This is a genomic window from Planococcus glaciei (genome assembly GCF_900099655.1).
Classification (GTDB): domain Bacteria; phylum Bacillota; class Bacilli; order Bacillales_A; family Planococcaceae; genus Planococcus; species Planococcus glaciei.
The window spans coordinates 55,294-158,947 of the sequence record NZ_FNDC01000010.1 but is presented as its reverse complement, the minus strand read 5'-3'; the positions used below and the strand labels follow the sequence as shown (position 1 = coordinate 158,947).

102 protein-coding genes, 1 pseudogene, 1 riboswitch and 1 other annotated feature (1 of these 105 cut by a window edge) are annotated in these 103,654 nt (G+C 46.6%); of the genes and pseudogenes, 19 read left to right on the top strand and 84 right to left on the bottom strand.

Annotated features, from left to right (window positions below):
- The coding region (locus BLQ32_RS19950) for a hypothetical protein (RefSeq protein ID WP_074510656.1) at positions 1–259 on the top strand (259 nt) is incomplete at its 5' end.
- 86 nt (positions 260–345) lie between these two features.
- Here BLQ32_RS19950 and BLQ32_RS13155 read toward each other — a convergent pair.
- The 30 genes from BLQ32_RS13155 to BLQ32_RS13005 all read right to left on the bottom strand — a co-directional run bounded on the left by BLQ32_RS13155 (position 346) and on the right by BLQ32_RS13005 (position 34,128).
- Complete coding sequence (locus BLQ32_RS13155) at positions 346–624, bottom strand: DUF1294 domain-containing protein (RefSeq protein ID WP_074510655.1); 279 nt, start codon at positions 622–624, stop codon at positions 346–348.
- A gap of 171 nt (positions 625–795) precedes the next feature.
- Positions 796–1,155, bottom strand: coding sequence for a 50S ribosomal protein L20 (gene rplT / locus BLQ32_RS13150; RefSeq protein WP_036804741.1), 360 nt, complete (start codon positions 1,153–1,155; stop codon positions 796–798).
- Positions 1,156–1,374: 219 nt separating this feature from the next.
- On the bottom strand, positions 1,375–1,575 hold the full coding sequence (gene rpmI, locus BLQ32_RS13145) for a 50S ribosomal protein L35 (RefSeq protein WP_033541514.1): 201 nt from the start codon (positions 1,573–1,575) through the stop codon (positions 1,375–1,377).
- 28 nt (positions 1,576–1,603) lie between these two features.
- A complete protein-coding gene (gene infC / locus BLQ32_RS13140) occupies positions 1,604–2,110 on the bottom strand; it encodes a translation initiation factor IF-3 (RefSeq protein WP_036804743.1) in 507 nt (168 codons plus the stop codon).
- A gap of 287 nt (positions 2,111–2,397) precedes the next feature.
- Positions 2,398–4,326 carry a threonine--tRNA ligase gene (thrS, locus tag BLQ32_RS13135; protein WP_074510653.1) on the bottom strand — a complete coding sequence of 643 codons (1,929 nt, stop codon included), beginning with the start codon at positions 4,324–4,326 and terminating at the stop codon, positions 2,398–2,400.
- A 592-nt stretch (positions 4,327–4,918) separates the two neighbouring features.
- Entirely contained in the window at positions 4,919–5,854 is a 936-nt protein-coding gene (dnaI, locus tag BLQ32_RS13125) for a primosomal protein DnaI (RefSeq protein WP_074510651.1), read from the bottom strand.
- Positions 5,855–7,228: a replication initiation and membrane attachment family protein gene (locus BLQ32_RS13120; RefSeq protein WP_074510650.1), complete on the bottom strand. Its 1,374-nt coding sequence runs from the start codon at positions 7,226–7,228 to the stop codon at positions 5,855–5,857.
- Positions 7,229–7,239: 11 nt separating this feature from the next.
- On the bottom strand, positions 7,240–7,716 hold the full coding sequence (gene nrdR / locus BLQ32_RS13115; RefSeq protein ID WP_074510649.1) for a transcriptional regulator NrdR: 477 nt from the start codon (positions 7,714–7,716) through the stop codon (positions 7,240–7,242).
- Positions 7,717–7,831: 115 nt separating this feature from the next.
- The gene (gene speD / locus BLQ32_RS13110; protein ID WP_036804755.1) at positions 7,832–8,215 is read right to left on the bottom strand and encodes an adenosylmethionine decarboxylase; all 384 of its coding nucleotides are present in this window, start codon (positions 8,213–8,215) and stop codon (positions 7,832–7,834) included.
- Between the two features lie 313 nt (positions 8,216–8,528).
- Entirely contained in the window at positions 8,529–9,542 is a 1,014-nt protein-coding gene (locus tag BLQ32_RS13105) for a glyceraldehyde-3-phosphate dehydrogenase (RefSeq protein ID WP_036804758.1), read from the bottom strand.
- A 103-nt stretch (positions 9,543–9,645) separates the two neighbouring features.
- Complete coding sequence (gene coaE / locus BLQ32_RS13100; RefSeq protein ID WP_036804760.1) at positions 9,646–10,248, bottom strand: dephospho-CoA kinase; 603 nt, start codon at positions 10,246–10,248, stop codon at positions 9,646–9,648.
- 9 nt (positions 10,249–10,257) lie between these two features.
- Positions 10,258–11,127, bottom strand: coding sequence for a bifunctional DNA-formamidopyrimidine glycosylase/DNA-(apurinic or apyrimidinic site) lyase (mutM, locus tag BLQ32_RS13095; protein WP_074510648.1), 870 nt, complete (start codon positions 11,125–11,127; stop codon positions 10,258–10,260).
- 15 nt (positions 11,128–11,142) lie between these two features.
- Complete coding sequence (gene polA / locus BLQ32_RS13090; protein WP_074510667.1) at positions 11,143–13,764, bottom strand: DNA polymerase I; 2,622 nt, start codon at positions 13,762–13,764, stop codon at positions 11,143–11,145.
- Positions 13,765–13,929: 165 nt separating this feature from the next.
- Positions 13,930–14,919 (bottom strand): protease modulator HflC, encoded by a 990-nt coding sequence (gene hflC / locus BLQ32_RS13085; RefSeq protein ID WP_074510647.1) that lies wholly within the window; start codon positions 14,917–14,919, stop codon positions 13,930–13,932.
- Positions 14,919–15,905: an FtsH protease activity modulator HflK gene (gene hflK / locus BLQ32_RS13080; protein WP_074510646.1), complete on the bottom strand. Its 987-nt coding sequence runs from the start codon at positions 15,903–15,905 to the stop codon at positions 14,919–14,921. The genes hflC and hflK overlap by 1 nt, the downstream gene beginning before the upstream one ends.
- 551 nt (positions 15,906–16,456) lie before the next feature.
- On the bottom strand, positions 16,457–17,671 hold the full coding sequence (locus tag BLQ32_RS13075) for a carboxylate--amine ligase (RefSeq protein ID WP_074510645.1): 1,215 nt from the start codon (positions 17,669–17,671) through the stop codon (positions 16,457–16,459).
- Positions 17,672–17,685: 14 nt separating this feature from the next.
- A complete protein-coding gene (gene pnpS / locus BLQ32_RS13070; protein WP_074510644.1) occupies positions 17,686–19,083 on the bottom strand; it encodes a two-component system histidine kinase PnpS in 1,398 nt (465 codons plus the stop codon).
- Positions 19,080–19,787, bottom strand: coding sequence for a response regulator transcription factor (locus tag BLQ32_RS13065; protein WP_074510643.1), 708 nt, complete (start codon positions 19,785–19,787; stop codon positions 19,080–19,082). Before BLQ32_RS13065 ends, pnpS begins: the two co-directional genes overlap by 4 nt.
- A 45-nt stretch (positions 19,788–19,832) precedes the next feature.
- Positions 19,833–20,309, bottom strand: a complete 477-nt coding sequence (locus BLQ32_RS13060; RefSeq protein WP_036804775.1) for a MaoC/PaaZ C-terminal domain-containing protein — start codon at positions 20,307–20,309, stop codon at positions 19,833–19,835.
- Positions 20,310–20,442: 133 nt separating this feature from the next.
- A complete protein-coding gene (gene mdh / locus BLQ32_RS13055) occupies positions 20,443–21,381 on the bottom strand; it encodes a malate dehydrogenase (protein ID WP_074510642.1) in 939 nt (312 codons plus the stop codon).
- Between the two features lie 64 nt (positions 21,382–21,445).
- The gene (icd, locus tag BLQ32_RS13050; RefSeq protein ID WP_280513363.1) at positions 21,446–22,753 is read right to left on the bottom strand and encodes an NADP-dependent isocitrate dehydrogenase; all 1,308 of its coding nucleotides are present in this window, start codon (positions 22,751–22,753) and stop codon (positions 21,446–21,448) included.
- 58 nt (positions 22,754–22,811) lie between these two features.
- Positions 22,812–23,927, bottom strand: a complete 1,116-nt coding sequence (gene citZ, locus BLQ32_RS13045; RefSeq protein ID WP_036804781.1) for a citrate synthase — start codon at positions 23,925–23,927, stop codon at positions 22,812–22,814.
- A 184-nt stretch (positions 23,928–24,111) separates the two neighbouring features.
- Complete coding sequence (locus tag BLQ32_RS13040) at positions 24,112–24,498, bottom strand: FxsA family protein (RefSeq protein ID WP_074510640.1); 387 nt, start codon at positions 24,496–24,498, stop codon at positions 24,112–24,114.
- Between the two features lie 24 nt (positions 24,499–24,522).
- Entirely contained in the window at positions 24,523–26,283 is a 1,761-nt protein-coding gene (gene pyk / locus BLQ32_RS13035; RefSeq protein ID WP_036804784.1) for a pyruvate kinase, read from the bottom strand.
- A gap of 22 nt (positions 26,284–26,305) precedes the next feature.
- Positions 26,306–27,265: a 6-phosphofructokinase gene (gene pfkA, locus BLQ32_RS13030; protein WP_074510639.1), complete on the bottom strand. Its 960-nt coding sequence runs from the start codon at positions 27,263–27,265 to the stop codon at positions 26,306–26,308.
- 140 nt (positions 27,266–27,405) lie between these two features.
- The gene (accA, locus tag BLQ32_RS13025) at positions 27,406–28,377 is read right to left on the bottom strand and encodes an acetyl-CoA carboxylase carboxyl transferase subunit alpha (RefSeq protein ID WP_074510638.1); all 972 of its coding nucleotides are present in this window, start codon (positions 28,375–28,377) and stop codon (positions 27,406–27,408) included.
- Positions 28,370–29,242, bottom strand: a complete 873-nt coding sequence (gene accD, locus BLQ32_RS13020; RefSeq protein ID WP_074510637.1) for an acetyl-CoA carboxylase, carboxyltransferase subunit beta — start codon at positions 29,240–29,242, stop codon at positions 28,370–28,372. Before accD ends, accA begins: the two co-directional genes overlap by 8 nt.
- Positions 29,226–29,879, bottom strand: coding sequence for a FadR/GntR family transcriptional regulator (locus BLQ32_RS13015; RefSeq protein ID WP_081720632.1), 654 nt, complete (start codon positions 29,877–29,879; stop codon positions 29,226–29,228). Before BLQ32_RS13015 ends, accD begins: the two co-directional genes overlap by 17 nt.
- A gap of 231 nt (positions 29,880–30,110) precedes the next feature.
- The gene (dnaE, locus tag BLQ32_RS13010) at positions 30,111–33,167 is read right to left on the bottom strand and encodes a DNA polymerase III subunit alpha (protein ID WP_244890360.1); all 3,057 of its coding nucleotides are present in this window, start codon (positions 33,165–33,167) and stop codon (positions 30,111–30,113) included.
- Positions 33,168–33,189: 22 nt separating this feature from the next.
- Positions 33,190–34,128, bottom strand: coding sequence for a DHH family phosphoesterase (locus BLQ32_RS13005; RefSeq protein ID WP_074510635.1), 939 nt, complete (start codon positions 34,126–34,128; stop codon positions 33,190–33,192).
- Between the two features lie 94 nt (positions 34,129–34,222).
- Between BLQ32_RS13005 and BLQ32_RS13000 the strand changes: the two genes are divergently transcribed.
- Positions 34,223–34,522, top strand: a complete 300-nt coding sequence (locus BLQ32_RS13000; protein ID WP_053165447.1) for a YtpI family protein — start codon at positions 34,223–34,225, stop codon at positions 34,520–34,522.
- 40 nt (positions 34,523–34,562) lie between these two features.
- Here the strand turns inward: BLQ32_RS13000 and BLQ32_RS12995 are convergent, their stop codons facing one another.
- Together BLQ32_RS12995 and BLQ32_RS12990 are read right to left on the bottom strand one after the other, a co-directional pair.
- A complete protein-coding gene (locus BLQ32_RS12995) occupies positions 34,563–35,870 on the bottom strand; it encodes a DRTGG domain-containing protein (RefSeq protein WP_074510634.1) in 1,308 nt (435 codons plus the stop codon).
- 147 nt (positions 35,871–36,017) lie between these two features.
- Entirely contained in the window at positions 36,018–36,698 is a 681-nt protein-coding gene (locus BLQ32_RS12990) for a metal-dependent hydrolase (RefSeq protein ID WP_074510633.1), read from the bottom strand.
- An 89-nt stretch (positions 36,699–36,787) separates the two neighbouring features.
- On the opposite strand from BLQ32_RS12990, the gene BLQ32_RS12985 reads away from it, so the two are divergent.
- A complete protein-coding gene (locus tag BLQ32_RS12985; protein WP_074510632.1) occupies positions 36,788–37,885 on the top strand; it encodes a M24 family metallopeptidase in 1,098 nt (365 codons plus the stop codon).
- Positions 37,886–37,952: 67 nt separating this feature from the next.
- On the opposite strand, the gene BLQ32_RS20130 is transcribed toward BLQ32_RS12985, so the two are convergent.
- Together BLQ32_RS20130 and ald are read right to left on the bottom strand one after the other, a co-directional pair.
- On the bottom strand, positions 37,953–38,075 hold the full coding sequence (locus BLQ32_RS20130) for a hypothetical protein (RefSeq protein ID WP_280513362.1): 123 nt from the start codon (positions 38,073–38,075) through the stop codon (positions 37,953–37,955).
- A 286-nt stretch (positions 38,076–38,361) separates the two neighbouring features.
- The gene (gene ald / locus BLQ32_RS12980; protein ID WP_074510631.1) at positions 38,362–39,477 is read right to left on the bottom strand and encodes an alanine dehydrogenase; all 1,116 of its coding nucleotides are present in this window, start codon (positions 39,475–39,477) and stop codon (positions 38,362–38,364) included.
- 309 nt (positions 39,478–39,786) lie between these two features.
- Between ald and BLQ32_RS12975 the strand changes: the two are divergent.
- Positions 39,787–40,227: pseudogene (locus BLQ32_RS12975) on the top strand (universal stress protein); the annotation flags it as partial.
- A gap of 196 nt (positions 40,228–40,423) precedes the next feature.
- Here BLQ32_RS12975 and BLQ32_RS12970 read toward each other — a convergent pair.
- The 5 genes from BLQ32_RS12970 to BLQ32_RS12950 form a co-directional block, all read right to left on the bottom strand.
- Positions 40,424–40,774 carry a hypothetical protein gene (locus BLQ32_RS12970; protein WP_074510630.1) on the bottom strand — a complete coding sequence of 117 codons (351 nt, stop codon included), beginning with the start codon at positions 40,772–40,774 and terminating at the stop codon, positions 40,424–40,426.
- 161 nt (positions 40,775–40,935) lie between these two features.
- Positions 40,936–42,474, bottom strand: coding sequence for a hypothetical protein (locus tag BLQ32_RS12965; RefSeq protein ID WP_074510629.1), 1,539 nt, complete (start codon positions 42,472–42,474; stop codon positions 40,936–40,938).
- Positions 42,475–42,675: 201 nt separating this feature from the next.
- The gene (locus tag BLQ32_RS12960; RefSeq protein WP_074510628.1) at positions 42,676–43,200 is read right to left on the bottom strand and encodes a GNAT family N-acetyltransferase; all 525 of its coding nucleotides are present in this window, start codon (positions 43,198–43,200) and stop codon (positions 42,676–42,678) included.
- A 573-nt stretch (positions 43,201–43,773) separates the two neighbouring features.
- The gene (locus BLQ32_RS12955) at positions 43,774–45,168 is read right to left on the bottom strand and encodes a M1 family metallopeptidase (protein WP_074510627.1); all 1,395 of its coding nucleotides are present in this window, start codon (positions 45,166–45,168) and stop codon (positions 43,774–43,776) included.
- The gene (locus tag BLQ32_RS12950) at positions 45,165–45,809 is read right to left on the bottom strand and encodes a kinase (protein WP_235783841.1); all 645 of its coding nucleotides are present in this window, start codon (positions 45,807–45,809) and stop codon (positions 45,165–45,167) included. The genes BLQ32_RS12955 and BLQ32_RS12950 overlap by 4 nt, the downstream gene beginning before the upstream one ends.
- A 124-nt stretch (positions 45,810–45,933) precedes the next feature.
- Positions 45,934–45,977, top strand: a riboswitch (PreQ1 riboswitch).
- Between the two features lie 7 nt (positions 45,978–45,984).
- Here BLQ32_RS12950 and queC point away from each other — a divergent pair.
- Genes queC through queE form a run of 3 tightly spaced genes read left to right on the top strand, consistent with a single transcriptional unit; the run spans position 45,985 to position 47,776 of the window.
- Positions 45,985–46,650: a 7-cyano-7-deazaguanine synthase QueC gene (gene queC, locus BLQ32_RS12945; protein ID WP_074510666.1), complete on the top strand. Its 666-nt coding sequence runs from the start codon at positions 45,985–45,987 to the stop codon at positions 46,648–46,650.
- The gene (gene queD / locus BLQ32_RS12940) at positions 46,647–47,072 is read left to right on the top strand and encodes a 6-carboxytetrahydropterin synthase QueD (RefSeq protein WP_074510626.1); all 426 of its coding nucleotides are present in this window, start codon (positions 46,647–46,649) and stop codon (positions 47,070–47,072) included. Before queC ends, queD begins: the two co-directional genes overlap by 4 nt.
- Positions 47,069–47,776 (top strand): 7-carboxy-7-deazaguanine synthase QueE, encoded by a 708-nt coding sequence (gene queE / locus BLQ32_RS12935; protein ID WP_074510625.1) that lies wholly within the window; start codon positions 47,069–47,071, stop codon positions 47,774–47,776. Before queD ends, queE begins: the two co-directional genes overlap by 4 nt.
- A 27-nt stretch (positions 47,777–47,803) precedes the next feature.
- Here the strand turns inward: queE and BLQ32_RS12930 are convergent, their stop codons facing one another.
- From BLQ32_RS12930 to BLQ32_RS12895, 8 genes are all read right to left on the bottom strand, one after another.
- Positions 47,804–48,637 (bottom strand): STAS domain-containing protein, encoded by an 834-nt coding sequence (locus tag BLQ32_RS12930; RefSeq protein WP_074510624.1) that lies wholly within the window; start codon positions 48,635–48,637, stop codon positions 47,804–47,806.
- A gap of 139 nt (positions 48,638–48,776) precedes the next feature.
- Positions 48,777–50,168 (bottom strand): Na+/H+ antiporter NhaC, encoded by a 1,392-nt coding sequence (gene nhaC / locus BLQ32_RS12925; RefSeq protein WP_074510623.1) that lies wholly within the window; start codon positions 50,166–50,168, stop codon positions 48,777–48,779.
- A gap of 308 nt (positions 50,169–50,476) precedes the next feature.
- On the bottom strand, positions 50,477–51,544 hold the full coding sequence (locus BLQ32_RS12920; protein ID WP_244890358.1) for an AbrB family transcriptional regulator: 1,068 nt from the start codon (positions 51,542–51,544) through the stop codon (positions 50,477–50,479).
- Between the two features lie 169 nt (positions 51,545–51,713).
- Positions 51,714–52,103, bottom strand: coding sequence for a hypothetical protein (locus tag BLQ32_RS12915; protein ID WP_074510622.1), 390 nt, complete (start codon positions 52,101–52,103; stop codon positions 51,714–51,716).
- Positions 52,104–52,290: 187 nt separating this feature from the next.
- Complete coding sequence (locus BLQ32_RS12910) at positions 52,291–52,764, bottom strand: DUF5063 domain-containing protein (protein ID WP_074510621.1); 474 nt, start codon at positions 52,762–52,764, stop codon at positions 52,291–52,293.
- A gap of 120 nt (positions 52,765–52,884) precedes the next feature.
- Positions 52,885–53,187: a hypothetical protein gene (locus BLQ32_RS12905; RefSeq protein WP_074510620.1), complete on the bottom strand. Its 303-nt coding sequence runs from the start codon at positions 53,185–53,187 to the stop codon at positions 52,885–52,887.
- A 150-nt stretch (positions 53,188–53,337) separates the two neighbouring features.
- Positions 53,338–54,252: a DMT family transporter gene (locus tag BLQ32_RS12900; RefSeq protein ID WP_280513361.1), complete on the bottom strand. Its 915-nt coding sequence runs from the start codon at positions 54,250–54,252 to the stop codon at positions 53,338–53,340.
- A gap of 19 nt (positions 54,253–54,271) precedes the next feature.
- Entirely contained in the window at positions 54,272–54,781 is a 510-nt protein-coding gene (locus BLQ32_RS12895; RefSeq protein WP_074510619.1) for a GNAT family N-acetyltransferase, read from the bottom strand.
- A gap of 148 nt (positions 54,782–54,929) precedes the next feature.
- Between BLQ32_RS12895 and BLQ32_RS12890 the strand changes: the two genes are divergently transcribed.
- Positions 54,930–56,120, top strand: a complete 1,191-nt coding sequence (locus BLQ32_RS12890) for an MFS transporter (RefSeq protein ID WP_074510618.1) — start codon at positions 54,930–54,932, stop codon at positions 56,118–56,120.
- A gap of 31 nt (positions 56,121–56,151) precedes the next feature.
- On the opposite strand, the gene BLQ32_RS12885 is transcribed toward BLQ32_RS12890, so the two are convergent.
- From BLQ32_RS12885 to BLQ32_RS12860, 6 genes are all read right to left on the bottom strand, one after another.
- A complete protein-coding gene (locus tag BLQ32_RS12885; RefSeq protein WP_074510617.1) occupies positions 56,152–56,688 on the bottom strand; it encodes a GNAT family N-acetyltransferase in 537 nt (178 codons plus the stop codon).
- 24 nt (positions 56,689–56,712) lie between these two features.
- Positions 56,713–57,153, bottom strand: coding sequence for an NUDIX hydrolase (locus BLQ32_RS12880; protein WP_074510616.1), 441 nt, complete (start codon positions 57,151–57,153; stop codon positions 56,713–56,715).
- A 33-nt stretch (positions 57,154–57,186) separates the two neighbouring features.
- Complete coding sequence (locus tag BLQ32_RS12875) at positions 57,187–57,744, bottom strand: AAA family ATPase (protein WP_036804842.1); 558 nt, start codon at positions 57,742–57,744, stop codon at positions 57,187–57,189.
- An 18-nt stretch (positions 57,745–57,762) separates the two neighbouring features.
- Positions 57,763–58,269: a GNAT family N-acetyltransferase gene (locus tag BLQ32_RS12870; RefSeq protein ID WP_139150546.1), complete on the bottom strand. Its 507-nt coding sequence runs from the start codon at positions 58,267–58,269 to the stop codon at positions 57,763–57,765.
- A gap of 8 nt (positions 58,270–58,277) precedes the next feature.
- Positions 58,278–58,628, bottom strand: coding sequence for a DUF6176 family protein (locus tag BLQ32_RS12865; protein WP_074510662.1), 351 nt, complete (start codon positions 58,626–58,628; stop codon positions 58,278–58,280).
- A 144-nt stretch (positions 58,629–58,772) separates the two neighbouring features.
- On the bottom strand, positions 58,773–60,026 hold the full coding sequence (locus tag BLQ32_RS12860; RefSeq protein ID WP_053165425.1) for an MDR family MFS transporter: 1,254 nt from the start codon (positions 60,024–60,026) through the stop codon (positions 58,773–58,775).
- Between the two features lie 99 nt (positions 60,027–60,125).
- Here BLQ32_RS12860 and BLQ32_RS12855 point away from each other — a divergent pair, with 99 nt between their 5' ends.
- Together BLQ32_RS12855 and BLQ32_RS12850 are read left to right on the top strand one after the other, a co-directional pair.
- Positions 60,126–61,799 carry an ABC transporter substrate-binding protein gene (locus BLQ32_RS12855; protein ID WP_074510615.1) on the top strand — a complete coding sequence of 558 codons (1,674 nt, stop codon included), beginning with the start codon at positions 60,126–60,128 and terminating at the stop codon, positions 61,797–61,799.
- A 71-nt stretch (positions 61,800–61,870) separates the two neighbouring features.
- Positions 61,871–62,335 carry a DMP19 family protein gene (locus tag BLQ32_RS12850; protein WP_074510614.1) on the top strand — a complete coding sequence of 155 codons (465 nt, stop codon included), beginning with the start codon at positions 61,871–61,873 and terminating at the stop codon, positions 62,333–62,335.
- A 71-nt stretch (positions 62,336–62,406) separates the two neighbouring features.
- On the opposite strand, the gene BLQ32_RS12845 is transcribed toward BLQ32_RS12850, so the two are convergent.
- The 15 genes from BLQ32_RS12845 to ezrA all read right to left on the bottom strand — a co-directional run bounded on the left by BLQ32_RS12845 (position 62,407) and on the right by ezrA (position 77,007).
- A complete protein-coding gene (locus BLQ32_RS12845; protein ID WP_053165422.1) occupies positions 62,407–62,916 on the bottom strand; it encodes a GNAT family N-acetyltransferase in 510 nt (169 codons plus the stop codon).
- 58 nt (positions 62,917–62,974) lie between these two features.
- Positions 62,975–63,766: a nucleotidyltransferase domain-containing protein gene (locus BLQ32_RS12840; protein WP_074510613.1), complete on the bottom strand. Its 792-nt coding sequence runs from the start codon at positions 63,764–63,766 to the stop codon at positions 62,975–62,977.
- A gap of 26 nt (positions 63,767–63,792) precedes the next feature.
- Positions 63,793–64,671: a pentapeptide repeat-containing protein gene (locus BLQ32_RS12835; protein WP_074510612.1), complete on the bottom strand. Its 879-nt coding sequence runs from the start codon at positions 64,669–64,671 to the stop codon at positions 63,793–63,795.
- A gap of 152 nt (positions 64,672–64,823) precedes the next feature.
- Complete coding sequence (locus tag BLQ32_RS12830; RefSeq protein WP_074510611.1) at positions 64,824–65,438, bottom strand: histidine phosphatase family protein; 615 nt, start codon at positions 65,436–65,438, stop codon at positions 64,824–64,826.
- 47 nt (positions 65,439–65,485) lie between these two features.
- Positions 65,486–66,346: an alpha/beta fold hydrolase gene (locus BLQ32_RS12825; protein ID WP_074510610.1), complete on the bottom strand. Its 861-nt coding sequence runs from the start codon at positions 66,344–66,346 to the stop codon at positions 65,486–65,488.
- Positions 66,347–66,654: 308 nt separating this feature from the next.
- A complete protein-coding gene (locus BLQ32_RS12820; protein WP_036804854.1) occupies positions 66,655–66,840 on the bottom strand; it encodes a hypothetical protein in 186 nt (61 codons plus the stop codon).
- Positions 66,841–66,916: 76 nt separating this feature from the next.
- A complete protein-coding gene (locus BLQ32_RS12815; protein ID WP_053165418.1) occupies positions 66,917–67,840 on the bottom strand; it encodes a class I SAM-dependent methyltransferase in 924 nt (307 codons plus the stop codon).
- 52 nt (positions 67,841–67,892) lie between these two features.
- Entirely contained in the window at positions 67,893–68,399 is a 507-nt protein-coding gene (tpx, locus tag BLQ32_RS12810; protein ID WP_074510609.1) for a thiol peroxidase, read from the bottom strand.
- 34 nt (positions 68,400–68,433) lie between these two features.
- On the bottom strand, positions 68,434–69,012 hold the full coding sequence (locus BLQ32_RS12805; RefSeq protein WP_074510608.1) for an RDD family protein: 579 nt from the start codon (positions 69,010–69,012) through the stop codon (positions 68,434–68,436).
- A 15-nt stretch (positions 69,013–69,027) separates the two neighbouring features.
- Positions 69,028–70,041, bottom strand: coding sequence for a signal peptide peptidase SppA (sppA, locus tag BLQ32_RS12800; protein WP_074510607.1), 1,014 nt, complete (start codon positions 70,039–70,041; stop codon positions 69,028–69,030).
- Between the two features lie 78 nt (positions 70,042–70,119).
- A complete protein-coding gene (gene rarD / locus BLQ32_RS12795; protein WP_036804864.1) occupies positions 70,120–71,037 on the bottom strand; it encodes an EamA family transporter RarD in 918 nt (305 codons plus the stop codon).
- 117 nt (positions 71,038–71,154) lie between these two features.
- Positions 71,155–72,729, bottom strand: coding sequence for an acyl-CoA synthetase MbcS (gene mbcS / locus BLQ32_RS12790; RefSeq protein WP_074510606.1), 1,575 nt, complete (start codon positions 72,727–72,729; stop codon positions 71,155–71,157).
- Positions 72,730–72,916: 187 nt separating this feature from the next.
- Positions 72,917–74,119, bottom strand: a complete 1,203-nt coding sequence (gene thiI / locus BLQ32_RS12785) for a tRNA uracil 4-sulfurtransferase ThiI (RefSeq protein WP_074510605.1) — start codon at positions 74,117–74,119, stop codon at positions 72,917–72,919.
- 28 nt (positions 74,120–74,147) lie between these two features.
- Positions 74,148–75,245 (bottom strand): cysteine desulfurase family protein, encoded by a 1,098-nt coding sequence (locus tag BLQ32_RS12780; RefSeq protein ID WP_074510604.1) that lies wholly within the window; start codon positions 75,243–75,245, stop codon positions 74,148–74,150.
- Between the two features lie 58 nt (positions 75,246–75,303).
- A complete protein-coding gene (ezrA, locus tag BLQ32_RS12775; protein ID WP_074510603.1) occupies positions 75,304–77,007 on the bottom strand; it encodes a septation ring formation regulator EzrA in 1,704 nt (567 codons plus the stop codon).
- Between the two features lie 153 nt (positions 77,008–77,160).
- Here ezrA and hisJ point away from each other — a divergent pair, with 153 nt between their 5' ends.
- Positions 77,161–77,955: a histidinol-phosphatase HisJ gene (gene hisJ, locus BLQ32_RS12770; protein WP_074510602.1), complete on the top strand. Its 795-nt coding sequence runs from the start codon at positions 77,161–77,163 to the stop codon at positions 77,953–77,955.
- Between the two features lie 26 nt (positions 77,956–77,981).
- Positions 77,982–78,461: a GAF domain-containing protein gene (locus BLQ32_RS12765; protein ID WP_074510601.1), complete on the top strand. Its 480-nt coding sequence runs from the start codon at positions 77,982–77,984 to the stop codon at positions 78,459–78,461.
- 45 nt (positions 78,462–78,506) lie between these two features.
- Here BLQ32_RS12765 and megL read toward each other — a convergent pair whose 3' ends face one another.
- Positions 78,507–79,715: a methionine gamma-lyase gene (gene megL, locus BLQ32_RS12760; protein ID WP_074510600.1), complete on the bottom strand. Its 1,209-nt coding sequence runs from the start codon at positions 79,713–79,715 to the stop codon at positions 78,507–78,509.
- A gap of 334 nt (positions 79,716–80,049) precedes the next feature.
- On the opposite strand from megL, the gene rpsD reads away from it, so the two are divergent.
- Positions 80,050–80,652 carry a 30S ribosomal protein S4 gene (gene rpsD / locus BLQ32_RS12755; protein ID WP_036804882.1) on the top strand — a complete coding sequence of 201 codons (603 nt, stop codon included), beginning with the start codon at positions 80,050–80,052 and terminating at the stop codon, positions 80,650–80,652.
- Positions 80,653–80,751: 99 nt separating this feature from the next.
- Here the strand turns inward: rpsD and BLQ32_RS12750 are convergent, their stop codons facing one another.
- Positions 80,752–81,597: an STAS domain-containing protein gene (locus tag BLQ32_RS12750; protein ID WP_036804883.1), complete on the bottom strand. Its 846-nt coding sequence runs from the start codon at positions 81,595–81,597 to the stop codon at positions 80,752–80,754.
- Positions 81,598–81,823: 226 nt separating this feature from the next.
- Here BLQ32_RS12750 and BLQ32_RS12745 point away from each other — a divergent pair, with 226 nt between their 5' ends.
- The gene (locus tag BLQ32_RS12745; protein WP_074510599.1) at positions 81,824–82,630 is read left to right on the top strand and encodes a cobalamin-binding protein; all 807 of its coding nucleotides are present in this window, start codon (positions 81,824–81,826) and stop codon (positions 82,628–82,630) included.
- 48 nt (positions 82,631–82,678) lie between these two features.
- On the opposite strand, the gene BLQ32_RS20220 is transcribed toward BLQ32_RS12745, so the two are convergent.
- Complete coding sequence (locus BLQ32_RS20220; protein ID WP_083335332.1) at positions 82,679–83,566, bottom strand: general stress protein; 888 nt, start codon at positions 83,564–83,566, stop codon at positions 82,679–82,681.
- 160 nt (positions 83,567–83,726) lie between these two features.
- On the opposite strand from BLQ32_RS20220, the gene BLQ32_RS12735 reads away from it, so the two are divergent.
- A complete protein-coding gene (locus BLQ32_RS12735) occupies positions 83,727–84,170 on the top strand; it encodes a hypothetical protein (protein ID WP_074510598.1) in 444 nt (147 codons plus the stop codon).
- A gap of 44 nt (positions 84,171–84,214) precedes the next feature.
- Here the strand turns inward: BLQ32_RS12735 and tyrS are convergent, their stop codons facing one another.
- Positions 84,215–85,480 (bottom strand): tyrosine--tRNA ligase, encoded by a 1,266-nt coding sequence (tyrS, locus tag BLQ32_RS12730; protein ID WP_074510597.1) that lies wholly within the window; start codon positions 85,478–85,480, stop codon positions 84,215–84,217.
- A 47-nt stretch (positions 85,481–85,527) separates the two neighbouring features.
- Positions 85,528–85,716: a binding site (T-box leader), on the bottom strand.
- A gap of 107 nt (positions 85,717–85,823) precedes the next feature.
- On the opposite strand from tyrS, the gene BLQ32_RS12725 reads away from it, so the two are divergent.
- The gene (locus BLQ32_RS12725; protein WP_074510596.1) at positions 85,824–88,805 is read left to right on the top strand and encodes a transglycosylase domain-containing protein; all 2,982 of its coding nucleotides are present in this window, start codon (positions 85,824–85,826) and stop codon (positions 88,803–88,805) included.
- A gap of 59 nt (positions 88,806–88,864) precedes the next feature.
- Here the strand turns inward: BLQ32_RS12725 and acsA are convergent, their stop codons facing one another.
- Positions 88,865–90,583 carry an acetate--CoA ligase gene (gene acsA, locus BLQ32_RS12720; protein WP_074510595.1) on the bottom strand — a complete coding sequence of 573 codons (1,719 nt, stop codon included), beginning with the start codon at positions 90,581–90,583 and terminating at the stop codon, positions 88,865–88,867.
- A gap of 169 nt (positions 90,584–90,752) precedes the next feature.
- On the opposite strand from acsA, the gene BLQ32_RS12715 reads away from it, so the two are divergent.
- The 3 genes from BLQ32_RS12715 to BLQ32_RS12705 are packed head-to-tail and all read left to right on the top strand — an operon-like array spanning position 90,753 to position 93,199.
- The gene (locus BLQ32_RS12715) at positions 90,753–91,385 is read left to right on the top strand and encodes a GNAT family N-acetyltransferase (protein ID WP_074510594.1); all 633 of its coding nucleotides are present in this window, start codon (positions 90,753–90,755) and stop codon (positions 91,383–91,385) included.
- A 21-nt stretch (positions 91,386–91,406) separates the two neighbouring features.
- Complete coding sequence (locus BLQ32_RS12710) at positions 91,407–92,051, top strand: acetoin utilization AcuB family protein (RefSeq protein WP_074510593.1); 645 nt, start codon at positions 91,407–91,409, stop codon at positions 92,049–92,051.
- Positions 92,021–93,199 (top strand): acetoin utilization protein AcuC, encoded by a 1,179-nt coding sequence (locus tag BLQ32_RS12705; RefSeq protein WP_175557114.1) that lies wholly within the window; start codon positions 92,021–92,023, stop codon positions 93,197–93,199. Before BLQ32_RS12710 ends, BLQ32_RS12705 begins: the two co-directional genes overlap by 31 nt.
- Positions 93,200–93,249: 50 nt before the next feature.
- On the opposite strand, the gene ccpA is transcribed toward BLQ32_RS12705, so the two are convergent.
- The 11 genes from ccpA to BLQ32_RS12650 all read right to left on the bottom strand — a co-directional run.
- Entirely contained in the window at positions 93,250–94,245 is a 996-nt protein-coding gene (gene ccpA, locus BLQ32_RS12700) for a catabolite control protein A (RefSeq protein ID WP_036804899.1), read from the bottom strand.
- A 189-nt stretch (positions 94,246–94,434) separates the two neighbouring features.
- Positions 94,435–95,520 (bottom strand): bifunctional 3-deoxy-7-phosphoheptulonate synthase/chorismate mutase, encoded by a 1,086-nt coding sequence (locus BLQ32_RS12695; protein WP_036804901.1) that lies wholly within the window; start codon positions 95,518–95,520, stop codon positions 94,435–94,437.
- Positions 95,521–95,689: 169 nt separating this feature from the next.
- Positions 95,690–96,019: a bacillithiol system redox-active protein YtxJ gene (ytxJ, locus tag BLQ32_RS12690; RefSeq protein ID WP_036804902.1), complete on the bottom strand. Its 330-nt coding sequence runs from the start codon at positions 96,017–96,019 to the stop codon at positions 95,690–95,692.
- A 16-nt stretch (positions 96,020–96,035) separates the two neighbouring features.
- Positions 96,036–96,959 carry a YtxH domain-containing protein gene (locus BLQ32_RS12685; protein WP_074510592.1) on the bottom strand — a complete coding sequence of 308 codons (924 nt, stop codon included), beginning with the start codon at positions 96,957–96,959 and terminating at the stop codon, positions 96,036–96,038.
- Positions 96,960–96,988: 29 nt separating this feature from the next.
- Positions 96,989–97,480 carry a DUF948 domain-containing protein gene (locus BLQ32_RS12680; protein WP_036804904.1) on the bottom strand — a complete coding sequence of 164 codons (492 nt, stop codon included), beginning with the start codon at positions 97,478–97,480 and terminating at the stop codon, positions 96,989–96,991.
- A gap of 138 nt (positions 97,481–97,618) precedes the next feature.
- Positions 97,619–98,932, bottom strand: coding sequence for a UDP-N-acetylmuramate--L-alanine ligase (murC, locus tag BLQ32_RS12675; protein ID WP_036804906.1), 1,314 nt, complete (start codon positions 98,930–98,932; stop codon positions 97,619–97,621).
- Positions 98,933–99,087: 155 nt separating this feature from the next.
- Entirely contained in the window at positions 99,088–101,820 is a 2,733-nt protein-coding gene (locus BLQ32_RS12670) for a DNA translocase FtsK (protein ID WP_074510591.1), read from the bottom strand.
- Between the two features lie 6 nt (positions 101,821–101,826).
- On the bottom strand, positions 101,827–102,435 hold the full coding sequence (gene ytpR, locus BLQ32_RS12665) for a YtpR family tRNA-binding protein (protein WP_074510590.1): 609 nt from the start codon (positions 102,433–102,435) through the stop codon (positions 101,827–101,829).
- Positions 102,432–103,247 (bottom strand): DUF1444 family protein, encoded by an 816-nt coding sequence (locus BLQ32_RS12660; protein WP_053165402.1) that lies wholly within the window; start codon positions 103,245–103,247, stop codon positions 102,432–102,434. The genes ytpR and BLQ32_RS12660 overlap by 4 nt, the downstream gene beginning before the upstream one ends.
- A gap of 60 nt (positions 103,248–103,307) precedes the next feature.
- Complete coding sequence (locus BLQ32_RS12655; RefSeq protein ID WP_053165401.1) at positions 103,308–103,625, bottom strand: thioredoxin family protein; 318 nt, start codon at positions 103,623–103,625, stop codon at positions 103,308–103,310.
- An 18-nt stretch (positions 103,626–103,643) separates the two neighbouring features.
- A protein-coding gene (locus BLQ32_RS12650; protein ID WP_074510589.1) for a hypothetical protein crosses the window boundary here: on the bottom strand, positions 103,644–103,654 show its 3' portion. 499 nt of this gene lie beyond the right edge of the window; the window shows 11 of its 510 coding nt (coding positions 500–510); its start codon lies off the right edge, out of view — the gene reads right to left on this strand; its stop codon occupies positions 103,644–103,646.

Genomic DNA, 103,654 nt, shown 5'->3' with positions numbered 1-103,654 from the left:
TCAGCTGCCCATCACTGGGCAGGTTACCAAGGGTACTTGGCGTTTCAACCAGACCTCCCCGGGTAAGAACGCAATCTTTCCCTCCACCTATCTGCTTCATTTACTGCATGCGACCTTCGGCAGAAAGGGCTTTGCCTTGTTCAGCAGACTCACCCAATCGCACATAGCCTTGTATGAAGTTCGTGTTCCTCAGACCGGAGGTTTGCCGCCCGCTTCCTTCAGATTCCACGTCGCCGTGGACACCCTTGCGCTTGGCTAACGGTTACTTCTGCCTTCACCGTTCGGGACTTGCACCCTATAGATTACGCCCATGCCGGGCACACTGAAAAACGAAGGGTGATGGACTCACCCTCCGTTGATTGATTGATAAATCCAGACGAGCAAAGCGGCATCAATGACTGCCAGCATCAAAAAGCCGACCCGGAAATTGGTGTGGCGCGTTTTGTGGCGGAACATCATCATGCCAAGATACGCGCCGATGCCACCTCCGAAAATGGCTGCGGTCCACAAATTCTTTTCCGGAATTCTTCGGCCGTGCTTCCTTGCCTGCTTCTTGTCTATGTACATCATGAGAAACGCCAGAATGGATACCGCTCCAAAATAACCGAGAATGATCGAAAACATATAAATACCTCCATAAAAAAAGACTGGCGAGTTTTCGCCAGTCTTTTTTATTTGTCCAGCTGCAATGGCCAGACCCTCGGGGTCATAAGCCAACCCGGCTGTGCGGCAAATAGCGCCGCTTCGCCGGTTCGTCTTATGCCTGTCGGGCCTGGACGGCCATTTCCGCTTTTCTTATTTGTTCATTGCGTTTTTAGCTTGGTCAGCCAATGCTGTGAAAGCAGCTGCATCAGATACAGCGATTTCAGCTAGCATTTTGCGGTTGATGTCGATGCCCGCAACTTTCAAACCGTGCATTAGACGGCTGTAAGAAATGTCGTTCAAACGCGCTGCTGCGTTGATACGAGTGATCCACAGTCTGCGGAAGTCACGTTTTTTGTTGCGACGGTCACGGTAAGCATAGTTACCAGACTTCATTACTTGTTGGTTAGCTACTTTATACTGAATGTGCTTCGCACCGTAATAACCTTTTGCTAATTTGATTACCTTTTTACGACGCTGGCGCGTCACTGTTCCACCTTTTACGCGTGGCATAATACATTACCTCCTGCTTGAATATGAAAAATTCGATTTTTGTTTTGTGTAGAATTATAGCGTACGGCTTTGACGGCCAGTTCCGCTTTTCGATCTTGTCCAGACTTCAACGGCCAACTCCTCGGGCCATAAGTCAGCCCAGCTGTGCGGCATAAACCGCCGCTTCGCTGGTCTGTCTTATGCCTGTCGGAGCTGAACGGCCGTTTCCGCTTTTCGATCTTACTTCATGTTGTAAATAAGTGATTTGATGCGTTTCAAATCGCCTGCAGAAACAAGTTTCCCTTTGCGAAGGTGACGCTTTTGCTTAGTCGATTTGTTTGCAAATAAGTGGCTTGTGTGTGAACGGTTGCGTTTTACTTTACCAGTTCCAGTTTTCTTGAAACGTTTCATCGCACCGCGGTGGCTTTTCATTTTCGGCATTTCGAGTTCCTCCTAAACAATTGTACTATTATTCTTTTTCGTGTGTCGGCGCTAGCATCAAGAACATGCTGCGGCCATCCATTTTAGGGCGCTGTTCAACCGTAGACACTTCTTTGCACGCTTCAGCGAAGCGCTCAAGAACGCGTTGTCCGATTTCTTTGTGCGTGATGGCACGGCCTTTAAAACGGATTGATGCTTTAACTTTATCGCCTTTTTCAAGGAACTTGATCGCATTGCGAAGTTTCGTATCAAAATCATGTGCGTCGATCGTCGGGCTCAAACGAACCTCTTTGACAACGATGACTTTTTGATTTTTACGGATTTCACGATCTTTCTTCTGCTGTTCAAACTTGAATTTACCATGGTCCATGATGCGTGCGACCGGCGGCTTAGCTTGAGGAGCCACAAGTACAAGATCCAAGTTGACACGAGCAGCAATTTCAAGTGCTTCGTTACGCGTCTTAATGCCGAGTTGTTCACCGTTCTGATCAATAACCCGTAATTCACGTGCACGAATACCTTCATTTACATTGATGTCTTTGCTAATATTAATCCACCTCCGGATAGTGTCGCGAATAGCTTAAATGCATGAACCGACGGACGTTGTCGGCTTACAGGTTCCGATCCAAAACAAAAGCGGGTGGACCACAGAGGTCCACCCGCAAATATGACACACGCACGCATGCGTGCGTGTAGTAGTCAATCGTGTATACCTGCCAACAATACGTCAATCAGGTGAGAAGCGGGTGCTCCTGCTTTGCACATATAAGTATTCTATAACCTTATTCATAATACCATGCACCTATATGCATGTCAACACTTTTAGCGAAGTTCGCTTTGGATCAGTTTCAGGAAGTCATCAAACGGCATGCTTTCTGATTTCTGCTCGCCGTATTTGCGGACGTTGACCGAACCGTTCTCAAGCTCCTGGTCGCCAATGACCAGCATATAAGGAACTTTCTGCATCTGGGCTTCGCGGATCTTATACCCCAGTTTCTCGTCGCGCTCGTCGATATCAACGCGCAAACGATGGTTTTGCATTTTCTCCTGGATTTCCTTCGCATAGGCACTGTGGGCATCTAGTGAAACTGGAATTACTTCCACTTGCACCGGTGCCAGCCAAGTCGGGAAGGCGCCTTTGTATTCTTCGATCAGGAAGGCCACAAAACGCTCCATTGTTGAAACGACGCCACGGTGGATAACGACCGGACGGTGCTGCTTGCCGTCTTCTCCGATATACGAAAGGTCAAAGCGCTCCGGCAATAGGAAATCAAGCTGGACAGTCGATAAAGTTTCTTCTTTGCCAAGCGCTGTTTTCACTTGGACATCCACTTTCGGTCCGTAGAATGCCGCTTCGCCTTCCACTTCTGTATACGGCAGCCCCAAATCATCCATTGCTTCTTTCAGCATGGCCTGTGCACGGTTCCACATCGCGTCATCATCGAAATATTTCTCCGTGTCTTCCGGATCGCGGTAAGACAAACGGAATGAATAATCTTTGATGTCGAAGTCTTTATATACTTCGATGACCAAGTTGACCACGCGCTTGAATTCTTCTTTGATCTGGTCCGGGCGCACGAAGATGTGTGCATCGTTCAGCGTCATGCCGCGTACACGCTGCAGGCCGGAAAGCGCTCCGGACATTTCGTAGCGGTGCATAAGCCCAAGTTCCGCAATGCGGATTGGCAAGTTGCGGTATGAATGGATGCCTTGTTTGTAAATCATCATATGGTGTGGGCAGTTCATTGGGCGAAGCACCAATTCTTCGTTGTCCATTTGCATAACCGGGAACATATCGTCCTGGTAATGATCCCAGTGTCCGCTTGTTTTATACAAATCGACGCTGCCCATTACCGGTGTATAGACGTGGTCATAGCCCAGGCGTTCTTCTTTGTCGACAATATAGCGCTCGATGATGCGGCGGATGGTTGCGCCTTTTGGCAGCCACATTGGCAAGCCTTGGCCGACTTTTTGGGAGTTCATGAATAAATTCAATTCTTTCCCGATTTTGCGGTGGTCGCGTTCTTTCGCTTCTTCAAGGAATGCCAAATGCGCTTTCAAGTCTTCTTTCTTAAAGAAAGCTGTTCCGTAGATGCGCTGCAGCATTTTGTTGTCGCTGTCGCCTCTCCAGTATGCACCCGCTACACTCAACAACTTGAATTCTTTTAGTTTCCCAGTTGACGGCACATGGATGCCGCGGCAAAGGTCGAAAAATTCGCCTTGCTCATAAATCGACACTTGCTCGTCTTCTGGAATCGCTTCAAGCAGTTCCAATTTATAAGGATCTTCAATAGAAGCAAAGCGTTCTTGTGCTTCTGCACGGGAAACATCCACTCGCACGATTTCCAGGTTTTCATTGATGATTTTTTTCATTTCTTTTTCAATGGCCGGCAAGTCTTCAGAAGTGATTGCTGACTCCGAATCAATATCGTAGTAAAAGCCGTTCTCGATGACCGGGCCTACACCCAGTTTAGCATCGGGATACATGCGCTTCACCGCTTGCGCCAAAAGATGCGCTGTGGAATGGCGAAGAATTTCAATCGCTTCATCGGATTCCGGCGTGATGATGGCAATGCTGCCGTCTTCTTGGATCGGTGATTTCAAATCGATCAATTGCTCGCCGACTTTGCCTGCCAAAGCTTTCTTGCGAAGCCCCGGTGAGATCGATTGAGCGATTTCTTCTGTAGTCGTGCCTTTATCAAATTCTTTTACTGCGCCGTCTGGGAATGTTAATTGAATCATGTCTGACATTTTACTCTCTCCTTTTTTATGTAGTGTTGGGTTTTCACGCAATCCAGCTCCAGTGCCTAGACCCTCGGGGTCTTAAGGCAGCCCACCTGTGCGGCAAAAAGCGCCGCTTCGGTGATCTGCCTTAAGCCTGTCGGGTCTGAACAGGCACCTCCGCTTTTCTTGTCTAGCTGCAGCGGCCAGGTTCTCGGGTCATAAGCCAACCCGGCTGTGTGGCAAAAAGCGCCACTTCGCCGGTTTGGCTTATGCCTGTCGAACCTGAGCGGCCGCTTCCGCTTTTCCACACAAAAAAGCCCCATCCCAAAAGGGACGAAGCTCTGTTCGTGGTTCCACCCTTCTTCTGTTCCGGACAGAAAAGACTGTCCAAAACGAAGCTCTGCATCGGCTAACGGGCCGGTTCCGTCAACTGCTACTCCAATGTTCACAGTTGCTGCTCAAAGGCGGTAAACGTTTTGCCGGTGCTAAGAAGCTTGCAGCCTGGGCTTCTCTCTCTGAAAGTCGTGCAAATCCGTTGTTGTCCTCATCCATGCATTTTAAATCTGATTGATTGTTTTTACTATACTGCGAAAAAATCAAAAACGCAACACCTGTAAGGTTAATTCCGTCGGTTTTTGCCATCCAGCTTGATAGGTTCGGTAAGGGCTTTGATGCGTTCCATGACGCGCGCCGCTTTTAAATCCTCTTTTTCTCCGCGCTGCGAATACGTCAGGTGGTGCTGAAGTTCCAAGTAGCTGAAGTTGGACGTCATGAAAGTCGGCAGCCGTTCCGCCATCCGATAGTGCAGGATGGTTCCAAGCACTTCGTCGCGCGTCCAGCTGGACATCGCTTCCGCTCCAATGTCGTCAAGCATCAGTACATCCGCGCGCTTCACATAGTCGACTTTTTCCTGCAAGGTCTGGTCGCCGATTGCCTGTTTCATTTCGCGCATAAATTCCGGAACAAATACCAGAACGGATTTGACGTTCATTTCCGCCAGCTCATTGGCTACCGCACTCAGCAAATACGATTTGCCAACGCCGAATTTCCCGTAGAAATACAAGCCTTTTTCAGGCAGGTTGTCAGGCCCGGTGGCCTTATCCAAAAACTCGGTCACTGCGCGGAACGCTTCCATGCGGCTCGCGTCCGGTTCAAAGTCGGCAAGCGTCGCCTGCATCACTTCTTTTGGCATATACATGCTGTGGATCAGCGAAGAGGCCCGGCGCTTATTGTCGTATTGGTTTTTCAAACGGCAAGGCGTGTACGCGATGCCGATATTGCCGCGCTCGAGCACCAGGTTCGGCTCAAAGCCCTTCAAGGTATTGATGCAGTCCCCAAGACCCGGGCATTTGTTGCAGTCATGCGATTGATAAATATATTCGTACAGCTTGCCAAGGCCTTTGTCGACCACGTTCTTATCCACTTCGGCTGCATTTTCTTCCAAGAACTTTTGGACACCTGGATGTTCCAGCACTTCTCTTCGCATCTCGTTATAGCGTTCCGAAAAAGCAGGGGCGTTTACCACCCGTTTCATTGTTTCGCGAATCGGTTCCATTTAATCACCCTTAACTCTCTTCATCGCAAGTTTTGCGAGAAGTTTTTGTTTTTCCACTTCTAGATTATCGTTTTTCGGGGCGCTCGTTTCTGCCGGCGCTTCATCTTTCTGATAAAACCATTCAGGCAGTTTTTCTTCGCGCACCGGCTTGCCGCGGTTCGAACGTGCCGGTGCTTTGGAAGATGAAGCGGGAGATCCTTCCGACTTCCACTTCACGTACTGCTCGTGTTCGGTCCGAGCCAGCTCCATGGCATCTTTTGCTGTGGTGATGTTTTTGCGCAGCCAATGGGACGCGATTTTCTCTACATAAGCTTTTGTCAGTTTCATATCCGTGCGCAAGAGGACATATTGCAGCAGCACATTGACAACCGCCGGCTCCATGCCGTATTGCACAACGAGCTGATTGGCCAGCTGGACATCTGCCGGCAGGGGTTCTTTGCCGTTTGCAATATCACGCAGCACTTCGACTGGAGACGCCGACTCCAAATACAAAATCAGTTCATCCTGTCTTGTTTTCGGCGCTTCGGTTTCGGTCGGCTTGGTTTCGGTTTTATGCACCGGCACCAATTGCGGTGCGGATGTAGCTACGGTCAATTTATAATAGTCCGCCGCCGCTTTTTTAATTCCATCAATGGTCAGTTTGTAATCGTCGTCAATTGCAAGCAGTACAACTTTCTGCATTTCCAGCGGTCCCCAGCTGTATAGAAACGCCAACTTGGCAATCATGGCGCGGATGGATGCCGTCAAGACGCGATTGGGAACCAATTGTTCCGACAGCCCTTGGCGCAGCAGCCCAAAATCGAACGCAGAATCGGTTTCATAGCTCCCGCTGGTGCGTTCCTGCAAATCTTTCGTTTCTGCCGGGTAGCCCGCTTTTGCATGGACCGGCTGATAAATATCGGTAAACGTGCGGGAAACTTCTTCGTAGCCTTCCCCTATTTCCGTATGGATAACAAAGCGGTCTCTGACTCTCCGGTAAGCCGATTCCCCGATTTTGCTGAACAGGAACATCGACAGCAAAGGATCCGCAAAAAAGCTTTTCGGATCCAGCGGAGGGCATAATTCATAAATGAACGAGCGGTTTTCATCATCTTTGCGGTAGGTGCGCAAAAGCCCGATCGCTTCCAGTTGAATGCGCGCTTCGAATACTTTGGCAATCGGGATGCCGAGAATGTTCATTAACGTGTAATGGGTCGCTTCTTCCCGGTCCACTTCCCCTTCCGCCCAGAGCGTCAAGTAAAAAGCAGCCGCTTCCGCGCCGATCAGCGGCTGGTACAGCAGCGTCAATAACTGGCGGTCATAATTTGAAAACGGGTAGGGCATCCGAATTTTAAAAGAATCCGCAGCTTGTAGTTCTTTATATAGTGCAGACATAATTCACCGCCTTACTCGGATTTCTTGTCTTCCGGACTCTTTTTCAAGAGATCCTTCAACTCATCTATAAATACGGTAATGTCCTTGAACTGGCGGTAAACGGAAGCGAAGCGGACATATGCCACTTCATCAATCCCTGCCAGCCGGTCCATCACCAATTCGCCGACTTCTTCAGACTTCACTTCTGCGTTGCCTGCCCGCCGGAGGTTCTTCTCAATATCGAAAACTACTTCTTCTAGCACTTCCAGTGAGACTGGCCGTTTTTCACAAGCACGGATCAAGCCTCTCAAGACTTTTTCACGGCTGAACTCTTCACGCGAACCATCTTTTTTGACAACAATCAAAGGCATTTCTTCCACTTTTTCAAATGTGGTATAGCGGTAGCCGCAGGATTCACATTCCCGGCGCCTTCTTATGGATTTATTATCATCAACTGGCCGCGAATCAACAACGCGAGTGCCATTGTGCTGGCATGCTGGACATTTCATTTCGACATCTCCCTAAACTTTCTATCTGTTCTCTCTAGTATAACAAAATTTCTTTTAGAAAATAGAAAAAGCAGAGGAATTAATCCCCTGCTTGTTGTTTTTCAGTTTAAATGAATTATGCATTTACTGAAACTTTGGTTTTTCCAACACTGACTGGACCCATTCCGCGTGGCACTTCTACAAATTCGCGTGTACCGGAATTTAGTGCTTCTGCGATATAATTCGCTGCAATGGTCGGATCTAAATCTCCACAAGTATAAACATCAATACTCGCGTAGCCGTGTTCCGGGAAGCTGTGGATCGTTAAGTGCGATTCAGAAATGATGACTACCCCGCTGACTCCTTGAGGTGCAAATTTGTGAAAAGCGACTTCTCTGACTTCTGCTCCGGACTTCAGTGCTGCATCAACAAAAGTTTGTTCGATAAAATCCATATCGTTTAATTTGTCAAAATCACACTGCCAAAGTTCTGCAATTACGTGACGTCCCATTGTTTCCATGGTTCGTTTTCCCCCTTTGATATCATTTTGTGTTTGATGCGCAAAATATTCAAAGTTGACTACCACGGGGGAAAGTTAGTCCAAAGAGGTCCTAACCCTTTAAGCAGTCATGTGAATAAAGATTGCTCCATCCGTTGCCGTAAACCTGTTGGTAACGAAGAAGTTCGCAGCCTTTTTTGGCTACGAATGTTAGTATATGATGTATTGAAATGAAATGCAATAAAAATAACTTAAATTAAAAATATTTTTCCAAGGAATTTATTGCATAAAAAACCGCCACTCTCAGATGAGAAGTGGCGGTTTTTAATAATTATCAGGCGAATACCAATGATTTTGCTACTTTTTTCGTCAAATCGACGACCCGTGCAGAGTAGCCCCATTCATTGTCGTACCAAGCCAGCACTTTGACTTTGCGGTTCCCAATCACCATTGTGGACAGGCCGTCGATAGTCGCAGACTCATAAGTGGTATTGAAATCGACCGATACTAGCGGCTCCATCGTAAATCTTAGAATGCCTTTTAAATCCGTTTCAGAAGCGCGGATAAATGCTTCGTTGACGTCTTCCACCGTAACATCCTGTTCGAGGTCGACAACCAAGTCAACCAAGGAAACGTTCGGCGTCGGCACACGAAGGGCCATGCCGTGCATCTTCCCTTCAAGTTCCGGAAGAACTAAAGACAGCGCTTTCGCGGCACCCGTGGAAGTTGGAATGATTGACTGGCTGCATGCACGCGCCCGGCGTAAATCTTTGTGCGGATTGTCCAGGTTTTTCTGGTCGTTCGTGAAGGAGTGGACCGTTGTCATTAAACCGTTTTCAATTCCAAACGCATCGTTCAGTACTTTAGCGACCGGCGCCAGGCAGTTGGTTGTGCAGCTTGCGTTGGAAATCACGTCGTGCTTTTCAACTTCCAGCTTGTCGTCATTGACGCCCATTACAACCGTGATATCAACATTTTTTCCAGGGGCCGATAAAATGACTTTTTTCGCTCCTGCTGTTAAATGAAGGCCTGCTTGTTCCCGTGAATTGAATTTCCCTGTTGCTTCAATAACAATATCGATGCCCATCTTTTCCCATGGCAGTTTTAAAGGATCCCGTTCATTGACGAGTTGAACTCGTTTGCCGTTTACAATAATTGCGTCTCCTTCAGCAGAGACCTCGGCATCGAAAGTTCCATGATTTGTGTCATACTTAATCAAATGCGCTAAAGTTTCAGCTGGGTAGCTGGCATTAATGGCAGCAATGGTGATGTCGTCCATTAAAATCGCTTGTCTAAAAACCATGCGGCCAATACGGCCAAATCCGTTAATCGCAATAGAAACTGTCATGTACGAGTCCTCCAATTAAATAAGTTATACTTATATTTTTAATTCGTTATATAGTATAACACATTTTACGGATTCTGGAACCTTAAAGTCGCACGTTTCTGTATTATTCTGATTGTAATCGTTTCCACTGGTCCAAAATGCGGTTTAATTGCCATTTGGTTTCATCGACTGAGCCATTATTGTAGATAACGGCATCTGCCCCTTCTTCTTTGACAGACATCGGCAATTGGGAGGCAATACGTGCCCGCGCCTCTTTTTCGCTTAAGCCATTGCGCTCCATCAAGCGCTTCAACTGATGTTCTTCCGTCACGCTGACGACCAGCACTTTGTCGACCAAATGCTGCAGCCGGCTTTCAAATAGAAGCGGAATGTCCATGATCACCGTTTCAAAGCCCTGGTCCAAAAATTCGCCCCGCTGCCGAAGCATCTCCATCCGGATGGCCGGATGGATGACATCGTTCAGCTTTTTCCGGCTGGCCGGGTCGTTGAAAATCAACTCCCCCACTTTTTTGCGGTCCATGGTGCCATCCGGAAGAATGACTTCTTCCCCGAATAGCACCCTGATTTTCTCCAATGTTTCACTGCCCGGCTCCACCACAAGGCGCGCCACTTTATCGGCGTCCACAATGGGATAGCCCATTTCCGCAAGCATAGCGGAAACCGTACTTTTCCCGCTGGCAATGCTTCCCGTCAACCCAATAATCATCTTAAACCCTCACTTTTGGCATGTCGGACAGTAAACCGAAGTCCTGCCGCCGATCTTCAGCGACTTGGTGGCACTGCCGCACACCATACATTGTTTTTTTCCATACATCCCAAACCGGTTTTGCATGCTTCCCGATTCCCCGTTGATGTTCCGGTAATCCGAAATGGTGCTGCCTCCGGCTTCGATGCTTTCCAGCAAAATCGCCACAATTGATTCGAACAGCTGGATTTTCCGTGCACGGCTGATTCTGCCTGCTGCCCGGTTCGGATGAATTTTCATCCGGTACAAGGCTTCTGTGGCGTAAATATTGCCGCATCCGGAAATCACTTGGCCGTCCATGATCACTTCTTTGATGGCTTTGTTTTTGTATTTCGGGCTATCGGCCATCTGCAGGAAATGGTCGAGCGCCACTGCTTCAAATGGTTCGGGTGCCATCAAAAGAAGCGGCGGGTAATCCGCCTCTTCTTTTAATACCCGCATTTCCCCGAATCGCCGAATGTCTGAATAGGCGAGCAGGTTGCCGTCGCTTAAAGTCAATACCACATGGACATGCCGGCGGAACTTGTCTTCATTGATCGACAGCAGGCTGTCGACATAAAACCAGGCGCCTGACATTCCCAAATGATTGACGAGCAGAAACTCTTCTTCTGTTTTTAAGGTGAAATAAATGTATTTGCTGCGCCGTTCCACGCTGATAATTTGTGCTCCGATCAAGTTGCCGATAAAGGAATCGGCTTCCATCTTTTTAATAATGGCTTCTTTTCCATTCGTTTTCGATAAGCGAATCGTGTCTGACACATAGACGTCGCGGATCTTTTTTCCAATGGAGACCGGGCGTATCAGGCGGACAACGCCTTCCACTTCCGGAAGTTCAGGCATCCAAGAGCCCTCCCATCATTTTGTATCGTACCAAGTATCGCCAAATGCAAAGTCCACTTTCAGCGGCACGTTCAATTGAACTGCATTTTCCATAATTTGCGGCACGAGTGTTTTCAGTTTCTCCAATTCTTCTGGAGGCGCTTCAAAAATCAATTCATCGTGAACTTGCAGCAGCATACGGGTCTGCATATTTTCCTGTTCCAGCGCATCCGCCATATCGATCATCGCTTTTTTGATGATATCCGCTGCACTTCCCTGGATTGGTGTATTCATCGCTGTTCGTTCGGCAAAGCTGCGCAGATTGAAGTTTGAGCTGTTGATGTCCGGCAAATAGCGGCGGCGTTTCATCAAGGTCGTCACAAACCCGTTCTGCTTCGCCGTCTGAATGCTGCCGTCCATGTAATTTTTGACGCCCGGGAAACTCTTCAAGTAATTATCAATAAATTCAGCTGCCGCTTTTCGGGTGATGTTCAAGCTTTGTGACAGACCGTAGTCGCTGATGCCATAGACAATGCCGAAGTTGACCGCTTTTGCGGCGCGGCGCATATCCGACGTCACTTCTTCAAGCGGCACATGGAATACATCACTCGCCGTCTTCGTGTGAATATCCAGATCGTGTTTAAAGGCATCAATCAGGCTTTCGTCTTTCGACATATCGGCCAATACACGCAATTCAATCTGCGAGTAATCGGCTGCAACCATGAGCCAGTCCGGTTCTGAAGGCACGAACGCCTTGCGGATTTTGCGCCCTTCTTCCACCCGTACCGGGATGTTCTGCAAGTTCGGATTGATGGAGCTGAGGCGCCCGGTTGTCGTCAAAGCCTGCTGAAAACGCGTATGGACTTTGCCGTCTTCATGGATTTCCTTCAACAAGCCTTCAATATAAGTGGAAAGGATTTTGCCCAGTTGGCGGTACATTAAGATCTGCGAGATGATTTCATGCTGGCCTTCCAGTTTTTCCAGTACATCCGCTGCTGTCGAATAGCCGGTCTTCGTCTTTTTCAAGACAGGCAATCCCAGGTTTTCGAACAGCACAACACCCAATTGCTTCGGTGAATTGATATTGAATTTTTCGCCGGCAAGCGAGTGGATATTCTTTTCGATTTCGGCCAATTTCTCGCCCAGTTCTTTGCCCATTGCCACCAGTTGCTCTTTGTCCACTTGTACGCCAAACGATTCCATCGTCCCGAGAACCGTTGCAAGCGGCAATTCCAGGTTGTAGTACAGCTCGAATTGCTCGTTCTCCTCCAATTTCTTGAGAACCGTCGGGCGGACTGCCCAGATGGTGCGGCCTTTTCTGGCAATGTGCTCATGCAGAATGTTGTCATCCGGAACCGATTTTTTCGCGCCTTTGCCGTAGATCTGTTCGTTTTGCGATACATCCGTATAGCCGTATTCCTGCACGATATTGGCCAGGTCGGTATACGTAAGCGATGGATTGACGATATAAGCGCCAAGCATCAAATCAAAATCAACGCCCGCCACTTCCAGTCCGCAGCGATAGAACGCCGCTGTCGCCGCTTTGGAATCCGACATGTACTTTTTCTTCGTTTCGTCCATCAGCCAGGATTTAAAGGCTTCCGAACCTTTCACGACATCCATCGGAATAACGTAAGTCTTGGAAGCAGTGGCAAGCGAAACGCCAAGCAAATCGCATGTGTGGTATTGTTCATCGTACATTTCAAGATGAATGGCCATTTCGTCTTCAAAAATCGCCGGGTCGATTTTCTGCAGCACTTCAAATACCAGCTCTTCTTTCTCCGTTTCCTCTGCCGTATAATCCATTTTTTCCAGCAGCGATTTAAACGCCAGCTCATTCCAAACCTGAATCAATTCATCCTGGTCCGGACCGGAGTAAGTCAGTTCATCAATTTTAATTTCAATCGGCGCATTGCGCTCGATCGTTGCCAGCTTTTTGCTGATCAGCGCCAACTCTTCATTTTCGACGAGTTTTTCTTTCAGTTTGCCTTTTTGCTGGTCAATCGCTTCATAAACGCCTTCAACCGAGCCATGGGCCGCCAGTAATTTAAGGGCGGTCTTTTCTCCGACGCCCGGAACTCCCGGGATGTTATCGGAAGCATCACCCATCAGCCCTTTCAAATCGATGATCTGCTCAGGCGACAGACCGTATTTTTCCTGGATATGATCGACTGTATATTTCTCAATATCGGTGATTCCTTTGCGCGTAATGTAAACGGTCGTCGAAGGAGAAGCAAGCTGCGTTAAATCTTTATCACCGGAAATGACAATGACTTCATCCCCTGCTTGTTCCGCTTCCAGACTCAAAGTACCGATAATATCGTCCGCTTCGTAATTTGGCAGTTCATAACGTTTGATGCGGTAGGCATCGATCAATTTGCGCAAATACGGGAATTGCTCCGATAGTTCCGGCGGCGTCTTCTGGCGTCCGCCTTTGTATTCGCTGAATGTTTCGTGGCGGAAGGTTGTTTTCCCGGCATCGAAAGCGACCACCATATGCGTCGGCTTTTCTTCCTCCAGAATCCGCTGCAGCATCATTGTAAAGCCGTAGACAGCGTTTGTATGGACTCCGTGTTCATTTGTTAATAGCGGCAAGGCAAAAAATGCCCGGTACGCCAAACTGTTCCCATCCAATAAAAGTATTTTCTTCGCCACAATATTACCCCTTTCAATAGGAAGCGGGCAGCCAGCCTTCTTTTCTTCAAAAAATCTCAGCTTCTGCCGTTCCTTACAAATCATTGTGCTTACCAAATAAATAAAAATAAGCCCTCATTCCTTTTATTTTACCACGTGGGCAAAAAGAAAAGAAATGAAGGGCTAGGCTTATTCCATATTCCCTGACAGAATTTGGGCATATGGCGAATCAGACGGCAAGATGATGACGGTATCTTCCCCGATTGTTTTTGTATAAGATGACAGCGAGCGGTAAAGCCCGTAAAACTCCGGATCTTTCGAAAACGATTGGTTGTAGATTTTGGCTGCTTCCGATTCCCCTTCAGCCTGGATCAATGCCGCTTCTTTCCGGGCAGTCGCAATCACTTCCTGTGCTTCACGGTCTGCTTGTGCTTCAATTTCGCGTTTTTTTGCATCGCCTTGCGACAAATAGTCCTGGGCCGTTGAATCCCGCTCCGAAATCATCCGCGTATAAACGGACTGCTCATTCTCTTCCGGCAAATCAGTGCGCTTCATCCGGACATCGACTACTTTAATGCCGTATCGGTCTTTTTCAAGCAGTTCATTGACTTTCGCTGTTACATTGTCATTCAAACTGCCGCGCGAGGAATTCTCATCATTGATGATCTCGTCGTAATTCAGCTGGCCAAGTTCCGTGCGGACCACTGAATAAATGAATTCTTCCATCCGCGATTCCGCATTGACGATTGAAACAGCGTTGGTGATCAAATCAATCGGATCTACCACTTGCCAAACAGCGTAGTTGTCGATGATGATGCGCTTTTTGTCTTTCGTATTGATTTCCGCTTCCGATACATCGTATGTCATCTGGTATTTCGGCAAAGTTGTGACGCTTTGCAGAAACGGAATTTTCATCCGGATGCCCGGCTTGTCTTGAATCGTTACCACTTCGCCAAATTGGCGGACTACCCGGTATTCATTTTCTTTGACCACGTAAATGTTGGTCAAGATGATGATTAAGGCAAACAATGCAACCGATAGCCCGACGATCAATTTCCAGTATTTCTTGAATTGGATGGGCTCTTTCGGCGGCCTTTCTTTTTTCGGTTTTGCCGGCTTGATCGGCTTTTCCCATGGATTCGGTTTTTTAGGATTTTGGAAAGGGTTGTTTGGTTCCATCAGTTTCCGCCTCCTTCTTTCGTTTCTTTCGTTTCTTCCTTCTCTTCCGCAGCCGGCGGCACAACGGTCTGCATCTCGTTAAGCGGCAAATACTTCATCGTTCCGCCGTCGTCGTTCATTATGTAGAGTTTCGCATTCGGCAAAACGGTTTCCAGCGTTTCCATGACGAGGCGCTGCTGCGTGACTTCAGGGTTTGTTTTGTATTCTGTGTAAAGTTTATCAAAGATGGCTACATCCCCGCGTGCTTGTTCAATGCGCGACACTTTCTGGCCTTCTGCCCGGGAATTGATCGCTGCTTTTTCCCCCAATGCTTCGTTCCGTTTTTGGTTTTCGTATTTTTTCGCTTCGTTGATTTTGGTATTCATCGTTTCACGGGCATCTGTCACGTTGGTGAACGCCGCCCGGACTTCTTCGTTCGGCAATTCCACATCCTGCAGTTTCACTGCCAGCACCATGATGCCGATATCGTATTTTTCGATCAATGACGCCAGCAAATCTCTTGTTTCCGCTTCGATTTCCGCTTTCCCGGAAGTAAGTGCGTCATCGATCAGCGAGCTTCCGATGATGGAACGGATGGATGAGGAAGTGGCATCATGCAGAATTTCCTGTGGTGCTTCGGAGTTGAACAAATACTTTTTAGGATCCGTGATTTTCCATTGCACGACCAAATCGGTCAGCACAATATTTTCATCACCCGTAATCATTTTTGTTTCTTTGTCGTAGGCGACAATTTCACCTTCTGCGTTTTGGTTATAGCCAAACTGCAGGCTGTATGTTTCTTTTGAAAATATCTCTGCTCTTTGGATCGGCCAAGGCATTTTAAAATGCAGGCCCGATTCGACAACCGTTTCTTTCGCCTCGCCGAATGTGATGATGACTGCTTGTTCGGATTCGTCCACGGTATACCAGCTGGTAAAGACGGCAACGAGCAAAAGAATGCCGGCAACCGACAAACCGATAATGGATAACACTTTTTTTGTGGTCATCTATTCCCCTCCTTTTTCCTTATAATTCATATACGGAACAATTGTGGAATAGTTTCACAAAAAAAGAAAAAGAGCCCCGGGGAGGGCTCTTCTTCCCTTCATGCGGTTGAAGGGGGGTTCTATTAAACCTTAACACCCGAATGTGAAGCTAGTGTTAATATTCTGTAAATGTTGAGATTCTATTATCAATTCAGTGCAAGATTCATATTTTATATACCGCTTCGGCCGCTTTGGGCATGGCTCCTGCGATAAGCCGAGAAGTACACTCGTCTCACCGCTCCGCCTAGCCCCTTAACGCGCCGGCGCTGGAGAAGCTCTCTCAAACAGCGATTAACATTTAAATAGCATTCTGATGGCAAATCACTTATATAAGTTGAACTAATAATTTTCAACTATCAATATTCTGCGAAACAGCTTCGCTTGCCATGGCCTCGCGCCGAGCTGTTCTCACAGGCGTCTTCGCTGTTTTGCTACGTATCTTTTTCAGCATTCTGGATGAAAGAGCAGTATAGGTGCTGTGAGTTTCTCAACACACTAAAAAACAACCAGTGTCACCACTGGTTGTTTTTGTATTTCTTATAATAATTCACTTGGCGGGCGAACAGGTACAATTTCCGTTTAAGGTGCGTGTCTTTTTTATAGAACAACGGATTGACGTATTTGCCTTTTTTCAGCAATTGATTGATGTCGCGCTGCACGGCTTTATTGTCTACAAACTTGCGAAGAACAATTTTCGGCACAACCGTGAACAAAAATTCTTCATTCAAATACGTGACAGGCTTTTCAATTCCGTAGATCAAGTCGTCGACTAAGTACGTGGCCATATTATGGCCCAAAGCAGTGACGTAATAGCTTGAACGGCCTTGGCGGATGTTCACTTCAAAGACCTTGAATTTGCCATCCCGCTCGTCGTATTTCAAATCGAAATTGGCAAAGCCGGTGTAGCCTACCGCTTCCAGGAAGTTCTGCAGCTTGACCATCATGTCTTTGTTGTAGCGCGTAATCAAGGCAGTATAGTTTCCGATGGCCGTAACGGTATGCTCCTGCAGAACCACTTGGGCATAGGTCACAAGCTGCGTCTTGCCTTTGGAATTGGCGTAGATGACAGAATCCCACATATATGTATCATCGCCTGGGATGTAATCCTGGATGATCAATTCATCCTGATAGCCACTGGCAATAATTGTCCGGATGACTTCCTGCAATTCCCGCGGATTTTCCACTTTGTAGACTTTCTGCTGGCCTTCGAATTTATTGAGGTTGTACTCAATGCCGTTGCTCGGCTTGATGATGACCGGATACATCATTTGCTCTTCAAACGGCTGTCTGGAACGGCAGTCGTAAAAGAACGTTGTCGGAGTATCGATGCCGTGTTCGTGGCATAATTTATAGAAATTCGATTTTACCTGCAGCTGATTCATCAAATCTTCCGAAATGTAATTAAAGACAAAATGCTCGCGCAGTACCGATGCATTTTCGATGATCAAGCGCACGTACAAATCATTTGTGCCGACTAGCAGCAATGTTTTTCCGGGCGTTCTGTACTTGCCGGCTATGTCTGTCAAGATTCCGGCAAATTGCGCTGAATCGGACAAGCCGGAGCGAAGCTCGATGGTTTCTGTAATGGTGCTCATTGCCGTAAACGACAAAGGTTCTTTCCCTACTAAAACAGGTTTAATGCCATATGCTTCGTGAAACGAAATGGCCATATTGTAAGCATTCATATCAGTGCCTACAATGATCGGCAGAAAAGGTAAATTATCCATATGTTCCTCCTAGATTATTTCGCTAAAGGCAAATAGATGGTAAAGGTTGTTCCAACGCCTACTTCGCTTGCAACTTCGACTTTGCCGTGATGTGCCTCTATCAAATGTTTAACTATTGATAATCCTAACCCGGTTCCGCCGGAATTTCGACTGCGGGCACGGTCAACCCGGTAAAACCGTTCAAATAGCCTATCAATTTCTGATGCTTCAATACCTATACCCTGATCTTCCACTTCGATAATCCCTTCATCGCCTTTTTTAGACAGGCGGACGGTAATCACCGTTTTGGCAGGGGAATAGGTGATGGCATTGATCAATAAATTCATCATGACCTGTATGAGGCGATTTGGGTCGCCTTGTACAATAACGGGTTCGAGTTCAAGTTTCAACTCGATGTTCTTGTCTTCAAGCTTTCTTTCGACCAATTCGCCTGCCCGTTCGATCAGCGTTTCCAAATCGGTTGGCATGGCATCTACTTGAAAGCCCGCTTGCTCCACTTTAGAAAGCTCCAGCAAGTCCTTAACGAGCATTTCCAGACGGAGGCTTTCTTTCTCGATGATTTCCAGAAAAGAAAGCGTCGTTTCCGGATCTTTGTAGGCACCATCCAGCAGCGTTTCCGTAAAGCCTTTAATCGATGTAACCGGTGTCCGCAGTTCATGCGATACGTTGGCGACAAAGTCTTTCCGGATTTGTTCCAGCCGCTTCAGTTCGGTAATGTCATGAGAGACGATGACAATTCCGAGCCACTGCTCATGCTCGCCCAGTACCGGCGCGCCGTAAACATCAATATGCTTCGTACTGATGCCCTGCTTGAACTCCAGCTGATTGCGCGCTGAAGTTTCCGTCATAAAGACATGTTCGATAAACCGCTCCAGAACATGCGGAATCCGGATTTCTTTGTAGAATTTCCCTTCGATATCCTCGCTCGATAACTGAAACTCGGTCATGAAAGAACGGTTGACCAAGGTGATTCCGCCTTGCCGGTCAATCATGATCAGGGCACTGCCCATGTTTTCAATGAGCGTTTTCAAACGTTCCTGCTCCATCTCGCGAACCGAAGTGATTTCCTGTAAGTTTCTTGCCAAAATATTGATGGTCGAACTCAACTCCACCGTACTGGCATTGCTGTATTCAAATGCCCGTGCCCGGTAATTCCCTTTTGCCAATTCCAAAGCGGTTTCCGTCACGTTTTCAACCGGCAGCGCCTGCACTTGGATGATGCGGTAGCCAACAATTGCAGAAAAAAGCATCGCCGCCAAAAAAATTAAAAACAGAAACAGCCAGACCTGCATTTTGTCGTGCGTTTCCGCATAGATAGGAAAAAGCTGGCCAATAACGACAAAAAGGCCAGCTAACAGCACACCGATCCAAAGCAGAATCGTCATCAGCAAGCGATGCTTAAATGACTTCATCCTGCTTTAGGCTCCTCGAATTTGTATCCTAATCCTCTTATCGTTTTGATATAGAGCGGTTTCCGGCTGTTTTCCTCTATTTTTTCCCGCAAGTGGCTGATATGTACATCAACTATCCGGGTATCTCCCGCAAAATCGTATTTCCATACGGCACTGAGCAGCTGATCGCGAGTCAGAACCCGGTTTTTATTTTCCATTAAATACACCAGCAGCTCAAACTCTTTTGGCGTGAATTCAATTTGTTCCTCGCCGAGATAAACTTCAAATTGTTCCGGAAAAACTTTTAAGCTGCCAAATGTCAGCGGCGAAGAAGAATCCGCCTGCGCAATGGTCGTCTGCTCTGTCCGCCGCAAAACCGCTTTAACCCGGGCAACTACTTCACGCGGACTGAACGGCTTCGTCATATAGTCATCCGCACCGAGTTCAAGGCCCAACACTTTATCAAATTCATCGTCTTTTGCGGTCAGCATGATAATCGGCGTTTGGACTTTTTGCTGGCGCAGCGACTTGCAAACTTCCACGCCGTCCATGGATGGCAGCATCAAATCAAGCAAAATCAAAGACGGCTTTTCTGTTAGAGCTTTTTCGAACCCTTCTTTTCCATCGTTCGCTATGATCGTTTCATAACCGGCTTGCACCAAGTTATAAGACAACAAAGTCGCAATTGAATGTTCATCTTCAATAATCAATATTTTTTTCAGCATTTGACATCCTCCACATTCAGTTTGAAACCCCCATTCCAAACCGCTTTAGATATTATCTGTAGCTTGAGTGGACAGCTGATTGATGATCTGCGGCGGATGGACCAAAACGGTTCCTTCAACTACAGGACTGCCTTCTTCATTTGTTGCTGCAATGTGGATGGTCACTTCGTTATGTTTGATATCGACTTCAACCACTTCCAGCAAGAACTCGATTGTTGCATAATGATAGACCGGCTCGCGGAATTTCAGCTTTTGTTCTGTAATATAAGATCCAGGACCAGGCAAATATTTGGAGATTGCAGAAGTGATAATGCCCGTCAGCATAATATTCGGCACAACGGGTTTTCCGTAAATTGTTTGCGAAGCGTAATCATGCTGTATATACAGCGGATTGCCGTCATTCGTCAAACCAAGATAAAGCAGAAGATCTTTATCTTCAATTTTCTCTGTCAGATTCAATTTTTCTCCGACATTCATTTCTTCGACTTTACGGCCTAATTCACGCTTCTTTCCAAGCAGCAATAACTTTCCCTCCTAAATCTTGATACCTCTATAGTATCAAGTAAGCTCATAAAAGTGCAAGCGCCCGGAGACCCACTGCCCAGCTTCAGCCACAACCAAAAAACGAGCAGGAAAAATTCCTGCTCGCCTGGTTTTAGGCTAAAACTTTCATTACGGCTTTTACAGACTCAGCTGAGTTGTTCAACAAGGTTTTTTCTTCGTCATTCAAATCGATTTCGATAATTTTTTCGATGCCGCCGGCGCCGAGAATCGTCGGTACACCTAAATAGATGCCGTCTAATCCGTATTCCCCTTCCAAATAAGCGATGGAAGGCAAAATCCGGCGCTGGTCTTTAATAATGGCTTCTGCCATTTCAACCAATGAGGCAGCCGGCGCATAATAGGCAGATCCATTTCCTAAAAGATTGACGATTTCCGCTCCGCCTTTTCGCGTCCGTTCCACGATTTCACCAAGGCGCTCTTTTGAAATCAATGTTTCCAGCGGAATACCGCCTGCGTAGGAATAACGAACCAAAGGAACCATATCATCGCCATGCCCGCCTAGCACAAATCCGGTGACGTCTTTCACCGATACATTCAGTTCTTCGGCAACAAAACTGCGGAATCGGGCGGAATCGAGAACTCCCGACTGGCCAATGACGCGCTCTTTCGGGAAGCCGGATTCTTTGAACACGGTATAAGTCATTGCATCTACCGGGTTTGTTAAAACAAGGATGGTCGTGTTGGGTGAATATTTTACAACTTCAGCCGTAACAGATTTCATGACTTTTTGGTTGGTCTGGACCAGATCATCGCGGCTCATCCCCGGCTTCCTGGCGATCCCGGCTGTAATAATGACCAGGTCCGAGTCTTTCGTGTCTTCGTAATTGGCTGTTCCGATCACCCGTGCGTCGAAGCCTTCGACAGGGCCGGTTTCGGCCATATCCAGTGCTTTTCCTTTTGCCGGGTTCTCCATTTGCGGGATGTCCACGAGCACGACATCGCCCAATTCTTTTTGGGCAAGCAGAAATGCAGCTGTTGCCCCTGTAAAGCCTGAACCGATTACAGAAATCTTTTTACGTTTGAATGTCATAAAAAACTCCCCTTTAGTATCGATTTGGATATGAAAAAAAGAGGGGTTTCCCCCTCTCCTTATCTTACAAGTTTTTAATTAATTCGTCAGCGAACTCAGAGCATTTCACTTCTGTAGCGCCGTCCATTAGACGTGCAAAGTCGTAAGTTACAACTTTAGAAGCAATTGTTTTCTCCATAGAATTCGTGATTAATTTAGCAGCTTCGCCCCATCCAAGGTGTTCAAGCATCAATACGCCTGAAAGAATAACAGATGAAGGGTTTACTTTGTCAAGGCCAGCGTATTTAGGAGCTGTACCGTGAGTAGCTTCGAAAATCGCATGTCCAGTATCGTAGTTGATGTTCGCACCCGGTGCGATACCAATTCCGCCTACTTGAGCTGCCAAAGCGTCAGAGATGTAATCTCCGTTCAAGTTCATTGTTGCAACAACGTCGAACTCGCTTGGGCGTGTAAGGATTTGCTGAAGGAAGATATCAGCGATTGAATCTTTAACAAGGATTTTTCCTGAAGCAAGAGCTTCTTCCTGTGCTTTGTTTGCAGCATCAGTTCCTTGCTCGTCTTTGATTGCATCGTATTGGTTCCAAGTGAAGACTTTATCGCCGAATTCTTGTTCAGCCACTTCGTAGCCCCAGTTTTTGAAAGCTCCTTCAGTGAATTTCATGATGTTGCCTTTGTGTACAAGAGTTACAGACTCGCGTTTTTCAGTCAATGCATAGTTGATTGCAGCACGAACCAAACGTTTTGTTCCTTCTTCAGAAATCGGCTTGATGCCTAGGCCTGAAGATTCAGGGAAGCGGATGTTTTTAACGCCCATTTCGTCTGTTAGGAAAGCAAGCAATTTTTTCACTTCGTCAGAACCGTTTGCATACTCGATCCCTGCATAGATATCTTCAGTGTTTTCACGGAAGATGACCATGTCAGTGTCTTCTGGACGTTTAACCGGTGAAGGTACGCCTTCGAAGTAGCGAACAGGACGCAGGCAAGTGTATAGATCAAGTTCTTGGCGCAAAGCTACGTTCAATGAACGGATACCGCCGCCGATTGGTGTCGTAAGAGGTCCTTTGATTGCGATCAAGTATTCGTTGATTACGTCCAAAGTTTCCTGCGGCAACCATTCGCCAGTTTGGTCGAATGCTTTTTGTCCAGCAAGGACTTCTTTCCAAACGATCGCTTTTTCGCCGTTATAAGCTTTGTTGACTGCTTCTTCAAGAACGCGTGATGCTGCATTCCAGATATCCGGGCCAGTACCGTCACCGATAATGAATGGAATTACTGCTTGGTTAGGGACGTTCAATACGCCGTTTTCAACTGAGATTTTTTCACCGTTAGTCATTTGTAATAGCCTCCTGTAGTCAAAGTCATAGGGCTGCACAATGTGCGAGCCCCATGTATTTTTTGTTTTCAACTTAATTGCTTTGCCGCTTTTCTAATTATCTTTCAGAAACTGGAACATATTTCTGCATTCCAGGTCCGATGTATTCAGCACGCGGACGGATCAAGCGGTTGTTTGAATACTGCTCAAGAATGTGAGCCAACCAGCCTGATGTACGGGATACAGCAAAGATCGGCGTGAACAGGTCATGTTCGATATTCAAAGAATGGTAAACAGAAGCCGAGTAGAAATCCACGTTCGGTGGAAGATCTTTTTGCCCAGTTACGATTTCTTCAATGCGAATTGACATTTCATACCATTTTTCTTCGTTGCGGATTTTCGTTAATTTTTGTGACATATCGCGCAAGTGTTTCGCACGCGGATCACCTTGGCGGTATACGCGGTGTCCGAAGCCCATGATTTTTTCTTTATTCGCTAATTTTTCATTGATGACTTCATCAACTTTATCAACCGAACCAATTTCAGTAAGCATCTTCATTACTTGCTCGTTTGCTCCACCGTGCAATGGCCCTTTTAATGCACCGATTGCTGCAGTGATTCCTGAATAGACATCAGACAATGTAGCAACTGCAACGCGTGCAGTAAATGTAGATGCGTTCAATTCGTGGTCAGCATGAAGAACAAGCGCTTTGTTGAAAGCTTCTACTTCGATGTCTTCAGGCATAGTTCCTGAAAGCATGTAAAGGAAGTTCGCTGCATAGCTCAAATCGCTCTTCGGCGCCACCGGCTCTTCCCCTTTGCGGATGCGGGCGAAAGCAGTAACAATTGTTGAGATTTTTGCCTGGATGCGAATTGCTTTGCGGTAATTCGCTTCAGGGTTCATTTCTTCTGCCTCTTCGTCAAATAGTCCAAGCATTGAAACGGCTGTGCGAAGAGCCGCCATCGGATGAACTTTTGTGATTGGGTATGTTTTGAAATGATCCAGCACTTCTTGAGGGATGGCCATGTCATCCGCCAATTGCTGTTTCAATTCTGCTAATTCATCTTCTTTTGGCAAACGCTGATGCCAAAGCAGATAAACGACTTCTTCAAAACTAGCGTTGTCTGCTAGATCGTCGATATTGTAGCCAACGTATGTAAGAGTGTCATCAATAATAGAACTGATGGCGGATTGTGTCGCTACTACACCTTCTAAACCTTTTGCCGATGTCATATAAATCGCTCCTTCTTATTCTAATTCATCATTCCAAAAAAAAAGCCCGAATGATGGGTTTTCAATCATTTGTAAACCTGAATCAAATTCCTTACTTTGTCATTATAATCAACTTTGAAGAATTTGTGAATGAAAACGCTTAGTTTTATTAAATTTTCCTGAAAAACGATGAATTCACTCGGGATTACCGGACGATAACCCGAGTGTTCTTCATGTTTTTTTGAATCAGTTTGAAAACAATCGGTTTGTACAGTTTCTGCGTCGGTTTAAAAAGCATCGAAAGGCCGACTGCATCTGAAATAAATCCAGGCGTCAAAAGCAGGACGCCGCCCACTAAGACAAAAGCAGCGTTCAGCAAATGATCTCCCGGGGGCTCGAAGCGGCTGAAGCTATCCTGTATATCCCGGATCGCTTTCAGTCCCCGCTTTTTCGCCAGATAAGCTCCGACGAGCCCGGTCACAAGAATGATGGCGAGCGTCGGAATAAAGCCGATATTCCCTCCAGCCCAGATAAGCAAGGCCAATTCAAGCGTTGGAACAAGGATCAGGGCTGTAAAAAACCATTTCGTCATTCAGCTGAGCCTCCTGTGTTGTATTTACAAGACACTGGCGTGGCCGTGGTAAATAATGCCTGATTCAGCATCAATCGTAATATCGTAATCATTCTCAATCATGGCCGTCGCATTCGAAACACCGACAACTACCGGAATGCCAAGGCTTAAGCCGACAACCGCCGCATGGCTCGTCAATCCGCCTTCTTCTGTCACAATGCCTGCACATTTTTCAATCGCCGGCATCATTTCACGGTCTGTACCGATCGTTACGATGATTTTCCCTTCTGTATCTGCAGCTAAAGCCTGCTCGGCATTTCTGACGACCACAGTTTTGCCCATGGCAACCGTTTTGCCGATGCCTTGCCCTTTGGCAATGCTGTCGCCGATCAAATGAACTTTCATCAAGTTTGTTGTGCCTGCCTGGCCAACCGGAACCCCTGCCGTAATGACAACTAAATCACCATGTTTTACAAAATGGTGCTTTAAGCTTTCATCCACTGCATTTTCAAGCAATTCGTCCGTTGAATGGACTTTCGAACCGACAATCGGCTGAACACCCCATACAAGCGTCAGCTTGCGGGAAGCGATATCTGCTGATGTAACGGCGATAATCATGACGCCCGGACGGTATTTCGAAATCATTCTGGCTGTATGCCCGCTCTCCGTCGGTGCGATGATGGCTTTTACTTTTAAGTTTAAAGCTGTATAAGCAACGGCCTGGCCAATCGCTTCCGTCATGTTTGATTCTTTTTCTTTTCTGCGCGTGGAAACGATCTGTTTATAATTCAGCGCTTCTTCAGTCGTCATCGCAATGCGGTGCATTGTTTCAACCGATTCAACTGGATAAAGTCCGGCTGCCGTTTCTCCGGACAGCATGATCGCATCCGTACCGTCAAAAATGGCGTTCGCTACGTCACTTGCTTCTGCACGTGTCGGGCGTGGATTGCGCTGCATGGAATCGAGCATTTGAGTCGCAGTGATCACTGGTTTGCCGGCGCTGTTGCATTTCTCAATCAACGATTTTTGGACCAAAGGAACAACTTCCGCCGGAATTTCAACGCCAAGGTCGCCGCGGGCTACCATTAATCCGTCCGAAATCATTAGAATGTCGTCGATATTGTCGACGCCTTCCTGGTTTTCGATTTTCGGAATGATCTGGATGTGCGCACCGTTATTGTTTTCCAGCAGTTCGCGGATTTCCATCACATCAGATGATCTTCTGACAAAAGAAGCAGCGATGAAATCGACGCCTTGTTCGATGCCGAACAGAATATCCTGGGCGTCTTTTTCCGTAATGCCTGGCAATTGGACCGAAACACCTGGTACGTTAACGCCTTTTTTGCTCTTTAATGTCCCAGCATTTTCCACGTAAGTATGGATCAAGCCGTTTTCTTTGTCGATGCCGGTTACACGTAGTTCAATCAAGCCGTCATCAAGCAAAATGATCGACCCTTCGTTTACATCTTCAATCAATTGGCCATAAGTGATAGAGAACAATTCATTTGTTCCCAGCACTTCAGTCATGGAAATCGCAATGGATTGACCTGTAACCAGTTCAACTCCGTTGTTTTCCATGTTATGTGTGCGGATTTCAGGTCCCTTGGTATCAAGCAGAATCCCGATAATTTTCCCTGTTTTTTTCGAAGCTTCACGGATGCGTTGAATGCGCAATGCATGTTCTTCATGGCTGCCGTGCGAAAAATTCAAGCGGGCTACGTTCATCCCAGCTTCAATTAATGATTCCAGCAATTCCGGGGTTTCACTTGCCGGACCAATTGTACAAACGATTTTTGTTTTTCTCAATATACTCACTCCATTTGGCGTATTAAATTGATAACTCTTTTGATAAGGTATATAAACTCATGTCAGCATCGTGCTTTTCAGTAAACGCCTTAGTCATATCATAGTCTACCACTTGATGATTTTTCATGCCAATCGCGCGGCCGCCTGTACCTTCAAGCAGCACTTCTACAGCACGTGCACCAAAAAGGCTCCCAAGAACCCGGTCCCGTGCGGTTGGGGATCCGCCGCGTTGGATATGGCCCAAAACCGAAACCCGCGTTTCAATATTTGCGCGCTCTTCTATTAAAGTAGCCAATTCATTGCCGTTCATTACGCCTTCAGCGACAATAATGATGCTGTGCTTTTTGCCGCGTTTTCTGCCTTTTTCCAAGCGGTCGATCATATCGTCCAAATCGAAAGTTTCTTCCGGGATCAGAATGGTTTCCGCTCCGCCTGCAAGCCCGGCCCATAAAGCCAAGTCTCCAGCATCCCGCCCCATTACTTCTATAATAAACGTGCGCTCATGGCTAGTCGCCGTGTCACGGATTTTATCAATCGCTTCAATTACCGTGTTCAATGCTGTATCAAAGCCGATGGTGTAATCTGTTCCAGGGATGTCGTTGTCGATCGTTCCCGGTACTCCCACGCAAGGAAACCCTCTTTTGGTCAAAGCCATCGCTCCGCGGTATGAACCGTCTCCCCCGATGACGACCAGGCCATCCAGGCCATTCTTTTTCAATTGCTCAATTGCTTTTTCCTGTCCTGCATCGGTTCTGAATTCTTCACACCGCGCAGAAAAAAGTTTGGTGCCGCCGCGTTGGATAATATCCCCTACATCGCCGGCTTCCATGTTTTTAATGCGGCCGTCAATCAATCCTTGATAGCCGGAAAAGACGCCAGCCACTTCCACTCCGTGGAAAATCCCTTTCCGGACGACCGCCCGGATTGCTGCGTTCATTCCCGGTGAATCTCCGCCGCTAGTCAATACGCCAATTCGTTTCAAACTAATCGCCTCCCACAATTCCATTTACTCTTTTCACCTTACCATGTGGCTTCCCGCCTGTCAGTCTTGAAAACGCAATTCTTCTATTAAGATTTCATTTTAGCAAAAACACACAAAAAGAAACCGCCGGGGCGGTTTCTTTATTCACTGAAAATGCCGATTGATTTGAATTTTTCGTAACGCTGATTGATTAATTCCTTACCAGACAATCCAGTTAATTCACCCAATGACTCTTTGATCGCTTCATCGATAAAACCGGCCTGTTTTGCATAGTCGTGGTGTGCACCGCCGCGGACTTCTGAAATCATCCGTTCAATGATTTTCATCTCCAGCAAATCAGGTGCTGTAATTTTCATCGCTTCTGCAGCTGTTTGGGCGAGTGCCGAATCTTTCCAAAGAATCGAAGCAGCGCCTTCCGGCGAAATAACCGAGAACGTCGAGTTTTCAAGCATCAAAATGTGATTGCCGACGCCAAGCGCTAATGCGCCGCCGCTTCCGCCTTCACCAATGACGATTGAAATGACCGGCACTTCAAGGCCTGCCATCTCCACCAGATTGCGCGCAATCGCTTCGCTTTGGCCGCGCTCTTCTGCAGCTTTCCCTGGATATGCGCCTTTTGTGTCAATCAGGCAGATAATCGGACGCTTGAACTTCTCAGCCTGCTTCATCAAACGGAGGGCCTTCCGGTAGCCTTCCGGATGCGGCATCCCAAAATTGCGGCGGATGTTTTCTTTTGTCGCCTTGCCGCGCTGATGGCCAATCACCGTTACCGGTTGGCCATGAAACGAAGCGATGCCGCCGACGATGGCTTCGTCGTCCCCGTAAAGCCGGTCGCCATGCAATTCGATGAAATCTTCGAATAGGAACGGAATATAGTCGAGCGTCGTTGGGCGTTCAGGATGGCGAGCCACTTGCACCCGGTCCCAAGGCTTCATATTTTCATAGATGTCGTTCTCGAGCTTGGATAGACGTTCTTCCAGGCTTTGAATTTCTGAGCTTAAATCCACATCGGCGGTTTTGGTATAGTCTTTCAGCTCTTCGATTTTTTGGCGCAGCTGAATCAGCGGCTCTTCAAACCCCATCGATTTTGGAGCAGTTTTTGTTTTAGGCATTCTGGTTTGCCCCCTTAGTGTGCAAGCGCACAAGTGTTGATAATGTAGTCTGCATGTCGTTCCGATGCACCACAGCGTCCAATTGGCCGTGCTCCAGCAAAAACTCTGCTGTCTGGAAGTCTTCAGGCAATTTCTCACGGACCGTCTGTTCAATGACGCGGCGTCCGGCAAAACCGATCAATGCTTTCGGCTCTGCAATATTGATGTCTCCAACAGAAGCGAAACTAGCAGATACGCCTCCTGTTGTTGGATGCGTCAAGACCGAGATGAACAAAAGCCCTTCGTTGCTGTGGCGTTTCAGTGCTACACTTGTTTTCGCCATTTGCATCAATGACAGCACGCCTTCTTGCATGCGTGCACCGCCGCTGGCTGTAAAGATGATGAACGGCAAGCGCTGTTCCGTGGCAGCCTCAATGGCCCGCGTAATTTTTTCGCCGACAACCGACCCCATGGAACCCATGCGGAAATGCGAATCCATAATTGCCACAATCACTTCTTGGCCTTTCAATTTTCCGCCGCCCGTCAATACCGCTTCATTCAAACCGGTCTTTTCACTGTCGGATTTGATTTTTTCTGTATATCCCGGGAATCCTAAAGGGTTTTCCGTTTTCAGGTGGTCATCCATTGAGGTGAAAGACCCTTCATCCAGCAAGCTTTCCACGCGCTCGTAAGCCGTCATCTTGAAATGATGGTCGCATTTCGGGCAGACTTTATGAAGTTTAGCCAATTCTTTTGTTAACGTAATATGCTTGCATGAAGGGCATTTTGTCATTAAGCCTTCCGGAACGTCTTTTGCTTTTTTAGTAGGAATCGTCGTTTCTTTTTTGTCTTTGTTTCGTTTGAAAATTTCACGAATCATCGCCATTTTGCATTCTCCTCTTTTGTATCCATCCGCTCCATGATTTAAAGGACTGGATGGCTAACTCTGTATCTCGCTGCTCAAGCGCCGATAAAATCGGCTTCAGGAGTTCTCTTTCCGGGCCGGAAACAGCTTCTGCATAAGGATTACCGCTGTATTGCTGCAATAAAAACCATATTTTCAAAGATAGACGATTGCCGGACAGCACCATGACTTCCCGCACAAAGTCTTCTCGAAGTATATTTTCTTCACTTTCCAGCTTTTTTCGGAAGCTGTCCCACACACGGATGCCGTCAAGCGCCTCGTTTTGGCAAACCAACCGGATGGCGGCCACTTCGTGCACCAGCCTCGTTTGCCAAACATCTTCCTGGGATTGATTATCTTGCAGGATGAATGTGGATAAAACCTCTACCAATTTGTGATTGCGGTGGTCCGACAAAAACGTACCTTCTCCTCGGCGCGTCTCAATCAATCCAAGCAGCTCCAAACTGCGAAGCGCTTCGCGGAGAGTGGATCTCCCTACCTGCAAGGTTTCAGCCAATTCTCTTTCTGATGGAATGCGGTCACCCGGACGGATTTTTTCCCGCCGGATCATATCACGAATATCGCTGACTATATCTAAATATCGCTTTGGTTGATTCATGATCGTTCCTCAGTTTCCATTAATTTGAAAGTGGTCTGGCCACTCGTAAGTTAAAGGATACAAAACTTTTCGGCTCTCGTAAAGAAAAAAATGCGATTCTCCGAAGAAAAACAAAGAATGGGATAAATAGAGGGAATTCGCGCTATAAAGACAAACTATTCCCACAATAAAAAGACTGCAAACAAGCTCATTTAAGTTCGAGTTTGCTGCAGCCTTTTCTTCTATATCCAGTTATTGTTCAATCGATTTGCAGATGATTGATATCTTGTGGTTGCGGTTTTCAACCGTTCCCTGTACTTCCAGAACAGCATGCGGTTCAAGAAGCGCATTGTATTTGGCGTACTCTTTTGGAAACAAGGTGACTGAAGCAAGGCCCGTTTCATCCTGCAAGTTGACGAACGCCATGGCATCCCCTTTTTTCGTCCGGATCCGTTTGACTTCTTCCACCATGCCCAGCACAGCTACTGGCTGCCGGTCCTGAACATTTTTCAAGCTGCGCATCTCGGCATACTTTTTGCCGCGTTGTTCTTTTTCGCGCGCAATGGGATGAGTGGACAAATAAAAGCCGAGAACTTCTTTTTCAAAATCCAGCTTTAAATTCTCCGGAATCGGCGAAGCTTTGGCATATTTCGGCTTCATGAAACTGGAGCCCATTTCATCGAACAACCCGGGCTCCTCATTCGGTTTGACCAGTTCTGCGTGCTTGATGGCGCTGTCTAGTGATGCCAGCAGCACTGCACGGTCCAGCCCGAAGTCGTCAAGCGAGCCTGCTTTGATGAGCGGCTCAAACGCTTTGCGGGTGAAATGGATTGCGGAAATGCGTTCGGCTATATCGAACATGCTGGAAAAAGGCCCTTCTTTCCGGGCTTCCAGCAGCACTTTGACAGCGCTGCCCGGAACGCCTTTCACTGAATTCAGCCCTACCCGGATGCGCCCCTCTTCTACAGAATAGGAATGGAAACTGCGCTGCACGGAAGGCGGCAGCAAGCCGATGTTCTTGTCTTTTATTTCCTGCAGCAATTGCTGGGTCTTTTCCGCATTGCCCGCACTGTTTGCAAGAATGGCTGCATAAAAGTAGACGGCGTAATGCGTTTTCATATAGGCCAGCTGATAAGAGATCATGCTATAGGCCACCGCGTGGCTTTTTGGAAAGCCGTAATCGGCGAACCGGACAATTAAGTTATACACTTCCGTTGCCGCTTCTTCGGTAAAGCCTTTGGCCATGGCACCGCTCGTGAAGTGCAGCCGCTCCTCGTCCAGGATTTCTCGTTTTTTCTTGCTGACTGCCCGGCGCAGCAAATCGGCTTCTCCAAGCGAAAATCCTGCCATGCGGGCAGCAATCTGCATAATCTGCTCCTGATACACAATGACGCCATAAGTTTCACTTAAAATCGGCTCCAGGATTGGATGGACGTAATCGACACGCTCCTGTTTGTGCTTCCGTCTCGCATAAAGCGGTATAAATTCCATCGGGCCTGGGCGGAACAAGGCATTGACTGCCACGATATCCCCAAACGCCGTCGGCCGGATTTGCTGGAGCGCCCGGCGCATGCCCTCCGATTCCAGTTGGAAGATCCCTGTCGTGTCCATTGCAGCTAGCAAGGCATAGGTTTTCTCATCATCCAAGGGCAAACTGCGGTAATCGATCCTTTTTTTCGTATCCAAATAGACAAGTTTCCGGATTTGTTCGAGTATCGTTAAATTCCGGAGACCCAGAAAATCCATTTTCAACAGCCCGACAGCTTCGAGTTCCCCCATCGGCCATTGGGTAATGAAAATCCCTTCGCTGCCTTTTTCAATCGGTACATGCTCGACCAGCGGCGTTGGGCTTAAAATGACGCCTGCTGCGTGGGTCGAGGCATGGCGGGGCAAGCCTTCCAGTTTCAAGGCGGTCTTGAACCACGATTTGCGTTCTTCTTTTTGGACAACCCAATCATTCAGAGCCGGAGACTCTTTTAACGCAGACCTTAACGTGGTGCCGATCCGGCTCGGAATCATTTTGGAAATGGCCTCAAGCTCTTCCGCTTCAAAACCGAACACACGCGCCGTATCGCGGGCAACCGCTTTTGCCGATAAAGTCCCGAATGTGATGATCTGGGCAGTTCGGGCGTTGCCGTATTTCCCTGCTACGTATTCCACCACTTCGTGGCGGCGATGATCGGCGAAATCGATGTCGATATCCGGCAGCGTCACCCGTTCCGGATTCAAGAAACGTTCGAACAATAAGCCATGTTCGAGCGGATCAACGTCCGTAATCTGAAGCGAATAAGCGACAAGCGAACTTGCCGATGATCCCCGTCCCGGACCTGTTAAGATGCCATTGTCCCGGGCAAACTTCATGAAATCTGCTACGATCAAGAAATAATCGATATAGCCCATATTGCTGATAACGGATAATTCGTATTGAAGGCGTTCGGTATAGGCTTCCGTAACTTCTGGAACCCGCTCTTTCAGCCCTTTTTGGCAAAGTTCCCAGATGTACGCCTTGCGGTCTGTATTTTCAGGCAGCGGATAAACCGGCAGCAATTGCTGGTTCATCGGAATGCTCACCTGGCAGCTTGCGAGCATTTTTTTCGTTTCTTCCAGCCATTCCGGATTGGAAGAAAACCAGGAAATGAATTCTTCCCCAGACGGCACATAAGCTTTTGTATGTTCCGGACGTTTCCGCTGTTCATCGTTCATTTTCAAACCTTGGCCAATGGCTGATGCCACTTCAAACGCAAAAGCATCCGCTTCCTGCATGTACCGGCTTTCCTGCGTAGCCATGATCCGCATATTGTGCTGCACACATTGAGCGGCAAATCCATCTTCTTCAGCCATCCGCTCCCCGCCTGGCCGTTCAATGCCGCCAAAGCACTGCTCCCCAAAAACAGCTTTTATGAATTTGAAAACTTCTCCGCGGTCCGTCAACGTCCATTCTGTTTTGTTCGGAACCACACATAAGAGCCCTCCGCGATACGCTTTCAGCCAGGATTCAGGCAAGGCTGTTTTGTCCCGGGTTGATAAGGCACTGCTGATTTTCAATAAATTCTTGTAGCCCTGATTGGTTTGGGCATAGAGCACCACCGGATACTCCTGCTCTTCAAATTCGATAAACGTGGAAAGGCCGACCACCCCATGGATGCCGGCCTTATGGCAAGCTTCCCAAAAAGGAAGGATGCCGTATAATTTCGTGTTGACGATGGCAGCTGATGCCGTCCCTTGTTCCATTAGAAAAGGGAAAAGTTCGTCAAGGCGCACCGTGCTTTTCAGCAGATCAGCCGATGTGCTTATATGCGGATAAACCATTGACAACTGGATCCCTCCTTTTTTAAGATGCGCAAATTTCAATCAGCCGCTCAATAACGCGGTCTGCTTCTTCCCAAGAATATGCTGTAGCTCCTGAAGCCATCGGATGGCCCCCGCCTCCAAATTCTTTTGCCAATCCATTGATAATAGGGCCTTTGGAGCGAAGGCGAACCCGGATTTCGGTTTCTTCTTCTATAAAGATCACCCATGCTTTCAAGCCTTTCACATTGCCGAGCGACCCGACAAGCAACGAAGTTTCGGTGGCCGTCACTTCGAATTCCTTTAAGACATCGAGCGTAATTTTCACATAGGCAGCGCCGCTTTCATCCATCACAAAGTTCTGATAAATATAGCCTTGTAGATGAAGCAAATTGCGGTCCATTTCATACATGCCATTGTGAAGTTCGTTGCGGTCAAAATTGAATTTGATCAATTCGCCTGCCACTGCAAAGGTTTTTTGCGTAGTGCTTGGAAACAGGAACCGCCCGGTGTCTCCAATAATCCCGGCATATAGCAGCCGAGCAGCCGAGTCAGGCATTGTCCAATTCTCATGGTCCCGTCCATATGTAAACAATTCATATACCAATTCCGATGCGGAACTGGCATTGGTATCCACCAGCAAAATATCCCCGTACGCATCATCATTCGGATGATGGTCGATTTTAATGATTTTAGCGCCGCTTGTATAGCGCTGGTCATCGACGCGTTCCGTGTTCGCGGTATCTGTGACGATGACAAGAGCGCCTTCAAAATCACTGTCTACGACCACATCCGGAAAATCCATAAAATCAAGCGTATAATCATGTTCTCCTGCCGCCAGAATCCGCTTCTCCGGAAAATTGTGCTGCAGCAGATATTTCAGGCCGAGCTGGGAGCCGTAAGCATCCGGGTCCGGACGCACGTGGCGGTGGATCACAATGGTTTCATACTGTTTAATTGTGTCGATGATTTGACTGTTCATATCCAAGTTCCTCCGTTATCTAAGGAAATCCATTCGCATTTTCAGCCGATTCTCAGTACAATAGAGTTGAGTTCTGGAATACAGGAGGTCCCTAATGTTAGTATTTGTTGGTTTAATCATTGTATCATTTGTTTTTTATTTTTATTATAAAACAAAACAATTCCGTGCGGTTTTGCCGATCCGCAAAAAATGGTATGCCGCTGTTGCAGCATTCTCACTCGGAAGTTTCATCTTCTTTTTCGGCATCAACTTTCTTTTCGTTTACCAGTCGCTCGTGACTTATATCGTCTCCGGTATTTTCATTATCCTGGGCGCCATGATGATGTTCTCCAATTACAAAGCCGCTAAGCACTACCACAAATTTGTGGCAGAAGAAGCTCGGCTGAACCAGTAAAAATCTCTCCTTGCGGGGAGATTTTTTTATTTGCCTTTCATTACCTGTCCAATAACTGGAACGTCAGCAAAGCTTTTCCCACAATCTTATGGTCGGACAGCACTTCGACATCCACTTTGGCGGACTTTCGGCTGATGTGCAGAATCAGCGGTTTGATATGGAGCGTGGAATCCAGCTGCACCGGATTCAAGTAATAGATCGTCATGTTTTCCAATGCGCTTTCTCTTCGGTTCTTGGTTTTTAATGCCGCTGTTGCCGCTTCCACCAAAATGGTGGTGTACGCTCCGTAGGAGACCGACCCATAGGCATTGGTCATTTGCGGCGTCACTTTAAATTCCAATGTCAGCTTGTCCGCTTGCGGAATGCGCAGCTGGCTTTTGATGATGTCATCGATGGTCTCTCCTTGCTGGGGCTGTCGCTGCGCCGTTTGAATGGCTTTCAGCACATCTTGCCGGCTGATGACCCCTTTCAGTTTCCCGTGGTCATCCGATACCGGCAGCAAATCGATGCCTTCCCAAATCATCCGGTGGCCAGCAGCGGCGACACTGGTTTGAAGCGATACGGTAATGGGGTCTTTCGTCATCACCTTTTCTATCGTTTCTTCATCCGAATGGCCGATCACATCACGGGATGTAATAATGCCGACCAGTTTGCCGCTGTCATCGATCACCGGAAACCCGCCGTGCGTCGTTTCTTTGTTCAGTTCACGATACCGGCTGATCGGGTCTTTTTCGTACAGCAAATGCGTGTTTTCGAAAGGAATCAAAATATCTTCGATCAACAGGATTTCTTTTTTAATCAATTGGTCGTAGATGGCCCGGTTGATCATCGTCGCTACTGTAAACGTATCGTAGCTTGTTGAAATGACCGGCAGTTCGTACTCATCCGCCAGCCGTTTGACTGTGTCCGACGCATCAAATCCGCCCGTTACGAGAACAGCTGCGCCTGCCTGCAGTGCGTATTCATGCGCCTTGAAGCGGTTGCCGACAATCAGGAGATTTCCAGCTTCGGTATAGCGCATCATGTCTTCCAGCTGCATAGCACCGATGACGAATTTGGTCAGCGACTTATGCAAACCGGCTTTTCCGCCCAGCACCTGTCCATCCACGATGTTGACAATTTCCGCGTATGTCAGCCGCTCGATGTTTTCTTTCTTTTTCCGTTCGATGCGGATCGTGCCGACGCGCTCGATTGTCGAGACGAGGCGCTGAGTTTCCGCCTCCTTAATCGCCCGGTAAGCCGTTCCTTCGCTGACCTGCAGATCTTTTGCGATCCGTCTCACCGAAATTTTCTCTCCAACCGGCAGCGTTTCAATATACTCTAAAATCTGTTCGTGTTTTGTTGCCATAAACTCACCTTTTCTTTCTGCTTGCTCTTGCCCATAGTGTACCATATTTCCTATTGAAACAAGGGCAGCGATGCGGCTAAAGAGGCGGTGAACAAAAGTTTTTTCAGCCGAAAAAATCCGGAGAATAGGATTCTCCGGATTCTGGTTTTACAAGTCGATGGTTCCGCCGGCCTGCAAGATATTCACTTCTGTATTTTTCACCAATGCCTTGAACTTTTCCGGATCCTGTTTGATCGGCGGGAAGGTATTGTAATGGATCGGCACAACGGTTTTCGGTTTTAACAGTTCGACTGCATATGCAGCGTCTTCCGGCCCCATGGTAAAAAAATCGCCGATTGGCACAAAAGCCACATCAATTTCATTGCGCTCGCCGATGATCGCCATATCGCCAAACACTTCCGTGTCTCCGGCATGGTAGATCGTCTTGCCTTCCGCTTTGAACAAAAGGCCTGCCGGCATGCCGCCGTAAATGACGTCTCCTTCTTCCGTTGTATAAGAAGAACTATGGAAAGCTTTGGTGTATTTGACTGTTCCAAAATCGAATTCATGAGAGCCGCCGAGGTTCATGCCGATTGCATTCAATCCCTGGCTTCCCAAATAATTTGCGAGTTCCACCGGTGCCACAATTTGGGCATCATTGGTTTTCGCCAAGTCGATGGTATCGCCCACATGATCGTTGTGTGCATGCGTCAGCAAGATGACGTCCGGCTTTTCTTCGCTGGCTGTCAAGTCTGTCAAGCTGTTGCCGCTGATGAATGGATCGATCAAAATGGTTTTGCTTCCTGTTTTGATTTTTACAACCGAATGGCCGTGATATGATACTTGCATGAAATCCCTCCCGAGTGTATTGGCAATCATTTCAAGCAGTATTATACCCTGAAATTTGATATGCTACACATATAAAAGGAGGAATACATATGAATAAAATACAGCAATTGAAAGCCTACTTAACCGAATCCGATGTTGATGCTGCATTTGTCACCAACCCTGACAACGTTTTTTACGCCAGCGGATTCAAAAGCGATCCACACGAACGCCTTCTTGGTGTCATGGTCTTTAAAGATGCAGAACCGTTTCTGATTTGCCCGCAGATGGAAATTCCGGACGCGAAAAGCGCCGGCTGGAATGGCGACATTGTCGGCCACGTCGATACAGAAGACGCGATGCAGGTTTTGCACCGCACTACTGCCGAACGGAACGGCAGTGTCCGCCGGATCGCCATCGAAAAATCGCATATGACGGTAGACCGCTTTGAAGCCATGAACCGGCTGTTCGGCAATCCCGAGTTTGTGGCATTGGATGAAAAAATCAATGCCATGCGCGTCATCAAAGATGAGGCAGAACTTCAAATTTTGAGAGAAGCAGCCGAACTCGCGGATTACGCGATTGAAATCGGAGCCAAAACTTTGCGTGAAGGCATTACTGAAATCGAAGTGATGACGGAAATTGAGTTGGCACTGAAAAAACGCGGCGTTACGCATATGTCGTTCGATACCACTGTCCTCAGCGGGCCGAAAGCGGCTTCTCCGCACGGCAAAACAGGCGACCGCAAAATCCAGAAAGGCGATTTGGTGCTGTTTGACCTCGGCGTTGTCCATAAAGGCTATTGCTCGGACATTACCCGCACACTGGCATTCGGCGAACCGAACGAAGAACAAAAAGCCGTATATGACATCGTCCTTCGCGCTGAACTTGCTGCCGTGAATGCCGTAAAACCGGGCATCACCGCCGCTGAACTCGACCAAGCTTCACGCCAGGTGATCGAAGATGCCGGCTACGGCGAATATTTCACTCACCGCCTCGGCCACGGGCTCGGCATTTCGGTGCATGAATTCCCATCTTTGCACGGATCTAACCAAATGGCCATGGAAGCTGGGATGGTGTTTACCATTGAACCGGGCGTTTACGTGCCAGGCAAAGTCGGCGTCCGCATCGAAGACGATGTCGCTGTCACAGAAAACGGCGTGGAAGTATTGACGAAATTCCCGAAAGAACTTCAAATCATTTCAAATTAAATGCAAAAAGCAGTCACCGGAATTTCTCCGGTGACTGCTTCAGGCTATTGAGAAACAAGTGAAGCCTTTATTCATTTCGCTCCAAGTGGACGCTTTCCGCGGGCACGGCTTCAGCCGCTTCCTTCGCTGCGCTCCGTCCAGGGTCTTCAGCTCGTGCTGCTCCCGCAGGAGTCGCCACTTTCCGCTTCATTCGGATTGCTCTTTTAATAGAGAACTCTTTTTATCAGAAAGAGTAGATGAGTATAAACGCTTTTTATTCACAGTTCGCTATCGATATGGAGCAAACCAGCGGAGACGCCTGCGGGAAAGCGAGACAGCCGAGACCCCGCAAGGTGCGCAAGCACATGAGGAGGCTTGGCGCTCGCCCGCGGCAAGCGCAGCTGGTTTGCGGAATATCGGTTAATAAGTTAAAGCAGTCACCGGATTTTCTCCGGTGACTGCTTTTTTGATAATGTCCAATTGTTCAATAATTTTGCTTACGCCAACAATTCGTCGACTGATTTGTACTCGATGCCTTGGTCGTCCGCAACGGCTTTATATGTTACATAGCCTTTAAGCGTGTTGACGCCTTTTTTCAGTGCTTCATTTTCAAGGATGGCTTTTTCATAACCTTTGTTGGCGATTTGTACTGCATAAGGAACAGTAACGTTCGTCAAGCCGATTGTTGAAGTCCGTGGAACAGCCCCTGGCATATTCGCCACAGCATAGTGAACCACGTCGTGTTTTACGTAAGTCGGATTGTCATGAGTCGTGATGCGGTCGCTTGTTTCAAAAATGCCGCCTTGGTCGATTGCGATATCCACAACTACAGAACCTGGTTTCATCGATTTGATCATTTCTTCTGTTACCAGTTTCGGCGCTTTCGCACCTGGAATCAATACAGCTCCAACTACCAAATCCGCTTCTTTTACCGATTCTGCAATATGGAATGGATTTGAGATCAATGTCTGCACATCGCCGCCGAACAAGTCATCCAACTGGCGCAGGCGATCCGGGTTTAAGTCCAGGATTGTTACGCTTGCTCCCATACCGACTGCCACTTTCGCTGCATTGGTTCCCGCAACGCCGCCGCCTACGATGGTTACTTTGCCGCGTGAAACGCCAGGAATTCCGCCAAGCAGAATGCCGCCGCCGCCGTGGATTTTCTCAAGGAATTGTGCACCGATCTGAGTTGACATTTTGCCCGCCACTTCACTCATTGGTGTAAGCAATGGCAAAGTATTGTTCGGAAGCTGAACGGTTTCGTAAGCAATCCCGACCACTTTGGAATCAAGCATCGCTTTTGTCAATTCCGGTTCTGGAGCCAAGTGAAGATATGTAAAGAGAATCATGCCTTCACGGAAATAACCGTACTCCGAAGAAACCGGTTCTTTCACTTTCATAATCATTTCCTGTGCCCATGCTTCTTCAGCAGTGTTTACAATCTGCGCTCCAGCTGTTTTGTAATCTTCGTCTGTAAAGCCGGATCCAAGACCTGCTTCTGTCTCGATAAACACTTCGTGTCCATAAAGCGCCAAGTTCACTACGCCTGCCGGTGTCATTGCTACACGGTTTTCATTGTTCTTAACTTCTTTAGGTACCCCAATACGCATTACAAAACCCTCCATTTGTGTGCTATAGAATAATAATTTATAAAACATCTAAATGTTCAAAGCAAGTCTATTCTATCAGATAATTCCTGTTTCCGCTCCCCTTTTTTATGTTTTTCGGATTTTCTCCTTAAAAAGTGCGTTCCGACAATTTAATTATTATGAAAAAATAAAAATAAACAACGCTGCAGTTTCCAAAAAAACGTAAATTCATTCATATAACCGCCAAATATCCGGTAAATATTTGTGCAAAAAGAAGGAACTCGCCTTTATTTATCGAAAGATATAACTATAGACAAGGAGGAATGCACAATGACATTGAAGTATTCGCAGATCTTGGTAGCAGTTGACGGTTCGAAAGAAGCAGAATGGGCTTTTAAAAAATCGGTGGGCATAGCGAAACGGAACAATGCCACATTGAATTTGGTGAATATCATCGATACTCGTTCATTTGCGGCCATTGAAGCGTATGACCGTTCGATTGCAGACCGTGCCCAAAAGTTTGCTGAGGATTTGCTTGGCGGCTATAAAAAAGAGGCCGAAGCAGCTGGCGTCGGAAGTGTTAATATCCTCGTGGATTATGGTTCTCCAAAATCGATGATTTCGCGTGAACTGGCTAAAAAGGTAAATGCTGATTTAATCATTTGTGGTGCAACTGGTTTGAACACCGTTGAACGCTTCCTCATCGGCAGTGTGTCTGAACATATCGTGCGTTCTGCCAAATGCGACGTGTTAGTCGTCCGCACAGAAGATGCTGAAGATGACGACATCAGCGCAAGCACATACAGAACAAGCGACGAAATCGGTTCAGACGCAAATTCAGAACAAATTGTCGGCGACAAAACGCCGCTTCAGCAAGGCTCAGAAGTGGGCAAAGACATCGGCAGACGATAACAAACAAAATCCCCGGATGGCAGTTCTCTGCAGTCCGGGGATTTTTCTTTTGCGTTCAATTGGAAATGTTTTTCTTTTTCATGAGAATCAGGCGATTTGTCGAAGAAATCACATCCACTTGCTCATCGCCTTTGTGATACATGACGGAGGCACCTTCTCTCGCCCCTTTTTTCCAGCCGCTGGCCAGAATAACGACTTCATAGCCAAAAGGGATGCCATCTTCTTCTGATGCACCGTTCCAGTAATACAATTTTGCGGTTTCTTTGTCTTCTGTAATTTCCGCGAAAACCGGTTCCGGGAACCCTCCCAGTGTTTCAGCCGGTTCATACGCATAAAACGTAGCTACATACAAAAATCCGGTAAGTAAAATAAAAAAAGCACCCAGCCATGCAAGCTTGCTCTTCATCTGTCCCCCTCCTACTTTTACCGAAACATCTTATGTATATGTACGCTTTTCTTTGAATAAAGTTACAGAGAATAAAGTGCATGCCAAATTTCTTTTTTCATAAAAAACAAGCGGCTGGTTGCAGCCGCTTGTTTCACTTCTCGTGCTTTTCGTTTTACCTTTTAAAATTTCCCCGGGTATTCCTTTGCCAGCTTTTCACCCAGATCTTCGAGAACATAAGGATTCCATACCAGTTCCTGGTCAAAAATCATTTTATAGCCGCTTAGTGCACTTGGCGAATTGATTTTTTGATAAGCTTGCTCCAACAGGTCCAGCTCCAGCGGATCGTAATAGTCGCCGCTTTCCTCATTCAAAGCTTTAGCCTTTTTGGCGAGCTCTAATGATTTTGCCGGATCCATGATTAACTGCACTTCAGCGAGCAGCAGCAGATCGTCTATTAGAAACTCCTCTTCCCCTTTGCTGATTTTTTCCTCCAGGGCAGCGATTGTTTTTTCATACAACCCCTGCTCTAAATAAACATCGGTTAAAATCCAATAGGCTTCATCTACGTCAAATTTATTGCCGCTCTTTTGAAGGTTTTTCAGGATTTCTTCAGCTTTGTCAAATTGTTTTGTGTCAATGGCATTGTACGCTTGATCCAATTTTGCATTGCGTGTTTTTTGTTCTTCGAGCATATCTTTCAAAAAGGTTTTCTGGAATTCTGCGAGCTCCATGCCGGTCAATTCTTCGAGCTTGCGGTAAAATTCCGAGGTGTTTCTGGAGGTCAATAAATCGGGAATAAACTCCGTTCCATGGTCCATTACCAAGGATTGCACAGCCAGAAAACTCTGGGCATACGGATCGTAACTCTCGGTAGAAGCCTCCTCGAATTCCGTATAGATATCCAGACTGCGGAAATTGATCAGCTCGACCGATTGAAGATCGTACCAGTAACTATTATCTTCCGCCAAAAAATCAGCAAGCCCTTCTTCAAACCAGGACGGAATCCGTTGAATTCCCAAATTGTTTTCTTCAGCATACAAATGGCTCTGGTAATGGGTATATTCGTGAAGCAGGATCAGCTCCCAAATTTCATCATCAGGGATCAGATGAATCGTCCGGTTGCCGGAATTGTAATAACCCGCAATCCCCTCCATGCCTGAACTCGATTCAAGCGATTCATAGCTGCCGTGGAATTCAATCGACAAGCCACTGTCATCTTTTATGCCAAAATATGAATAGAATCCTTGTTTTTCTTCTTGAAGCAGCTGGTCGATTTTTTCAATGTGGAGTTCCTGCTCTTCGGAATAATAATAAGTCACTCCATTCTTTTCGGTTTTCATCAGTTCCTTTTGGGAAGGCACCTGGAAAATGCTGCTTGCAAAAAGGCGGGACTTTTCTGCATAAGCTAAATTATTGTCTCCGACTGTGTATTCCACAAAAGAGTTGGCAACTGCAAAAGAGCCGACTACGGTTGACAGAAAAATAGAGAAAATCATTAAACCGATGTGTTCACGGACCGTACGGAACCCCATAAATTCCAAGCGGTCTGTCACCACTCCATAAACGCTCAATACAAAAAGAATCAGGCAAACCAAAAGAAATAGCGAAGCAATTGCCAGCCCTCCCACAAGCCCTTGCTGAAAAATCAATAAAAAACTCGCAACCGATGCCGCAACTAGCACTAAAATTAGGGTGAAAAACTTCATTTTGCTGTTCATGTCATCCTCCGTCTTTCTGTGTTGGCAGTTATTTTGCCCGGTTCTGTGTCGTTCTGTAAACTCACCTGATTTTCAATTTGCACTTTCCTCTATCATTCCCCTTCAGCCGGGTAACTACGCAAAATTTTAAATTCAAGAATAGATTTTTATTAAATTCAATTTTGGGTTTTTGGAATATTACATGTTCCGCCAGCCAAATAACTACCTTTCTATTCGCAGGCGTATGTCCTTCAAGGATTTCCAATGAAATACCGTTTCACCCAGGTACGTTCCGGCAATTTCGATTTCCAGCCGACCGATTGCTTTTCCGCCCAAGCTCTTGTAAAAGCCGCATGCAGGATTGTCTTCCAGCGCCAGAACAATGAGTTCATCAATGTCCTGCTGCTGCAAATTGTCGACAATGGGCTTTAGCAATTGCTTGCCTAAACCGCGTCCCTGATATTCTTTTAAAACATAGATGGCGTACACTTCACCGACAGCATCCCCATAATTTCCTGTCCGTTCTTTGCCCCCTGTCGAAAAACCGGCCACTTGTTTGCCGCTGGTCTCCGCGACAAATACCTGGCTAACCGAAAGATTTTTCCGCCATTGCTGTTCCCGGCTTTCATAGTCCAACTGATCCAAATAATCCTGGGGGACAATTCCGCTATAAGTGGTTTTCCAACTGTCTATATGAACTCGCGAAATCCCTTTCGCATGACCTATATCCGCTCGCGTAATATGCATCAAATAACCCCGATCTTTTCTATATTTTAACAGCATCTTCTTTCAGAAAATAGCTTTATTTTCAATAAAAAAAGCGCTTCTTTTCAGAAGCGCTCAGACTGTAGATAAAGTGTAACTTTAATAAATAGAGATGTATAAAACCAACCGGACAGGCCACTTCGCTTTCCGTGGGCTCAGCTTCAGCCTCCTCGCCGCTTCGCGCCTGCGGGGTCTTCAGCTTTCGCTGTCCCACAGGAGTCTCCGTGGCCGAACCGGTTGGGCGTCTCTCTTCGATCCGATAGTGAATGGTCATCCGAGTGAAGCTTGAACAGACAGCTCAAAAGGAAAAGCGACGCCTCTAGATAATCTTCATGTTAAGGATCCGGAGTGGAAGCCGGCGACTCCTGCGGGATAGCGAAGTGCCGAAATCCACTCGGGACGCTAGTTCCGAGTTAGTTCGGCGCGAGCCCGCGGAACGCGTCCGGCTGAAACGGAGGATCCGGGATATCCAAATTGTATGTTGTTTTAGCTCTCATGTATAAAGATCCTTATGTCTACAAGCTCAGCGCTTCTTTTCAGAAGCGCTTTTTTTATTCACTGAAGCCAACTATCCAAAAATTCACGTTGTTCTTCGCCGTAATAAGAAGTGAAAAAGTTTTTAAAGGTCGGCGTGTTGACGTACTTGAATTGATACTCCTTGTAATAAGCCCCTAAAAATTCCAGCGCTTCGTCATTGCCGCCGCGTTCCTCAAAAAAATTCCGAAGCACAAGCGGCGCTTCCCCGTAAACGGTCGATACGTATTCGCCTTCGTTGTATTCACTCAATGGCAGATTTGCATATTTTTCTTGGCGGTAAGCATCCGCTGCCATTTGTGCAGATCTGAATCCGTAATCTTCATCCTGGTAATAGTCCGACAGGAAAATGGAAGTGGCAAACTCGGTGACGCTTTCATCCAGCCAGGCATCTTCGTATGGATCATTTCCCACAATATAATAAAACCATTGATGCCCTATCTCATGGACCAGCACTTCATCGAGCGCATCCCATGTACTGGCCACTTCAATCACGTTCGGGTATTCCATGTAGCCGTCATTGGCAATGATATCGAGTTCCGGGAATGGGTTGTCCCCAATCCGTTCTTCAAAAAATGTGTAGGCAGCTTTTGCCTTTACGATATTTTCATCCATAAATTCCTGGTCCATCGGCATAAAGAGCCGCAGGACCGTCTCATTTACTTCCACCGACTCAGAGAGCCATTCTTCTGAGTTCAAAAAAGCCAAATAAAAATCTTTGATCCGCTCGCCTTTCACTGTACCGGATGAAGATGGCCGAATATCCCCTTCAGCGGCCGAACTGGCCACCAAGTACTCTTTCGGCAGCTTATAGCTCACTTCAAAATTTCCAAATCCGCTGTGGTAGCTCTCCCCGTTCATATCAAAATCCTGAATGTCCCATCCTTTATCATATTGGGCAAGCATCGGGTACCACTGCGCCAAAAAATAATTGTCCCCATCCTGCGACAATCGCATGCCGTTCTCCGGCAGTTTCATGGTATAAGCAACCGTTATTTCTTCCGTACTTTCCGGTTCCAATCCCGTTTCCAGCTCTACCAGCAATTTGTTGTTGTCCAGGCTATAAGACAATTCTTCATCTCCACGCTTTACTGATTCGACAGCGACTTCAGCAGACGCTTGCGCCAATTCCGGCATATCGTCGGGATTGATGGCATTAGGTATCAAATAAAAACCCAGATCTTCAAAGGTTTCATCGGACTCGTTCAGTACGTTGATGTCTGCAGTAATTTGGAACCGGTTTTGATCATCCATTTGCACATCCAATTTGTAATCCGCGCTTGCGCCCATTTCGGTCGTACCTTTTTCATTGCCGGTGTCACGCAGCAAGAAGTAAATAATGGCTGCAGCAATCAAGACCGCAACCAGTGCAACCACAATCCATATTGTTTTTTTATTTGCCTTATTGCGGTTCATCTTGCATCTCCTATCTTGCTTGTGCTGCTGTCCAGCACCCAATCTGCCTGCTCAGCCGGCTTTAGCATTTCTTCATAATACGCTTCCGCTTTCCAGTAGCGTCGCTTCAATAAGGCACGATCGGCTTGCATATTCTCTGATTCCCGTAAAAAACGTTGTTCTGCCGGACATTCCAGGTATACCAAGCAATCAAAAAAACGGCGCCATTCTTTTCTTTGAAGAAATACCCCTTCAACTAGGATTACGCCTTCTGCGGGCAGACTAATCGTCTGCAAGGATCGGCTGTCCTGGTCCGCATCATATACCCAAAGGTCGAGCTGCTCCGCCGATTTTAACTGTCCAAAGAAAAATTCAGCCAGGTGCTCTGCTTCCCATTGCAGAAAATAATATTCCTGCCACTCTTCGAGCCCGGTTCCATAGCGCCGCTTCTTTTCCACAATAAAATCATCGATGTGAAAGACGAGGACTGCTAAGCCCTGTTCCCTGAGATGGGCTTCCAGTTCTTTAGACAGCTTTGTTTTGCCCGTACGGCTAAAGCCATCGATGCCAAGGATTGTCCTGCCCGAAAAACCTTGCCAGTCCATTTGTGAAATCCATTCTTCCGGTTCTATTTTCACTTGTCGCTCAAACCTTTCCTTCATTCTTCTATAAATCCTATTCGACGATTGGCTGTTTTTTCCTTCCTGCTCCTTCATACGCTCGTTATCCCAGAAAAGTTTCACAGTTTCCCCTATTTTATTCTATGTTATTATTAACAGTGTTCGAAAAAAAGAGGTTCGCAAACTCCCTCTCTAAAAAACTAAGGAGATGTTCTATTTGAAAAACGAAAAAGCGGTTGTCGTGTTCAGCGGCGGCCAAGACAGCACCACTTGCCTTTTCTGGGCATTGAAGAATTTTAAAGAAGTAGCTACCGTGACTTTCGATTATGGACAGCGCCATTCGGCGGAAATCGAATGCGCCCGTAAAATTGCGGAAGAGCTCGGCGTCTCGTTCAAAGTGCTTGATATGACCTTGATCAACCAACTGTCAGCCAATGCACTGACGCGGGACGACATCGAAGTAACAGCAACCGAAGGCGAATTGCCCTCTACGTTTGTGCCCGGCAGAAACCACTTGTTTTTGTCTTTTGCAGCAGTTTATGCTGATGCCATCGGGGCGCGGCATTTGATAACAGGCGTCAGCGAGACCGATTTCAGCGGTTATCCCGATTGCCGGGATACGTTCATCAAATCGCTGAACGTATCGCTGAACCTGGCTATGGACAAGCAATTTGTCATCCACACGCCTTTGATGTGGCTCGATAAGTCCGAAGTATGGGAACTGTCGGACCAATTGGATGCACTCGACTTTGTCCAGGAGAAAACCCTGACCTGCTACAACGGCATTCCAAGTTCCGGCTGCGGTGAATGCCCATCGTGCATCCTGCGGAATGAAGGGCTCAGCGCATACAAAGCGAAAAAAGCTGCAGGTGCCCATCTATGATGCAGCAATTCTATCCTTCTGTCCCGCATGCGTTCCGATTCGAATTGAACAAAGACATGCATTTTTCAGCAGCCCATTTCATTCCTAGCGAAGACGCAGGAAAATGCCAGGAAATGCATGGCCACACGTATTTCATCAATCTCACGATTTGTGGAAACGAACTCGACGCCACGGGTTTTCTGATCGACTTTAAACTGCTGAAAAATTTAATCCATAAAAAATACGATCATTCGGTATTGAATCACCATCCTGAATTTGAATCCAAATTCCCAACCACCGAACTGTTGGCTCAACAAATCTGGCAAATGGTGGAGAACCTTCTTCAATCCACTGCCAACCAGCCGCATTGCCTGCAGGTAATTGTCCGGGAAACGCCGACGAGCTATGTCGTATACCGTCCCTCCAAGGAGGACTTCCAATGAGAATACCGGTTATGGAAGTATTCGGTCCGACTATCCAAGGCGAAGGCATGGTCATGGGCCAAAAAACGATGTTTGTCCGGACCGCCGGCTGTGACTACTCGTGTTCGTGGTGCGATTCCAAATTCACATGGGATGGCACCGGCAAAAGCGGCTCTAAAGAGCCTGAAGATATCATTGGGGAACTTAAAGCGATCGGCGGCCAAGCCTTTTCCCATGTGACCATATCCGGCGGCAACCCTGCTTTGCACAAAGGCATTGCCGAACTGGTGGCTTTATGCCACGAAAACGGCTGGAAAGTCGGCGTGGAAACGCAAGGATCGATTTGGCAGGACTGGATGCCGGCAATCGATGACATCACCATTTCACCGAAACCGCCAAGTTCCGGCATGAAGACAGATTTCAGCAAACTGGATTTTTTCATGGACAAGCTTGCGGGTGCCAACGCCAGCCTGAAAGTGGTCATTTTTGATGAAGATGATTTCAAGTATGCCGAAGACCTTCATCTGCGCTACCCAGCTGTCCCGTTCTTTTTGCAGACCGGCAACAGCGACACCGCTACAACGGACGACGCAGGCCTCACAGCTGCCCTCTTAGAGCGCTATGAATGGCTCATCGAGCAAGCCGTCCGTTCAACAATTATGAACAATGCCAAAGTCCTGCCGCAGCTCCATACCTTGGTGTGGGGCAATAAACGCGGCGTATAAATAAAAAAAGCGTGAAATCGAATGATTTCACGCTTTTTCATGTTCAGTTAAAACTTTCAGGGCCTGTTTGACCGTTGCATAAGACTCGGTCATCGACATGTCCATGCCGGTATTGACAATTGTCTGTGCAAGGTCAGGACGCAAGCCCGCAACCACAATATGGATTCCCATCAAGCGCAGTGTTCCGCCAATCTGATAGATGGCTTCTGCTACTTGTGCATTGATCATCACCAAGCCGGAAAAATCCGAGATGACGTGCCGGACATTCATTTCAGCCAGTCGCGGAATGACATTATCAATGATGTGGCGAATCCGTACTTCGTCAATAAAACCGATCAGCGGCAAGACCACAATATCGTCCTTGATTGGAACAATCGGAGCTGACAATTTCGTCAGCTCTTTTCTGGTTTCTTCCTGGTACTGATCCGATAAGCGTTCAAATGCAAAAAAGGTTTCATTTAAACTAACGTCCAATATCTGGCTGATGCGTTTCAAGATAAAACCTGCTTCTCTGACAGTCAACTCAAGCTCTATGCTAAGATCGGTAAACATTTCATTAACAATTTCCCGCGTTGGGCCGTAGCGCACCACGATTTCAGAAATTTTGCCGCCACCAGCAACTTGCATCGCCGCATTGTTTTTGCTCCATTTGACCAATTCTTCCGGAACCACTTCTTCATCTTTATAGATCAATACATCGCTGAAAAAGCCCAGAAGCTGATTGTACATGGCAATAGCTTGTTCTGTTTCAGCATCTGATATGATTAATCCCATTCTGCCGATTACACTTTCAACAATCTGGTTGGAGATGGATTCTACATTTTCATTTATATAAGCAGAAAACTTCGTTATTCCGTTCATTGCTCTACCCCTTTTTGTATACTCGCTCTTATTATATATGAAAAAAAACCTTATACTTTAGAAATATTGACAATGAAAGGAATTTCTACCTAATTACTTATACACTTTTTTCAAAATCATGGTAAAGGGCAGCTAGCGACTACAATTCTTCCGCTTTCCGGTAAGTTAATGTTTTGCCGGTGTAACCGAACAAAACCGTTAAAATCGGTGACAATAGGCAAAAGAAAGCAAAAGGCAAATAAGTTAACGTGGAAACCCCTAAAACGGAAGTGATGAAAATACCGCAGACGCTCCAAGGGACAAGCGGATTGACCACTGTTCCTGCATCTTCCATTACGCGGCTTAAGTTTTTCCCGGTCAGGCCGACTTTTTCGTATTGCGTATGGAATGCCTGGCCGGTCAATAAAATCGATAAGTATTGTTCACCGATCAGGACATTGATGCCAATGGCCGTCAACGCGGATGCCGCAATCACAGAAGAAACTTTCTTCAGCACGCTCTCGAGTTTCCCGAGCAGGCATTGGACGATTCCAAGCGTGAACAATAAGCCGCCCATGCTGAGTGCGAGCAGAACCAAGCCGACCGTAAACAGCATACTTTCCATCCCACCTCTTGAAAGCAGTTGATCAATGTCCTTAACCCCTGTTTCTGAAACGAAACCGCTGTACAATATCGCCAGCACTTCTGCCGCACTGTAACTGAAGTGGAAAAAAGAAATAGCGACTGCAACAATGGAACTGACGGCAAGCGTCATCAAAGCCGGCACTTTCCCAATCGTTAGAATGATCAGGACAACCAACGGAATCATTGAGTACCAATGGATGGCACCGGTATCCAGCAAGCCTTGCTGGAAAATGGCCACATCATCCACTTGGGCCATGGAAGAATCCGGCGACAGCACGGCAAATACAATCAGTGAAATGATAAATGCCGGAACGGTCGTCCAGCCCATATTGCGAATATGCTCGAACAAATCCACTCCGACCATAGAAGATGCCAGATTGGTCGTATCGGACAGCGGCGACATTTTGTCCCCGAAAAACGCACCAGAAACAATGGCGCCGGCTGTAATTGCCAGCGAAATGTCCATAACAGATGCCATGCCGATAAACGCCACTCCGACCGTTGCCACTGTCGTCAGCGAACTTCCGATGGACAGCCCGATAATGGATGTGACCACAAAAACGATGGCAAAAAAGAACAGCGGCGTCACCAAGTTGAAGCCTGCGTATATAAGCGTTGGAATCGTCCCGCTCATCATCCAGCTGCTGATCAAGATGCCGATGAAGAAAAAGAGAAACACGGCACTCATGCCGGCTCCCGCTCCGGCGACCAAGCCCTTTTCCAATTTGTAGTACGGCACGCCTTTGATCAGTCCATAGCAAATCAACAGAAGAATGGCAAAAAGAATCGGCATGTGAGGAACTGCTTGAAATTTGATTAAACTGACGCTGATGATCGCTACAATCAAAACGGTCATTGCGAGCGCTTCTTTGACGGATGGTGATAAAACTTCTTTAATCTGAAACATGGCTGATTCCTCCTGGATGTAAAAAAATATAATAAAAAAACCTATCATCCCCTAAAAAAAGGGACGAAGGTTTCTCCGCGCTACCACCCTATTTGACAGCCAATGGCCATCCACTTCATTAAAAAGTTGAAAAAACGGATGGCGTACTTCATCCATATCGCTGCCTGAATTTCCACCATACATCCAGTCTCTTCTTGCTGCCCGCGAAATGCTTACTGCACCATCTTCAACACTATTTGATTGCATCTTTGATTGTTCTAAATCTTATCATGTTCCCCGTACAAGTCAAGAGCTTATTTTGCCAAAGATTAATTTTTGGGGGAAGATCCTGCGAGATCCGTGTTTTTCACTTTCCTTTCCCTGCCCGCGACAATTTTTACAAACGGCACAATGAATACGGACAGGAAAATGATCCGGAATAATTGAAACGCCGTGACTACCGTTACATCCGCGTGCACCGATGCCGCGATGATCCCCATTTGATCCAGTCCGCCGGGCACGACGCTCAGAAAACTTGTCGAAAAACTTAAATCGTACATATCCTGCAGAATAAAACTAAGCCCGTAAGCAAAAGCAATGAGCACGGCACTGGAAAAAACAGAATAAAAGATCAGTTTTGGCGTCAGTTTGATATCTTCTTTTTTCAAAAGCAGGCCAATATAAATGCCAATGAGCAGTTGCGCAATATGAAGCAGCAAGCTGGGCATCAAAGGAACATTAACTCCGGTGATATTCAGCACCATAATCAGAAAAATGGGTCCGAGCAAAAAAGCCGTCGGCACGTTGATTTTCTTAAAAAGCATGCCTGCTGCGAAGCAGGCAGCCAAAAGCACGAAAAGATAAATCGAATATTCGCCTTCCGCTGCCGTGCCTGGCTGCGCAGCACCGCCGCTTGCCACGATAAACGGCACGGCCGCGACAATCAGCAAAACCCGGAGCACATGGTAAAATGTCACAGCGGTTAAATCGATAGTTTTCTGTTCTTCTGCAAACGTGATGATTTGGGACATGCCGCCCGGTACACAGCAGGTCATGGCCGTCGCTTTATCCACTTTTGTCCGGTTCGCCATCAACGAACTGATCATCAAGAATAACCCGAAAAACACAATATTGATGACGAGCATCGGCAAGAAATACTGTTTCATGCCATTTAGCGCATCAAGCGTAAATGCAATTCCAATGACGTATCCGGCAATTACCAGCCCGGTATTCCGGAAAGCCGCGTCCCACTTCAATGAAACCGGCGTAAACAATTGAACCAGCAGGACGGCAAATAAAGAGCCCAGCAGCCAAGGCATGGGCGCACCTAAAAATTCAAACAGCAAAGCTCCTGCCAATCCAACGATAAATGCTTTCCCCATCGGGTATAAGTTCAAGTCGGCCATCTTCTTTCTATTTTCCAATTCTATTTTTCTATTATAGCTTTTTTTGGCCCTTCATAAAATTTTTTCATTTGATTGGAGGCAAAAAAAGCCTGCCTTTAACCGACAAGCTTCCAAGGTCTAATGATTTCCGCACAAGAGAACGGATTGAAAAGATGGTTTTTTATGAAATAGCCAGGTCTGAATAGATGGGGATCGGCAAGTCAGAAGTGCCGCGCACCTTGGCAAGGAAGCGGGCTGCCTCTTTGGAGAGTTGCATTTCTTTCGTATGCATCTGTTCTCTCAAAACTTCCAGCATCCGGTAAGCTGTTTCTTCTTTTTGATAGGAAGGGTTCACGGAAAAGTGCAAAATGACAAAGTAATCCTCGTGCTGTTCTACTCCAGCAAGGCCTGTAATATTTTCGGCTTCTTTCCAAAGAAAAAGCTGCCGCTCCGGGTTTTCCTCATACATCCGAATGGTCTCCTGCAGCAATTTAAAGTTGTAGCCTTTTGCCATCAACGACAATAATCCTATGGCCACTTTATTATATGATTTTTTGTATTTGTAAAACATCCTGCAATCCCTCGATTTCGCTGTCTGTAATCTAACACAATATGTTGCGCTAGCCACCTACATTTATATACGCCATTTCAAGAATTTATAAACCTGTAATTACTATTTTTTTATAATTTTTTCTCATAATTTCCAATTAAAAAATCCAACTTTTTCAAGTTGGACCGTGAATACTTTATCAAACACTTTATAGGTAATTCACGGAATGCAAAGCTCGGATGGCGCTGGCTGCATGAGTGCCCCAGTGAATTTCAAAATTGTATTTCCATTCAGCAATCGCTTCCGCGTGGTTTCCCTGTTCATACAAAATCAATCCGCGTTTTACGTCGCTGTAGATGTCCAGCACATCGTCCGTCAAGGTTTCGTTTAACGGCTCTTCCATTATTTCTTCCAAGTCTTCATCGGAGTGATAAGGGTCGTACCCTCCCCAATAGACATTATGTGTACCGAAATCAACTTGTGGCAGCTGGAAATCAATATCAAAAGAATCGTCTTTGCCCGGTTCCGTTTCCGGCAGATACAGCGCCTTTGTGTACAGTTCTGTCACTGCTGCGTGCAGCTGCTTGAATTTCTCAATTTCGCCTAAAGAATTTAACGAATCCATCAAATGGCAATATCTTTTTGCAGCTTGTAAAAAAACTTCTACTTCAGTAGATTCCATATCCTGTCACGTCCAGTCCTGGAGTATCGGCGGAAACATGCGCTTCTCCGTAAATTTTTTCGATTAAGTTCGTCTATATGAAATGGCTCCGCAGGGCGTTTCAACTGCCCTTGCTTCCTTCTATTTTTCCATCAGTTTTATGTATTCCTGGTGAACAAGCTCATTGAATCTTTCCTGTTCTTCTTTTGATGCTAAAAGTTTTGCAAGGATCTTCGCATCTCCTATCACTTTCCGCACCTTTGAATTGTAGCGGATGATGTGGTCATATCGAAAATCTTTCCGCAGTTCTTCAAACCAGTCTTCCTGATCCAACCGTTCCAGATTTTTTTCAAAATCCGATGGCTTAAAGAGAAAACTTTGCAATTGGCTGCCGGCTTTGAAGAGAACCGCACTCCCTAATAACCTAAACATAAATTTGAACATAGTGGACCACCCCGTGAACTTATTATTGGCGATCTGCAACTGGCCGGCAAGCCGTCCACTCGTATAACTTGAAGCACCAGCTGATTTTAGAAACTGGGTTTCATTTAATCAATAAATGGTTTTCTGATTCTAGTATTCTCGTTTTGCGCATTAAATTCCTTCTTTGAGAACCGCTGCTGCCCGTTTGTCCGGCCAGTTCACCAAAAAGATGCCGGCAAAGATCATGGCACCTCCTGCAAGCAGTGTCAAGCCAATATCTTCGCCGAGCAACAGCCATCCCGAAAGGATGCCGAAAAACGGCGCAAGGAACAGAAAGGCACTGATTTTCCCCGGATTGCCGTTTTGCAGCAGGAAAAACCAGATAGCAAATTGCACAATGGACGCCGGGATGGCAAGCCAAAGCACGATGAAGATCGAAGTCGGATTGATCACGAGCCGGGCATCTTCCAAGAGAAAGCTTCCAATTAACAAAAGCAATCCGCCCGAAAGCATTTGATAGGCGGTCAACACCCAAATATCAAAGCGCTGTCCCCATTGCTTGATCAACAGCGTGGCAATTGCCCAAAAAACCGCACTGCAAAATCCGAGAAGCGTGCCGATTTCTGCCTGCAGCTGTCCGCCCATCGTGACAAATACACCGATAAATCCTAGAATCACACCGCACCATTGGACAAGCCGGTAGCGGATGCCAAGCGCCAGTGTTCCAAAGACCACCACCAAAAGCGGATTCATAAACGTCAAGATGGCGGATTCCCCGGCAGTGATGGTGCGGAGGCTCAAAAAGATGGCTCCCATGACACCGGCAGTTTGGAAAGAACCGATGCACACAATTTTCAGCCAGTCTTGCAGTTTTTTCGGATGCGGCCGCCGAAGCATCCAGACGATCGTCCCCATCAATAAGCCCGCCAACGTAAAACGCATTCCAACCAACAGCAAAGGCGAAACATGAACCATTCCCATCTTGCCTACCGCAAAAGATGATCCCATTAAACTAGTCGTCAAAATGACCAACAGCGCAAAAGCCCATTTATTGTTCAAATCCACATCTCCCTTTGGTATCCCCACTTTTTTGCGCCTGCTATTTTCATAGTTTCCGCCAATACCTTAGCGAAATGATCTTATCATCAGCGTTTGAACGGTAAACCGGCCGTTCACTGCGGCATATAAATTCGCGCGCTTCGTAAAATGGGATGCCTTTTTCATTTCCTTTCGCGACCGATACCCATTGTTCCTGTGCTCCGAATTCTTCTTTCTGCTGACGAGTAATGGCCTCCAGCAGCTTTGTTCCAATGCCTTCTCCAAGCCTATCAGGGTCCAGGTATAGGACGAAAATTTCCCCCGCTTTTTCAGAAATCATTCCGCCGCCGCCTGCTCCGACCACTTCTCCGTTGTCGAGGGCAACAAAATATCCGCCCCATTCCCTGCTGCTGCTTTCCACTTCTTCTAAGATCCGCTGCTCGTTATAAAATTCTTTAATCACTGCGTTGATATATTCGGCTGAATACATCTCGTCGTAGGTCGCCCAATACCCTTCCGTACAGACGCGAGCAATCCCTTTCACATGTTCGGGCTGTGCTTGTTGAATAAAAACCATCAAATGCCTCCTTTTGGAGAAATGCAACTGTTATTTGGTGAATTTTTTAGGTATGCAATTTTCTGATTATTGTTTATGATTTTATTATAACTGATATTGTTTAGCAAAATGAACTTCTGTACGGCGAGCAGAAAAGGAGGGGGATTGAATGATCACGCGGAGAATGGTCCTTTTTCTTGGTTTATCCCAGCTGATCTGCTGGGGAATTTCTTATTATTTGATTGCCGCTTTCGGGGAAGTAATTGCAGATGAACTGGGCTGGAGCGGCACTTTGGTATACGGGGGTTTTTCTGCCGCGCTGATCGTCATGGGCCTCACTTCTCCGTTGACAGGAAAACTGATCGACCAGTACAGCGGACGCTTTGTGATGTCTGCCGGGTCCCTTCTTTTAGCAATTGGTTGTGCCGGAATCGCCTTGTCGCAGTCCGTTTTGGCATATTACATTTCATGGATTGTCCTGGGTTTCGCCATGCGCCTCAGCTTATACGATGCGGCATTTGCGACATTGGTCCGCATTGCCGGGTCCGGTGCGAAACGGTCCATTTCCCAGATTACGCTTCTTGGCGGACTGGCTTCCACTGTTTTTTGGCCGATCGGCTTTTTCCTTTCGGCATCTTTCGGCTGGCGGGCGGCTTTGCTGGTTTATGCCGGGTTTGCACTGCTGACGCTTCCGCTGCATCTCGCCATTCCAAAAGAACGGTTCAAAGAAAGCAAAACGGCCGAAGACCTAAAATCCGCTGCTTTTGTAAAACTGAATTTAACGGGCCGCGAACGCATTTATGCCGGCAGCCTTTATGCACTCATCTTTACGCTTCTTAACTTTTTGAACTCCGCCATGTCGGCGCATATGATTGCCATATTGTCCGGGCTTGGCCTTGCAGCAGCTGTTTCGGTCTGGATTTCCACGCTGCGCGGAATCGGGCAGTCGCTGGCACGGGTAGGGGAAATCTTATTCGGCGGCCATCTGCATCCGTTCAAGCTGACCATCCTTGCTTCTTCCCTGCTGCCGCTTTGCTTTGCCATCGGGTTATTCAGCGGCGAGTTTCTGGCACTGGCGTTTATTTTTGCTTTTTTATACGGCGCAGGCAATGGTTTGATGACCATTACCCGCGGCTCTCTTCCGCTCGTCTTGTTCGACAACCGGACTTACGGTGCTTTCGTTGGAAAACTTCTGGTGCCGAGTTTCCTGTTATCCGCCATTGCACCGGTTTTCTATACCGTCATCATCGAGCAGTACGGAGAACAAGCCACACTTCTGTTTTCTGTCGCTTTGGCATTTGTTGTATTTGCCGCTTCTTTATGGTTGAAGAAAAGATATACCTATAAACTTGCTAATTAGCAGATTCTTACGTTGCCTTTTCTGGCTTTAGCTACGCTCTGTATTCCATCAGCCAGCAGTCTTTCATTTCGCCTTCGTGCAGTTCATGTGCCGGCAGGAATTTCACTTTCTGAAATCCGCATTTCTCGTAACAAGCAATAGCCCGTTCGTTCCAGACCTGTGGATCCATAACAAGAATATCCGCCTGTTTATCGGTCAACAAATATTTCTTCATCAATTCCACAAGCTCAGTTCCGAGCCCTTTATTCCAATAATCCGGTTCTCCAATGAATTGGTCTGTGCCGTAAATGATTTCATCAGGATTCCAATAGCCGTATGCCATTCGTTCTTCTTCAAGAACCGGATAAAATTGAATATACCCAATGGCTGTTTCATCGTATTCCACAAGGCACCTTGTCGTTTCATCTTCCCGCTCAAAATAATGTTGGTTCACTCTTTTCAAATCATGCGGATTGTCGCGGCCTTCGTAGTATTTCAATACTTCCGGATCATTCAGCCACTTAACCATTGCCTCTTTATCTCTGTCTTCCAGCTTCCGGATCGTCATTTTTCCGTCATGAAATAACATTTTGCCCACCTCTTTTATCAGTAGTTAACGCTTCTGGATGACTTGCCCTCTTAATATATATGGAACTGAACGGTTGGCCCTAACCTGTTCTTCGGCTTTCTCTGGAATATATAAATAGTGGACCGCTTCTTGGATCGGCATCCATTTTACTTCTTCGATTTCTTCCGGAAAAGCAATCGTGATTTCTCCGCCAAGAACCTGTCCTTCGAAAATGAAGAACACGGCATGGTGCCCTCTTTCGTCGAAGAAATCTTCACTGACCGAAAAAAGGCCGCCGATTGAGACATCGAGCCCGGTTTCTTCTTTCGCTTCACGAATGGCTGCTTCCTGCAAAGTTTCTCCCGCTTCAACTGCACCGCCTGGAAGCGTATAGTAAGATCCGTTGTCTCCGTAGTTTTTAACCATTAACAATTTTTCTCCGCTGTCATCCCGGAGCATAACATATACGACATCTATTCTTTTCATGGGAATCTCCTTACTCATTTGTCATCGTTCCGCTCAAAAACCAAATCTCTCCCGAATCAATTTCGCCACTTCATCCGGTTTCAAATCCGTGTTGTCTATCCGAATATAATTTTCCCGTTCAATTTCTCCCTCGACTGAATTCAGGCGAAGCGTCTCCATCGATGCCCTCAATTCGCGTTCCGATTCTGCAACGTTCCGCTTAGTCGGCTTTTGTTCAAGCCGGCTAGCTTCTTTATTGCGCTCGACCCGTGTTTCCAACTCCGCTTCCAATTCGACAAAATAGACTTCATTACCCGCAGACTCAAAAATTTCACAAACCCGTTGAACAAAGTCCCAGTCCTCTTTCATGTTGAACGCCCATACATATGTAAATACGATTCCCTTTGCTTCGCTGACTGCTAATGTTTTGAACATCTCCGTACGGATCAGATCCGACAACCGGAACATTTCTTTGCTGAAGCCAAAAAAGGGATGCAGCAATTCAATGGTCATATGGTTGTGGAACAACTTAAAGCCGGTTGATTTTTCGAGTTCTTGCCCTATCGTCATTTTCCCCGCTGCTTGCGGTCCGAATAGTAAGATGAATTTCATAGCTGCTCCTTCTAAACCTTATTCGCTCAATATTCTGGCCATATAATACTCATTGACATATTCACCTTTTATGTACAGGGAATCCTGTTTAATGCCTTCGATTTCAAACCCCATCTTTTGATAGAGTGCAACTGCCGACTCATTATGTTCAATCACCGTAAGCTCGATTCGGCGAAGGTTTTTTTCTCTTGCCCATAGTTCCAGCATTTTGAAAAGCTGCGTCCCGATTCCTTTTCCCCGCTGCTCCTCCCGTATGCCGATAGCTACGTACACAGTATGCCGCTTCCTCATCAGCGCATCTCCGATGGCAAAAAGATATCCTTGCAAAGATCTTCCTTCTTCCGCTGTAAGGATAACCGAGTGCTCATCCATTCCTTCGAGCCTCTTTTTCAATTGCTGGGGCTTGGTTTTTCTTTCTCCCGGTTCAAAAAGCATCAATCCCGAATCTTCTACTTCTTTTATCAATTCAACCAGCCTCTCTGCATCCGCTGGCACTGCTTTTCGTATATGAATGTCTGTCTCCATCGGCAAGGTCATCCCCGTTTCATTTCCGCTTGAATGCTTTCCTGGATCATCACAGCTTCTGTCTTTAAATCCACCGGCAGGTATTCTTCATCGATGCACGCTTCCCAAAATGCCAAGTGCTTTTTGTCGATTTCATGATGGGAGTCTGTGACTTCGCTTCCGCCTTCTCCCTGGACGGAATACCAGTAGAGAAATTCGCTGTCTTCCTGTACTTCTCTGAATATCGTTTCGACATACATTTTTTCATCGTTCAAGGTCAACAACACTTCTTCCATGTGTTCATTCAAAAAGGCCATCCATTCGTCCACTTTTTCAGACTTTCCGGCTTTTACTTTGAATCTGCTTAACTCCACTTTGATTGCCATAGTCAGTTCCCCCAATCATTCTCTCTATCCTTAATTATACCTAAAATTCCCAAATACAGATAGAACAATTAGAATGTTTTGTGAAATTAACCTACAATAAAAAACTTCACCTATGTCAGCAACATAAGTGAAGGAAGCTTACAGAACCGCCTCGGTCGTTTCTGCGTTTTTTGAAGATGCCCCTCTTACAAATAAACCAGTGTACACAAGGAACGTACCCATCATTAAAATGACCCCAATGTACACAGACATCATCGTCGGGACAAGATAAGCACCAATGATAATTGTGGAACGTGCAATCAAATCTGCTCCGCTGAATGAAATATTCGAAAAGGCGGAATAAGAACCGCGCTTATCGGCCGGAATCATATTGGCCTGTTCGGCATTCCGGACCGGCGAGTAAATCAATTCTCCGAGCGTCGCAATCATATTAAAGAGAATCAACATGTACCAGCTATCCGCCGAGGTGACGATGATATAGCCGATGCTGTAAACAATCAGCCCGGTGAGCAGCACTTTTTGTTTGGTGAAACGGTCTGTGATCCTGCTGACCAGGAACGTGAAGAAAACGACAAACAGCATGTTCTGGATATTGAGCAAACTCAGCATCCGGACGCCCGCAATGTCAAAGTTCCCTAAACTCACCGTTTCAAATGTTTCGGCAAGCCGGACTCCGATATAGCTGTTCAGGGAAAATTCAGCTGCAAAAATAAACATCGACCCGACGACCACTTTGACAAAAGGCAAATCTTGAAAAGCCACTTTGTAGTTTTGGAATACATCAATCAGTACGTTTTGATGCTGCTTTTTCAACACGCTTGTCTGCTCATCGATCAGCCAAATCTGATAAGCAATCGGCAAGCTGATAGATGTCACACTCAGCAGCACAAATAATTCAATCTGGTGGTTGACGTATAACAAACCGCCGAGCGCCGCACCGATGGCCATCGACAAATTCGTCAGCCAGTATTCGATCGTATATACCGCTTTCCGGTTTTCCGGTGTGGTGGAGTCGATGATGAGGGCGTGCATTGCCGGCCTTCCCAAACTGCTTGAGATGATGAATCCGATATACGATGCTGCAAACAGCCAAATTAAATTGTCTGCCGGCACCAAACTGATGGTCATGCTTGCAAACGCCACTGCGCTGATTGCCGAGGTTCCGACGACAACCCCTTTTCGCGGAAAGCGGTCTGAAATATAGCCGCCGATTAAATTGATGAAAAAACTGATGATGACGGTTCCTACTAAAAACAATCCTGCCCATACTTTGCCCATTTCCATTGCAAAGAACAAAGCCATAAACGGCATGACAGCGGAACCTACAGCCCGGTTAAAAAACGAGGTAATCAGCCGGACTTTGATATTTTGCGGATAGTCTTTCCAGCTCATATTGTCAACCTCCTTTGTCTTATGTATATTAAACTAGACGAATAGATTGAAAAATGGACATTTTCAAAAGATATGTCCCCTTTTATGGAGGAACCAATCATGGATAATAATTTACTGGTGCTCTGGCATGCCGTGCCATCAGGGAAAATAAAAAAAGATAAACTTGTGAAATTGCTGGATGTCAGCGCCAAACAAGCTTCCCGCTACATCCGGAATTGGGCACAGGAAGGCTGGTTCACTTATACAGCCGGACGCGGGCGAGGCAATGCTTCCGAGCTGCACTGGCTAAAAGACGTGGAGCGGCTGTTTGAGGAGCAGCTGATGGACATTATTGACCGGGAACCGGTGGAAACCAGCAGCAAGTATTTACTGTATGACTGGTCCGAAGAAGTGAAACTGCGCTTGATTGAACGGTTCCGCAATAAATTCGGCTATACCCAAAACCAGGGGGATGTGGACAAATTGATCATCCCGCGGCGGCATCAGCTCATGACGATGAACCCTTTGGAGACGGCAGATGTCCATAGCGCCAATTTTGTCGCTACGGTTTTCAACCGCCTCGTGTCGGTCGACAGCAAAGGGAAGGTTTTGCCTGAAATTGCACATAGCTGGGACCTTTCTCCGACAAAGCTTCGCCTGTATTTGAAAAAAGGCATCCGGTTCCACGACGGTTCTTTACTGACCGCCGAAGATGTTGCCGAATGCCTAAACCGCATCCGTTCTCATGAAAATTCCCGGGAATTGTGGCAGCCCGTCAAAAGAATCACGGTGCCTGCTCCGCTTGTCATCGACTTCGATTTTCCGGATGGCTGCAGTTACTGTCTGCAGATGCTCGGCATGATCAACTCGAGCATCTTCAAAGAAAGCCAAGGACAGCTATACGGAACCGGAAGCTTTTGCCTCGACAACAGCCATGAACTAAAAACCGTTCTGGTAGCATTCAAGGATTATTTCGGCGAGCGCCCGCTTCTTGACGCCATCGAATTTGTGCAGGTTCCGGAAGACTTTGATTTTGCTTACCGGACGTCCCAGCCAAAAGAAGCGGAAGAAACCTTCCTGGTGGAAAGCGATTCAGGGGTCGGGATCATCGTCATGAATGCCTTCCGTGATTCGGCGATCCGCCGCCAGGAAGTCCGTGATTACCTTCACGCCATCATCCGGAAGCACCGCTACTCCATCAGCGAAGCAGATTCCCGCATTCTGCCGAATGAGGAAGGCATGCTGATCGGGCAGAACCAGCAATACCGTTTTGCGACTGCCGAACGTCCGCTGTTTAAAGAACCTTTGATCATCAAAACCACCAGTTACCTGAAAAACGTATCGGACTGGCTCCAGGCGATATTCGAGCAGGAAGGAATACCGGCAGAGGTTCGCGTTCTGCCGTTTCACGAATACCTGGTGGATAACGGCAAAGACCAGCAAGCGGATCTCTACATCCACGGCGAGGTATTCGAGATGAACCAGGATTTTTCTTTCTTTTATTTCCTGGCCAACGGCTTATCCCCGTTTGCCACCTTGATCGATCGTGATCCGGAGCTAACGCAATTGCTCGAGCAATATCGGCATACTCCTTTTGAAGAATGGACAATGCTGAATCGGCAAATTGAAAAATCCCTGGTGGAATCTTCTATATTGATTCCGCTCTATTATGCCAAGCGCCAGATCCCGTTTTCATCGGAATTGATGAACATCAAATTGTCCCATTTCGGGTATGTCGATTTTAGCAAGCTGTGGGTGCGGCCGAACCTGGACTGCTATGCGTCTGGCCAATAAAGAGGGTTTCCGCACTAAAGCGTGGAAAGCAAAAGATTGCACTGAAATTATAGATTGAAAGGAGCAATCCCTTGAAAAAGCAAATAAAGAAAAGTGAATTAAAAGATCGGTCGGATATTTGGAACGCCGTCATATTGGAAATTACCAGCCGCGACTTCCCTGCTGAAGAGGCTTTGCTGAACGAATGCAATTTGGTTTTCCAGTACTATTCCGAAATCGAAAGCGGCGGCCATGAAATCTTGCTCAACTGGGCCCAGGATTACATTCGGGAAGTTGGAATTGCCCATTACTCGAGCGAGTTAACCGCTGCCTTGGAAAAAATCGGTGCATCGGAATACGCCCAAATCGAGAAGACATACGGTGAACAGCTGTGGCATCTGTTTACTGCTCTTGAAAATGAAGAAATTGAAGAAGAAGCGTTTTATGAAGTGGTTGAAAAAGCCGACGAAGAATACTATGCTTTGGACGGCAAGCTGGAGCAGCTTTTGGAATCGTATTTTGTAGATATCCATATGGAACTGTTTGAAGTCATTTGATCAACTTAAATTGCTGCAAAATGAAAAATCAGTTCGGCTTTTAAGCTGAACTGATTTTTTGTATGTAGATTTCATCCTTCCCAAATATAGTGCACAAACTTCACTTGCTCACCGTTGAAATCGATTTCCTCATCCATTTCTTCCACTTGGCTAAAACCGCTTTTTTCCAATACTTTCTGGGACGCTAGGTTCGTTTCGGTAGTCTTGGCTTGGATCTGCCGAATGTTTAAATCCGGCGCAGCTTCAAGCAATAGCTGTACAGCCTGGCTGGCAATCCCTTGGCCTATGTAATTCTGCCCCACCCGGTATCCAATATGGCCCGTTTCATTGGTCTTATCCATATCAATTAAATTGAGGCGCCCAACAATAGAACCCTCTTCGTTCTTCATTAAATAAAAAACTGCATCCCCAGTACCTTGTTCAGTTAGTAAATTCAGATGAAGTTGTTCAAACACTTCCTGCTTATAGTAAGCGTCCCCTCGGCCAGGAACTGTTTTCTCAAAGAAGCTTCGGTTTTTCATTTCGAATTGACGTAATGCTTCAGAATCAGCCACTTGCAATTTTTCCAATTTAATCTGCATGATGCCACTTCCCGGTTCCTCATAATAACTATATTGTAAACTCAAACATTTTCTGCTGTCAGGAGCCTTTATTGGCTTCTACTCTCGCATGAAGCTCCACCATTTTCCCGAGCAATGGTTCGATCTGCTCGGACTGGTCAACCCTTTCAAGCATCCATTCCATTTCTTCTTCCACCAAGCTGCCGATTTGTGCAGCTGCCTCTGAATGGGAAGTTGCTGTCATGCATTTAAAAATGTCTTCCACTTTTCCTAACACCGTCTCTGGCAATGAAACACTTAACGTCTTTAATCCTAAACGTGCCCGGTGCGGGGCGTATTTATAAAGCAGCACCCTTGCCAAATGGTCCATAATATACGACAGCATTTTCACCGACCAAATATCGTTTCCTCGGGCTGCGGCTTTTTTATATTGAAACAAGAACCAGGCTACATCCATGACGTCGTCGCGGTATTCAGTTTCCGTCAGTTCCAGGCTTTGGGTATCCTTAAATTTATCCATCAAACCTTCCGGATCGTACAATACCTTAAAATAATCTTTCTCCGTAAATTTCTCCGGCGTTACGGTAAACAAATCGATATGCAAAAGATCATCAAACACCGCAATGATTTGAGGCGCGATAATGAAAATATCATCTTGAAAGAGTATCGGCCGGTATGCCTGCAAATGGTGCACGCGGTTTTCCAAAAAGCTTTTTTCGTTTTCTTCATCGACAAGGCAGTACAAATCAACATCTGAATGCTCATCATGCTCGTTTCTGCCCATCGATCCTTTTAAGTAAATCGCCAGGACCAAGGGATCTTTTTTTAAACTGCTGCAAATCTTCTGGACTGCATTTTCCTGTGGCAACATAAACTCTCCTGCTTTCACTAATTAGATTAGAAAATTCTTGGCTTCTTCGCCCAATAAGCCGGACGGGCAATGCCACTCGGCAACTTTGTAAGGCAGTCGCCAATTGCAGCATTGACCTGGACTTGCGTCAAATAAAGGCTCGTCGATAAATCGGCGCCGCTGATGTCCGCATCACGGAAATCTGCACCAATCACGTCTGTTGTCCGCATATCGGTTTGGCGCAGATTCGCAGCAATGAAATAAGCGCCTCTAAAATCAACGCCTTTCAAGTCAGCCCCTTTTAAATCCGCCCCCATCAAGTCGGCGTTTCGGCGGTTCAGTGCTTTGCTTTTTCGCCCTTTATGCCGTTTTATTGCATCGCTTCTGACTGCTTCACTCACTTTCACCAACAATTCATTCACTTGTGCACGGTGAGCAGTTACATCCAATATTTCCAGTTTTTCCGGCTCCAATATGGTCAATTGTTCTGTTTTTCTTAATAAGTCAGCCAGCTCTTTTTGCAGAAGCGGCGCAGCTTCCTGTTTCATCGCATCAGCCAAATACCACATCATCTCGTGCAGCTGCGTCATTATTGGGAACACAGCAAACATCTCTTTAGCCGTATCGGCATCGTTCCGCCAGTCTTTTCCTTGAAATGTCACTTGCACCACTTTTTGCCCAGAACCGTAGCAGTCAAAGACCGTACACCCTTTAAAACCGCTTCGCCGGAGGTCTTCGTGGATGCCGCAGCGGAAATCGGATTGCAGGTTCGGACACGGCATACCTGCCGCTTTATCAAAAGCAAAATCTGCTGACGCCATAAAAGACAAGCCGACACAGCAAAGCGCCGCACAATTCCCACAATCGGCTTTCAAGCTTTTCTGGAGAACTTCGAGTTGTTCCATTGTTTCATAGCTGTTTTCCATCCCGCTTCCCTCTCCCTGAACATCGATTCAGTGGCAGTTCGGTTAATCGTATTTTCATTATAAAGTAAAAGGGTGTTAATTGAACAAACATTTCGACAAAAGATTTCTATAAAAAAGAGACGCCTTAACGGAAGGCGTCTCTTTTTCTGTATTCATTTCGTTTTTCCTACAATTTGCTCTTCCACAACTTCAGGCAAATGCTTTGTGCAATTGTACAGGGTGCACTCCCATTTGCTTTCTACGTTTTCTAAAATGGTGATAGAGGTATTGTTTAATACAATTTTCTCAAACCGGTCCGGCAGCAAGTTCTTTAGCGCCAATCCAATCAGTCCGCCGTGGCTGACCATTAAAATGCGCTTGCCCGGATACTTTTCCATCGCTTCTTGTATCGCTTCAGCGCTTCTTTTGATGCCAGCTGACAAAGGCTCTCTTTGCAGATCCTGCTCGCGCCAATCTGGTCCCCATCTCTCGATACGATCCGCTTCCGTTGTACCTTCAATCAAACCGCCGGACAGTTCACGGATGCGCGGATCGATTTCATCAATCGGCATTCCCAGTTCCACTGCGATCGTCTCAGCTGTTTCCCTTGCACGGATCAAATCACTGCTGATGATGACATCCCATGGTTCTTCTTGTGCCAGGCGTCCGGCGATGGCACGCGCTTGTTCTCTCCCAGTTTCGTTCAATGGAATATCCGAACTGCCTTGTGCGATGCGCTGGATGTTCCAATCCGTGATGCCGTGTCTTACAAATCCGATTGTGGTCATGTTCCATTTCCCCTTTTAATCTATTGATTTCCATCATACTGCATTTTTTATATAGCTGTCGAACGCATCATGCTTAAAAATTTCATCAGTTCCTTATCAAAAAGCTCAGCTTCTTCCAGGAACGGATAATGGTTGCTTTCTTCAAAAACCACTAAGTGGGCACCTGGAATGTGCTCTTTCATTTCGATGGAGTATATAAGCGGGCACTGGACATCGTGTCTTCCGCAGAGAATCAATACTGGTGCTTTAATTAGATGGAGTTTGCGGGTCACGTCATAAATCGGCAATTCCCGGTTAAAAAAATCCATCCGTGCGGCAGACATGGATTTTGTGATATTCCCGTGAAAGTATTCGTTGTATTTTTCAGGCCGGAACAGCGATAATTTGGTCCGCTCTTCCCCCAATTGCTTGCGCTTTCCAACTGGAATACCTTCCTGCTTTAACTGCTCAATCAAGTTCTGCATCCGTTCAAACTTCGGATGTTCCGGATTATAGATGCACTCTTTCGAAAACGTCGCATATTCTCTTGCTGCCGCTCCGGTTAAAATCAAATAGCTCAAGCTTTCCGAAAAATACATGCCGTAAAGAATACCGAGCATGCCTCCGGTTGAATGTCCTGCAAAACCCCATTTTACAAATCGCAGTTCTTCCCGGATTGCTTCCAAATCAAAAATTGTCTCCAGCATGCTTAATTGATAAGGCTCACCAAATTTCTCCGACTGTCCGGCTTCCCGCAAATTGACCAAGTAGACGGCATGGTTTTTTGTAAAAGCTTCCGCGTAATAATCTCCTGTCTCGTTGAATACGGAATAATGATGCGTGACACAAAGCGGCGGCCCTTCCCCTTTTTGAAATACTTCAAAGTTTCCGCGCTGGGTTGCGATTATGGTTTGTTTCCAGTTTTCCATAGACAGGCTCCTTTTTAAAGTGGTAGAGAACTTGTTCTTCAACAGCCCGTTTATTCCCTGCACATTATGCCTTAGTTCGGAATATAGCCTTATTTTTGATTAAGTGATCATAGAATCCTCATAACTGCTCATAGAACCTCGTTAAGTGATCATAGAATCCTCACAACTGCTCATAGAACCTTGTTAAGTGATCATAGAATCTTCATAACCGCTCATAGAGCCTCGTTAAGTGATCATAGAACTTGCATCACCGCTCATAAGCATCTTCCCAAAATAAAAAACCCGACATGTAGATGTCGGGTCCGAAATTAGACGCCCATTTTCCGGCGCGTGTTGCTTACTTTTTTTGTTTGCTGGCTTTTCAGCTTTTTTGTTTCTGCTGACATGCCGCTGCCGCCTTTGTTGTTCGCAGCCTGGTTTTTCTTCGCTTCCAATTGGCGTTTTACCGCTTCCTGCAAGCTTACTTTTTTCGGAGCTTCATTTGATTCAGTCATGACCATCCCTCTTTTCTGTTTGGACTATTAATTGCGGATGCTTTAATGACTTCCATTATAACACAAAATGTCCCAATTACTGCTTATTTTCTTTAAACCACTGGCTAACCTGCGAGAAGAATTTGGCCATTGACTGGGCATTTGACATATTTGGTACGCGGGCAAGCAGCACTTCTTTCGGCGCTTTGACGCCTTCTTTTTTCTTTTGCAGCACCAGGATGCCTTTGGCAAAAGCCGAATTTTTAAAGAGGCTTTCCGGCAATTCCATGACGGACTGAATATATGCCGTCTTCTTCAGGAAGGTATGCAATTGGCTGGCTTGCGGCGATTCAAACAGCGCTTTTGGAATAACAAAGAACAAATAGCCGCCGTCTACGGTATGTTTCAGCGCTTGTTCGATAAACAGATGATGCGCATAGGACATGCCTTCTTCCGCTTTCAGCTCATACGTTCCGGCGACTTCTTCATCCGGATAATATCCGACCGGCAAATCAGCAACGACCGCATCGACCGGATCGATCAATAGCGGCTGCAACGCATCCTGCCGGTAGAACGTTACCGGCTGCTCTGTCAAATCCGAAGTTGATGCCGCCAAACGGATCAACAGATCATCAATTTCCACTCCAGCTCCAGTAATCCGGCCGTCCAGGTAATTCATAACCGTCAACAGAAGATTCCCTGTCCCAAGCGCTGGATCAAGCAAGGTGAATTCCTTTTCTTTCACAAACAGTTCCACCAAATAGCCAACCAGCAGGCCCAGTGCATCCGGCGTCATCTGATGGTGGGGCTGGACATGTTCTTTCATGCCTTTTAACACTGCCAACTGAATCGCTTTGCGGACATCTTCTTTTCCGGCTTGGCCGTCAGGCTCGATATGCCCGTCCAACCAAGTCTCAGTTGTTTCCAGCAAGCTTTCCAAATACGGCAGATCCTGCTCTTTTTGCAATTTGGAGGCATGCCCATCGATAAAATTAAATACTTTTTCCATTTCTGAATTCATTCTAATCCGTCCTCAATAAGGAAACCCACTCGGAAAGAGTGGGTTTCTAGTATTAGTTTGTTAAGGCCTTTACGGCTTCAATCGCTTTGTCGTAATTCGGGTGGTCGGTGCCTTCTGGAACGTATTCCACATAAGCCACTTGGTCTTTGTCGTCGATGACAAAGATCGAGCGTGCCAGCAGCCGCAGTTCCTGCATGGTTGTACCGTAAGCTTCTCCAAACGATAAGTCGCGGTGGTCCGACAGAAGTGTAATGCCTTGTGTGCCGTTTTCTTCCGCCCAGCGCTTCTGTGCGAATGGCAGATCAGCTGAAACCGTCAGCACTTCCACATTGTCGCCAAGAGAAGCCGCTTCCTGGTCAAAGCGTTTTGACTGAAGTGAACATACTCCTGTATCCAGTGAAGGCACGACGCTGATCAAACGAATTTTCCCAGTTGTATCCTCTAAAGATACAGGGCTCAAATCATTTGCAAGGACCGTGAAATTCGGTGCCTGTTCTCCTACTTGTACTTCTTTTCCGGGCAATGTTACCGGATTTTGCTTGAATGTAACTTGTACCAAACATAACGCCTCCCTTTCCAATACCTTTATCTTACTAGAAGGTTTCAGCCTCTTGCAACTCAGACCCTTCCGAACGCTTTTTCTCGAAGACGATTTGTTTACGGTAAGTCTGTTCATGAATGACTGTCGTATCCGCGATAAAATCGTGTACCCCTTGTTTCAGCTTCGTAAAGCCGACAATCCAGTACAACGGCAGGATCGTCACGGAAATGAACCGGCCGATCCATTCACGGAACAACAATGTTCCCCAGGATAAATGGTCTTCTTTCAACGAAACGACCCGCAGCCCTAAAATCATTTTGCCGACAGTCTGCCCGAAGAACTTCGTCATCAGGACAAAATACGCATAGAACAGCACAGCTGAAATGATGGCATATGGCGCATACCATACCGTTTCTGCTGTATCCACGCCGATCAACAGGAAAATCGGTTTGACTAAAATGGAAGTTACCGAAGCAATGATCAGAAGGTCGATCAAATACGCCCAGAACCGTACCCAGAATCCTGCCGGCTGGCGTTCGTAAAACATCACTTCATTATAGTTTTGCAATTCAGGGCGATCGTTTTGAATAGGTGTTGCTGCATGCGTTTCATTATTGGAATGATTCGTCATAGGTATCGCCCCTCCTTATTGTTCACCGTACATATACATCATTCGCGGTGCGCTGTTGTCGGTCAAAAGCTTCGCAATCAGTTTCGATTCCATGTCGTTGCCGAACAACGAACTTAGTTTCATCGAGAACAACGATCCAATTCCTTGGTCTGCTCCGTACTCGATGACTTGTGCACCTTTCAAGTCATAATCCGTGCGTAAAGCTGTCAGTACATCTTCTTCAAAACCGAAATCATCTGCCAGTTTTGCTTCAACTGCCTGGCGCCCGTTCATGATGCGCCCGTCTGCGACTTTCTTGACTTGTTCTTCAGACATGCCGCGGCCCTCTTCAATCACATCTACAAACGCTTCATACGAGTCGTCCAGCATCTCTTGAAGCAGTGCTTGTTCGTCGGCCGTCATTTCACGCGTCGGGCTTCCGATATCTTTGAATGGGCCCGATTTGATCGTAACAAAGTCCACGCCGTATTTCTTAGCCAGTTCCCCGTAATTGACCGTCTGCATGATGACGCCGAGTGAACCGGTCATCGTTTCACGGTTAACGAAAATCTTATCCGCTGGAGCTGAAATGTAATAACCGCCGGAAGCAGCTACAGCACCCATCGATACATAGAAAGGTTTTTTGGTTTCTTCTTGGATTTCGGTGATTTTGTCATAGATTTGCGCTGATTCCACTACTCCGCCGCCCGGCGAATTGACTTTCAACATAACCGCTTTAATGGAATCATCATTTTTCACTTGTTCCAATTGCTCCATGAACAAATCGTGGTTATAGCCGGTCCCGCCTAAAAGCGAAGCAGCTTCCCCAGTGTCCTGGATGGTCCCTTCAACATTCAACACCGCAATGCGCTTGTCAAAATCTCCGTCTTCAACGATTTGCTCGGAAACAGTTGTTTCGGATACTGCCAAAAACTCATCCATGCTTGTGCCGAGTGTACTCTGGAAAATGGCAAAAGCCGAATTGATGACCAGGGAAATAACCAATATGGCCGCTGCCGCAATTAATGCGATCCATCTTTTCGTATTCATCTACTACATGACCTCCTTTTATTTCTCTCTTTATTATACGGGTAACTAATTCAAATGTTTCACATTAACTCATTCGAATTAATGCTGTGCATTTAATTTTTCTCTTCTGACACTTCGTGCCTCCATTACTTTCGAAGTTGTAAACAATGCAAGAGCCACCCAAATGAATGAAAACGAAATCAAATCGGTCCGGTCAAAAGCTTCGCCGTACACCAATACGCCAAGCAAGAGCATTAAAGTCGGTGCAATATATTGCAAAAACCCGATCATGTACATGGGAATAAGCGGTGCCCCTGTCGCAAACAACACGAGTGGCAAGGCGGTGGCTGCCCCACTGATGATCAGCAGAATATCCGTCGCTGCTCCTTCGTGCAAAAACGAAGCGCTCCCGTTCGAAAACAAATAGGCATAATAAATGAGCCCAAGCGGCAAGACAAACAAAGTTTCCAGTGCCAGGCCGCGCAGTGCATCCAGCTTGATCGTTTTTTTGATCAGGCCATAAAATGCAAAGCTGAACGCCATTCCAAATGCCATCCAAGGGAAGGTGCCGTAAGAAATGGTCAAAATCGATACGCCGACCGCCGCCAAGCCAAATGCAACTTTAGTGGCGTTCGACAATTTTTCTTTCAAGAAAAACACACCCAGCAGCATGGAAACTAGCGGGTTGATGTAATACCCTAAGCTGGTTTCAACAATCCGGTCATTTGTCACGGCAAAAATGTATAAAAACCAGTTCGCCGTTATTAAATAAGATGCCAACATCAAACTGAAGAACGTCTTCTTCGACTGCCACAAACTTTTCACATCGGCCAGCAGCTGTTTGCCGCCGCCGATTAATAAGATGAAAATCACTGTCAGGACAAATGCCCAAATAATGCGCGATGTCAGAATTTCATCGCTTGGTACATGATCCACTTGCTTCCAGTAAAGCGGCAAGAAGCCCCAAATCGTATAAGTTAAAATCGTAAACAGTATGCCTTTTTTCTCGTCTGCCATCGCGCTTTTTTCACCTTGCTTTCTTTATTTTGTTACTCGAAATAATATTCCTATTATATGCCCGTCTAATTTTAATGTAAACAACAGAAAAAAGCAGCCGGTTTGCACCGGCTGCTCTTATTTTTTAGCTTGTTCTTTTTGGCGCAATTCAACACGCCGGATTTTTCCGGAAGCGGTTTTTGGCAGCTCTTCCACAAACTCGACCGCTCTTGGGTATTTATAAGGAGCTGTCAGCTCTTTTACATGGTTTTGCAAATTCTTCACCAGCTCATCATTCGGTTCATTGCCAGGAACCAATACGACAAAAGCTTTCACAATGGTGCCGCGGATTTCGTCCGGTGCACCGATGACCGCGCATTCCTGGACAGCCGGATGCTTCACAAGCGCATCTTCCACTTCGAACGGCCCGATCGTGTAGCCGGAAGAAATGATGATGTCATCGCCTCTTCCCTCAAACCAGAAGTACCCGTCATCGTCTTTTGACGCTTTGTCTCCGGTGACGTAATACTCACCGCGGAACTGCATTTTTGTCCGTTCATCGTCTTTGAAATAGCCTTTGAATAAGGCGGGCGTATCGACGTGGACCGCAATGTCTCCAACTTCGCCGGCGTTGACCGGATTTCCGAACTCATCGATGATTTCCACCCGGTTACCCGGTGTCGGTTTGCCCATCGAACCGATGCGGATGTCCATTCCTTTCATAACTCCTACTAGCAAAGTATTTTCAGTCTGGCCATAACCGTCGCGGACTTCCAGGTTAAAGTGCTCTTTAAAGACATTGATCACTTTTGCATTCAATGGTTCTCCCGCAGATACGGCACTATGCAAGGCGTGCAAATCGAACGATGCCAGATTTTCCTGTTTTGCCATGATGCGGTATTCCGTCGGCGTACAGCATAATACATTGATCTTGCGGCGCTCTAAAATTTGCAGGTACACTTCGGGATCAAACTTGCCGTTGTAGACAAAGCCGGTTGCGCCGCTTCCTAACGTAGCCAGGAACGGGCTCCAGATCCATTTTTGCCATCCTGGGCTCGCAGTGGCCCAAACCAAATCGCCTTCTTTTGCCCCGAGCCAATGCTCGGCAGAAGTACGCAAGTGTGCATAGGCCCATCCGTGGCTATGCACAGCGCCTTTCGGATTCCCGGTCGTTCCGGATGTATAAGACAAAAACGCCATATCGCTGCTTTTTGTGTCGGCTGCTTCGTAGACGTCTGAAGCCGCTTCCATTTCTTCTTGCAAAGAAATCCAGGATTGATCGGAGTGGCCGATGACGAATTTTGTTACCCGCGCCATTTCTTCCACTTCCTTGAACTGATCCATAAACGGCTCATAGGCAATAACTGCTTTTGCATTGCTGTGGTTCAGCCGGTACGAAATGTCTTTTGCGCGCAGCATTTCGGAACTTGGAATCACAACAAGCCCGGCTTTCAATGCTCCGATATATGCGACGTACGCTTCAATCAAGCGCGGGACCATCACAAGGACAATATCCCCTTTTTTCAATCCGGCTTTTTCAAAGCTGTTCGCCGCTTTGTTGGCTTTTTTAATCAATTCTTCATATGTAACTTGCTGCTCTTCTCCTTTATCGCTTTCCCAAATAATCGCCAGTTTGCCATCACCCGTGGCATACTTTTCAATTTCCTCAACTAAGTTGTACTTCTCAGGTGCCAGTAATTCTTCACGGTTCATTATGTATTCCCCCTAGGCGTGTGATAAAGAATGATACGTTATCATTATACCGGACAAATTTCATTATTCAAAATAATTTTAAAACATGCATTACTAAACCATCAGTAAATAGAGTTATTATTCAAGGAAAAGCCAAAAAGCTGGAGGCAAATAAACTTTTGCCTCCAGCTTTTTTGATTTTTCATGTTTATAGCAGATTTTCAAACTTCGCTTCTTTGACGCGCGGGAACTTAATGGTTTCCCGCTGGTCTGCCGCTTCCTGAATCAATTCATCGAACGACACAAAATTTTCGTAGAACTCGACTTTTTCAAGCTTCGGTTTGGTCTTAGGATTGGCCGGTGTGAAAATGGTGCAGCAATCTTCATATGGCCGGATGGAAATGTCGTACGTCCCGATTCTTTGGGCGGTTTCAATAATGTCCAGCTTGTCAATCGCAATCAGCGGCCGGAGCACCGGGGTATTCGTCACCGCATTGATCGCGTGCAGCGATTCCAGTGTTTGGCTGGCCACTTGGCCTAAGCTCTCCCCTGTAATGATGGCTTGGCTTTTGGTCTCCGCAAGCACCAAATCCGCTACGCGCATCATCATTCTGCGCGTGGAAGTCATAGTGATATTATCCGGCACCTGCTTGTGCACTTCCTGCTGAAGTTTTGTAAACGGAATGATGTGCAGCGTGACGGAAGATCCGAACTGGCTCAACTTCTCAGCCAAATCGTAAACTTTTTCTTTTGCGCGGTCATTTGTATACGGCGGACTGAAAAAATGGATCAGTTCCAGCCTAACTCCCCGCTTCAGCATGTGGTAGCCTGCTACCGGGCTGTCAATTCCACCGGATAGCATCAACAAAGCTTTTCCTCCTGCGCCGACTGGCAAGCCGCCAGCCCCTTCAATAACTTCAGCCATCATATATGCCGCTTCTTCCCGGATTTCCACTTTCAGCTCGATATCCGGGTGCTTCATTTGAACAGAAAGTTCCGGAAAGCTGCGGAGCACATGCGATCCAATTTCCTGAGTGATTTCCGGTTTTTCGTGTGAAAATTCTTTGAACGGCCGTTTGACCGATACTTTAAAACTTTTGTTGTCGCGGTCCAATTTGCTGACCACTGCAATTGCCGCTCTTTTCATCGCTTCAAAGTTCAATTCAGCTTCAGTGACCGGGCTGAACGACTGAATGCCAAAGACGTTGGGCAAACGCTCCAGCACCTGTTCCATTTCGCGTTCATCGTCCGCCAAAATAAACATGCGGTCCCGTTCCGCTTTGACGCGGACCGTTTTCAGATCGGCAAACATCTGCCGGACGTTATCCCGAAGCCGCCCGATAAACGAACTGCGGTTTTTCCCTTTGGTGGATAATTCCCCGTAACGGACGAGGACTTGTTTTGTTTTCATACGATTAAACTCCTTCGTTGCCTATCTCTTATTTGATCAAGCGGTAAACCCGCTCAAATGCGGTTTTCAATGCAGCAATATCTCCGGCTTGTGTGAAAGCCCCAAAGCTGATGCGGATCACGCCTTCTTTGTATCCGCGCGGCACGCCGACTGCTTCGATGACATGGCTTGTTTCTTTGCTTTTTGAAGAACAGGCGCTCGAGGTCGATACGATGACTGACTCCTGCTGCAAGCCGGATACCAGCACTTCGCCTTTCATCCCTTTTACAGCTACAGCTAAAATATGGGAAGCTGCAGTTTCCGGGCTGATAATTTTAACGCCTGTAAATCCGGCAAAAAATGCCCGGAGCTCCCGGTTCCAATCGGCAAATTCCATTCTTGGCTCTGCCAGGCGAAGCGCTTTTGCAAAGGCGACTGCCTGCGGCACAGCGACGGTTCCGCTTCTTAAGCCGAACTCCTGGCCGCCGCCATAAAGAACCGGCTGAAGTTCCACCTGGTTGAATGCCAAAATGCCGCTGCCTTTCAAGCCATGGATTTTGTGCCCCGATACAGTCAATAAATCCGGCATAGCACCGAGAGGAAGTTCCAGCTTACCTACACTTTGGACCGCATCGACATGGAGCAAGGTCCGAGTTCCAGCAAGCAGTTTTTTCACATCAGCAATTGGATGTACCGTGCCGATTTCGTTATTGACATGCATCAAGCTTACCAAAATCGTATCGCTTCTGAGGGCGTTATTCAACTCATTCAAACTGATGGCACCGGTCTCGTCGACCGGCAGCCGGGTAATTTCAAATCCCTGTTCCTCTAATACGGCTAACGGATTAAGGACTGCCGGATGCTCCGTCACAGCAGTAATGATGTGTTTTCCCCGGTGCCGGTATGCTTTCGCAGCCCCAATAAGCGCCAGGTTATTGGATTCCGTGCCGCCGGATGTAAAAACAACCTGGTCCATATTCAAAATTTGCCTGATTTGCGTGCGTGCGCCTTCCAGCAAATCTTCCGCTTGGTTTCCCATCCGGTGAATCGATGCCGGATTGGCGTAGAATTGCTCATTCACTTTTACAAACGTTTCAAGCACTTCTTTACGCGGCTGGGTAGTTGCGCTGTTGTCCAAGTAAATCATTTAGCCACCTCCGAAAAGAAAACCACCAGCACGGATGCTGGTGGTTTTCAATATTGTTTTAAACTCGCCATGCTTCTTCTTTAACTAGCACTTCAATGCGTTTCATTGAACCCGGTTCGAAGCTTTCAACTGCTGTTGCGGCTTCTTCCAATGCTTTTGAGTAACGGAGCTGTCTGAATGACTCTTCCGCTTCCTTCAACTTGGCATCCATTTGCGGGTTTGTTTTGCGGAAACGGTTGCCGTACTGGATAATGCGTTCAACGAGAAGTACGTTTTCAATCATTTCAGCTGATTTTTCTTCAACTTCTTCGATCGATTGTTCAGCATTCATCACATAATTGTCAACCAGTTTCATGTTCAAAGGAACTTCCTGCAAGCTTTGCATCGCTACAAACAACTGCTCTTCCGCTTCTTCCAACCGGACATCCATTTCTTCCGGAATGCCTGGTGTATTGGCTTTGTGCAGCATTCTGTCGGTTTCCTGCAAGCGGCGTTTCAAGTCTTCCACTTTTCTGCGTGCTTCATTTTCGCCAATCCGCAAGCTCTTCAGTGATTCTGTGAAATCATGCTGGATGACGTCAATCTTCGCTAACTCTTCACGAATATAAACCAGTTCTTCTTCCAGGTTCGAATACGCGGACTGGTCTTCTTCAGTCCGCGATTTGAACAAATCAAACCGGCGATTCAGTTCTTCCAATTTTTCTAGGCAAGTCTTCGGAATAGCCGCATCGCTTTCAGAAATCTTGTAGCTCTGCTGAACAAACAGGCATTCATCGTGCATATCGCGCGCATCGCGGTTAATGAGTTCCAAATGCCGCCCTGTTTCCGCTTTGTAGTAATCCACGAAATGCTTGGCTTTTACTTCTTTTTCCAAGATTTCATAGAACGAATCAATGCGTTCTTTCATCTCTTCTGCTTTTTCTTTTGTTTCATCTACATTCAAGCGGGCAACTTCTTCTTTCATCCCGACAAGTTCGTCTTCCATTCTATCCAGCTGGCGCGTCAGTTCCAAATGATTCAAGTAGTAGGACTGGCTTTCCATTTCCCGGATGCCATTGCGCAATTCACTGATATAAGAAGGAATCTTCGAATTGATGTCTGTCAAAAGTGCCGGAATTTCATCGATTAAGGAGAAAACGTAATCTCCTTCTTCTGAAAGACCCATAACGGTTGTCCGTGCTTTCAAGTAATTGCCTTCCGCTGTCAAACGGTCGTACTCTTCAAACAACGGCGAGAAAGCCTCCAGCTTTTTCTCTAAAGGAGCAGCTGCTGCACCGTAAGAATGCTGATGAGCCAATAAATTCTTCCGCGCCAGGCGGTATTGGTCTTTCATGACATCCATTTCGCTGCGGTTTTTCTCTTCACTGCCGATCAATTCTTCAAGTTCACTTAAAATCTCATTCATTTGGCGGTCGACATCGTCGATGCGGATTTCAATGTCTTTTTCAAGCTCTGTAGCTTTTCCGAATCTGAAGCGATTAATCGCATCGTCTGCATCAAACAGCAACGCATCAATTTTCGGAATATGTAAGTCCATAATTTCCGTCCATATCTCACGCCAGCGCTCGAACATCTCTTCTGTCTGGCCGTTCATGTTCAATTGTTTTACTTTCGTCAATTCTTCAAGTATTGGTTTGTTTTGTATTTGCAGTTTTAACTGTTCCAAGCGTTCAATTTCCGCGTTGTGCTTCTTGCGAAACAACAAGCCGACGACAATTATCGCTAATAGAATGATGACCGCAATGATGATATACTTCATCATAAGTCATTTAGCCCCCTGTTCCAAAATCACATTTCCTTTTCTATATAAATGTTTTACATACTTCTGCTATTTTAACATGTATTCGATTCTTTTGTTTGTGAAATCGAAGAAAAGAGTGAAATATTTTCAAATCTGAAGAAAGTTGGTGCTTCAATGAAAAGAGATGGACACATTCATACCCCTTTTTGCCCTCATGGCACAAAAGATGAATTGCGTGCGTACATAGAAAAAGCGATTAGATCCGGTTTTGGCGATATTTCATTTACCGAACATGCGCCGCTCCCCTCTTCTTTCGCAGATCCGACTCCCGAAAAAGACAGCGGAATGAGTTTAGAAACTTTGCACCTTTATTTAGACGCCATCAAGCAGGCTAAAGATGCCTATAAGAATGATATCCAAATTCGCGTCGGATTGGAAGTGGACTATATCACCGGTTATGAATCGGAAACCCGGTCTTTTCTTGATGAATATGGACCATTGCTGGACGATTCGATTTTATCGGTTCATTTCCTGCGTATGGGCAGCGACTATTTTTGCATGGACTACAGCAAGGAAGTTTTCATGGATATAGCCCATCAAGCCGGGTCGGTGGAAGCTGTATATGAGCTGTACTACAAAACGGTCGAAGCATCTATCGCCGCTGAGCTTGGAGCTTTTAAGCCAAAACGCATCGGCCACCCGACGCTGGTCCACAAATTCCAGCTTGCGCACGGAAAAAAAATCGATGACGACCAGCATATCAAGCGCGTACTTGAAAAAATTGCGGAAACAGGCTACGAAATGGATTTGAACGGCGCCGGCTTCTCGAAACCCGATTGCCTCGAATCATATCCTCCGCAGCACTACATCCCTGTTGCCGAGTCGCTCGGCATTCCGCTCATCTTCGGCTCGGATGCACATAGCGTCAATGGCTTGCATAAGCATTACGGAAAACTTTATAATAAGTAAATCATAAAACGAAATGGGGCTTCACTATGTTTTCTCAAACAACTTACAGCGGCTCAAGCCTGGATCAATACACCATGCTTGGCAAACAACTGGATGCGCTTCTCGAAGGCGAATCCAATCTTGTCGCCAACTTAAGCAATGCTTCTGCGCTGCTTAACCAATTTTTAGAGCGCATCAATTGGGTCGGCTTTTATTTAATGGAAGATGGTGAACTGGTTCTTGGACCATTCCAGGGGCTTCCGGCTTGTGTGCGGATCCAGGTAGGAAAAGGCGTGTGCGGAACGGCAGTGGCAGAAAAGAAAACAATGCTCATTGAAGATGTCCATGCGTTTCCTGGCCACATTGCCTGCGACGCAGCTTCCCAGTCTGAAATCGTTATTCCGTTGATGAAAGACGGTAGCGTAATCGGCGTCCTGGATATCGACAGCCCGGAACTGAGCCGCTTTACAAAAGAAGACCAGGAAGGCCTCGAACTCTTTACCGAAGTATTAATGAAGCATCTATAAAATGAAAATGCCCGGATCTCCTAACTTGAGATCCGGGCATTTTTATTAGGCTTCCTGTAATTTCGGCTTTACAGCTTCAAAAGCTTTTGTGAGATCGGCAATCAAGTCATCGGTATGCTCAAGGCCGACAGACAAGCGCAGCAGCGATTCGGTAATGCCCATCGCTTCCCGGCTCGGCTCCGGCACCACCGCATGGGTCATCGAAGCCGGATGCTGAATCAGCGTTTCTGCATCTCCCAGGCTGACGGCAATTTTAACGAGCGACAACGCATTCATGAAGGCCTGCGCTTCTTTTTTCCCGCCTTCAATCTCAAATGAAATCAACCCGCCGCCGTCCCGCATTTGGCGCTTGGCAATTTCCATCTGCGGATGATTTTCATCAAACGGGTAATAAATCTTTTTGACCAGCGGTTCCTGTTTCAAGAAAGCAAGCACCATCTTGGCATTTGAGATATGCCGGTCCATGCGGACATGAAGCGTTTTTAAGCCGCGCAGCAATAGCCACGCGTCGAATGGCGACATGATTCCGCCGACATCTTTCTGGACCGTCATGCGGAGCTTTTGCATTTCGGCCCCGTCTTTGCCGACCAATATTCCCCCGACCACATCCCCATGGCCGTTCAAATATTTGGTTGCACTGTGCAGTACGAAGTCCGCTCCCAATTGAATCGGGTTCTGCAAATAAGGCGAGCTGAATGTATTGTCAACCACGACACGCAGCCCGTGTTTTTTAGCGACCGAAACCACCGCTTCCAAATTGACGATTTCCATCGTCGGATTGATCGGTGTTTCGACATAAATGCAGACCGTTTCCGGACGGAGAGCTTGTTCAATTTCCTGCTCGGTCGTCATCGAAACCAAATTATGTGTTATGCCGTATTTTTCTTCCATCATCTCAAGCAGCCCGAACGTACAGCCGTAGATTCCCCTTGAGCAAAGTACATGGTCCCCCGCTTTGGTCAGATGGATCAGCACCGCACTGACTGCTGCCATTCCGGAACCGAAAGCAAGTGCCCCTTCCCCGTACTCGATTTCCGCCATCCGTTCTTCCAGCACACGGACCGTCGGATTTCCAAGTCTCGAGTAAATATTGCCTTCCCAATTTCCTGCAAAGCGGTTTTCCCCTTCTTCAGCACTTTCAAAAGCAAAAGTTGACGTTTGATAAAGCGGAGTCGCTAAACTGTCATGGTGAAGCGAACTTTTGTATCCTTTGTGGATAACTGCTGTTTCCATATTAATTTCTGGCTTTTTCATATTCATACACCCCTTATTCAAAATAGAAAGCGCTTACATCCCATCTCTTTCCATTCTACCTTGAATGATAAAAAAAAGAAAGCCGGCCTTTTCGAACACCTTTCCGTAATTGTTGACTTATTGCCTGCGGTGCGGTTATACTATAATTTGTGTAAAATAATCGCAGCAGTTGTATGTGCGGGTTTGTCCATTTTGTTCCTATTAGTTAATAAGTAGGTGTATCGCGTAACTCTTGGCTGCTGAGCGAAGGTACAAGAATATAAAATGGCTTACAGCATGAATACAATTGGTTTTTATTTTACTTCAAAAACCAACAATAGAGGAGGAGACATATATGTCTCGTTATACAGGTCCAGCATGGAAACAGTCTCGCCGCCTAGGAGTTTCTCTTAGCGGAACAGGCAAAGAACTAGAAAAACGCCCTTACGCACCAGGTCAACACGGTGCTAACCAACGCAGAAAAGTTTCTGAGTACGGTTTGCAACTTCAAGAAAAACAAAAACTTCGTTTCATGTTTGGTGTAAACGAACGCCAATTCAAAACTTTATTCAACAAAGCTGGTAAAATGCCAGGTAAACACGGTGAAAACTTCATGATCTTGCTTGAAGCTCGCCTTGATAACGTTGTTTATCGTTTAGGTCTTGCGCGCACTCGCCGCCAAGCTCGCCAATTGGTAAACCACGGCCACATCCTTGTTGATGGCAAACGCCTTGACATCCCGTCATACAGCGTGAAACCAGGTCAAACAATCGCATTCCGCGAGCGTTCAAACAACCTTGATGTCGTTAACGAAGCAATCGAAGTAAGCAACTTCGTTCCTGAATACGTATCAATCGATGCTGAAAACAAAGTAGGTACTTTTGTACGCTACCCAGAACGCAGCGAATTGTCTGCTGAAATCAGCGAACAGTTGATCGTTGAGTACTACTCACGTTAATCTGTTGCTTATAAAAGCCCTGAAACGGTTTTCCGTTTCGGGGCTTTTTCTATGCCAAAAAAAATCCTTCGCCGATTCGGCAAAGGATTTTCAAGACTGCTATTGCACAAGCTGGACACCGTTTTCTTTCAATGCCTGGGCAAGTGAGTTATACACTTCGATATCCGTGAATTTGATGCCGAGATGCACCGCCGTTTGAGCGATGACCGGACTGATTCCCGATAAAGCGGTTTTGACGCCGATGATTTTCAAACCCGTAATCAATTGGAATACTTGCTGTGCAACCATCGTATCAATGATCGGCACACCGGATAAATCGACGACCAGCCGCTCCAGATTATGTTTCGCACATTGTTTCAACGTCTTTTCGAAAATGATTTGGGCCCGGTGTGTCGTAATCTCTCCCACTAGCGGCAAGAATCCGGAGCTTTTCGTCAGAAGAATCACTGGCGCACTCATTTCCACAATCATCTGCTGCTGGTTTTGCAGGCGTTCCTGGGCGACCCTTGTATTTTGTGCAGTAAATTCAAGAATGACTTTCCCGATGGTTTCAACAATCGCCAGATTCCATTTGCTTAATTGTTCAAAAGTGACTTTTTCTTTATGCTGGGATGCAAATTCTGCAATCGTCTTAAGGTATTGCTGCTGGGTGCGGAAAAATTCCTCGATAACCACGACGATCGGTGTTTTTAAATGTCCGTCGTCTGTAGCAATTTCCTCAATCCAATCTTGAAATTCCTGCGAAAAGTCCTGCTGGTTTTCGGAAAACATCGAACAGAACAACACATGGAAATCATGATTCTGGCGTTTGAGGTTTTCTATTTCTTCGGGGTTTTTTGTACTGTAAATCCCCCGTTGGTTCTTATCCAAAGTTCCATACCATTGTTCAGTCATTTCCCATGTACGTTCACGCAAATATTCATGCAGTTGTTGATTTTCCACCATTTTCTCTTCCTCCTGCTCAAGCCTGTACCTTCACCGGCTATATTGCCTGTTAAAGCCGGTTGCAGCCTGCCTTCAACTACTTATTAACCATCATAATACATTGGCCTTTCGCTTGCATTAATTCACTCAAAAAATTTATTCTATTTCAACTTATTTGAAGAGTTAGGCTGTGCCCATTTGGTTCTATAACGCTTTATGCTAAACTGAAAAAAACGGAGGTGCAGTTATGAGAATCGTTTCAATATGCCCAAGCAATACCGAACTGCTGGCTTTTTTAGGGGCAGAAAATTTACTGGTCGGCATCGATGATTATTCAGACTGGCCGAGCCAAATCACTGCCTTGCCGAGGCTCGGCCCTGATTTAGCGATTCGGATGGATGAATTGGAAGCATTAAAGCCGGACCTGGTGCTTGCTTCACTCAGCGTGCCGGGAATGGAGAAAAACGTAGAAGAGCTGGTCCGCAGAAAAATTCCGCATTTGGTGCTGAATCCACAAACACTTGAAGAAATCGGCCAGGATTTATTGGCTGTCGGACAAGCCTGCGGCATCGATGCGCACCCGGTACATACGGAGTTTCTGTCAGTCATTGAAGACATCAAGAACCGTTCATCACTAGCAGAGAGCCACCCGTCACTTTACTGGGAATGGTGGCCCAAGCCCATTTTCACGCCCGGCAGCGTGAACTGGCTGACGGAAATTAGCCACATTACCGGGGCGCGCAATGCATTTGAAGACGTCGCTTCCGCAAATTTCCAGACGGATTGGGAAGACGTTCGGCAGCGTGACCCTGATTATATTCTGCTTGCCTGGGTCGGCATCATGACTTCAAAAGTAAAGCCTGAACTGGTCCGAAAACGGCCCGGCTGGAATGAAATGAAAGCTTATAACCACATTCACATCATGGAGGAGGAACTGTATTGCCGCCCTTCTCCCCGTCTCATTGAAGGGGCGATTCGATTGGGCAAACTGATTCATCCTGAATTATACAGCGATTTGGAATTGCCGCGATTCATACGCGAAAAACAGACATAATAATGGCGAACCCGGGAATACGGGTTCGCCATTTTACTTGAAAATTGTTTACAATCCTGCTTGTCCTCTTTTATTCGGGCGATCCAAATCGTCATCCAACCCGGCGTCGCTGTCGCTGCCTAAAGCTGAATTGCGGTCGCCTCTAATGGTTGAACTGCGCTCATCGCCAATAAGTGGATCCTGATTATGGTTAAGCGCCGAACTGTCGCGAATCAGTCTGTCTTGCGAGTCACGCTCACTGATATAAGTTTCACGGGTAGTTCCGGATTCCGCATCACTGCTGCTGATATAAGCGTCTTTCGTTGAACCGATATCTGCATCCCTGCCGCTTGTTGAATCGAAGGAATTTCGGTTGCCGCCAATGCTTGAATCACGGTCATAGGTATCCGAATCTCTTGTAATTCCAGAGCTTGTACGATCCGTCGTGTACGTTTCCCGCACCACTCCACTACTGGATTCTTGTCCACTTATGAAACTATCGCGGTCGTTGTGATCTGGAATCGAGCTGTTGCTGTCATCCACTAACACAAGAATTCGGCCTTCTTTAAATTGGGTTTCGTATTCCTGGGCCTCATCTTCGGGAATCCCCAGGCCAATTAAAGCACCGGCGAGTCCGCCGACTCCCGCACCTGCTGCTGCTCCAGTAAGCCCGGCTACAATCGGCCCGGCAGCTACAATCGGCCCAATGCCTGGAATGGCAAGCGCTCCGATGCCCGCAAGTACACCGCCCAATCCGCCTAGGGCTCCTCCTGTAACCGCGCCGGTAGCTGCGCCTTCACCTGCATGCGTTCCTGTTTCTTCCGTTACGTTACGCGTTTCCTCTTTGTCTTTACTGAGAACCGAGATATCCTCTGAACGATATCCTTGTCTTTTAAGGTCTTCAATTGCATCGATTGCTTCATTCTCTGAATGGTAAGAACCAACTACTTTTGACATTCTTAAACGCCTCCTCAGTTTTTGAGCAATGGAAATGCTACAGTTTCAAAATACCCTTCTGCCATGCCGCTAAACATGAAATCATTTCCTCATATTGCATTGGCATTAAGAACCTGTAACTTTTCTTTTACATTTTGCGTCTATCATTATAAAGGGAGGAGTGATTTTTCTGATCAGGAATTTTGCAATTCTTTTGTGTGCAGTTTTGTTGTTGATCGGCTACAACTACATCGCTTCTCCTCCAATGCCTTCCGTTAAAGCTGAGGGCAGAATGGTCGCTCCTACGCCAGGTTCTTACTGCTGGGAAAGCGCGTTGAAAGCCGAATGCGTCGACATGGCTTATGCAAGTCCTTGGGAACAAGGGCTGAAGAAAGCGCCGGCAACCGTTAAAGCCGGCGTCGATATATTCGTTGATTTCAATAAGCAACCCCTTCCCGGAAGTTTAAGGGCTGAACTCTGGTCAAGCGAAACAGACAGCAAGCCGGCTCTCTTACAGAACGGTATCTTTACCGCTCCGAAAGTTCCAGGAATCTATATCTATCACATCTTTGCCGATTGGGAACAAGGCAGCGGCAATTACGCCTTTTCTATAGAAGTAAAATGAAAAGCAGCCAGGGGCTTCCCGGCTGCTTTAGTCATTTCTTCTATTTATTGAAACTGCACCATATGGTATTTTTTCTTGCCGCGGCGCACAATGGCAAAGGCATCTTCCAACCGGTCTTTCTCGTCAATGACGTATTCCAAATCGGTCACTTTTTCGCCGTTCACTGAAATGGCGCCGTTTGTCACATCTTCTCTTGCCTGGCGTTTTGAAGACGAAATGCCGGCTTCCACAATCAAGTCGACAATGCTTTTCGGCTCTTTCACCATTTCAACAGAAGGTACATCTTTAAATGCCGCTTTCATTTCTTCAGCAGACAAAGCTTTCAAATCTCCGCTGAACAATGCTTTGGTGATGCGCTGTGCATCTTGGAGCGCTTCTTCACCGTGGATCAACTTCGTCATTTCTTCCGCCAGAACCGTTTGTGCTTTACGCAAATGCGCTTCTGTTTCCACTGATTCTTGCAATGCTTCAATTTCTTCACGCTCCATGAACGTGAAGATTTTCAAGTACTTGATTACGTCGGCATCCGCCGTGTTAATCCAGAACTGGTAAAACTCGTACGGCGAAGTCTTCTTCGCATCAAGCCATACGGCTCCGCCAGCCGTCTTGCCGAATTTCGTGCCATCCGCTTTCGTTACCAGTGGAATCGTAATGCCGTATGCTTTCGCCTCTTCATCGTGTGTTTTGCGGATCACTTCAAGGCCAGAAGTGATATTCCCCCATTGGTCCGATCCGCCGATCTGAACCCGGCAATTGTAATGATTATATAAATGGTTGTAGTCTATCGCCTGGATGAGCGTGTACGTAAACTCGGTGAACGAGATGCCGCTTTCCAAGCGGGAAGCTACAGATTCTTTTGCCAGCATGTAATTGACGGAAATCAGTTTCCCGTAATCCCGCAGGAACTCGATGACGCTCATCTCGCCAATCCAATCGCGGTTGTTGACCATGCGTGCCCCGTTCTCTGAATTAAAATCAAAAATACGTTCCATTTGAACTTTGATCGCATCTACGTTTTTATCAATCTGTTCAGTAGATTGCAACTGGCGTTCTTCGTTGCGGCCAGACGGATCTCCAATCATCCCGGTCGCTCCGCCGACAAGCAGAATCGGCTGATGGCCGTGCATCTGGAAACGGCGCAAAGTCAATAAAGGCACGATATGCCCAATATGCATGCTGTCAGCAGTTGGATCTACCCCACAATACAGGGAAATTTTTTGTTCATCCAGCAATTTCGCCATGCCTTCTTCATCGGTCTGCTGGTACAGCAGACCCCGCCATTTTAAGTCTTCAATCAATCCGTTGCCCATTCCAATTCCTCCTCAATGAAAATAAAAAAGCCCCTGCATGAATTTCATGCAGGGACGCTTTTGCGCGGTACCACCCAGCTTGGAGACTTAAATCTCCCGACTTCATGTGCCATACGGGGCACTTCCGTAAACTCCAAGCCTGTAATTCAGCCGCTGCGCTTTGACCGGTTCACACCTTCCACCGGCTCTCTGGACAAAGTTCGCACGCCCTACTTCGGACTCTTCTTCGTTTAAATATGAAAATATATTAGTTAGTTTACTTCAATCTGGCATATTGTCAATCTTTTTCGTTGCAATTCACAGAATATGCTATAATAAAGCCAGATTTAGGAGGATGATTACAGTGCAAGATAAGGTGAAAAATGTTCTCAGGAAAACTGAAGAAACTTTAAATAGATGGACCTCCGCAAAGTGGTATAAACGGCTAAGCATCACGACAAGCGTCTTTTGGAACTTGGCCATTCTGCTGGCGATTATCCTTGTCGCAGGCGGTGTATTTGCCGCTTCTGTCGGAGCCGGTTATTTTGCTTCTTTAGTGGACGAAGAAAAACTTCGGACCCCTGATGAAATGCGCGGAGAAATTTACAGCTACGAAGAAACGTCCGAGATGTTTTTCGATAATGATGTCTATATCGGAAAAATCCAAACTGACCTGGAACGCAAAGAAACCCAATTGGACAAAGTTGCAAAAACTGCGATTGATGCGGTTCTCGCTACCGAAGACGAGTACTTTTTGGAACATGAAGGCATTGTGCCAAAAGCGATCCTTCGCGGATTGTTCCAGGATGTATCCAATTCCGATAGCCAGACAGGCGGATCTACGCTGACCCAGCAGCTGATTAAAAACCAGATTTTGACGAACGAAGTGTCCTATGAACGGAAAGCAAAAGAAATTCTGCTTGCCATGCGTCTTGAGAAATTCATGTCTAAAAATGAGATCATGGAAGCTTATCTGAACATCATCCCTTACGGCAGAAATTCTTCCGGCGCCAACATTGCCGGAATTGAAACTGCAGCGAACGGATTGTTTGATAAATCGGCGAGTGAATTGAGTTTGCCGCAGGCCGCGTTTATCGCCGGAATTCCAAAAGCCCCTTTCCGCTATACCCCTTATTCTTCAGGCGGTGAGTTAAAAAATGCGGAAGGCTTGCAGCCTGGCATTGACCGGATGAAAACAGTATTGTTCCGGATGAAAGAAACCGGCTATATCACGGAAGAAGAATACAATCAGGCCGTCGCTTATGATATTGTGAAGGACTTCCGCAAAGATGAACAGCGTTCATATGAGAAATATCCGTATATCACCGTCGAACTTGAAAAACGGGCATCACGCATCATTATGGACGTGCTTGCCGAGCAAGATGGCGTTGATCCAAAGACCCTTGAAGAAAACAACAAAATTTACGAGGAATATGCAATTTTAGCTGACCGGGCAGTCCGCTCAAACGGCTACCGCATCCACTCGACCATCAACAAAGATTTGTACGATGCCCATGAAAAAGCGAAAAATGCTTACAAAGGCTACGGTACGACTTTAACGGTTGAATCGACCAATGAAGAAGGCGAAGCCGTCATGAAAGAGCTTCCTGTCCAGGTCGGCAGTATGATGATTGAAAACAAAACCGGCCGGATTTTAAGCTTTATCGGCGGTCGTGACCACGCTGTGGAGAAATTGAACCACGCGACGCAAGCTTACCGTTCCATCGGCTCTACCGTAAAGCCTTTGCTTGTATACGGGCCAGCCCTTGAATTCGGCGCAATCGGCGCGGGCAGCCCCGTAGTCGATGTTAAATTCACTTTAAATGACAACGGCAAGGCTTGGACGCCTGCCAACTTTGTTCCGACGAGCGAGCAAGGCATCATGCCGGCGCGCGATGCACTGGCACAGTCCCAAAACTTGCCTGCCCTCCGCCTATATGGCCAAATCAGAGAACAAATGCCGATCAATTACTTGATCAATTCCGGATTCTCAACAGTCGTTGAAAACGAAAACTACAATGCTTCTGCTGCTTTAGGCGGCGGGATTGAAGGTTCTGTAGAAGAATTGACCAGCGGCTACGCCGCAGTTGCCAATGGCGGCAAAAAAGTGGAACCGTTTATGATCGAACGCATTGAAGATGCAGACGGCAACGTAGTGTTTGAACACAAAGCCGAAGAGAAAGAAATTTACACGCCGCAAACAGCGTACATCTTAACGGATATGCTCCGTGATGTGTTTGACACGGATCGCGGTACCGCAAACCGTGCAAATGGATTGCTGGACTTTAGTGCTGATTTTGCCGGCAAGACCGGTACTACTCAGGAAACAAGAGATGTTTGGCTGGTTGGCTATAACCCGAATGTCACGATGGGTGTTTGGCTGGGTTATGACAGAGAAAAATACTCTCTTGATAATTTCCGGAATACCAATCTGCAGCCTTCCGTCCGCGTGAACCAATTGTGGGCGAGCCTAATGAATACGACTTATCAAGTTGCTCCAGACGTAGTGGGAGCTAAAGAAACATTCAAAGCGCCAAAAGGCGTCGTCACCCGTTCGTTCTGCAGCATTTCGGGCCTTGCGCCGGGAGGCGGCTGTTCATCAGCCGGCCTTGTCGAGTCTGACTTGTTCAACGAAAACGTCATGATACCGAAAAAAGCGGATGACAGTTTGACGTCGGGATCTTATACAACCGTCAACGGCAGCCGTTACCTGGCTCTAGACAGCACGCCAAGAGAATTTGTTACAAGCGGCGGCGCTGGAGTGTCCCAAGCATATATTGACCGCATGCTTGCTCCGTTCGGCGGAGATGCGGGGAAACTATTCCCTGGAAACTCCAGATTTTCAAGAGTCGTGTCGGGAGCATCATTGAAACATGATGGAGTCGCTCCATCAAGTGTCAGCGCTAGCATTAGCGGAACGACAATTACTTGGAGCAACTCACCTTCCAATGATATTGTCGGCTACCGGGTATACCGCAGCGGCGGCGGCTCTTTGGCTTCCATCTCTGAATCTCGCGGCAACTCCTTTAAAGTACCGGGTGCGGGCAGCTATTATGTAGTAGCCGTCGATATCACCGGCAAGCAGTCTTCTGCTTCCAATACGGTAAGTGTCGCAGCACCAAAACCGGAACCGAAACCGAAACCTGCGCCAAAAGAGGAAGAGAAAAAGGATGAACCGGATACTCCACCGGTAGATGAACCGGAAGAAACACCGGAAGAACCAGCAGAACCTGAGGAGCCTGCTGAACCGACAGAACCGGAAGAACCAACAGAACCGGAAGAGCCTGCTGACGAACCAGCTGAACCGGAAGAACCGACAGAACCGGAAGAGCCTACTGACCCATAAGTAAAAAAGACACGAAGAAACCCCAGTTGAAAACTCAGCTGGGGTTATTTTTTGGTTTCTTAATCTTCCATTGTAGACAAATCGCCTGTTGGCAAATCTAATTCCCACGCTTTCAAGACCCGGCGCATGATTTTACCGCTTCGTGTTTTCGGAAGCTTGTCTTTGAACTCAATTTCTTTTGGAGCAGCGTGGGCTGCCAAGCCCTTTTTCACAAATTGCTGGATGTCCTGAATCAGTTCATCCGACGGCTCGTAGCCTTCATTTAAAGCGACAAACGCTTTAATGATTTCCCCGCGGACCGGATCCGGCTTCCCGATGACCCCTGCTTCTGCAACTGCCGGATGCTCTAGCAATTTGCTTTCCACTTCAAATGGTCCTACGCGCTCACCCGAAGTCATGATTACATCATCCACCCGGCCCTGGAACCAGAAATAGCCTTCTTCATCCATGTATGCCGAATCTCCTGAAACATACCATTGATCGTTCAAGAAATACGATTCGTACTTAGACGGATTGTTCCAAATCTGGCGCATCATTGAAGGCCAGCCTTTTTCAATGGCCAAGTTCCCCATCTGGTTTGGCGGCAGTTCTTTCCCTTGATCATCCACAATGGCCACTTTAATGCCCGGAACCGGTTTACCCATCGATCCTGGCTTAATTGCCATAGAAGGGTAGTTGCAGATGGTCTGGGCTCCTGTTTCCGTCATCCACCATGTATCATGGATCCGTTTGTCGAATACTTGTACGCCCCAGCGCACCACTTCGGGGTTCAACGGTTCACCGACAGACAAAACATGGCGAAGCGTCGACAAATCGAATTCTTTCACCAACGCGTCCCCTGCTCCCATCAGCATACGGAAAGCGGTCGGTGCACTGTACCAGACAGTGACGCCAAAATCTTCGATGGCTTTATACCAGCCTTCCGGAGAAAAACGTCCACCCAATATGACCGTAGTTGTGCCAGTCAGCCAAGGGGCGAATACGCCATAAGCCGTTCCAGTCACCCAGCCCGGATCGGCTGTGCACCAATAAATGTCCTGCTCCTGCAGATCGAGCACCCATTTGGCTGTCTGATACTGCTGTACCATAGCATATTGCGCGTGAAGAACGCCTTTCGGTTTGCCGGTAGAACCGGAAGTATAGTGCAGTACCAACCCATCTTCTTTATCGAGCCATTCAATATCGAATTGATCCGAAGAACCGTTCAAGTGCTTCGTAAAATCAACAAACTTGCCGTCTTCTTCAATATTTTCGCCGACTAAGAAAATGGTCTTTAGGTTTGGCAGGCGGTCGTGCGGGATGCGCGCCAACAGCTCCGGCGTCGTAATGATCGCCTTGGCATCGCTGTCATCCAAACGGTCATAGATTGCACCTTCCATGAAGGCTTCAAACAATGGACCGACAATAAGGCCCATTTTCAACGCACCAAACATGGCAAAATACAGCTCCGGCGAACGCGGCATGAAGATAAACATGCGGTCCCCTTTTTCCAGTTCCGAATGCGCTTTCAATAAATTAGCAGCCCGGTTGGTCATGCGCTTCATTTCATAAAACGTATAGGACTCGTGGCGGTTCTGATCTTTGTAGTAAAGAGCTACTTTGTTTTTGCGGTCAGAGTCAGCATGCCGGTCAATGGCTTCATGCGCCATATTCACTTTGCCGGTCTCATACCAACTGAATTCTTTTTCCACTTCAGCCCAATCAAAGGCTGCTGCAACTTCTTCGTAATTATGTAGATGATGCTCCCCTTGCGTTGCCGGTATCAATTCCACTTTCATCCAAATCACCCTTTCGCATTGATTCTCTTCCATTCTACAACATTCTGACAATTTAATGCGAATAATTTTAACTTTTTAGAAAACTGCCTGTTTTTGTTAATGTATTTTCACTACTCTACTTCCTTTTCATGTATAATGTACCTAATTGTACCCAACAGGCGGTGAAATGATGGAACATAAAAAGACGTATAATGCCATGGAGTTAGAGACAAAGCACGGCACAATCATCATTGAAGGGCCGATTCCATCCAGTGAATTGAAAGCGCTTGATTTCCACGAAGATCTGGTAGCGTTTCGGCAACCTGAACAACAGCATAAAGCCATTACAGAAATTGCCGATTTGCCTGAAGGCCGGATATTGATAGCCCGGGACCAGAACATGATTGTCGGCTATGTCACTTTTCTTTATCCCGACCCTTTAGAGCGGTGGTCGGAAGGGAAAATGGAAAACCTTATTGAGCTTGGCGCTATTGAAGTCATTCCTAAATTCCGCGGCACCGGCGTCGGAAAATCCTTGTTGAAGGTTTCAATAATGGATGACGCATTTGAAGATTTCATTGTCATAACTACCGAATATTACTGGCATTGGGATTTAAAAGGAACAGGCTTGAATGTTTGGGAATACCGAAAAATCATGGAAAAAATGATGCAGGCCGGCGGGCTTGAATATTATGCAACCGATGATCCGGAAATCAGTTCCCACCCCGCCAATTGCCTAATGGCAAGAATCGGCAAACGGATCGATCCTGAATCCGTCCAGAAATTTGATCAGCTTCGCTTTATGAACCGTTATATGTATTGATACGAAATAAGGGGTGTTTCCATGTTAATTGAAGAAATTATGAAAACCGATGTATATACGCTGCAGCCGAACCAAACCGTCCAAGACGTCGTCGATTTGTTTGAAGAAAAGCGGATTCGCCATGCACCTGTTGTAGATAATGGCAAAGTCGTCGGAGTGGTCACCGAACGGGATTTGAAAGACGCCCTTCCTTCCCGATTTTCTGTTTCGCCTAAAATTAATGCATACGAAAAATTGGTTTCTGAAATTATGGCAAAAAACCCCATTACAGCTCATCCATTAGATTTCGTGGAAGAGTCCGCTTTAATCTTTTACGAACAAAAAATCGGCTGCCTGCCTGTAGTCAGCCAGGACAAATTGGTTGGATTCCTCACCGAAACGGATTTATTGTATAAATACATTGAATTGACAGGCGCTCACCAACCCGGTTCCCATATCGAAATCCGGGTGCCTAACCGTTCCGGCATTCTTTATGAAGTATCAAAAGTATTCTATAACCAGCATGTCAACGTGTTAAGTGTACTCGTCTACCCCGATAAAAAAAACAGCTCCAACAAAATTCTGGTTTTCCGTGTACAAACCATGAATCCGCTAGCCATTATAAACGACTTAAAAAAAGAAGGTTTTGATGTCTTATGGCCAAATACACCACAAATGAACGAATAAAACATGCTGTTTTTGTCTATTCAGAAGATCAATTGGGGTATAAATTTTCTGATACGCATCCCTTCAACCAGAAAAGGCTCGTATTGACGATTGATTTGCTCCAGAAAATGAATGCGCTTCCAGAAAATTTAGTAGTTCCGGCGCGTGTCGCTACCGACGAAGAGCTTATGCTTGCCCATGATCCGCGTTACATCGAAATCGTAAAAAAAGCGAGCCGAGGAGAAATTTCTCCGGAAGCCGGAGAAAGCTATGGCATTGGAACGGAAGATACACCCATCTTTGAAAATATGCACGAAGCCAGTGCCCGGCTGGTCGGTGGCACTTTGACTGCTGTGGATTATGTTATGGAGGGAAAAGCGCAGCATGCGTTAAACCTCGGAGGCGGCCTTCATCACGGCTTCCGGGGGAAAGCCTCTGGTTTTTGCATTTACAATGACAGCTCAGTCGCCATTAACTATATGAAGAAAAAGTACGGCGCCCGCGTGCTTTATATCGATACCGATGCCCATCATGGAGATGGCGTCCAATGGTGTTTTTATGACGATCCGGACGTTTGTACCGTATCGATTCACGAAACCGGCCGCTACCTGTTTCCTGGCACCGGCAATATCAACGAACGCGGCAGCGGCCAAGGCTACGGCACTTCTTTCAATTTCCCGATCGATGCGTTTACTGAAGACGAATCTTTCCTGGAAATCTACCGCACAGCGATGAAAGAAATTATCGAGTTTTTCAAACCCGATGTAATTCTGACCCAGAATGGTGCTGACGCCCATTATTTGGACCCTCTCACCCATCTATACGGCACAATGAACATTTATCGGGAAATACCCCGTATTGCACACGAACTGGCTCATGAGTACTGCGAGGGGCGCTGGATTGCAGTAGGCGGAGGCGGTTATGATATTTGGCGCGTCGTTCCAAGAGCATGGTCTTTGATTTGGATGGAAATGAACGATATGGCCTTGCCGACAGGCGATCTGCCGGAATCCTGGCTTTCCAAATGGCAGCCGGAATCTCCGGTGCCGCTTATCGGTACCTGGGATGATCCGGCCAATATGTATCAAGCCATTCCCCGCAAAGAAGAAATTACCGATAAAAACCATCAAATGCTGAACAAGGCTTTGTATATGATCCGCAATGCTTAATAATTGAAAAAGGAGCTATCCCAGATTTTTCTGGGATAGCTCCTTTCGGTTTAAGCGTTTTTCGTCGACGCGCGTTCTTCGATTCGGTATGGAAGGATGACCTGTTTTTCTTCAATCTCTTCCCCGTTCATGTATTTTGTCAAAAGACGCATGGAAACGGCTCCGATATCATAAAGCGGCAAAGCCACTGAAGTCAGCATGGGTCTCGCCATGCGCGCTAATTTTGAATTTTCATAGCTGATGATTTCAACATCTTCAGGAATCTTTTGGCCATTCGCTTCTACGCCATGAATTACGCCAATCGACATTTCATCGTTGCTGACAAAATACGCCGTTGGTTTCTGCGGCGCCAAAGTATTCACTGCCTCAATCGCTTCATCGTATGAATTATCGCATTCAATCACAAGCTGCTCATCAACTTCGATGGAGGCATCTTCCAGCGCCTGTCTGTAGGCTTTCAACTTGTCTTTATTGACTTTGGAGCTGAATAACCCTGAAACAAAAGCAATTCTTGTGTGGCCGTTGTCAATCAGCTTTTTCATTGCTTCGTATGCTGCCCCGTAATAATCGATATTTACAGAAGCGATTGCATTGGAATCATCAATCGATCCAGCTAGCACAATTGGTGTTGGAGACCGTTTCATTTCATAAAGAAGTTCACTTGAAATAACATCGCTCATGAAAACAATTCCATCCACTTGTTTCCCTAGCATTGTTTCAAGCAATTGAAGTTCCTTGTTTTCATTCTGATCCGAGTTCGACAGAATGATATTGTAGCGGTACATTGTGGCAATGTCCTCAATTCCACGGGCAAGTTCGGCGTACATACTGTTGGAAATATCCGGAATGATGACGCCGACCGTGGTAGTTTTTTTGCTTGCTAATCCTCTGGCTACTGCATTAGGGCGATATCCAAGTTCTTCGATTACTTTCAATACTTTTTTCCGTGTAGCAGGTTTTACATTTTGGTTGCCATTGACTACACGTGAAACGGTAGCCATGGAGACATTTGCTTCTCTAGCTACGTCATAAATTGTAACAGTCACGGTGCGCCCTCCTTTCCTATATCTTTTATCATACGACAAAAACTTTCGTGATATCAACTAAAAATAGGATTCTGTATGATTATACGGTCATTATTTGTCGAACTTCAGCAGTTTCAAGGGAAATTCCTGAAATTCTCTTCACACTTTATACACAAAAGAAAAAGCCGGGGGTTGCCCGGCTTTTTGGAATTACATTTTCAATTCGTATTGCTTCATGAATTTCATCAAAGCGTCGTAGTATTCGTCGAATTGGTTTAAATCCATTTGCTGGGCTGCATCGGATAATGCAACGGCTGGGTCCGGATGTACTTCAGCCATTACTCCATCAGCACCAATTGCAATGGCAGCTTTAGCAGCTGGAAGCAGCAAGTCGCGGCGTCCGGTAGAGTGAGTAACATCTACAAATACTGGAAGATGCGTTTCTTGCTTCAAGATTGGAACTGCTGAAATGTCCAATGTGTTGCGCGTCGCTTTTTCGTAAGTACGGATGCCGCGTTCGCAAAGGATAATTTGGCTATTGCCGGAAGCGATGATGTATTCAGCAGCATTGATGAATTCATCGACAGTTGCGGACATCCCTCTCTTCAAAAGGACCGGTTTGTTGATTTGGCCAACTGCTTTTAAAAGTTCAAAGTTCTGCATGTTGCGGGCTCCCACTTGGACAACATCCAAGTAAGGCAGTGCATCTTCCAAATGATGAGGCGTAACGATTTCAGAGACAACCGCCAAATTGTATTGCTCGGCAGCCGCTTTCAGCATTTTCAGCCCGTCAAGTCCAAGCCCCTGGAAGTCATATGGAGAAGTACGTGGTTTGTACGCTCCACCCCGGATTAACCGAAGACCTTTCGCGCCGATGGCTTCCGCCACTTTAGAGACTTGCTCTTGGGATTCTACCGCACATGGACCAAAGATGAAGGAAGGCGTGCCATCTCCAATGCGTTCGCCGTTGATTGTAATGATTGTATCTTCGGCTTTCTTTTTACGCGATACCAATAGAGCCTTGCGGTGATCTTCTTCTTGCATATCCAAAGCGGATTTGAAGATTTCTTTAAATATATGGTCAACGGTTTTTTGTGCAAGAGGACCGTTATTATTTTCTTTTAACAGATTCAGCATATGGCGCTCACGCAGTGGATCGTATCGGTTTACACCTTGCTTTTCCTTGATTTTCCCGATTTCTTGGATGACTGCTGCTCTTTCGTTGATAAGAGAAAGGATTTGCAGGTTGACCGCATCAACTTTTTCTCTAAGCTGTTCTAATTCTGAATGGCTCATTCTTTTATTTCCCCTTTCGTGAATCACCTTACTTAGTGAATCATATTAACATAATAGTGTTATTATAAGCAAAGTATTCGATAAAGTCACGCAATTTATTTTAGCGATTCAACGCGCTAAAGTGTTTTCTGCAGCAAAAAGCCGAAGCACCAAGGCTTCGGCTTTCTTTTTAAGCGATAAATTCCTGCATCGATTTGCTTGTAATGTCCCCGTGTGAAGCATGCCAATCAACCGATTGATTCGAAAAATGGAACAGCTGCGGCGATTCGTGTTTGATTCGCGTCAGCGCCTCAATGTTATTCGACAATTCTCGGTCTTCTTGGACTACCAGGAACAAAAATAATTGGTTGGGATGCAGAGAACAATATTCATTGAACTCGTTCCAGGCTGCCGCGGATACTGGGCACGTGCTGCTGTGTTTAAACAGCCAATAATGTTCGGTACCGGACGTAGCCTGTTTTAAACTGTCTAAATCTTGTACACGCACTAGATTCTCCATTGGATCCGCTCCCAGATTATTTCGTTGATTTGTTGTTGCCAGAGTTATTTTTGTTGGAGCTGTTGTTTGAACTATTGCTAGAGCTGTTTTTATTTGAGTTTGAATTGTTGCTTGAACTGTTTTTGTTCGAGTTCGAATTGCTGCTGTTTGTGTTGTTTTTGTTGGAAGTTGAAGCTGCGCTGCTTCCTGTAGTGCCAGAAGCTGTTGAGCTTGTGTTTCCTGTAGAGTAGCCAGTTGAACTGGTTGACCCGGTAGTTCCTGTAGTTCCTGTAGTTCCTGTTGTGCTAGAAGTACCGCTTGTAGTAAACGTGTTGGATTTCTTCTCTTCCTTCACTTCTTCTACGGCCTCTTTCAATGCACTGGCAGTTGAAGCAAATGCTTCGTGGCCGGCTGATTCAGCTTGGTCTACAGAATTTTGGACTGTATTCAGCATTTCAATCTGTTCTTCGCCTTCTGAAGATGCAGTGCCGTCATCCATTGGTGACTGGCCGCCTTTCAGGCTTTTTGCTTTGTCGACCACTTTAGATGACTGCTCTTTCACCTGTTGAGTCAGTCCGCTTGATTTTTCTTTTACTGTATCCGTATAGCCGGACGTTTTTTCTTTCAAAGTGCTTGCATGTGTATTTAAGTCCGTGCGCAATTCCTTGCCAGATTTAGGCGCCAGGAATAATGCTGCAGCTGCACCGATAATACCACCGACCAATGCGCCGATGATGAAGTCTTTTGATCCAGCTTCTTCTTCATAATCGTATAAATCGTCGTAGCGGTTGCCCATGCCATAAGATTGCGGCACGTAGTCCGTTTGGTTAAACGCGCTTTCATTTGCATAGTAAGAATTCTGGTTTGTGTTTTGATCGGTTGGAGAATAGTAGTTTTTATTGTATTGAGACTCATTATAATTTGGGTTTTGGTTATTATTGTTGTTGTTGTTTTGTGTCATCTTACATTCCTCCATTATTGTTGGTTTTGTTAAATCTGGTCGTTATGCGGCAAACGCTTTTGCCCAGGTACAGGTGCATAAGATGAAGACGCGCGCGCCTCATAAATTTTGCGTTCTTTCCATTTGTCGCGGATGCCCATCACTACGTTGCCCCATTGCACAACTTGAGCGATTTTTTCTTCATTGTCTTCCACTTGCGAAGACACGGTAGTCGTAATGCGACGGACAGATGAGTTTAAATCTGTTACTGCATTGCCGACACCTTTTACAGCGTCAACCACCGTATTCAATTTTTCAGATTTCACCTGGATGTCTTCTGCCAAAGCATTTGTTTTGTGCAGCAGGTTCGTTGTTTCCAACGTGACACCCTGTAGTTGATTTTCCAGGCCGGATACAGTGCCTGACACTTCTTTTAAAGTGTTTTTGAGCGAGTTTAATGTCATAGCTAAAGCCACGCATAAAATTAAGAATCCGATAGCGGCAACAATGGCAGCTATGTAAAGCAAAATACTCCAATCCATACTGTTTCCTCCTTCTTTCCCAAAACTGTTATATCTCTTTTCTACCCTACCCTAAGTGTGTCTAAACACAGGGTCTTTAGTTTTATTCCACAAAATCGCCGGAAATCCTGCATAAAAAAAGACAATTTGACTTTAAAGTCAAACTGTCTCCTGAGAAGTGATTAATTTTTCAAAAGCTTCCTGGAACTTGGTAACATCTCCTGCGCCCATGAACAAGTAGACTCCTTGTTCGTGCGATAGCAAAGGGGATACATCGTCGGCCTGAAGCACGTTGCTGCCTTCGATTTTTTCTACAAGATCCTGGATAGTCAAGGTGCCGGCTTTCTCGCGTGCCGAACCAAAAATATCACATAAGTAAACGTGGTCCGCCCCGCTCAAGCTATCCGCAAATTCCTGCAGAAAAGTTTGAGTGCGCGTGAACGTATGCGGCTGGAAAATCGCGATTAATTCACGGTTCGGAAATTTTTGGCGCGCCGACTGCAAAGTGGCGCGGATTTCTGTCGGATGGTGGGCATAATCATCGATTAAAATATTGCCGCCCAGTTCCGTTTGGGTGAACCGGCGTTTTACGCCGCCGTAGTTGGACAATTGCTGCTGGATGATATCCGCAGGTATGTTTTCATAATGGCACAAAGAAATGACGCCAAGCGCGTTCAAAACGGCATGGTCTCCAAACATCGGAATATTGAATGTATGGAAAAATTCATTCCGGATGACTACATCGAATGTTGTGCCTTCTGTGTCTTTTACAACGTTCCGCGCCTGAAAATCGTTTTCCGGGCCGAACCCGTAATAGACGACAGGCACAGGCGCCTGAATTCTTTGAAGGTGCTCATCGTCTCCGCAAGCGATAATGCACTTTTTGACTTGCTGGGCCATTTCTTCAAATGCTTTGAAAACATCATCAATTCCCGTAAAATAATCCGGATGGTCAAAATCGATATTGGTCATGATGGCATAATCCGGATGGTACGCCAGGAAATGGCGCCGGTATTCACAAGCTTCCGCTACAAAATAATGGGAATTTTCTTTTCCGAAGCCTGTACCGTCCCCGATCAAATACGAGACCGGTTTATATCCGTCAAGCACATGTGCCATCAAGCCGGTAGTCGAAGTTTTGCCATGGGCGCCCGTAATAGCCACGGACACATACTGCTTCATCAAATCACCAAGGAAATCGTGGTAGCGAATGATGGTCGCACCCAGTTCTCGAGCCTTGACGAGTTCGGGATGCTCGTCATTAAATGCGTTCCCAGCGATGATGGTCATGTTTTCTTGAATATTGTTTTCATCAAAAGGCAGAATGGTGATGCCCCGTTCGCGAAGCCGGTCTTCTGTGAAGAAATGTTTTTCTATATCGGAACCTTGTACGTGCTCTCCCATATCATGCATGATTTGAGCAAGCGGGCTCATACCGGAACCTTTGATGCCGGTAAAATGTAATACTGTCATAAATGAACCTCCTGTGGAAGTTGAAGAATAGTCTATAAATAACGCTGGGCGGATCTATAGCCGTCTACAAATCGTGATCACTCGATTATACCATTTTTCGAATTTAGGATGAAATAACCGATATTTCCTGTTAATTAGTGAAGAAATGGCATTTATTACTGAAATACATCAGCCATGTCATCTTCTGTTATTAAAACAGCGCGGGCTTTGCTGCCGTTTTGCTCGGAGATAAAGCCATGTTGTTCGATCATGTCCATCAATCTCGCCGCCCGGTTGTAGCCGATGTGGAATTTCCGCTGCAATAAGGAAGTAGAGGCGCTGCCTTGCGAAATGATAAAGCGGCAGGCTTCCTCAAACAAATCATCCTGCACATCCGGAGACTCGCTCCGTTTAATCAGCTCTTCTTCTTTGAAGAAGTACTCCGGCTCCCCTTGTTTTCGGACATGGGCAATCACTTCTTCGATTTCGTCATCTGTCACGAATGTGCCTTGGAGGCGCACCGGCGCGGACATGCCGTTTCCAAGATAAAGCATGTCTCCCCTGCCGAGAAGCCGTTCCGCTCCTTGCGAATCCAGAATCGTCCGGCTGTCCACTTGAGAAGATACAGAAAACGCAATGCGCGTCGGGATATTGGATTTGATCAATCCGGTAATGACATCGACTGACGGACGCTGGGTCGCAATGACCAAATGGATTCCGCAAGCACGCGCTTTTTGGGCAATCCGGCAAATGGCATCTTCTACGTCTGAAGGCGACATCATCATCAAATCAGCCAATTCATCGATGACAATCAAGATATACGGCAAGTGTTGCGCGTGGTCCCCTTTTTCTTTAACCAGTTTATTGTAGCGGTTCAAGTCACGGACTCCCACATGCGCAAACAATTGGTAGCGGCGCTCCATCTCCTCAACAGCCCATTTCAATGATGCGGTTGCTGCCTTAACATCGGTAATGACAGGGCTGATCAAATGAGGGATATGGTTGTATGGAGCCAATTCCACCATTTTCGGATCGATCAATAACAGTTTTAAATCACGCGGCGACGATTTATACAATAAGCTCACCAACAGCGAGTTAATGCATACGCTTTTCCCGGAACCTGTAGCTCCCGCAATCAGGCCATGCGGCATTTTGCGCAAATCCAAGGTAACCGGCTTCCCGGTCAAATCGAGTCCCATCGCTGCTTCCAATGGCGATTCCGAATCCTTGAATACCGGACTCCCGATCACTTCGGAAATCCGCACGGGACGGGATTTGCGGTTTGGAATTTCAATTCCGATCGAACTTTTTCCAGGGATCGGCGCCTGGATCCGGATATCTCTCGCGGCAAGCGCCAATTTCAAATCATCCGCCAAGTTGCGGATTTTGCTGACTTTCACGCCTTGGGCGACGGTCACTTCAAATTGAGTTACAGCAGGACCCTGCACGATGCTTAGAATTGAAGCTTGGATCTGGAAGTAGGACAAAGCTTCAATCAGGCGCTCTCCCTGCTCTTCCATCCACGTTTCATCAATCAAATCATTTTCTGGAGGGCGCAGAAAATCAAGCTTTGGGTATTCGTAAGGCGCCGCCGCTTCTTGGACCGGCACTTGTACTGGTTCTTGTACTGGTTCTTGAACAGGTTCTTGAACTGCTTCTTGAACAGGTTCCTGTACTCGTTCTGAAGGTTGTGATGAAGCGATCACTTCAGACATCAACTGCGTCTTTACGTCCAATTTTTTAGCGGGAAGCGGCTCAGATTTTTCTGGTGCTGGCTTATGGTCTAGGACCGCCGACCTTGTTTGGCTGTTTTTTTTTTGGCGTTCTTTGTCGGATTTCAGCATCAATACATTGAACGGCACGGTTTTTTCCCGTTTCGTTTCCGGTTTTGCGGTTGCCTTTATTGCTTTCGGCTTCACAGAATCCGGAGTTATTGGCAATGATTGTTCAACACTTGAAAGTTCCGCTTCCTTTTCCGCTTCAACATCCGGTTGAGCGATAAGAACAGCAGTTTCAGGATTTTCAAAGTTTGTTTGTTGTTGCGGATCTGGAGTTATTTCATTTAATTGCAATTCTTCCGTTTCAAGCAGATTATCCTCAACAAGCGGCTGTTCTTCGACGATCATAAGTTCCGGCTCATGTTCTGCAGCCGGCAATGCAGCTGTTTCGTTAGCGTATGCCACGGTCTCTTTTTCCATGTTCCGGCTCATGTCCGTTTCGTTTATCCGGACATCCTGCGGCGTTTGCTCCGGCTGAATTTTCTTTTCTTCAATCTGGAGCCCTTTTTTCTCTAATGTGCCCATTGCCGGAACCGAATTTGCATCTCCATAGCCATAGACCGGAGATGGTACACGGGTTGGCTGGAAACTGCGGGTTTTCTTAATCGGCTGCGTGTCGACATGACGGTTTTTCGTAAATTTCGGCGCTTCATACGGCTGAGTTGCCGGACGGGACGGCTTTGGTGCTACCGGCCGGGCAGCAGGCGGCTGTGCTGCTCTTGGAACTCTAGGCGCCGCTGCTCTTGGAATCGGCTTTTTAGCCGGCTTTGACACCATATAGGCTTCTGCCATAGGCGTTGATTGTTTGGGTGCTTCATAATCCGGCAAGTAAGGCTGGGCAAGGTCATGGCGCCGATTCTGGTTTAACGCCGGGCTGTGCGGTCTGCGCTTCGGAGCGGTATGAAGAGCCTCCGCTTTTGGTTTTTCCCGTTTCACTGGTTCTGCCAGGCGCCCCCGAGGATTTTGCTTTAAGAAAGCTTCTTTTTCTGTATCTGTTATGACTGGAAAGCGGAACGGCGATTTCTTCGGCCGGACATCGGGTTCCGTTTCCTGCTCCGGAGCCACTTCAATTATTTCTTCATCCGTGTCTTGGAAAAACAAACGATCCCATAGATTTTTAATCCAACTCATTTTGCGTCACGCCTTTACTTCAAATGCGGAACCTGTTTCTGCATCTTCCGGCAGAACAAGAATTCCTTTTTCTTGTGGGGCATCCGGCAATGCCAATTCTTTTGCAGAGCAAATCATGCCGCTTGACGGAACTCCGCGAAGCTCGGCATCTTTGATCACCATTCCAGACGGCATAACAGCGCCGACTTTGGCAACGACCACTTTCTGGCCTTGATCGATATTCGGGGCTCCGCAGACAATCTGCAATTCCTCGCTGCCGATTGAAACCCGGCAAACGCTTAGTTTGTCTGCATTAGGATGCTTTTCTTTCGCTTCCACGTAGCCGATGACAAATTTTGGAGACAGATCGACTTCCAGCGTTAAATCTACCCCGTTCTTTTCCAGGGCATTTTGCAAGGCTGTCACCAATTCTTCAGATACGTCTACTGAAGCTGCCTCACCCAAATCCATATAGGTAGAAGCACTGAATAAGTTGAATCCGGCAATGTGGCCATTTTCGTCTTTGATCAACGTGACATCGTCCATTTGTTCTGTGTGGATTTTTTCAGGAGTTTCTGTTTCAAGTTGAACCAATAGAACATCGCCTATTCCGTGTTTGTTGTAGAATGCATTCATTTTTTATCGTTCTCCTTGTTTTGTCGATTTTTGGCCAGGATGAAAATCGGCTCCAATTCTCCATTTTCGTAGATGAATGACAATGAAGTGATCGGCACTTTGCCGTTAGTGAAGAAATGCATGGCCATCTGGGCCAATACATCGTAACCCGTTTCGTTTCGGATATCGCCGATGATCAGCACATCCTGGTGCGGCACTGATACCGTCATATCGCCTGTTATTTTTGCTTTCATGTCTTTAAGAAAAGTTTCATTTAAGATACGCGAAGCGTCGTAGCCGTCGTTTTCATTTAGAAAATAAAACACATTGCCCGCGACTTGGTCTTCTTTCACAGCTGTTTTCAGTTTTCTGACCTGAAATTTGGCAATTTCCTTCAGCTGCTCTACGGTGAGACTTAATGAATTTAACATATTTTCATCAATTAAGCGATAGGTGGTTCCGGCATCAAGGGCATAATATACCCGCGTTTCCGCTGTATGCTCGGATGTAACGAATTTATGGCCTTCATTGGATTCTGTCGGGAACGAAGTCGAGCGGATGACCGGGTAGATATGCTCGGACGATTGAAGCTCACCTTTTGCCTCTTTCTCCATCGCATCGAAGGTTTCCGTAATCGTATAGACGATTTCCTGGATAGCGGCTTCGCCTTTAGCCTCATAGCGGTTAATGACTTGCGGCACGCCAAGCGTCATTCCTTTTCCAATGCCTTTATGGCGGATATGCAGATTATTTTTTTCGCGGTCATGCCGCCATTCAAGCTGTTCGCTCGGCATCCGTTCTTTTAAGAGGTTGATCAGTTCAGTCGGTTTCATCTAAAAATCCCTTCTTTCAAAAATAAACGGCTCTGCCAGAAGTGGCGAACCGTCATTTTGTTATTTAGGCAGATTGGTCAAAAAAGCCTCAATCTCTTCTTGTGTTTTGCGGTCTTTGCTGACAAAACGCCCTGCCTCATTGCCGTTCGTATAAGCAAGAAAACTCGGAATGCCATAGATGTCTTTTTCAATGCACAAATCAATAAAGTTGTCGCGGTCTACCGACACAAACGTAAAATCGCTGAAAGACGATTCAATATCGGGCATGATCGGGTCAATTACACGGCAATCCGGGCACCAGCCTGCTGTAAACATAAAGACAACCGGTTTGTTGGCTGCCAATTCATGAAATTCTTCAGTAGTAGTTAATGTTCTCATTCGGCTATCCCCTAACGTCTAATTTTCGA

Excerpts from the sequence above, each read along its gene's own strand:
- acsA (WP_074510595.1), bottom strand. The coding sequence starts at position 90,583 with ATGAAAGTGGAATTGATACCGGCAACGCAAGGGGAGCATCATCTACAT.
- mdh (WP_074510642.1), bottom strand. The coding sequence starts at position 21,381 with ATGACATTCAAACGTAAAAAGATTTCTGTAATCGGTTCAGGCTTTACA.
- BLQ32_RS12660 (WP_053165402.1), bottom strand. The coding sequence starts at position 103,247 with ATGAAACCGACTGAACTGATCAACCTCTTAAAAGAACGGATGCCGAGC.
- BLQ32_RS12855 (WP_074510615.1), top strand. The coding sequence starts at position 60,126 with ATGGATAATAATTTACTGGTGCTCTGGCATGCCGTGCCATCAGGGAAA.
- BLQ32_RS12930 (WP_074510624.1), bottom strand. The coding sequence starts at position 48,637 with ATGAACGGAATAACGAAGTTTTCTGCTTATATAAATGAAAATGTAGAA.
- BLQ32_RS12670 (WP_074510591.1), bottom strand. The coding sequence starts at position 101,820 with ATGAGTTGGATTAAAAATCTATGGGATCGTTTGTTTTTCCAAGACACG.
- BLQ32_RS13075 (WP_074510645.1), bottom strand. The coding sequence starts at position 17,671 with ATGGATAATTTACCTTTTCTGCCGATCATTGTAGGCACTGATATGAAT.
- ezrA (WP_074510603.1), bottom strand. The coding sequence starts at position 77,007 with ATGATGAAGTATATCATCATTGCGGTCATCATTCTATTAGCGATAATT.
- BLQ32_RS12805 (WP_074510608.1), bottom strand. The coding sequence starts at position 69,012 with ATGACGAATCATTCCAATAATGAAACGCATGCAGCAACACCTATTCAA.
- BLQ32_RS12840 (WP_074510613.1), bottom strand. The coding sequence starts at position 63,766 with ATGTTGCCACAGGAAAATGCAGTCCAGAAGATTTGCAGCAGTTTAAAA.
- BLQ32_RS12695 (WP_036804901.1), bottom strand. The coding sequence starts at position 95,520 with ATGAGCCATTCAGAATTAGAACAGCTTAGAGAAAAAGTTGATGCGGTC.
- dnaI (WP_074510651.1), bottom strand. The coding sequence starts at position 5,854 with ATGGAACCGATTCGCGAAACAATGAAACGGGTGGTAAACGCCCCTGCT.
- tyrS (WP_074510597.1), bottom strand. The coding sequence starts at position 85,480 with ATGGGCAACGGATTGATTGAAGACTTAAAATGGCGGGGTCTGCTGTAC.
- BLQ32_RS13040 (WP_074510640.1), bottom strand. The coding sequence starts at position 24,498 with ATGACGAAATGGTTTTTTACAGCCCTGATCCTTGTTCCAACGCTTGAA.
- BLQ32_RS12960 (WP_074510628.1), bottom strand. The coding sequence starts at position 43,200 with ATGCATATTACGCGAGCGGATATAGGTCATGCGAAAGGGATTTCGCGA.
- ald (WP_074510631.1), bottom strand. The coding sequence starts at position 39,477 with ATGCGTATTGGGGTACCTAAAGAAGTTAAGAACAATGAAAACCGTGTA.
- BLQ32_RS12910 (WP_074510621.1), bottom strand. The coding sequence starts at position 52,764 with ATGGAATCTACTGAAGTAGAAGTTTTTTTACAAGCTGCAAAAAGATAT.
- BLQ32_RS12885 (WP_074510617.1), bottom strand. The coding sequence starts at position 56,688 with ATGTTATTTCATGACGGAAAAATGACGATCCGGAAGCTGGAAGACAGA.
- BLQ32_RS12680 (WP_036804904.1), bottom strand. The coding sequence starts at position 97,480 with ATGGATTGGAGTATTTTGCTTTACATAGCTGCCATTGTTGCCGCTATC.
- queD (WP_074510626.1), top strand. The coding sequence starts at position 46,647 with ATGATGCAGCAATTCTATCCTTCTGTCCCGCATGCGTTCCGATTCGAA.
- nhaC (WP_074510623.1), bottom strand. The coding sequence starts at position 50,168 with ATGTTTCAGATTAAAGAAGTTTTATCACCATCCGTCAAAGAAGCGCTC.
- BLQ32_RS12965 (WP_074510629.1), bottom strand. The coding sequence starts at position 42,474 with ATGAACAGCAAAATGAAGTTTTTCACCCTAATTTTAGTGCTAGTTGCG.
- BLQ32_RS13065 (WP_074510643.1), bottom strand. The coding sequence starts at position 19,787 with ATGCTGAAAAAAATATTGATTATTGAAGATGAACATTCAATTGCGACT.
- ytpR (WP_074510590.1), bottom strand. The coding sequence starts at position 102,435 with ATGAATGCATTCTACAACAAACACGGAATAGGCGATGTTCTATTGGTT.
- sppA (WP_074510607.1), bottom strand. The coding sequence starts at position 70,041 with ATGAATACGAAAAGATGGATCGCATTAATTGCGGCAGCGGCCATATTG.
- thrS (WP_074510653.1), bottom strand. The coding sequence starts at position 4,326 with ATGTCAGACATGATTCAATTAACATTCCCAGACGGCGCAGTAAAAGAA.
- BLQ32_RS12970 (WP_074510630.1), bottom strand. The coding sequence starts at position 40,774 with ATGAAGAGCAAGCTTGCATGGCTGGGTGCTTTTTTTATTTTACTTACC.
- coaE (WP_036804760.1), bottom strand. The coding sequence starts at position 10,248 with ATGATTATTGGGTTGACGGGAAGCATTGCCAGCGGGAAAAGTACGGTT.
- megL (WP_074510600.1), bottom strand. The coding sequence starts at position 79,715 with ATGAAAAAGCCAGAAATTAATATGGAAACAGCAGTTATCCACAAAGGA.
- rplT (WP_036804741.1), bottom strand. The coding sequence starts at position 1,155 with ATGCCACGCGTAAAAGGTGGAACAGTGACGCGCCAGCGTCGTAAAAAG.
- BLQ32_RS12765 (WP_074510601.1), top strand. The coding sequence starts at position 77,982 with ATGTTTTCTCAAACAACTTACAGCGGCTCAAGCCTGGATCAATACACC.
- murC (WP_036804906.1), bottom strand. The coding sequence starts at position 98,932 with ATGACAGTATTACATTTTACCGGCATCAAAGGTTCCGGTATGAGCCCG.
- BLQ32_RS12860 (WP_053165425.1), bottom strand. The coding sequence starts at position 60,026 with ATGAGCTGGAAAGACTATCCGCAAAATATCAAAGTCCGGCTGATTACC.
- BLQ32_RS13105 (WP_036804758.1), bottom strand. The coding sequence starts at position 9,542 with ATGACAGTTTCTATTGCGATTAACGGATTTGGCCGTATTGGCCGCATG.
- BLQ32_RS12890 (WP_074510618.1), top strand. The coding sequence starts at position 54,930 with ATGATCACGCGGAGAATGGTCCTTTTTCTTGGTTTATCCCAGCTGATC.
- hflK (WP_074510646.1), bottom strand. The coding sequence starts at position 15,905 with ATGACCACAAAAAAAGTGTTATCCATTATCGGTTTGTCGGTTGCCGGC.
- queE (WP_074510625.1), top strand. The coding sequence starts at position 47,069 with ATGAGAATACCGGTTATGGAAGTATTCGGTCCGACTATCCAAGGCGAA.
- BLQ32_RS12825 (WP_074510610.1), bottom strand. The coding sequence starts at position 66,346 with ATGGAAAACTGGAAACAAACCATAATCGCAACCCAGCGCGGAAACTTT.
- BLQ32_RS12995 (WP_074510634.1), bottom strand. The coding sequence starts at position 35,870 with ATGGCAACAAAACACGAACAGATTTTAGAGTATATTGAAACGCTGCCG.
- BLQ32_RS12880 (WP_074510616.1), bottom strand. The coding sequence starts at position 57,153 with ATGAAAAGAATAGATGTCGTATATGTTATGCTCCGGGATGACAGCGGA.
- hflC (WP_074510647.1), bottom strand. The coding sequence starts at position 14,919 with ATGGAACCAAACAACCCTTTCCAAAATCCTAAAAAACCGAATCCATGG.
- BLQ32_RS12745 (WP_074510599.1), top strand. The coding sequence starts at position 81,824 with ATGAGAATCGTTTCAATATGCCCAAGCAATACCGAACTGCTGGCTTTT.
- BLQ32_RS12990 (WP_074510633.1), bottom strand. The coding sequence starts at position 36,698 with ATGCAAGTATCATATCACGGCCATTCGGTTGTAAAAATCAAAACAGGA.
- hisJ (WP_074510602.1), top strand. The coding sequence starts at position 77,161 with ATGAAAAGAGATGGACACATTCATACCCCTTTTTGCCCTCATGGCACA.
- dnaE (WP_244890360.1), bottom strand. The coding sequence starts at position 33,167 with ATGGTTTATCCGCATATAAGCACATCGGCTGATCTGCTGAAAAGCACG.
- thiI (WP_074510605.1), bottom strand. The coding sequence starts at position 74,119 with ATGAAAACAAAACAAGTCCTCGTCCGTTACGGGGAATTATCCACCAAA.
- BLQ32_RS12905 (WP_074510620.1), bottom strand. The coding sequence starts at position 53,187 with ATGTTCAAATTTATGTTTAGGTTATTAGGGAGTGCGGTTCTCTTCAAA.
- speD (WP_036804755.1), bottom strand. The coding sequence starts at position 8,215 with ATGGAAACAATGGGACGTCACGTAATTGCAGAACTTTGGCAGTGTGAT.
- ytxJ (WP_036804902.1), bottom strand. The coding sequence starts at position 96,019 with ATGGAGAATCTAGTGCGTGTACAAGATTTAGACAGTTTAAAACAGGCT.
- BLQ32_RS13120 (WP_074510650.1), bottom strand. The coding sequence starts at position 7,228 with ATGTCTGCACTATATAAAGAACTACAAGCTGCGGATTCTTTTAAAATT.
- BLQ32_RS12780 (WP_074510604.1), bottom strand. The coding sequence starts at position 75,245 with ATGATTTACTTGGACAACAGCGCAACTACCCAGCCGCGTAAAGAAGTG.
- rpsD (WP_036804882.1), top strand. The coding sequence starts at position 80,050 with ATGTCTCGTTATACAGGTCCAGCATGGAAACAGTCTCGCCGCCTAGGA.
- pnpS (WP_074510644.1), bottom strand. The coding sequence starts at position 19,083 with ATGAAGTCATTTAAGCATCGCTTGCTGATGACGATTCTGCTTTGGATC.
- mbcS (WP_074510606.1), bottom strand. The coding sequence starts at position 72,729 with ATGAACCGTGAAGAATTACTGGCACCTGAGAAGTACAACTTAGTTGAG.
- BLQ32_RS12710 (WP_074510593.1), top strand. The coding sequence starts at position 91,407 with ATGTTAATTGAAGAAATTATGAAAACCGATGTATATACGCTGCAGCCG.
- rpmI (WP_033541514.1), bottom strand. The coding sequence starts at position 1,575 with ATGCCGAAAATGAAAAGCCACCGCGGTGCGATGAAACGTTTCAAGAAA.
- BLQ32_RS12830 (WP_074510611.1), bottom strand. The coding sequence starts at position 65,438 with ATGACCACAATCGGATTTGTAAGACACGGCATCACGGATTGGAACATC.
- BLQ32_RS12915 (WP_074510622.1), bottom strand. The coding sequence starts at position 52,103 with ATGTTTTACAAATACAAAAAATCATATAATAAAGTGGCCATAGGATTA.
- BLQ32_RS13155 (WP_074510655.1), bottom strand. The coding sequence starts at position 624 with ATGTTTTCGATCATTCTCGGTTATTTTGGAGCGGTATCCATTCTGGCG.
- BLQ32_RS12845 (WP_053165422.1), bottom strand. The coding sequence starts at position 62,916 with ATGCAGATTAAATTGGAAAAATTGCAAGTGGCTGATTCTGAAGCATTA.
- BLQ32_RS20130 (WP_280513362.1), bottom strand. The coding sequence starts at position 38,075 with ATGAAGCGGAAAGTGGCGACTCCTGCGGGAGCAGCACGAGCTGAAGAC.
- BLQ32_RS12985 (WP_074510632.1), top strand. The coding sequence starts at position 36,788 with ATGAATAAAATACAGCAATTGAAAGCCTACTTAACCGAATCCGATGTT.
- BLQ32_RS12750 (WP_036804883.1), bottom strand. The coding sequence starts at position 81,597 with ATGGTGGAAAATCAACAACTGCATGAATATTTGCGTGAACGTACATGG.
- BLQ32_RS12875 (WP_036804842.1), bottom strand. The coding sequence starts at position 57,744 with ATGAAATTCATCTTACTATTCGGACCGCAAGCAGCGGGGAAAATGACG.
- BLQ32_RS12870 (WP_139150546.1), bottom strand. The coding sequence starts at position 58,269 with ATGGAGACAGACATTCATATACGAAAAGCAGTGCCAGCGGATGCAGAG.
- BLQ32_RS20220 (WP_083335332.1), bottom strand. The coding sequence starts at position 83,566 with ATGTCAAAAGTAGTTGGTTCTTACCATTCAGAGAATGAAGCAATCGAT.
- BLQ32_RS12955 (WP_074510627.1), bottom strand. The coding sequence starts at position 45,168 with ATGAACCGCAATAAGGCAAATAAAAAAACAATATGGATTGTGGTTGCA.
- BLQ32_RS12895 (WP_074510619.1), bottom strand. The coding sequence starts at position 54,781 with ATGGTTTTTATTCAACAAGCACAGCCCGAACATGTGAAAGGGATTGCT.
- BLQ32_RS12685 (WP_074510592.1), bottom strand. The coding sequence starts at position 96,959 with ATGACACAAAACAACAACAACAATAATAACCAAAACCCAAATTATAAT.
- BLQ32_RS12815 (WP_053165418.1), bottom strand. The coding sequence starts at position 67,840 with ATGAATTCAGAAATGGAAAAAGTATTTAATTTTATCGATGGGCATGCC.
- nrdR (WP_074510649.1), bottom strand. The coding sequence starts at position 7,716 with ATGAAATGTCCAGCATGCCAGCACAATGGCACTCGCGTTGTTGATTCG.
- BLQ32_RS12655 (WP_053165401.1), bottom strand. The coding sequence starts at position 103,625 with ATGAGAACATTAACTACTACTGAAGAATTTCATGAATTGGCAGCCAAC.
- mutM (WP_074510648.1), bottom strand. The coding sequence starts at position 11,127 with ATGCCTGAACTTCCGGAAGTGGAAGGCGTTGTCCGCCTGATACGCCCG.
- BLQ32_RS13000 (WP_053165447.1), top strand. The coding sequence starts at position 34,223 with ATGTTAGTATTTGTTGGTTTAATCATTGTATCATTTGTTTTTTATTTT.
- BLQ32_RS12715 (WP_074510594.1), top strand. The coding sequence starts at position 90,753 with ATGGAACATAAAAAGACGTATAATGCCATGGAGTTAGAGACAAAGCAC.
- BLQ32_RS13005 (WP_074510635.1), bottom strand. The coding sequence starts at position 34,128 with ATGAACAGTCAAATCATCGACACAATTAAACAGTATGAAACCATTGTG.
- BLQ32_RS12835 (WP_074510612.1), bottom strand. The coding sequence starts at position 64,671 with ATGGAAAACAGCTATGAAACAATGGAACAACTCGAAGTTCTCCAGAAA.
- accD (WP_074510637.1), bottom strand. The coding sequence starts at position 29,242 with ATGGCGATGATTCGTGAAATTTTCAAACGAAACAAAGACAAAAAAGAA.
- accA (WP_074510638.1), bottom strand. The coding sequence starts at position 28,377 with ATGCCTAAAACAAAAACTGCTCCAAAATCGATGGGGTTTGAAGAGCCG.
- BLQ32_RS12950 (WP_235783841.1), bottom strand. The coding sequence starts at position 45,809 with ATGAAGGAAAGGTTTGAGCGACAAGTGAAAATAGAACCGGAAGAATGG.
- BLQ32_RS13015 (WP_081720632.1), bottom strand. The coding sequence starts at position 29,879 with ATGAATCAACCAAAGCGATATTTAGATATAGTCAGCGATATTCGTGAT.
- citZ (WP_036804781.1), bottom strand. The coding sequence starts at position 23,927 with ATGACATCGGCAAAAGGTTTAGAAGGTGTAGTAGCGACACAATCCGCC.
- rarD (WP_036804864.1), bottom strand. The coding sequence starts at position 71,037 with ATGGCAGACGAGAAAAAAGGCATACTGTTTACGATTTTAACTTATACG.
- BLQ32_RS12705 (WP_175557114.1), top strand. The coding sequence starts at position 92,021 with ATGGCCAAATACACCACAAATGAACGAATAAAACATGCTGTTTTTGTC.
- BLQ32_RS12820 (WP_036804854.1), bottom strand. The coding sequence starts at position 66,840 with ATGACTGAATCAAATGAAGCTCCGAAAAAAGTAAGCTTGCAGGAAGCG.